Annotated in this window: 109 protein-coding genes (2 of these 109 only partly in view); 74 read left to right on the plus strand and 35 right to left on the minus strand. The window is 71.3% G+C overall.

From position 1 onward, the window contains the following. The 5 genes from PZC42_RS04980 to PZC42_RS05000 all read left to right on the plus strand — a co-directional run. Positions 1-1488: the 3' portion of a hypothetical protein gene (locus tag PZC42_RS04980; protein ID WP_277208945.1), read on the plus strand. Its footprint begins 99 nt before the window's first position; the window shows 1488 of its 1587 coding nt (coding positions 100-1587); the start codon falls outside the window, past its left edge; it ends in the stop codon at positions 1486-1488. Positions 1489-1547: 59 nt separating this feature from the next. Next, on the plus strand, positions 1548-2603 hold the full coding sequence (locus tag PZC42_RS22480; RefSeq protein ID WP_277208947.1) for a GNAT family N-acetyltransferase: 1056 nt from the start codon (positions 1548-1550) through the stop codon (positions 2601-2603). A 63-nt stretch (positions 2604-2666) separates the two neighbouring features. After that, complete coding sequence (gene ychF, locus PZC42_RS04990; protein ID WP_277208949.1) at positions 2667-3752, plus strand: redox-regulated ATPase YchF; 1086 nt, start codon at positions 2667-2669, stop codon at positions 3750-3752. 94 nt (positions 3753-3846) lie between these two features. Further along, positions 3847-4608 carry a class I SAM-dependent methyltransferase gene (locus PZC42_RS04995; protein WP_277208951.1) on the plus strand — a complete coding sequence of 254 codons (762 nt, stop codon included), beginning with the start codon at positions 3847-3849 and terminating at the stop codon, positions 4606-4608. Positions 4609-4766: 158 nt separating this feature from the next. Next, positions 4767-5117, plus strand: a complete 351-nt coding sequence (locus PZC42_RS05000) for a hypothetical protein (RefSeq protein ID WP_277208952.1) — start codon at positions 4767-4769, stop codon at positions 5115-5117. 281 nt (positions 5118-5398) lie between these two features. Here the strand turns inward: PZC42_RS05000 and PZC42_RS05005 are convergent, their stop codons facing one another. Next, positions 5399-6418, minus strand: a complete 1020-nt coding sequence (locus tag PZC42_RS05005; RefSeq protein WP_277208953.1) for a DUF1990 domain-containing protein — start codon at positions 6416-6418, stop codon at positions 5399-5401. Positions 6419-6859: 441 nt separating this feature from the next. On the opposite strand from PZC42_RS05005, the gene PZC42_RS05010 reads away from it, so the two are divergent. From PZC42_RS05010 to PZC42_RS05020, 3 genes are all read left to right on the plus strand, one after another. Next, a complete protein-coding gene (locus PZC42_RS05010) occupies positions 6860-7195 on the plus strand; it encodes a hypothetical protein (RefSeq protein ID WP_277208955.1) in 336 nt (111 codons plus the stop codon). A 506-nt stretch (positions 7196-7701) separates the two neighbouring features. Continuing rightward, positions 7702-8310: a methyltransferase family protein gene (locus PZC42_RS05015; protein ID WP_277208957.1), complete on the plus strand. Its 609-nt coding sequence runs from the start codon at positions 7702-7704 to the stop codon at positions 8308-8310. A gap of 53 nt (positions 8311-8363) precedes the next feature. Beyond that, complete coding sequence (locus PZC42_RS05020; RefSeq protein ID WP_277208958.1) at positions 8364-8666, plus strand: hypothetical protein; 303 nt, start codon at positions 8364-8366, stop codon at positions 8664-8666. A gap of 42 nt (positions 8667-8708) precedes the next feature. Here PZC42_RS05020 and PZC42_RS05025 read toward each other — a convergent pair whose 3' ends face one another. Continuing rightward, positions 8709-9347 carry a LysE family translocator gene (locus PZC42_RS05025; RefSeq protein WP_277208960.1) on the minus strand — a complete coding sequence of 213 codons (639 nt, stop codon included), beginning with the start codon at positions 9345-9347 and terminating at the stop codon, positions 8709-8711. 89 nt (positions 9348-9436) lie between these two features. On the opposite strand from PZC42_RS05025, the gene PZC42_RS05030 reads away from it, so the two are divergent. The 19 genes from PZC42_RS05030 (at position 9437) to PZC42_RS22485 (ending at position 36013) form a co-directional block, all read left to right on the plus strand. Further along, positions 9437-12367 carry an AfsR/SARP family transcriptional regulator gene (locus PZC42_RS05030; RefSeq protein WP_277208962.1) on the plus strand — a complete coding sequence of 977 codons (2931 nt, stop codon included), beginning with the start codon at positions 9437-9439 and terminating at the stop codon, positions 12365-12367. A 50-nt stretch (positions 12368-12417) separates the two neighbouring features. Continuing rightward, on the plus strand, positions 12418-13209 hold the full coding sequence (locus PZC42_RS05035; RefSeq protein WP_277208964.1) for a GNAT family N-acetyltransferase: 792 nt from the start codon (positions 12418-12420) through the stop codon (positions 13207-13209). A gap of 16 nt (positions 13210-13225) precedes the next feature. Then, on the plus strand, positions 13226-13441 hold the full coding sequence (locus PZC42_RS05040) for a hypothetical protein (RefSeq protein WP_277208966.1): 216 nt from the start codon (positions 13226-13228) through the stop codon (positions 13439-13441). Positions 13442-13753: 312 nt separating this feature from the next. Beyond that, positions 13754-15580, plus strand: coding sequence for an ABC transporter substrate-binding protein (locus PZC42_RS05045; RefSeq protein WP_277208968.1), 1827 nt, complete (start codon positions 13754-13756; stop codon positions 15578-15580). 164 nt (positions 15581-15744) lie between these two features. Continuing rightward, positions 15745-17265 carry an ABC transporter permease gene (locus PZC42_RS05050; RefSeq protein ID WP_277208970.1) on the plus strand — a complete coding sequence of 507 codons (1521 nt, stop codon included), beginning with the start codon at positions 15745-15747 and terminating at the stop codon, positions 17263-17265. Between the two features lie 45 nt (positions 17266-17310). Next, positions 17311-18219, plus strand: coding sequence for an ABC transporter permease (locus PZC42_RS05055; RefSeq protein WP_277208971.1), 909 nt, complete (start codon positions 17311-17313; stop codon positions 18217-18219). Continuing rightward, positions 18219-19952, plus strand: a complete 1734-nt coding sequence (locus PZC42_RS05060) for an ABC transporter ATP-binding protein (protein WP_277208972.1) — start codon at positions 18219-18221, stop codon at positions 19950-19952. Before PZC42_RS05055 ends, PZC42_RS05060 begins: the two co-directional genes overlap by 1 nt. A gap of 325 nt (positions 19953-20277) precedes the next feature. Beyond that, positions 20278-21900 carry a peptide ABC transporter substrate-binding protein gene (locus PZC42_RS05065; protein WP_277208973.1) on the plus strand — a complete coding sequence of 541 codons (1623 nt, stop codon included), beginning with the start codon at positions 20278-20280 and terminating at the stop codon, positions 21898-21900. Positions 21901-22132: 232 nt separating this feature from the next. Continuing rightward, entirely contained in the window at positions 22133-23059 is a 927-nt protein-coding gene (locus PZC42_RS05070) for an ABC transporter permease (RefSeq protein ID WP_277208975.1), read from the plus strand. Then, complete coding sequence (locus tag PZC42_RS05075) at positions 23052-24032, plus strand: ABC transporter permease (protein ID WP_277208977.1); 981 nt, start codon at positions 23052-23054, stop codon at positions 24030-24032. Before PZC42_RS05070 ends, PZC42_RS05075 begins: the two co-directional genes overlap by 8 nt. Beyond that, positions 24029-25786, plus strand: coding sequence for a dipeptide ABC transporter ATP-binding protein (locus tag PZC42_RS05080; RefSeq protein WP_277208979.1), 1758 nt, complete (start codon positions 24029-24031; stop codon positions 25784-25786). The genes PZC42_RS05075 and PZC42_RS05080 overlap by 4 nt, the downstream gene beginning before the upstream one ends. A gap of 49 nt (positions 25787-25835) precedes the next feature. Continuing rightward, complete coding sequence (locus tag PZC42_RS05085; protein ID WP_277208981.1) at positions 25836-27530, plus strand: BCCT family transporter; 1695 nt, start codon at positions 25836-25838, stop codon at positions 27528-27530. A gap of 54 nt (positions 27531-27584) precedes the next feature. Further along, positions 27585-29495: a translational GTPase TypA gene (typA, locus tag PZC42_RS05090; protein ID WP_277208982.1), complete on the plus strand. Its 1911-nt coding sequence runs from the start codon at positions 27585-27587 to the stop codon at positions 29493-29495. 10 nt (positions 29496-29505) lie between these two features. After that, positions 29506-30495, plus strand: a complete 990-nt coding sequence (locus tag PZC42_RS05095; protein ID WP_277208984.1) for a PIG-L family deacetylase — start codon at positions 29506-29508, stop codon at positions 30493-30495. A gap of 19 nt (positions 30496-30514) precedes the next feature. Further along, entirely contained in the window at positions 30515-30934 is a 420-nt protein-coding gene (locus PZC42_RS05100) for a DUF6113 family protein (RefSeq protein WP_277208986.1), read from the plus strand. Positions 30935-31036: 102 nt separating this feature from the next. Further along, positions 31037-33181: a VanW family protein gene (locus PZC42_RS05105; RefSeq protein WP_277208988.1), complete on the plus strand. Its 2145-nt coding sequence runs from the start codon at positions 31037-31039 to the stop codon at positions 33179-33181. After that, positions 33181-34071, plus strand: a complete 891-nt coding sequence (locus PZC42_RS05110; RefSeq protein ID WP_277208989.1) for an ACT domain-containing protein — start codon at positions 33181-33183, stop codon at positions 34069-34071. Before PZC42_RS05105 ends, PZC42_RS05110 begins: the two co-directional genes overlap by 1 nt. Next, on the plus strand, positions 34068-35021 hold the full coding sequence (locus PZC42_RS05115; RefSeq protein WP_277208991.1) for a prephenate dehydratase: 954 nt from the start codon (positions 34068-34070) through the stop codon (positions 35019-35021). The genes PZC42_RS05110 and PZC42_RS05115 overlap by 4 nt, the downstream gene beginning before the upstream one ends. Continuing rightward, positions 35018-36013: a prephenate dehydrogenase gene (locus PZC42_RS22485; RefSeq protein ID WP_277208993.1), complete on the plus strand. Its 996-nt coding sequence runs from the start codon at positions 35018-35020 to the stop codon at positions 36011-36013. The genes PZC42_RS05115 and PZC42_RS22485 overlap by 4 nt, the downstream gene beginning before the upstream one ends. A 16-nt stretch (positions 36014-36029) precedes the next feature. Here PZC42_RS22485 and PZC42_RS05125 read toward each other — a convergent pair whose 3' ends face one another. Next, on the minus strand, positions 36030-36329 hold the full coding sequence (locus PZC42_RS05125) for a DUF6725 family protein (protein WP_277208995.1): 300 nt from the start codon (positions 36327-36329) through the stop codon (positions 36030-36032). A 71-nt stretch (positions 36330-36400) separates the two neighbouring features. Between PZC42_RS05125 and fdxA the strand changes: the two genes are divergently transcribed. From fdxA to PZC42_RS05140, 3 genes are all read left to right on the plus strand, one after another. Beyond that, positions 36401-36718 (plus strand): ferredoxin, encoded by a 318-nt coding sequence (fdxA, locus tag PZC42_RS05130; RefSeq protein ID WP_106266803.1) that lies wholly within the window; start codon positions 36401-36403, stop codon positions 36716-36718. A gap of 21 nt (positions 36719-36739) precedes the next feature. Beyond that, positions 36740-37888, plus strand: coding sequence for a succinyldiaminopimelate transaminase (gene dapC, locus PZC42_RS05135; RefSeq protein ID WP_277208999.1), 1149 nt, complete (start codon positions 36740-36742; stop codon positions 37886-37888). Between the two features lie 169 nt (positions 37889-38057). After that, entirely contained in the window at positions 38058-39359 is a 1302-nt protein-coding gene (locus tag PZC42_RS05140) for a citrate synthase (protein WP_277209000.1), read from the plus strand. A gap of 27 nt (positions 39360-39386) precedes the next feature. Here PZC42_RS05140 and PZC42_RS05145 read toward each other — a convergent pair whose 3' ends face one another. Next, the gene (locus tag PZC42_RS05145) at positions 39387-40280 is read right to left on the minus strand and encodes a hypothetical protein (RefSeq protein ID WP_277209002.1); all 894 of its coding nucleotides are present in this window, start codon (positions 40278-40280) and stop codon (positions 39387-39389) included. Further along, positions 40280-41245 (minus strand): 2,3,4,5-tetrahydropyridine-2,6-dicarboxylate N-succinyltransferase, encoded by a 966-nt coding sequence (dapD, locus tag PZC42_RS05150; protein WP_277209004.1) that lies wholly within the window; start codon positions 41243-41245, stop codon positions 40280-40282. Before dapD ends, PZC42_RS05145 begins: the two co-directional genes overlap by 1 nt. Before the next feature lie 71 nt (positions 41246-41316). Here dapD and dapE point away from each other — a divergent pair, with 71 nt between their 5' ends. The 4 genes from dapE (at position 41317) to PZC42_RS05170 (ending at position 44490) form a co-directional block, all read left to right on the plus strand. Beyond that, positions 41317-42429 carry a succinyl-diaminopimelate desuccinylase gene (dapE, locus tag PZC42_RS05155; protein ID WP_277209296.1) on the plus strand — a complete coding sequence of 371 codons (1113 nt, stop codon included), beginning with the start codon at positions 41317-41319 and terminating at the stop codon, positions 42427-42429. Between the two features lie 10 nt (positions 42430-42439). Further along, a complete protein-coding gene (locus PZC42_RS05160; protein WP_277209006.1) occupies positions 42440-43219 on the plus strand; it encodes an LOG family protein in 780 nt (259 codons plus the stop codon). Then, a complete protein-coding gene (gene folP, locus PZC42_RS05165) occupies positions 43216-44172 on the plus strand; it encodes a dihydropteroate synthase (RefSeq protein WP_277209008.1) in 957 nt (318 codons plus the stop codon). Before PZC42_RS05160 ends, folP begins: the two co-directional genes overlap by 4 nt. A 150-nt stretch (positions 44173-44322) precedes the next feature. Then, a complete protein-coding gene (locus tag PZC42_RS05170) occupies positions 44323-44490 on the plus strand; it encodes a DUF3117 domain-containing protein (RefSeq protein ID WP_106266794.1) in 168 nt (55 codons plus the stop codon). 74 nt (positions 44491-44564) lie between these two features. Here the strand turns inward: PZC42_RS05170 and PZC42_RS05175 are convergent, their stop codons facing one another. Further along, positions 44565-45284, minus strand: coding sequence for an O-methyltransferase (locus PZC42_RS05175; protein ID WP_277209011.1), 720 nt, complete (start codon positions 45282-45284; stop codon positions 44565-44567). Between the two features lie 15 nt (positions 45285-45299). Between PZC42_RS05175 and sigE the strand changes: the two genes are divergently transcribed. From sigE to PZC42_RS05210, 7 genes are all read left to right on the plus strand, one after another. After that, positions 45300-45875, plus strand: a complete 576-nt coding sequence (gene sigE / locus PZC42_RS05180) for an RNA polymerase sigma factor SigE (RefSeq protein WP_277209012.1) — start codon at positions 45300-45302, stop codon at positions 45873-45875. Beyond that, positions 45872-46765, plus strand: a complete 894-nt coding sequence (locus PZC42_RS05185; protein ID WP_277209013.1) for a zf-HC2 domain-containing protein — start codon at positions 45872-45874, stop codon at positions 46763-46765. The genes sigE and PZC42_RS05185 overlap by 4 nt, the downstream gene beginning before the upstream one ends. Beyond that, positions 46762-48177 (plus strand): S1C family serine protease, encoded by a 1416-nt coding sequence (locus PZC42_RS05190; RefSeq protein WP_277209014.1) that lies wholly within the window; start codon positions 46762-46764, stop codon positions 48175-48177. Before PZC42_RS05185 ends, PZC42_RS05190 begins: the two co-directional genes overlap by 4 nt. A 42-nt stretch (positions 48178-48219) precedes the next feature. Next, a complete protein-coding gene (locus tag PZC42_RS05195; protein ID WP_277209016.1) occupies positions 48220-48624 on the plus strand; it encodes a twin-arginine translocase TatA/TatE family subunit in 405 nt (134 codons plus the stop codon). A gap of 73 nt (positions 48625-48697) precedes the next feature. Next, positions 48698-49750 carry a tryptophan--tRNA ligase gene (gene trpS / locus PZC42_RS05200; RefSeq protein ID WP_277209018.1) on the plus strand — a complete coding sequence of 351 codons (1053 nt, stop codon included), beginning with the start codon at positions 48698-48700 and terminating at the stop codon, positions 49748-49750. Next, entirely contained in the window at positions 49747-50298 is a 552-nt protein-coding gene (locus PZC42_RS05205; RefSeq protein WP_277209020.1) for a 2'-5' RNA ligase family protein, read from the plus strand. Before trpS ends, PZC42_RS05205 begins: the two co-directional genes overlap by 4 nt. A 41-nt stretch (positions 50299-50339) precedes the next feature. Next, positions 50340-51329 (plus strand): YihY/virulence factor BrkB family protein, encoded by a 990-nt coding sequence (locus PZC42_RS05210; RefSeq protein WP_277209022.1) that lies wholly within the window; start codon positions 50340-50342, stop codon positions 51327-51329. 185 nt (positions 51330-51514) lie between these two features. Here PZC42_RS05210 and PZC42_RS05215 read toward each other — a convergent pair whose 3' ends face one another. Genes PZC42_RS05215 through sdhC form a run of 4 tightly spaced genes read right to left on the minus strand, consistent with a single transcriptional unit; the run spans position 51515 to position 55011 of the window. Continuing rightward, positions 51515-52285: a succinate dehydrogenase iron-sulfur subunit gene (locus PZC42_RS05215; RefSeq protein ID WP_277209024.1), complete on the minus strand. Its 771-nt coding sequence runs from the start codon at positions 52283-52285 to the stop codon at positions 51515-51517. Continuing rightward, complete coding sequence (gene sdhA / locus PZC42_RS05220; RefSeq protein WP_277209026.1) at positions 52285-54120, minus strand: succinate dehydrogenase flavoprotein subunit; 1836 nt, start codon at positions 54118-54120, stop codon at positions 52285-52287. The genes PZC42_RS05215 and sdhA overlap by 1 nt, the downstream gene beginning before the upstream one ends. Positions 54121-54178: 58 nt before the next feature. Then, positions 54179-54631: a succinate dehydrogenase hydrophobic membrane anchor subunit gene (locus PZC42_RS05225; protein WP_277209028.1), complete on the minus strand. Its 453-nt coding sequence runs from the start codon at positions 54629-54631 to the stop codon at positions 54179-54181. After that, positions 54631-55011 (minus strand): succinate dehydrogenase, cytochrome b556 subunit, encoded by a 381-nt coding sequence (gene sdhC, locus PZC42_RS05230; protein ID WP_277209030.1) that lies wholly within the window; start codon positions 55009-55011, stop codon positions 54631-54633. Before sdhC ends, PZC42_RS05225 begins: the two co-directional genes overlap by 1 nt. A 169-nt stretch (positions 55012-55180) precedes the next feature. Between sdhC and PZC42_RS05235 the strand changes: the two genes are divergently transcribed. From PZC42_RS05235 to PZC42_RS05325, 19 genes are all read left to right on the plus strand, one after another. After that, the gene (locus tag PZC42_RS05235) at positions 55181-56299 is read left to right on the plus strand and encodes a mannose-1-phosphate guanylyltransferase (RefSeq protein WP_277209033.1); all 1119 of its coding nucleotides are present in this window, start codon (positions 55181-55183) and stop codon (positions 56297-56299) included. Further along, a complete protein-coding gene (locus PZC42_RS05240) occupies positions 56296-57516 on the plus strand; it encodes an amidohydrolase (protein WP_277209035.1) in 1221 nt (406 codons plus the stop codon). Before PZC42_RS05235 ends, PZC42_RS05240 begins: the two co-directional genes overlap by 4 nt. A 123-nt stretch (positions 57517-57639) precedes the next feature. Beyond that, positions 57640-58743: a BMP family lipoprotein gene (locus PZC42_RS05245; protein WP_277209036.1), complete on the plus strand. Its 1104-nt coding sequence runs from the start codon at positions 57640-57642 to the stop codon at positions 58741-58743. A 116-nt stretch (positions 58744-58859) separates the two neighbouring features. Beyond that, positions 58860-60380, plus strand: a complete 1521-nt coding sequence (locus PZC42_RS05250; RefSeq protein WP_277209038.1) for an ABC transporter ATP-binding protein — start codon at positions 58860-58862, stop codon at positions 60378-60380. Next, positions 60377-61744 (plus strand): ABC transporter permease, encoded by a 1368-nt coding sequence (locus PZC42_RS05255; RefSeq protein WP_277209040.1) that lies wholly within the window; start codon positions 60377-60379, stop codon positions 61742-61744. Before PZC42_RS05250 ends, PZC42_RS05255 begins: the two co-directional genes overlap by 4 nt. Further along, complete coding sequence (locus PZC42_RS05260) at positions 61741-63039, plus strand: ABC transporter permease (protein WP_438802909.1); 1299 nt, start codon at positions 61741-61743, stop codon at positions 63037-63039. Before PZC42_RS05255 ends, PZC42_RS05260 begins: the two co-directional genes overlap by 4 nt. Then, positions 63036-63434, plus strand: coding sequence for a cytidine deaminase (locus tag PZC42_RS05265; RefSeq protein WP_438802910.1), 399 nt, complete (start codon positions 63036-63038; stop codon positions 63432-63434). Before PZC42_RS05260 ends, PZC42_RS05265 begins: the two co-directional genes overlap by 4 nt. Further along, positions 63431-64726, plus strand: a complete 1296-nt coding sequence (locus PZC42_RS05270; protein WP_277209044.1) for a thymidine phosphorylase — start codon at positions 63431-63433, stop codon at positions 64724-64726. The genes PZC42_RS05265 and PZC42_RS05270 overlap by 4 nt, the downstream gene beginning before the upstream one ends. Before the next feature lie 12 nt (positions 64727-64738). Next, complete coding sequence (locus PZC42_RS05275) at positions 64739-65596, plus strand: hypothetical protein (RefSeq protein ID WP_277209047.1); 858 nt, start codon at positions 64739-64741, stop codon at positions 65594-65596. 19 nt (positions 65597-65615) lie between these two features. Then, positions 65616-65843: an Rv3202a family protein gene (locus PZC42_RS05280; protein WP_277209049.1), complete on the plus strand. Its 228-nt coding sequence runs from the start codon at positions 65616-65618 to the stop codon at positions 65841-65843. Between the two features lie 70 nt (positions 65844-65913). After that, positions 65914-66453, plus strand: coding sequence for a toxin-antitoxin system HicB family antitoxin (locus PZC42_RS05285; RefSeq protein ID WP_277209051.1), 540 nt, complete (start codon positions 65914-65916; stop codon positions 66451-66453). A 30-nt stretch (positions 66454-66483) separates the two neighbouring features. Beyond that, the gene (locus tag PZC42_RS05290; protein WP_277209053.1) at positions 66484-67332 is read left to right on the plus strand and encodes a DUF4097 family beta strand repeat-containing protein; all 849 of its coding nucleotides are present in this window, start codon (positions 66484-66486) and stop codon (positions 67330-67332) included. Positions 67333-67400: 68 nt separating this feature from the next. Beyond that, positions 67401-68213 (plus strand): ABC transporter ATP-binding protein, encoded by an 813-nt coding sequence (locus PZC42_RS05295; protein WP_277209055.1) that lies wholly within the window; start codon positions 67401-67403, stop codon positions 68211-68213. Further along, positions 68210-69046: an ABC transporter permease gene (locus tag PZC42_RS05300; protein WP_277209057.1), complete on the plus strand. Its 837-nt coding sequence runs from the start codon at positions 68210-68212 to the stop codon at positions 69044-69046. Before PZC42_RS05295 ends, PZC42_RS05300 begins: the two co-directional genes overlap by 4 nt. Before the next feature lie 18 nt (positions 69047-69064). Then, positions 69065-70159 (plus strand): adenosine deaminase, encoded by a 1095-nt coding sequence (locus PZC42_RS05305; protein WP_277209060.1) that lies wholly within the window; start codon positions 69065-69067, stop codon positions 70157-70159. Then, a complete protein-coding gene (gene deoC / locus PZC42_RS05310; protein ID WP_277209062.1) occupies positions 70156-70911 on the plus strand; it encodes a deoxyribose-phosphate aldolase in 756 nt (251 codons plus the stop codon). The genes PZC42_RS05305 and deoC overlap by 4 nt, the downstream gene beginning before the upstream one ends. Positions 70912-70932: 21 nt before the next feature. After that, positions 70933-71595 (plus strand): ABC transporter ATP-binding protein, encoded by a 663-nt coding sequence (locus PZC42_RS05315; protein WP_277209064.1) that lies wholly within the window; start codon positions 70933-70935, stop codon positions 71593-71595. Next, positions 71592-73295 (plus strand): hypothetical protein, encoded by a 1704-nt coding sequence (locus PZC42_RS05320; RefSeq protein ID WP_277209067.1) that lies wholly within the window; start codon positions 71592-71594, stop codon positions 73293-73295. Before PZC42_RS05315 ends, PZC42_RS05320 begins: the two co-directional genes overlap by 4 nt. 27 nt (positions 73296-73322) lie before the next feature. Next, a complete protein-coding gene (locus tag PZC42_RS05325; protein WP_277209069.1) occupies positions 73323-74138 on the plus strand; it encodes a siderophore-interacting protein in 816 nt (271 codons plus the stop codon). A gap of 4 nt (positions 74139-74142) precedes the next feature. Here the strand turns inward: PZC42_RS05325 and PZC42_RS05330 are convergent, their stop codons facing one another. Together PZC42_RS05330 and PZC42_RS05335 are read right to left on the minus strand one after the other, a co-directional pair. Then, positions 74143-75933: a phospho-sugar mutase gene (locus PZC42_RS05330; protein ID WP_277209071.1), complete on the minus strand. Its 1791-nt coding sequence runs from the start codon at positions 75931-75933 to the stop codon at positions 74143-74145. Between the two features lie 10 nt (positions 75934-75943). Then, the gene (locus PZC42_RS05335; protein WP_277209073.1) at positions 75944-76795 is read right to left on the minus strand and encodes a purine-nucleoside phosphorylase; all 852 of its coding nucleotides are present in this window, start codon (positions 76793-76795) and stop codon (positions 75944-75946) included. Here PZC42_RS05335 and PZC42_RS05340 point away from each other — a divergent pair. Further along, positions 76794-78302 carry an NAD(P)H-quinone dehydrogenase gene (locus PZC42_RS05340; RefSeq protein WP_438802912.1) on the plus strand — a complete coding sequence of 503 codons (1509 nt, stop codon included), beginning with the start codon at positions 76794-76796 and terminating at the stop codon, positions 78300-78302. The genes PZC42_RS05335 and PZC42_RS05340 overlap by 2 nt on opposite strands. A 42-nt stretch (positions 78303-78344) precedes the next feature. On the opposite strand, the gene PZC42_RS05345 is transcribed toward PZC42_RS05340, so the two are convergent. From PZC42_RS05345 to PZC42_RS05360, 4 genes are all read right to left on the minus strand, one after another. After that, positions 78345-78857, minus strand: coding sequence for an NUDIX domain-containing protein (locus PZC42_RS05345; protein ID WP_277209076.1), 513 nt, complete (start codon positions 78855-78857; stop codon positions 78345-78347). A 5-nt stretch (positions 78858-78862) separates the two neighbouring features. Beyond that, on the minus strand, positions 78863-80647 hold the full coding sequence (locus PZC42_RS05350; RefSeq protein ID WP_277209078.1) for an acetyl/propionyl/methylcrotonyl-CoA carboxylase subunit alpha: 1785 nt from the start codon (positions 80645-80647) through the stop codon (positions 78863-78865). Positions 80648-80806: 159 nt separating this feature from the next. After that, complete coding sequence (locus PZC42_RS05355) at positions 80807-81481, minus strand: Maf family protein (protein WP_277209079.1); 675 nt, start codon at positions 81479-81481, stop codon at positions 80807-80809. Positions 81482-81500: 19 nt separating this feature from the next. Beyond that, the gene (locus PZC42_RS05360; protein ID WP_277209081.1) at positions 81501-82133 is read right to left on the minus strand and encodes a YitT family protein; all 633 of its coding nucleotides are present in this window, start codon (positions 82131-82133) and stop codon (positions 81501-81503) included. Positions 82134-82318: 185 nt separating this feature from the next. On the opposite strand from PZC42_RS05360, the gene PZC42_RS05365 reads away from it, so the two are divergent. Then, a complete protein-coding gene (locus tag PZC42_RS05365) occupies positions 82319-82897 on the plus strand; it encodes a PH domain-containing protein (protein WP_277209083.1) in 579 nt (192 codons plus the stop codon). Positions 82898-82974: 77 nt separating this feature from the next. On the opposite strand, the gene PZC42_RS05370 is transcribed toward PZC42_RS05365, so the two are convergent. The 8 genes from PZC42_RS05370 to PZC42_RS05405 form a co-directional block, all read right to left on the minus strand. Beyond that, complete coding sequence (locus tag PZC42_RS05370; RefSeq protein WP_277209084.1) at positions 82975-83895, minus strand: AEC family transporter; 921 nt, start codon at positions 83893-83895, stop codon at positions 82975-82977. Between the two features lies 1 nt (position 83896). Beyond that, on the minus strand, positions 83897-85666 hold the full coding sequence (locus PZC42_RS05375; protein ID WP_277209086.1) for a DUF885 domain-containing protein: 1770 nt from the start codon (positions 85664-85666) through the stop codon (positions 83897-83899). Between the two features lie 118 nt (positions 85667-85784). Continuing rightward, a complete protein-coding gene (locus tag PZC42_RS05380; protein WP_277209088.1) occupies positions 85785-86006 on the minus strand; it encodes a DUF6458 family protein in 222 nt (73 codons plus the stop codon). Between the two features lie 197 nt (positions 86007-86203). Then, positions 86204-86863 carry a phosphoribosylglycinamide formyltransferase gene (purN, locus tag PZC42_RS05385; protein WP_277209090.1) on the minus strand — a complete coding sequence of 220 codons (660 nt, stop codon included), beginning with the start codon at positions 86861-86863 and terminating at the stop codon, positions 86204-86206. Next, positions 86860-87420: a hypothetical protein gene (locus PZC42_RS22490; RefSeq protein ID WP_277209092.1), complete on the minus strand. Its 561-nt coding sequence runs from the start codon at positions 87418-87420 to the stop codon at positions 86860-86862. The genes purN and PZC42_RS22490 overlap by 4 nt, the downstream gene beginning before the upstream one ends. Next, a complete protein-coding gene (locus PZC42_RS05395; RefSeq protein ID WP_277209093.1) occupies positions 87417-87659 on the minus strand; it encodes an acyl-CoA carboxylase epsilon subunit in 243 nt (80 codons plus the stop codon). Before PZC42_RS05395 ends, PZC42_RS22490 begins: the two co-directional genes overlap by 4 nt. Next, positions 87656-88201, minus strand: a complete 546-nt coding sequence (locus tag PZC42_RS05400; protein ID WP_277209094.1) for a hypothetical protein — start codon at positions 88199-88201, stop codon at positions 87656-87658. Before PZC42_RS05400 ends, PZC42_RS05395 begins: the two co-directional genes overlap by 4 nt. 20 nt (positions 88202-88221) lie before the next feature. Next, complete coding sequence (locus tag PZC42_RS05405; RefSeq protein ID WP_277209095.1) at positions 88222-89799, minus strand: acyl-CoA carboxylase subunit beta; 1578 nt, start codon at positions 89797-89799, stop codon at positions 88222-88224. Positions 89800-89928: 129 nt separating this feature from the next. Here PZC42_RS05405 and PZC42_RS05410 point away from each other — a divergent pair, with 129 nt between their 5' ends. Both PZC42_RS05410 and PZC42_RS22495 read left to right on the plus strand, forming a co-directional pair. Then, positions 89929-90783: a biotin--[acetyl-CoA-carboxylase] ligase gene (locus PZC42_RS05410; RefSeq protein ID WP_277209097.1), complete on the plus strand. Its 855-nt coding sequence runs from the start codon at positions 89929-89931 to the stop codon at positions 90781-90783. Between the two features lie 47 nt (positions 90784-90830). Further along, positions 90831-91865, plus strand: a complete 1035-nt coding sequence (locus tag PZC42_RS22495) for an adenylate/guanylate cyclase domain-containing protein (protein WP_277209099.1) — start codon at positions 90831-90833, stop codon at positions 91863-91865. A 4-nt stretch (positions 91866-91869) separates the two neighbouring features. On the opposite strand, the gene PZC42_RS05420 is transcribed toward PZC42_RS22495, so the two are convergent. Then, a complete protein-coding gene (locus PZC42_RS05420; RefSeq protein ID WP_277209100.1) occupies positions 91870-92655 on the minus strand; it encodes an SOS response-associated peptidase in 786 nt (261 codons plus the stop codon). A gap of 107 nt (positions 92656-92762) precedes the next feature. On the opposite strand from PZC42_RS05420, the gene PZC42_RS05425 reads away from it, so the two are divergent. The 3 genes from PZC42_RS05425 (at position 92763) to PZC42_RS05435 (ending at position 97744) form a co-directional block, all read left to right on the plus strand. Next, positions 92763-93992, plus strand: a complete 1230-nt coding sequence (locus PZC42_RS05425; protein WP_277209101.1) for a multidrug effflux MFS transporter — start codon at positions 92763-92765, stop codon at positions 93990-93992. A 76-nt stretch (positions 93993-94068) separates the two neighbouring features. After that, a complete protein-coding gene (locus tag PZC42_RS05430; RefSeq protein ID WP_277209103.1) occupies positions 94069-96366 on the plus strand; it encodes an esterase-like activity of phytase family protein in 2298 nt (765 codons plus the stop codon). A gap of 115 nt (positions 96367-96481) precedes the next feature. Continuing rightward, complete coding sequence (locus PZC42_RS05435; RefSeq protein ID WP_277209105.1) at positions 96482-97744, plus strand: LCP family protein; 1263 nt, start codon at positions 96482-96484, stop codon at positions 97742-97744. A gap of 25 nt (positions 97745-97769) precedes the next feature. On the opposite strand, the gene PZC42_RS05440 is transcribed toward PZC42_RS05435, so the two are convergent. Then, positions 97770-98702 (minus strand): LysR family transcriptional regulator ArgP, encoded by a 933-nt coding sequence (locus PZC42_RS05440; RefSeq protein WP_277209107.1) that lies wholly within the window; start codon positions 98700-98702, stop codon positions 97770-97772. Between the two features lie 73 nt (positions 98703-98775). Between PZC42_RS05440 and PZC42_RS05445 the strand changes: the two genes are divergently transcribed. After that, entirely contained in the window at positions 98776-99390 is a 615-nt protein-coding gene (locus PZC42_RS05445; protein ID WP_277209109.1) for a LysE/ArgO family amino acid transporter, read from the plus strand. A 6-nt stretch (positions 99391-99396) separates the two neighbouring features. Here PZC42_RS05445 and PZC42_RS05450 read toward each other — a convergent pair whose 3' ends face one another. From PZC42_RS05450 to PZC42_RS05460, 3 genes are all read right to left on the minus strand, one after another. After that, on the minus strand, positions 99397-99834 hold the full coding sequence (locus PZC42_RS05450; RefSeq protein WP_277209111.1) for an ester cyclase: 438 nt from the start codon (positions 99832-99834) through the stop codon (positions 99397-99399). A gap of 78 nt (positions 99835-99912) precedes the next feature. Further along, entirely contained in the window at positions 99913-101130 is a 1218-nt protein-coding gene (locus PZC42_RS05455; RefSeq protein ID WP_277209113.1) for a pyridoxal phosphate-dependent aminotransferase, read from the minus strand. A gap of 32 nt (positions 101131-101162) precedes the next feature. Beyond that, entirely contained in the window at positions 101163-102683 is a 1521-nt protein-coding gene (locus PZC42_RS05460; protein WP_277209115.1) for a helix-turn-helix transcriptional regulator, read from the minus strand. 264 nt (positions 102684-102947) lie between these two features. On the opposite strand from PZC42_RS05460, the gene PZC42_RS05465 reads away from it, so the two are divergent. Both PZC42_RS05465 and PZC42_RS05475 read left to right on the plus strand, forming a co-directional pair. Next, the gene (locus PZC42_RS05465; protein ID WP_277209117.1) at positions 102948-103349 is read left to right on the plus strand and encodes a putative quinol monooxygenase; all 402 of its coding nucleotides are present in this window, start codon (positions 102948-102950) and stop codon (positions 103347-103349) included. An 800-nt stretch (positions 103350-104149) separates the two neighbouring features. Beyond that, positions 104150-104746, plus strand: a complete 597-nt coding sequence (locus PZC42_RS05475; protein ID WP_277209119.1) for a DUF998 domain-containing protein — start codon at positions 104150-104152, stop codon at positions 104744-104746. 12 nt (positions 104747-104758) lie between these two features. On the opposite strand, the gene PZC42_RS05480 is transcribed toward PZC42_RS05475, so the two are convergent. The 3 genes from PZC42_RS05480 to PZC42_RS05490 all read right to left on the minus strand — a co-directional run bounded on the left by PZC42_RS05480 (position 104759) and on the right by PZC42_RS05490 (position 105870). Further along, positions 104759-105061, minus strand: a complete 303-nt coding sequence (locus tag PZC42_RS05480; protein WP_277209121.1) for a nucleotidyl transferase AbiEii/AbiGii toxin family protein — start codon at positions 105059-105061, stop codon at positions 104759-104761. 72 nt (positions 105062-105133) lie between these two features. Beyond that, complete coding sequence (locus PZC42_RS05485; protein WP_277209124.1) at positions 105134-105352, minus strand: hypothetical protein; 219 nt, start codon at positions 105350-105352, stop codon at positions 105134-105136. Next, positions 105349-105870, minus strand: a complete 522-nt coding sequence (locus PZC42_RS05490; RefSeq protein ID WP_277209298.1) for a helix-turn-helix domain-containing protein — start codon at positions 105868-105870, stop codon at positions 105349-105351. The genes PZC42_RS05485 and PZC42_RS05490 overlap by 4 nt, the downstream gene beginning before the upstream one ends. 216 nt (positions 105871-106086) lie before the next feature. Here PZC42_RS05490 and PZC42_RS05495 point away from each other — a divergent pair, with 216 nt between their 5' ends. From PZC42_RS05495 to PZC42_RS05505, 3 genes are read left to right on the plus strand one after another with little or no spacing between them, the layout of a single operon-like run. Then, complete coding sequence (locus PZC42_RS05495) at positions 106087-106701, plus strand: hypothetical protein (protein ID WP_277209126.1); 615 nt, start codon at positions 106087-106089, stop codon at positions 106699-106701. Positions 106702-106705: 4 nt separating this feature from the next. After that, positions 106706-107377 (plus strand): hypothetical protein, encoded by a 672-nt coding sequence (locus PZC42_RS05500; protein ID WP_277209128.1) that lies wholly within the window; start codon positions 106706-106708, stop codon positions 107375-107377. Between the two features lie 28 nt (positions 107378-107405). Further along, positions 107406-107714 (plus strand): hypothetical protein, encoded by a 309-nt coding sequence (locus PZC42_RS05505; RefSeq protein ID WP_277209130.1) that lies wholly within the window; start codon positions 107406-107408, stop codon positions 107712-107714. A gap of 31 nt (positions 107715-107745) precedes the next feature. On the opposite strand, the gene PZC42_RS05510 is transcribed toward PZC42_RS05505, so the two are convergent. The 3 genes from PZC42_RS05510 to PZC42_RS05520 form a co-directional block, all read right to left on the minus strand. Next, positions 107746-107946, minus strand: coding sequence for a hypothetical protein (locus PZC42_RS05510; protein WP_277209132.1), 201 nt, complete (start codon positions 107944-107946; stop codon positions 107746-107748). A 354-nt stretch (positions 107947-108300) separates the two neighbouring features. Then, on the minus strand, positions 108301-109965 hold the full coding sequence (locus tag PZC42_RS05515) for a fucose isomerase (RefSeq protein WP_277209134.1): 1665 nt from the start codon (positions 109963-109965) through the stop codon (positions 108301-108303). Beyond that, positions 109962-111518, minus strand: a complete 1557-nt coding sequence (locus tag PZC42_RS05520) for an FGGY-family carbohydrate kinase (protein WP_277209136.1) — start codon at positions 111516-111518, stop codon at positions 109962-109964. The genes PZC42_RS05515 and PZC42_RS05520 overlap by 4 nt, the downstream gene beginning before the upstream one ends. Positions 111519-111801: 283 nt before the next feature. Here PZC42_RS05520 and PZC42_RS05525 point away from each other — a divergent pair, with 283 nt between their 5' ends. Further along, positions 111802-115343, plus strand: partial view of an FG-GAP-like repeat-containing protein gene (locus PZC42_RS05525; RefSeq protein WP_277209138.1) — the 5' portion only. Its footprint extends 625 nt past the window's final position; only the first 3542 of its 4167 coding nucleotides appear in the window; its start codon is at positions 111802-111804; its stop codon lies beyond the right edge, outside the window.

The following is a 115343-nucleotide window of genomic DNA, read 5'->3' on the forward strand; positions in this document are numbered from 1 at the left end:
GTGGTGGGCGGTCGGAGCGACCCGGTCCTCACCGGCCAGGTCCTGACCGTGGCGGGCGCCGCCGTCGTGCTCGCCTGGTGGGTGGTCCCGCTGTTCGCGTTCGGTGTGGACGCGACGCTGGATCCGTTGCGGTTCGTGACCTTCGCGATCCCGCGCCGCCGGCTGCTCGCCGGTCTCGCGGCGGCCAGTGCCGTCTCCGTCCCGGCCGCCGTCACCCTGCTTGCCGCGCTCGGCACCGCGTTCGCCTGGTCGAGCGACCCGCCCGCGCTGGTCGCGGCCGCCGTGGGTGGCCTGGCCGTGCTGGCGCTGTGCATCCTGGGCTCGCGTGCGGTGACGTCGGTCTTCGCGCCGCTGCTGGAGTCCCGCCGGTACCGCGAGGTCCTCACCGTCGTGGCGATCGTCCCGCTGCTGCTGATCGGGCCGGCGATCGGCTGGTGGTCCGGGGTCGCGGAGAAATCGGTGGACGAGACCGGCGTGACGGTCACGATGACGGGACCAGGTAATGCCGTCGCAGCGTCCGTCGTGGCTGCGGCGGACGTCGTCGCCTGGACCCCCTTCGGCGCGCCATGGGCGTTCGCGGGTGCGGTGCACGAGGGAGAGTGGGGACTGCTCGCTGCCCGCGTCGTCGTCGTCGCGGTCACCCTGGGCGTGCTGTGGCGGGTGTGGGACCGAGCGCTCGCCCGTGCCCTGGTCAGCCCGCGTCGTGCGGCCGCCGGGGGACGGGTGCGCGGGCTGGGCTGGTTCTCGAGGTTGCCCGCTACCCCGACCGGGGCCGTGGCCGCGCGCTGTGCCACGTACTGGGTGCGGGACCCTCGCTATGCGACCTCCCTCGCGATGGTGCCGCTGCTGCCGATCGCGCTGGCCATGGTCGGGGTCTCGTCGGGAGTGGGCGCCGGGCTCCTGCTGGTGGTGCCGCCGTTGGCGGCGTTCATCCTCGGGTTCGGGGTCTCCAACGACATCGGGTACGACAACACCGCGTTCGCGCTGCACGTGGCTACCGGTGTGCCGGGCCGTGCCGACCGGTGGGGCCGTGTGCTGCCGGTCCTGGTCCTGGGTGTGCCGCTCGTCGTGGCGCTGTCCGTCGCCGCGGTCGTTGCGGCGGACCGCTGGGACGCCCTCCCGGCGCTGCTGGGTCTGTCTTTCGGGGTTCTCGGTGCTGCCCTGGGGACGTCGAGCGTCGTGTCGGCGCGGATGGTCTACCCAGTGCCCAGGCCGGGCGAGAGCGCCTTGAAGACGCCGCAGGGTGCGGCATTGGCGACGATGGTGGCGCAGTCGGCGGCCTTCGGCGTGGTGCTGGTCCTCACGCTCCCCACGATCGTGCTGGCGCTCCGGGGCATCCTGGGGCCGAGCGCCACGACGGGCGGGGTCGCCGTGGTGGTCGGGCTGCTCACCGCAGCCGTGGCTCTGGTCGTCGGCGTGCGCTGGGGTGCACGTGTCTACGAGCGTCGCCAGCCCGAGCTGCTGGCGCAGGTCGCGGCCTTCCGCTGACCTGCGCGTCGGGGCCCACGCACCCGGGCGTGTCGCGCGGACCTGCCACACTGGTCGGCGTGAATTCTGCGAGTGACCGCCCGGTATCGACTCTTCCCGACGACTGGACGGCGGTGGCTCCCGAGCTCTCCGACGTCCCGCGGCTGGGTGAGCTCCGCGGGCGGCAGGCGGCGCCGTACACGGGGTCGGCCGCGTTCGAGACGGCCGCGATCGAGAACGAGGTCGCCGGTCAGGCGTCCTGGACCCGGCGGCAGGCCGTGGTGCGCGACGCCGCCGGCGTCGTCCGCGCCTGGGCGCACGCCCACGACCGCGCGGCCGGTCGCGCCGTCATCGGCATCGAGGTCGACCGGACGATGGACCAGGAGCTCCAGCAGCAGGTGGCCGCCTGGTGCTACGGGTGGCTGGCCGACGTCGGTCGCGAGTTCGCGCAGCTCAGAGGCCTGGAAGCCACCCAGCTCGACGCCGGGGCCTTCGCGGGTGACGACGTGCTGCGAGGGTGGCTGGCCGCGGCCGGGTTCGACCACGTGCGCACCTGGTGGCAGATGTCGCGGCCGGTGGAGGCTCGCGAGGGCGAGCCGGGGGTTTTCCCCGCCCCCAAGGACGGCGTGACCGTGCGCCGGGTGGCTCAGCACGACAACGGCATGCCGGTCGCCGAGGACCTCAACGCCGTCTACCAGGTCCTGGAGACGGCCTTCACCGACCACTTCAACTCCTACCAGGAGTACTTCACGGAGTTCGTGCAGCGGCTCCGCGAGGACCCTGGGCACCGCTGGGACCACTGGTGGCTGGCGTTCACCCACGACCCTTCCACGCCGGACGCGAAGCCGGTGCCGGCCGGGGCCCTGGTGGGCTCGGAGACCGGGCCGGACGCCGAAGGCGACAGGGGCACCTACATCGACTACATCGGTGCGCTGCAAGTGGCGCGAGGCCGGGGGGTGGCCACCGCGCTGCTGTACGCCGTCATCGCTGACGCGGCCGCCAGCGGCCGTCGCCGGGTGGGCCTGGAGGTCGACGCGGACAGCCCCACGGGCGCCGAGTCGCTCTACACGAAGCTCGGCTGGCGCACGAAGTACACCACCGAGTCCTGGCACCGTGACGTGACGGTCCAGCCGTGACGTTCCAGCAGTGACGTCGCGGCCTGGCGGCCGGCGTCGCGTCGATGCGTAGACTGGGCCGACGTGGCACTCACTATCGGCATCGTCGGCCTGCCCAACGTCGGCAAGTCCACCCTGTTCAACGCCCTGACCCGCAACACCGTGCTCGCGGCGAACTACCCGTTCGCGACGATCGAGCCGAACGTGGGAGTGGTGCCCCTGCCGGACGAGAGGCTCGGGAAGCTCGCCGAGATCTTCGGCTCGGACCGCATCCTGCCCGCCACCGTCTCGTTCGTGGACATCGCCGGCATCGTCAAGGGTGCGTCCGAGGGTGAGGGGCTGGGCAACAAGTTCCTCGCCAACATCCGCGAGGCGGACGCGATCTGCCAGGTGACCCGCGCCTTCGACGACGGCGACGTCGTGCGCGTCGAGGGTTCGCAGGACGCCGCCGGGGACATCGAGACGATCTCGACCGAGCTCATCCTGGCCGACCTCCAGACCCTCGAGAAGGCGCTGCCGAGGATGGAGAAGGAGGTCAAGATCAAGAAGGGGGACCCGGTCCTGCTCGCCGCGGCGAAGCAGGCCCAGGAGATCCTCGAGGCCGGCACCACCCTCTTCCAGGGGGCGAAGGCCGCGGGCCTGGACCTCGCCGAGATCGCCTCGTTGCAGCTCATGACGGCCAAGCCGTTCATCTACGTCTTCAACACCGACGACGCCGGGCTCGCCGACACCGCGATGCAGGCACGCATGAGCGAGCTCGTCGCACCGGCCCACGCCATCTTCCTGGACGCGAAGTTCGAGGAGGAGCTCGTCGAGCTCGAGCCGGACGAGGCGGCCGAGATGCTGGCCGAGACGGGGCAGGCCGAGGCCGGTCTCGACCAGCTCGCCCACGTGGGCTTCGACACCCTGGGCCTGCAGACGTACCTCACCGCCGGTCCCAAGGAGGCCCGCGCCTGGACGATCCGCAAGGGCTGGACCGCCCCGCAGGCGGCCGGCGTCATCCATACGGACTTCGAGCGCGGCTTCATCAAGGCCGAGATCGTCTCGTTCGACGACCTGGTGGAGCACGGCTCCGTCCAGGCCGCCAAGGCCGCGGGCAGGACCCGCATCGAGGGCAAGGACTACGTGATGGCCGACGGCGACGTGGTGGAATTTCGGTTTAACGTGTAGTCGCGTTCCGGACTAGCGTCTGATCGCGTTCCCGCACGCGCGGAGCTTCCGCGTCGCCGAGAGGTGCTAGTGATTGTGCCGATACACTGTACGGATGTCCGACCTCGATCCGATGCACTTCGAAGGTGTATCAGGAAAGTACGCCGAGGCCAGGCCGCCGTATCCGCCATCGCTTTGGCAGGATGTGCTGGCAACGGATCTGGTCGCGCCGGGCCGTCGCGCGCTTGACCTCGGCGCGGGCACCGGTCAGGCCACGGAGGTGCTCCTCGCTCACGGAATGGACGTAGTTGCGGTCGAGCCTGGTGCCAATCTGGCAGCGACCATCGAGGAACGGTTTCCGCGCGCAACTGTGATCCGAGCGCGGGCCGAAGACATTGAGCCCTCGGAGCATTCTTTCGATCTTGCCGTTATCGCGACGGCACTTCACTGGATGGATCTCGGCATCGTGCTGCCGATCATCCATAGGTCTTTGAACGACAACGGTCGACTCCTGGTGTGGCGTAACGTATTCGGAGACCCCACGGCAGAGATCACGCCGTTTCGTCGCGAGGTGCAGCGCATCGTCGAATCCCGCGGGGTCGGTCGGGTCGGCAATCCTGAAAACTCCCAGGTGACGGCGGACAAGATTGCCCATTCGGGATTGTTCGCAGTCGAACGAATCTCCCGATACAGTTGGGCGATCGACCTCACGACGGACCAGGTGCGAGCCCTGTTCCGCACCTTCAGCGATTGGACACCTCGCGAGGTGGACGTGGTCGCGTGCGCGGTGGACAAACTTGGTGGACGCGTGTCAGAGAATTACACGTCCTGGCTCATTTCGGCGACTCCTCAGGCGTCCCAGATGTCCCCGTTGTGATTCGGGCGGGACTCAGAGAGGGCCAGCACGATTCGGTCATAGCCTCTTATCTCCGATGCGAGATGGTCCGTTCGGTCGGAGTGGGGGCAGAGGTTGGTATGTGCGGCGACGTAGTCGAATTTAGGTTCAATGTGTAGTCGAGCTCGGATGGGAAGTACATGACGGACGTGCCGAACGAAGACCGCGCTGTCTACCGTCGCTCTCGCGATTGGATCGACTACGCGATTCACGAACTCCCCAGCGGTGTGTTGTGGGGTGCCAATGGTGCGACGCCCGCACAGTGCGCTGAGATGCTGAGCGACCTGGACGCGTTCGCGGGGATCTGCGCTCGTCTTGGCCTCGATGACCACACCGAGTTCATCGAGGCATGCAGATGGCACTTCGACCACTATCCGCACTATCTTGGCCGCCGTCGCCACTTCGTCGACTATGCGACGTACATTCGTGACCGACGAGGGTCGTTGCGGGTTTCTCTGCCACCAAGTCCGGACTGGTTCCAGCGGACATGACCGACCGCTGTCGTGCGCTGCTCGAAAGCGATCCGTGAACCGCCCTGTGAGATGTTCTCACCAGCGTGATTGTCGGGTCCCGCGTTGAAGATTGAGCAGCACGAGTGCCGTCCGGTTTGCGTGTTTGGCGACTTGCATCCTGGTCCTGGGACCCCGCTGCTGCCAAATGCACGAGCGGACGAACCAGGTCTGACGGGCTACCGGCTCGCCCCGGCCGTGCAGCGTGACCTCTCTCCAATAGAACCCGCCGTACGGAGCGGCCTGTCCGTCTACCATGACCGTCAGTCGGGTGGGAGCATCGGGAAGGTTGCTTGTCGACCGCTGCGCCGGAGTGCGCGCAGGTAGCGGCGGCGATAGACGCGCTGGGCGATCAAGGTCGGCGGGAAGAGCGCACCCCGTAAGTTCCGGCCGGCACGCGTGAGGGAGCGCAGTGTCAGGCTCACGTTCCCGTCGTCGTCCCGGCTGACGATGAACGCCTCCTCTCCGGAGACCGGGTGGCCCTCCAGGGTGCCGTAGGCAAGGGCGGCCCGGCGGCTGGTTGCGACCGTCGCGACGACCTCGACGGGCTCTCGCACGCGCAAAGGACCGACACGTGCGACGAGCCAGGACCGCTCTCCTTCACGCGCGCTACGTCCCTCCTCCAGCGGCGGATCGACGGCGAACCCGCTCCGGGTCTTGACGCCCCACGACAGGACGGCGGACGACGCCTCGTCCCAGAGGTCGCTCCCGGAGCCGAGCCGGACGGTGCGTTCGTACGCGCGCCATCCGTCGGGTGGCTGCCACGGCTCGGCATCAGGTGCCGTTGCGCCGACGACGCCGTAGCCGAAGGCCCGTTGGCCGAGGTGGTACTCCGAGAGCAGCATCAGGCCGTCCGCACCGCTACCGACCTTGGTGATGGCAGACCTCACGGCGAGCTCCTCGGCAGGAGTGAGCGCGAAGGCCGTGCTCGTACCGGTGTCGTTCACGTCCCAGATGAGCCTGCCGTCGCCGCTGTATCCGTCACAGCCGATGGTGAACGGCGCGAGCACGAGCGCGATGTCGAAGTCCTCGTCGATGCGCGGATCGAGAGTGAGGGAGGTGCTGCGTCGGCGGTTCTTCGCCAGGCGACGTTCGGCCAGCCGGACGGTCCCGCGAACGTCCGCCGGCCAGTCACAGTCCGAGATGATGTCGACGTGGACCTCGGCCAGGCGGTCGCGCTGGGCCACCAGCGCGCCCCTGATCGCCGCCTCGGCGCTCGCCCGGGTCACGTCGTCGCCCACGCAGAACCAGCGCGCACCGTCGTCCTTCACCGCTCCGCTCACGCCGCACATCCTGCCGCACTGCGCGATTCGCGGTGGCGCCGGGCATGGAGAGACGTCGAGCCCACCTTCCGCAGTCCGCACCCTGTCCGCAAGAGGTCCGCATCCCGCCGTCGGACCCCACCCACGCCAACGGCTGGGATCGTTGGAATTCCAACGATCCCAGCCGATCCCGCCTCCGGCGCGCACCCACCGTTTCCCCTGGACAACGTTCCGCTTCAACGTCTGAGCCGCACCTCTCGACTCTTCCTATAACCGGAAGATATCTTCCTGTTCTGTGAAGACTCTCGCTCCGCAGTTGACGCCGTTCGTGCGTTCTGATGCGGTCGGGGCGATCTCTGGCCGAGACGCTCGGGCATCCTGACCGGGAGTTCACGCTGGCCGAGCTCGGGCGGCCTTGTTCGCGCGAATCAGGATCATCCGCTGTTCGCCCTGATGCGAGACTTGATCGCCGCGACCTATGGACCCGTCCCGGTGCTCCGTGAGCTCTTCGAGGACCTGGGTGGCGTCGATCAGATCATGATCTATGGGTATTGGGCTGCGCGCCGGGCAGGTGAGAGCGGTGCGTTCCCGAACGACATCGACGTGCTCGTCGTCGGCGACGCTCCACGCAAGACGCTCACGGCGCTCGCATCCGAAGCCAGCGCTCGGCTCGACCTCCCTGTGAACGTCACTCGGGTCGCGCCCGACGACTGGTGTGCCGACGAGCCCTCCCCATTCGTTGCGACGATCCGCTCGCGACCGGCTGTCGATGTGAGGACGGGTGACGTCCATGCCTGACGTCATCGACCAGATGCTCGCGAATCGCCGGTTGGAGCGCGTCTCCGTGAATCGCGAGCACGTCACGGGGATCGCCGCTGCTGCACTTGTCGAGGACCGAGCGCTGGCCGAGCTGCCGCGTAGACGCCGGGCCAGTCACATCTGCGGAGCTCGAGGGCCTCAGCGTGACCCTGAGCGTGGTCACCGAGGCGCTGCGGCGTACCCAGGCACTTGCCTTCGCCAGGTTCAGACAACTTCGCGGGCTCGGCGCCAAGGTGTCAGGCACTCCGGTCAGCGCGTCGCTGGATCTCGAGGAGTCAATATTGGTCGGGCAGTGCCCTCTCAGGCCGCGGAGCGTGAAAGGGCCGGAACTGCCGATGAGCGAGCGGCAGCGACCCGAGGGATGGCGCCCTGTCGGTGCGCGGGCGGTGCTGTGCCACGACAAACGGCAGCGCGCGCGGGACGATGCTGTCTGTGGATGTCGACACGGTACCGCCGCGGGCGGCGGTCGGATCGAGCGGGCTCTCATGACGACCCTTCGGTTCCTCGCGATAGTCATGGGCGCTGCCCACGGCACCCTCTGGCTGCTGGCCGCCAGATGGGAAGCCCCCGGCCGCGACGTCGACGTCCGGGCGCGTTTGCCCCGGCCGCCCGCTTGGGTTCGCGCGGGCTACTTCACCTTGGTCGTGCCGTTGGTCTATCCAGCTGTCGTTGCCATAGCCCCCGGCTGGGGATACGCCGGACCGCTGAACTGGTCGTCACCAGTCGACGCGATCCTTCAGGTCATCGGTGTGGCGGCGTGGACTGCTGGTGTATGCGTCCTCGTCTGGGCGTCGCGGGCCGTGGGTCACTACACAGGGATCGATGGGGTGGCAGAGGGACAGGAACTCGTGACCTCGGGCCCGTACCGGTACGTGCGACATCCGATCTACGCGTGTTTCACCGTGATTGTTTTCGGGCTCGCCCTTGTGTTCAGCAGCTACCTCCTCGTGGCCGTGGCAGCCGTGTGGTTCGTGGCAAGCCTGTGGTGGGTATCTGCGGAAGAAGCGTTGCTCTCGTCGGCCGAGGGCTTCGGCGGCCGCTACCAGGCCTACCGCAGAACGACGGGGCGGTTCTTGCCGAGAATGCGTCGGTAACGCGCAACAAGATCCGCCCTCATATGCCGTGATCCGCGCGGCCATCCGAACAAGTGGCCGCGAACATCGCGTTGCCGATGGGGGATCCCTTGTGGGACGGCAGGTTCGTGGGACTCGGGCCGTCGCCCAGGTGTTCGCTCGGCTCGTCGACGAGACGAGCCAGGGGCTGGCCGAGCTACCACCTGCAGCCGTCCGGCGACGGCGAGACGCTGGTCCGCCATCGCGGCAAGCTGGTCTCGTACGGTGTGTGGCGCCTGGGCACACCGATCTGGCGGCGGTTCGCCGTCAAGGAGCGCACCATCAGGGTCGACGCGCTCAAAGCGTCCTTCGAGCAGGATCCGCGCTCATCGCCCTGACTGTCGGCGGGCTCACGCCCGACGCGGCGCTCGCGCCGACGATCACACGACGACGGCGGCCCCGGCGAGGGTCAGGTAGACGCCTCCCGTGACCACGCTCAGCCGTCGGCGCGCACCCGCGGACTCACGGAACCGCGCTGAGGCGCGGCCCGCCACGACGGCGTAGGTGCCGTCCACCAGGGTGGCCAGTGCGACGAAGACGAACCCGAGGGCGGCGAGCTGCGCCGTCGTGCCACCTCGCGCTGGATCGACGAACTGCGGCAGGAACGCCAGGAAGAAGATCGCGGTCTTGGGATTGAGCACGTCGACCAGGACGCCGTCGCGGTAGAGCCGCAGCGGGCGGTACGCCGCTTGCTCGTCGTGCCAGGGGGCGTGCGCCCGGCGCACGGTCCGGAACTCCTGGACGGCCAGCCAGACCAGGTAGGCAGCCCCCGCCCACCGCACCATGCCGAACGCCGTCGGCGACGAGGCGAGCAGGGCGGCGAGCCCTGCAGAGGCTGCCAGCACGTGCGCCAGGGCTCCGGTCTCGAGCCCCAGCACGGAGTACAGGCCGGCGCGGCGACCGTGGGCGATGCTGCGTGCGACGACGTACGCGACCGACGGGCCCGGGACGACCAGCGTCACGAGCGACGCGGCGCCGAACGCGAGCAGCACGGGCATACTCGGCAGAAGCATCGTCATGAGGTCCTCGTCAGTCGTCGGTCGGTGGCGGCCACCGTGAACCGGGTGACTTTCACGGGACTTTCATCCGTCGCCCGGAGAGGAGGCGCATGATCTTCGGGACGCTCGGCAGCCTGCGGGTTGTGACCGACGACGGCCGCGACGTCGCTCCGGCAGGCCGCGTGCAGCGCACGCTCCTGGCGCTGCTGCTGGTCCACGCGAACCGCCCCGTGCCGGTCGACACCCTGGTCGAGGCGATCTGGCCGGACGACCGTTCAGGACGCGCCCAGGCGAAGCTGCAGCTGGCCGTGCACCGGCTGCGCACGGCGCTGGGCGAACCGCACCGCATCGCGTACGACGCGGGCGGCTACCGGATCCGGGTCGCCGAGGCCGAGTACGACGTCGCGCGGTTCGACGCGCTCGTCTCTCGCATGCAGGTGCGTGGTGTCGTCGCGGGGGAGGCCTGGACGCTCGGTCAGGAGGCGCTCGCGCTCTGGCGTGGGGGCGCTTTCGAGGACTTCTTCACCCCCGAGATCACGCCGGAGATCGCGCGGTGCGAGGCCCGACGGCGGTGGGTCCAGGAGGTGTGCTTCGAGGCGGCGATCGCTCGGGGCCGCCAGTCCGCTGTCCTGGGCGACCTCGAAGGGCTGGCGAACGACGAGCCGATGCACGAACGGCTCCAGGCGCTGCTGATGCGCGCACTGCACGCCGACGGGCGGACGGCCGAGGCGTTGGAGGTCTACTCCCGGGCCCGCTCCGCGCTGGTCGAGGAGCTCGGCCTGGAGCCCGGCCGGGACCTGCAGGACGAGCACGCGAGGGTGCTGGCCGGGGAACACTCGAACAGCGCGGCCCGTGCCGTCCCGACCGTCCCGGCGCAGCTGCCCCGACCGACGCCGGACCTCATCGGGCGCGAGGATCATCTGGCCGCGATCGACCGCGCGATGACCGGCGGCTCGAGGGCTTGTGTCGTCACCGGCACGGCCGGCGTCGGGAAGACCGCAGTGGCGCTGGCGTGGGCACACGCGCACCGTACGGACTTCGAGGACGGTCAGCTGTTCGTCGACCTGCGGGGGTTCAGCGGCTCCGATCCCGTCGATCCCGCCGAGACGCTGTCCGGCTGGTTGCGGACGCTCGGCATCGAGGCTTCCGCCGTGCCGACCGGGCTCGCGGACCGGTCCGCGCTGTTCCGCAGCCTGCTGGCCGAGCGACGCGTCCTCGTGGTGCTGGACAACGCCCGCTCCTCGGACCAGGTCCGGCCGCTGGTACCCGGGACCACCTCGTGCGCGGTCCTGGTGACGAGTCGCGAGACCTTGCCCGGGATCGCTGCGCGTGAGGGGGTCGATCTGGTCGAGCTGAAACCCTTGGCGCCGTCCGCGGCGGACCGCCTGCTCCAGCGCCTGGTCGGCGATCGCGCCGCTCGGCAACCGGGTGCCGTGCGAGACCTCGGTCGGGCCTGTGGCCGGCTGCCGCTGGCGTTGCGGGTCGTGGCTCAGCAGGCGCGGGCGCGGCCGGAGCAACCGCTCGAGGACATGGTGGCCGAGCTCGGCGACATCCGTCGCCGCCTCGACGTCCTGGACCCTGCGGACGGTGCGGCCACCGACCTCCGCGCCGTGCTCTCGTGGTCGTACACCGCACTGGCACCGTCGGCCGCCCACCTGTTCCGCCTGCTCGGTCTGCTCCCGGGTGTCGATGCCGACGAGGCCGCACTCGTCGCGATGAGCGGGGCCGATCGGCGTGACCTGCGTCGTCGCCTGGATGCCCTGACGCAAGCGCACCTGGTGGAGCGTGACCGGGCCGGCCGTTACCGGCAGCACGACCTGTTGCGCGCGTACGCGCACGAACGTGCCTGGCAGGACGACCCGCCGGAGGTGAACGAGCGTGCACGGACGCGGCTGCTCGAGCACTATGCCCGAGCAGCCGCTGGTGCCGCCGGGCTGGCGCAGTCGGACCGGTCGGGTGCGGATGGGCTGCCTGCCGGTGTGCACGACGCCGCCACCGGGGATCGATGGTTGGCGAAGGAACGCGATAACGTGCTCGACGCCGTCGCCGTGGCACGCGTGGAGGATGCCACCACAGTGTTCGAGCTGGTCGAGGCCTATGGCCACCATCTCCGGGTCACGGGCCGGCATGAGGAGGCGTTGCGGCTGCACGCGCAACAGCTCGCCCTCGCCGAGTCGGTCGGCGACCTCGGCGCGGCGCGTGCCGCCCGCATGGGCGTGGGCAACGTCAGGATGCGTGCGGGGGACAGGGCAGGCGCCGAGGCCGACTACCGTGCGGCGGCAGCGGTGAGCGAGCGAGCCGACGATCCGCTGGGCCGGGCAGCCGCCGTCATGAACCTGGGTGGGCTGGCCTTCGACAGAGGCCGCCTGTTGCTGGCCGACGCCCGGCTGCAGGAGTCGGTCCACGTGTTCCGGGAGCATCGCGAACCGGTGGGCCTGACCATCGGTCTGTGTCGCCTGGGGGACAGCGCGCTGGCAGCCGGCCGACCTGAGGAGGCTGAGCAGCACTTCGCCGAGGCGCTGCGGTGGAGCGACGAGCACGACGTCGCGATCGCCCGCGGCGAGGCGCTGGTCGGGCTGGCCGAGTCGGCACTGGCGTGCGGCGACTCGTCGCGGGCTGAGGAACATGCGCGGGAGGCGATGGCGATGTCCGAGGACCACCCCGGTTCGGAGGACGAGCCGGTCGCTCTGAGCGCCCTGGCAGCGGTGCGCATCACGCAGGGCCGTACTGCCGAGGCCGACGAGCTGTTCAGCACCGTGATGCGGCTCGCTCACCGGCTCGGAGCGGTCGACGTGACCATGTCGGTCATTCGACGGTACGTGGTCGCCGCCCCCCACCACGTGGCGGACCCGTTGTTCCGCGAGGCGATCGCGTACGCCGTCGAGCACGGCTTCGCCGGCGTCGAGGCAGAGCTACGGTCCCACCGTGCCGACGTCCTGCGATCCCGCGGTGAACCGGACGCCGCCCGGGCCGAGCTCCACCGGGCACGGGCGCTCTTCGCCGCGCTCGACGACCCTCGTGCCGCCCAGCTGGCCGAATGACACCGGGAATTCCATTGCTCCGTGGCAGCGCTCCTGGCAGTGTCGCCAGGATGACCGATGCCGCGCGGCTCCTGGCCGCCTATGACGAGCAGCTCCGCACCGACGCCGAGACTCCGTCCGCCCTCCGCGTCCGGCGGCTCGGTCCGCTGCGGCTGGTGACGTTCACGGGCGGACGTGGCTTCGTGACCTACCAGGACTTCGGCGGTGCCGACGGCGCTGCGGTCCGCGAGCTCGTCGCCCAGGCGATCGCGTCCTTTCGCGCCGACGAGGCGTTCGACCGTGCCGAGTGGAAGACGCGTGGCCACGACCACGCGCCGGGCCTGCACGAGGCGCTGGTCGACGCCGGGTTCGTCCCGGACGAGCCCGAGTCGATCATGATCGGTCCGGCGGCAGAGCTGGCGACGGTCGACGTTCCCCTGCCCGACGGCGTGACGTTGCGCCGCATCGTCGCCGAGGACGAGGGGCGGGCGATGCAGGCGATGGCTGACGAGGTCTTCGGGGACCCGCCGTCGGCCGGCAATGCCGACGCGATGCTCCGCCGCCAGGAGGTCGACCCGAGCATGGAGCTGTGGATCGCGGAGTCGGGCGGCGAGATCATCGGTGCCGGCCGGCTCGAGCCGGTGGCCGGCACGCAGTTCGCCGGCGTCTGGGGTGGTTCGATGCGTCCGCAGTGGCGCGGCCGCGGGATCTACCGTGCTCTCGTCGCGGCCCGGGCCCGGGCCGCGCTGGCCATGGGCAAGTCCCTCGTGCACAGCGACTCGACCGAGTTCTCCCGTCCGATCCTCGAGCGGTCGGGCATGGTCAAGGTGTCGACGACGACGCCGTACCGTTGGCGCCGCTGACCAGGATCGGAGACCGATGAGCCTGCAGGACGACCCGTTCGACTACCGCGTCACGAAGGACGGCCGTGTGCTCGTGAGCCGTGGCGGCCGGCTGGTGGTCGTCGTCTCTGGGGCGAAGGCAGACCGGCTCGTCGCACTCCTCGGGCGAGACGAGACCCGGGATCAGGAGCTCCTCGCTCGCGCGACCGGCAACTACCGCCGGGGGAACGAGAATCATGATCATCGTCCGTGAGTGGGCGAGAATGGGGGAAGAAACCTCTTTTGGAGTCCTTCCATAACACCGTCATATGATGATCGTGTGATGGAAGTGATCACCTTGTTTCGCGCGTGTTCCAGCGCAACCGGTGAAATCGTGCGACGTGCTTCTCGGCAGTCTCAGATCGGTAACAATCAACTCGAAAAGTGACGGCCGGGTGAATTGGGCCACTCGCGCCTGGGTACGGTGTGGCGAACACCACGGACCTCCCGAGGGTGAGACCGGCCACAGGCAGCACGTCTGGGCGTTCGCGCACGTCGGGGGGTCCTTCCCCTGAGGAGGAACCCAGTGAAGATCAGGCGAGCAAGCGCAGCCGTCGCGGCCGTCGCCGCGGGCGCCCTGCTGCTCTCGGCGTGCTCCAGCCCGGCGGCCGACAACGACCCCCAGACCGAGGACACCGCCGCGGACTCGATGGACGCCGAGCAGATCAGCGACCCGTGCAAGGTCGACACCGGCACGACCGAGACCGCTGAGGGCAACATCAAGTACTCGGTCGGCGAGGATGAGTTCCTCGGCTACAACTACCTCACCCCGGAGACGTACTCGACGTACAACAGCGCCGTCACCGAGCGCATGCTCGGGAGCTTCTGGTACTTCGGCGTCGACGGCACGATCTGCCACGACGAGGCCTTCGGCACCTACGAGGCCATCTCCGAGGAGCCGCTGCAGGTCCAGTACACGATCGCGGACGACGCGGTCTGGTCGGACGGCACGCCGATCACCTACGCGGACTTCCTGCTCGACTGGGCCGCTCAGGCGATCACCGAGGACGGCGCCGTGAGCGACGACGCCTCCGAGGACTCGCTCTTCAACCACAACTCCGGGCTCACCCTGGGCGACTACGTGCCCGAGGGCCCGCAGGCCGACGCGGCTGACGCCAAGTCGTTCCAGTACGACTACGAGCGGGTCTACGCCGACTGGGAGATCTTGATCGGCACCCCGTTCCCGGCCCACGTCGTCGCCGAGCAGGTCGGGATCTCCACCGAGGAGCTGGTGACCGCGATCCAGGAGCTCGACATGGACGTGCTGGAGGAGGCTGCCGAGTTCTGGAACACGGGCTGGCTGTCCAACCCGGGTGAGGTGCCGGACGTGGCCCTCGCGCCGTCGTCGGGCCCCTACACCTTCAAGGACGACGGCTGGGTCGCCGGCCAGTCCATCACCCTGACGGCGAACGAGAACTACTGGGGCACCCCGCCAGCGACGCAGGAGCTCACCTTCCGCTTCGCCGCGGCGGACACCCACGTCCAGGCGCTGCAGAACGGTGACCTCGATGTCATCGAGCCGCAGGCCACGGTCGACACGGTGGCGCAGCTCGAACAGCTGGGCGCCGCGGTGCAGATCACCACCGGTCAGACGCTGACCTGGGAGCACCTCGACTTCAACTTCAACAACGGGGTGTTCGCCGACAGCCTCGAGGCGCGCGAGGCGTTCGCGTACTGCGTGCCGCGGCAGAAGATCGTCGACGACCTGATCAAGCCGATCGACGACTCCGCCGTGGTCATGAACGCCCGCGAGGTGTTCCCGTTCCAGACGGAGCGGTACGACGAGGTCGTCGCCGAGTCGTACGACGGTCGCTACGACGAGGTCGACCTGGACATGGCCGCCGAGAAGTTCGAGGCTGCCGGGCTCGAGGAGGGCACCGAGGTTCGCATCGGCTACTCCGCGCCGAACCCGCGCCGTTCCGACGAGGTCAACTCGATCAAGGCGTCGTGCGACCAGGTGGGCTTCAACATCGTCGACGGCGGCTCGTCGGAGTTCTTCGACAAGGACCTGCCCAACGGTGACTACGAGGTCGCGCTGTTCGCGTGGGCCGGCTCGGGTCAGAAGGCCTCCGGTCAGAACATCTACGCGACCAACCAGCCGCAGAACTACGGCGGCTACTCGGACGACGTCGTCGACGAGGCGTGGGACACCCTCGCCTCGACGGCTGACGAGGCGGTGCACGTGGAGCAGACCAAGGTGATCGAGAAGCAGCTGTGGGACACGCTGTTCGGTATCCCGCTGTTCGCTCACCCGGGCGTCGGGGCGTACAGCTCCGACCTGGAGAACGTGCGCGACACCGCCGCGCAGTCCGGCATCGTGTGGAACTCCGAGCAGTGGGCTCGCACCTCCTGACGATCTGACGCACCAGCCGTGGGGCAGGGAGCAGGTCTTCCTGCCCCACGGCGCTGCCGTCAGGCTGCGACCGGGCGACGACCTCCCGGCCGGCGCCTGCGCCCCCACCGTTCCACCGATCTGACAGGCGACGGACCCGTCCGCCGCCCGTGAAGGGGCACCCCGTGCTCAAGTTCATCCTCCGACGGCTCGGCATCTCCGTCCTCGTCCTCTGGCTGGCGTCGGTCCTCATCTACTGGCTCGTGACGATCTCGGGCGACCCGTTGCAAGACCTGCGCGAGTCGAACGCGGACAACGCCGCGCAGCTCATGCAGGCACGCATCGACCTGATGAACCTCGACCAGCCGTGGTACCAGCGCTACTGGGACTGGCTCCAAGGCGTGACAGGGTGCTTCACCGGGTCGTGCGACCTGGGCAAGAACATCCACGGCGCCGACGTGCTGGTGCTGACCAGCCTGGCTGCGGGTTCGACCCTGCGGCTCGTCACGCTCGCCACGTTGCTGGCGATCGTGGTCGGCGTCGCGCTCGGCATCCTGACGGCGATCCGGCAGTACTCGGGCTTCGACTACGCGGTGACGTTCCTCGCCTTCCTCTTCTTCTCGCTGCCCGTGTTCTGGGCAGCGGTGCTCCTCAAGGAGTTCGGCGCGATCCGGTTCAACGACTGGATCGCCAGCGGCGACATGGAACCACCGATGGTCCTGGCCATCGCCGTGATCGGAGCGGTCCTCGTCGCCGCCGTGCTGGGCGGGCCCTGGAGACGGCGCCTGTACACCGCGGCCGGGACGTTCGCCTTCGCCACCGTGGTGCTCTACGTGCTGAACATCTTTGAGTGGTACCGCAACCCGTTCTTCGGCCTGGGCATGGTGCTGCTGACGGCAACAGGAGCGGCCGTCCTCACCACGGGCGTCGTGGCGGGGCTCGGCAACCGCCGGGTGCTGTACGGGGCGGTCACCACCGCCGTCGTCGGCACCGTGAGCTACCTGCTCGTCGCGAACCTGCTGCTGGAGCCCTCGTCGTGGTGGGTGCTCGTCGGACTGTTCGCGCTCGCCGTGGCGGTCTCGGTCGGGGTGGGCGCCGCCTGGGGCGGCTTCGCCCGTAAGCAGGCGATGCTCGTCTCGGCGATCACCGGCATCCTCACGTCGCTGGTCATCGTCTTCGACATCCTGGTGGCGAACTGGTCGAGCTTCCTGCAGCTCAAGCCCCGGCCGATCTCCACCATCGGTTCGCAGACCCCCAACTTCACCGGTGACTTCTGGGAGTCCGTGCTGGACACGGGGATGCAGCTCGTCCTGCCGACCATCCTGCTGACGCTGATCTCCGTCGCCTCGTACTCGCGCTACACGCGCTCGTCGATGCTCGAGACGATGAACCAGGACTACGTGCGCACCGCCCGGTCGAAGGGCCTGAGCGAGCGTGCGGTCATCACCAAGCACGCGTTCCGCAACGCGCTCATCCCGATCACCACGATCGTCGCGTTCGACTTCGCGAGCCTCATCGGCGGCGCGGTGATCACCGAGCGGGTCTTCGGGTGGAAGGGCATGGGCGCGCTGTTCATCGACGCGCTCAATGCCGTCGACCCGGCACCCGTCATGGCGTTCTTCCTCGTCACCGGCGTCGCCGCCATCGTGATGAACATGCTGGCGGACATCGCCTACGCCTTCCTCGACCCGCGGATCCGGCGGTGAGCACCATGACCGGAACCCGACTGCACCACCTCACCGGAGCGAGCCATGACTGACGCCGAGACCGTCGCCATCGAGGAGAAGTCGTACAGCCAGGGGCAGCTCGTCCGCCGCCGCTTCTTCCGTCACAAGGGTGCGATCGTCGCGATGGTCGTGCTGGCCGTCGTCGTCCTCGTGGCCTTCACCTCGATCGGGATCGGACCGATCCCGGGCTGGTGGGACAAGAACCCGTTCTCCCAGTACGAGAAGATCGGCACGGGGGCGCCCACCTGGGCGCACCCGTTCGGCCAGGACACGATCGGCAAGGACTACTTCGCCCTCGTGATGCTCGGCACCCAGAAGTCGATCATCATCGCGCTGGGGGTCGGGCTGATCTCGACGCTGATCGGCACCGTGATCGGTGCCTTCGCCGGCTACTACCGCGGCTGGGTCGAGTCGGCCCTCATGCGCCTGACCGACCTGCTCATCGTCATCCCGCTGCTGGTCCTGGCCGCGGTGCTCGGCAAGATCGCGAGCCCGTGGGGGATCTGGGGGCTGACGCTCATGCTCGGCCTCGTCACCTGGACCGGGCTGGCGAGGCTGGTGCGGGGGGAGGTGCTCTCCTTGCGCGAGCGGGACTTCGTCGTCGCCGCCACCGCGGTCGGTACCGGTGCGCGGCGCATCATCTTCAAGCACGTGCTGCCGAACGCCGTCGGCACCATCATCGTCTCGGCGACCCTGGCGATCTCGGCGGCGATCCTGCTGGAGACCTCCCTGAGCTTCCTCGGCTTCGGCGTGCAGCCGCCGGACACGTCGCTCGGCCGGCTCATCTCCGACTACCAGACCGCGTTCACGACGCGACCGTGGCTCTTCTGGTGGCCGGGTCTGATGATCCTCGCCATCGCGCTGAGCGTGAACTTCATCGGCGACGGCCTGCGCGACGCGTTCGACCCCCGCCAGAACAGGACCAAGGCCTGATGACCTCCCTCGACATCACCTCCTCGTCCGACGTCGTCACCCCCGGCGACGCCGTCCTGTCCTTCACCGACCTCGAGGTCACCTTCGGGACCGAGTTCGGCGACGTGCACGCCGTCAAGGGCGTCTCGCTCGAGGTCCACCCCGGCGAGGTCGTCGCCCTGGTGGGCGAGTCCGGCTCCGGCAAGTCCGTGACCTCGACGACGGCGCTCGGCCTGCTGCCGGGCAACGCCCGTGTCTCGGGCACCGTGCGCGTGGGCGACAAGGTCGTGGGGGATCTCGACCAGGCCGGGTTGCGCAAGATGCGCGGCAACGACATCGCCATGGTGTTCCAGGAACCGATGACGGCGCTCAACCCCGTGCTGACCATCGGGGACCAGCTCACCGAGGCGCTGCAGCTGCACGGCATCGCCTACGGCAGCCAGGCGATGGCCCGGGCGGCCGAGCTGCTGCGGATGGTCGGCATCCCCGAGCCGGAGCGGCGGCTCAAGCAGTACCCGCACGAGCTCTCGGGCGGGCAACGGCAGCGCGTCGTCATCGCGATGGCGATCTCCTGCGACCCGAAGGTCATCGTCGCCGACGAGCCCACCACGGCCCTCGACGTCACGGTGCAGGCGGACATCCTCGACCTGCTGCGGTCGCTGAAGGACAAGCTCGACACCGGCATCCTGCTCATCACCCACAACATGGGTGTGGTGGCGGACATGGCCGACCGGGTCGCCGTCATGCTCAAGGGCGACCTGGTGGAGACGGGGACCGCCGAGCAGGTCCTGACGGACCCGCAGCACGAGTACACCCGGCGCCTGCTCGGGGCCGTGCCCCACCTGGGGGCCGGCGCCGGTCAGAGCGACGTCGCCGCGGCTGAGCACGCGGGCACCCGGTCCCCGGCGCTCGTGCTGGACAACCTCGTCATCGAGTACCACCGGCTCGGCAGGCGGCCGTTCCGCGCCGTCGACGACGTGTCGTTCACCGTGGACCAGGGGGAGATCGTCGGCCTGGTCGGCGAGTCCGGCTCGGGCAAGTCGACCATCGGCAAGTGCGCCCTGGGCCTCATCCCGGCGGTCGCGGGCGGGGTGAACATCCTCGGCGAGGACTTCGCGGCACTGAACCGGAAGCAGCTCAAGGCGTTGCGCCGGCGGATCGGTGTCGTGTTCCAGGACCCGGCCGCCTCGATCAACCCGCGATTCCCCGTGGGCGAGGCCGTCGCGGAGCCGCTCGTGGTGCACCAGGTGGGTGACCAGAAGTCACGGCAGAAACGGGTGATGGAGCTGCTCGACGCGGTCGAGCTGCCCCGGTCCTTCTACAACCGGTACCCGCACGAGCTCTCCGGCGGGCAGCGGCAGCGGGTCTCCATCGCGCGGGCGCTCACCCTGGAGCCAGAGCTCCTCGTCGCCGACGAGCCGACGTCGGCGCTCGACGTGTCGGTGCAGGCCTCGGTCCTGGAGCTGTTCACCTCGTTGCAGCAGCAGTTCGGGTTCGCCTGCTTGTTCGTCAGCCACGACCTGGCGGTCATCGACATGCTCGCCCACAAGGTCGTCGTGCTGCAGAACGGCCGCATCGTCGAGCAGGGCGACCGGGACACGGTGCTGCGCAACCCGCGCGAGGACTACACCAAGCGGCTGCTGGCGGCCGCCCCCGTCCCGGACCCCCTCGAGCAGAAGCAGCGGCGCGACGACAGGCACCGGCTCCTGGCCGAGCTCGGCGACGAGGTGGTCGAGCTGCGTGTCGGAGACTGAACGGGTGCCTGCGGTGAAGGGAAATCGATGGCGCGCGGCCCGGGTCGTCGGCCTGTCCGATGTGCCCTGCTGTGACAGACTGGCCGCGTCATACTGTGACGAAAACCACATCTTGCGGAAGGAGAAGCGCTGACGCGCAACCTCGAGTTTCGCCCGCGTTCCGATCGGGTCACGATCGAGGCACCCGCACACTTTTGGGTGACCCGGGACACGATCGGGGGGTTAGGCTCCTTCCCGCATGGTGCCACGTGCGCCCATCCGCGCCCGGGCACCACCGCCCCCGGACATCCATGCCGGGGGTGTGCACACCTACACAGGAGGACACGTGACACCTCGACGACGTCTAGCAGGCATCGGAGCCTTCACCCTGGCTTCGGCGCTGCTGCTCACTGCGTGCGGAGACTCGGGCTCCGACGACGGCGACACGACCGCTGAAGGCGACGGTGCTGGCACCGGCATCGTCACGGTGAGCAGCGGTGAGCCGGAGAACCCCCTGGTCCCCGGGATGACCAGCGAGGTCTACGGCGGGCTCGTGGTCAAGAACATCTACTCCGGCCTCGTCTACTACGACGCCGACGGTGCCGTCCACAACGAGGTCGCCGAGTCGATCGAGTCCGACGACAACGTCACCTGGACCATCACGCTCCAGGACGGCTGGACCTTCACCGACGGCACGCCGGTGACCGCGAGCAGCTTCGTCGACGCCTGGAACTACGCGGCCCTGCTCAGCAACGAGCAGCTCTCGCAGTACTTCTTCCACGACTTCGCCGGCTACTCCGACGAGGAGGACTCCGAGCTGGAGCTCGAGGTCGTCGACGAGCTGACCTTCACGGTCGAGCTGATGGCTCCGGCCGCCGACTTCACGCAGTGGCTCGGCTACACGGCCTTCGCCCCGCTGCCGGAGGCCTTCTTCGAGGACCCGGACGGCTTCGGCGAGAAGCCGATCAGCAACGGGCCCTACCTCGTCGAGGAGTGGTCCCACGACGACCAGATCTCCCTGCGCCCCAACCCCGACTACGCCGGTGAGCAGGTGCCCCAGAACGGCGGCGTCGACCTGATCGCCTACACCTCCGAGGACACGGCGTACAACGACCTGCTCGGGAACAACCTCGACATCGTCCCGAACGTGCCGACCTCGGCCTTCGCGACCTTCGAGGACCAGCTGGGCGACCGGGCCGTCAACCAGCCGGCCGCGCTGACCCAGGTCATGAACGTCCCCGAGTGGCTCGAGGAGTTCCAGGGCGAGGCCGGCGTCATGCGCCGTGCCGCGGTGTCGATGGCGATCGACCGTGAGTCGATCACCGAGACCCTCTACCAGGGCAGCCGGACCCCCGCGTCCGACTTCAGCTCGCCGATCGTCTACGGCTGGTCCGACGACATCCCGGGCAACGAGATCACCGAGTACAACCCGGACGAGGCCAAGGCGCTGTGGGACGAGGCCCAGTCGATGGACCCGATCGATGACGACTACACCCTGCAGATCGCGTCGAACGCCGACTCCGACCACCAGACGTGGATCGACGCGGCGTGCAACACGATCCGCAGCACGCTCGAGATCGGGTGCGAGTTCTACCCGTACACGACCTTCGACGAGTTCCTGTCGGACCGTCGCTCGGGTGACGTCCCGGGCATCTTCCGTGGCGGCTGGCAGGGCGACTGGCCCTCGATGAGCAACTTCCTCGGGCCGATCTACGGCACGGGTGCTGGCTCCAACCACCACCTGTACTCGAACGAGGCGTTCGACGACAAGCTCCGCGAGGCGTCCCTCGCCGAGGACCCCGACGAGGCCGTCACGCTCTACAAGGAAGCCCAGGCGATCCTGTTCGAGGACGTCCCCGGCATCCCGCTGTGGTACCAGAACGCGACCGCCGGCTACTCCGAGTCGATCGAGAACGTCGAGTTCGGCTGGGACAGCGACCCGATCCTGTACCAGATCACCAAGGAGTAACACCCCGCTGACCGGACGCCGTCCTCGCGCCGAGCGAGGGCGGCGTCCGGTCGCGAGTTTCCACGGTGTCGACGGCGTCCGGTACGGTCTGACGTCGACCACTCGACGGCGGGGAGCGCGAGGCACGCCGACTCGGACGTGCCCGTGCTCCACCGCTCCTCGCGGCACACCGCGACGAGACGAAGCCCGTAGCCCGGGGTGAACCTCCGGGCACACGAGGAGAAAATTTCCCATGCTCTGGTATCTCGGACGCAGGCTCCTGCAGGTGATCCCTGTGTTCCTGGGGGCCACCCTCCTGCTCTACGCCCTGGTGTTCCTCCGGCCCGGAGACCCGGTGGCGGCACTCGGTGGCGAGCGAGGTCTGCCCGAGGCGGTGGCGGAGCAGATCCGCGCCGACTACAACCTGGACAAGCCCTTCTTCGTCCAGTACCTGCTGTTCCTTCGGGGCGTCGTCACGCTCGACTTCGGCGTCGACTTCCGGGGGCGTGAGGTCTCCGAGGTGATCGCGAACGCCTTCCCCGTGACGATCCAGCTCGCCCTCATGGCGCTGATCATCGAGGCCGTCTTCGGGGTCGGCTTCGGTCTGATCGCGGGCATGCGCAAGGGCAAGCTCTTCGACGCCACGGCCCTCGTGGTCAGCCTGCTCTTCATCGCGGTGCCGACGTTCGTCGTGGGCTTCGTCATGCAGATCGTCATCGGCGTCAACCTCGGCTGGCTGCCGGTGACCGTGGGCCGAGATCCTGACGTGATCAGTCTGCTCATGCCGGCGCTCGTGCTCGCAGCGGTGTCCTTCGCCTACGTGCTGCGGCTGACGCGGACGTCCGTGGTGGAGAACCTGTCGGCGGACTATGTCCGGACGGCGCGGGCGCGAGGCCTGAGCCGTTCACAGGTGACCGGCCGGCACGTGCTGCGCAACTCGCTCATCCCCGTGGTGACGTTCCTCGGAGCGGACATCGGCGCGCTCATGTCGGGCGCGATCATCACGGAGGGCATCTTCAACATCAACGGTGTGGGCGGCACGCTGTACGACGCGATCATCCGCGGCGAGAGCATCACCGTCGTCTCGCTGACCACCGTGCTCGTCATGGTCTACATCGGGGCGAACCTCCTCGTGGACCTGCTGTACGCCGCCCTCGACCCGAGGATCCGTTATGCCTGAGAACCGCTACGAGAACCCCGGCGGACCGGGGACGCCGATGCCGCGCCCGGGACAGGAGCGCTACGTCGCCGCGGTCGACGAGGGTGGCCTCGGCGCCGTCGACGCGGTCAAGACCGACGAGGCGCCCACCAGCTTCTGGCGCGACGCCTGGCACCAGATGCGCAGCCGACCCCTGTTCTGGGTCGCCGCGGTCATCATGACGTTGGTGGTGCTCCTCGCGGCCTTCCCCGGCCTCTTCACATCGGTGGACCCGCGCACCTGCAACCTGTCGATGTCGTTGCAGGGGCCGCAGCCGGGACATCCCTTCGGGTTCGACCGGCAGGGTTGCGATATCTACTCGCGCACGATCTACGGTGCGCGCGCCTCGGTCGTGGTCGGTCTGCTGGCGACCACGATGGTCGTGGTCTTCGGCACGCTCATGGGTTCTGTCGCCGGCTACTACGGCAAGTGGTTCGACACCGTCCTGAGCCGGGTGACGGACATCTTCTTCGCGATCCCGCTGGTCCTGGCGGCGATCGTGATCTTGTCGATCATGACCAACCGGACCAGCTTCACGGTCGCGCTCGTGCTCGCGCTGTTCGGCTGGCCGCAGATCGCCCGCATCACGCGCGGCACCGTGATGTCGGTGAAGAACAACGAGTTCGTCACGGCCGCGAAGTCGCTGGGCATGGGACGCGGCCGGATCCTCGTGCGCCACGTGCTGCCGAACTCCGCGGCGCCGATCATCGTCTACGCGACGGTCGCGCTCGGCCAGTTCATCGTCGCCGAGGCGACGCTGAGCTTCCTGGGCATCGGCCTGCCGCCGTGGACCGTCTCCTGGGGCGGTGACATCTCCGCCGGGCAGGAGGCGATCCGCACCGCCCCGGAGATCCTCCTCTACCCGGCCGGGGGCCTGGCCCTGACCGTGCTCGGCTTCATGATGATGGGCGACGTCGTGCGCGACGCCCTCGACCCGAAGGCTCGCAAGCGATGACCACCCAGTTCCCCGTGACGAACGACGGCGCCGACGGCACCCCTGGTCCCGCGCCCGTCGACACCAGCAAGCCGCTGCTCGAGATCCGTGACCTGGAGATCTCGTTCGCCACCGGTGGCGGCCAGGTACGGGCGGTCCGCGGAATGGACCTGACTGTCTACCCCGGGCAGAGCGTGGCGATCGTCGGCGAGTCCGGTTCGGGCAAGTCGACGACCGCGGCCGCGATCATCGACCTGCTGCCGGGCACCGGCAAGGTGACCGGCGGTTCGATCCGGTTCGAGGGGCGCGAGCTCGTCGGGGCGTCCCGGGCCGAGAAGGAGGCCCTGCGGGGCCGGGCGATCGGCCTGGTGCCGCAGGACCCGATGTCCAACCTCAACCCCGTCTGGCGGATCGGCACCCAGGTCGAGGAGGCGCTCAAGGCCAACGGCTTCAAGGGCTCGCGGACCGAGCTGCGCGCACGGGTCGCCGAGGTGCTCGCCGAGGCGGGCCTGCCCGACTCGGCGCGGCGGGCTCGGCAGTACCCGCACGAGTTCTCCGGCGGCATGCGCCAGCGGGCGCTCATCGGCATCGGGCTGGCCTCGCGGCCGCAGCTCCTCATCGCCGACGAACCCACGTCGGCCCTGGACGTCACCGTGCAGCGCCAGATCCTCGACCACCTCGGCGACATGACGCGCGACCTCGGGACGGCGCTGCTGTTCATCACCCACGATCTCGGCCTCGCGGCCGAGCGTGCCGAGCACCTGCTGGTGATGTTCAAGGGCAAGGTCGTCGAGTCGGGCCCTGCTCGGGCGATCCTCGCCGACCCGCAGCACCCGTACACAAAGCGCCTGGTGAAGTCCGCACCGTCCCTGGCCTCGCGACGCATCCAGTCCGCTCACGTGCACGGCGAGGAGTCCGCGGAGGTGCTGGCCCACCACGTGGACGAGACCCCGGTCGTGGCGGGCCCCGCCGTCGTCGTCGAGGCGAAGAACCTCACCAAGGTCTTCTCGATCCGGGGGTCGCGCCCGGGTTCCTCGACGGACTTCACCGCGGTGGACGACGTCTCGTTCACCCTCGGCCGTGGGCGAACGCTCGCGATCGTGGGGGAGTCCGGCTCCGGCAAGTCCACCGCCGCCAACATGGTCCTGGGGCTGCTGGAACCGACGTCGGGCACCGTGGAGTTCGACGGCGTCGACGTGGCGTCGCTGAACACGAAGGACGCCTTCGCCTTCCGACGGCGCGTCCAGCCGGTGTTCCAGAACCCGTACGGCTCGTTGGACCCCATGTTCTCGATCTTCCGGTCGATCGAGGAGCCGCTCAAGCTGCACGGGGTCGGCAACAGGTCCGAGCGTGAGGCGCGGGTGCGCGAGCTGCTCGACTTGGTGTCGCTGCCGCAGTCGGCCATGCGGCGCTTCCCGAACGAGCTGTCGGGCGGTCAGCGGCAGCGCATCGCCATCGCGCGAGCGCTGGCGCTCAAGCCCGAGGTCGTCGTGCTCGACGAGGCGGTCTCTGCTCTCGACGTGCTCGTTCAGGCCCAGGTCCTCGAGCTCCTGGGCGACCTGCAGTCCGAGCTCGGGCTGAGCTACCTGTTCATCACGCACGACCTGGCCGTGGTCCGGCAGATAGCCGACGACGTGGTGGTGATGCAGCACGGCAAGGTCGTCGAGCAGGCCTCCACCGACGAGGTCTTCGACACCCCGCGCGAGCAGTACACGCGTGACCTGCTGGCGGCGATCCCCGGTGCGGGGCTGGTCGGCGACGAGATCGCCGGCTGAGCGGAGGAGCGGGTTTGCCCTGGTCGTCGAATCGCGACAGGGTATCGGCATGACACGCCGACGCTCCACGCTCGCGCCCGCCGTGTTCTACCCGGCGAGTGGCCTGATCGTGCTCTTCGTCCTTCTCACGATGGTGATGACCGACGCCGTCGAGGGGGTGATGGGCACCCTGCAGAGCAGCGTCATCAACGGCTTCGGGTGGTACTACATCCTGATCGTCGCGGTGTTCGTCGTCTTCGCGATCTGGATGGGGCTGAGTCGTTTCGGCGAGATCACGCTCGGGCCGGACGACGAGGCGCCCGACTTCAAGCTTCCCGTGTGGTTCGCGATGCTGTTCGCGACGGGGATGGGCATCGGGCTGGTCTACTTCGGCGTGGCCGAGCCCCTGTCGCACTTCACCGCACCGAAGCCGGGGGTGACGGGCGACGAGCCGGCGCTCGCCCAGGCGGCGATGGGCCAGACCTACCTGCACTGGGGGTTCCACGCCTGGGCCATCTACGTGGTCGTGGGGCTCGCTCTCGCCTACTCGATCCATCGCAAGGGGCGCCCGGTCTCCATCCGCTGGGCGCTGGAGCCGCTCCTGGGCGAGAAGCGGGTGCGCGGCTGGCTCGGCAACGTCATCGACGTGCTCGCGATCTTCGGCACCGTCTTCGGTGTCGCGACCTCGCTCGGGCTGGGCGTGCTCCAGATCTCCGCCGGTCTCGGCTACCTGGGCGTCGCCACCCCCTCGGTGGCGCTGGAGATGGGGCTGATCGCGGGCATCACTGCGGTGGCGGCGGTCTCTGTCGCCTCCGGCCTGGAGCGCGGCATCAAGTGGTTGTCCAACGCCAACATGATGCTGGCTGGTGCGCTGCTCGTCGCCGTGCTGGTCATGGGCTCGACGCTCTTCGTCCTGCGGGAGTGGGTGCAGTCGATCGGCTTCTACTTCCAGAACGTCATGATGATGACGTTCGACACCCTGGCCTTCCAGGGCGAGACCGGCCTGGAGTGGGAGTCGGGCTGGACCATCTTCTACTGGGGCTGGTGGATCTCCTGGGCGCCCTTCGTCGGGCTCTTCATCGCCCGGATCTCCCGGGGGCGGACGGTGCGCGAGTTCGTTCTGGGCACCCTCCTGGTGCCCACGCTGGTCAGCACGGTCTGGTTCAGCGTCTTCGGCGGATCGGCCATCCACCAGGAGCGCAACGAGCCCGGCTCCATGCTCTCGCCCGACCCCGAGACCGGCGACCTGGGGGTCAACAGCGACACGGCCATGTTCCAGCTCTTCGAGTCGCTGCCGGGCGGTGGCGCGTGGATGGCGATCATCGCGATGATCCTCGTCGTCGTGTTCTTCGTGACGTCGTCCGACTCTGGCTCGTTCGTCGTGGACATGCTGGCCAACGGCGGCAACCCCAACCCGCCCCTGTTGAGCAGGCTGTTCTGGGCGATCCTCGAGGGAGGCGTCGCCGCGGCCCTGCTCTACGCCGGCGGGCTCAGAGCCCTGCAGACGGCGTCGATCCTCACCGCCCTGCCGTTCTCGCTCGTCGTCGTCGCGATGATGTTCTCGGTGTGGAAGGCCCTGAACCTGGAGCACCGGCAGATCACCCGGACCGAGCGTCGCCTGCGGCGGCGCGAGCTCACCGAGCACGTGACGGAGCACGTCACCGAGCACGTCACGGAGAACTTCGCCGAGATCAGCGGGCAGTCCAGGGCGGCGCCGGGCGACAGCTCGCGCTGGTCGAGGTGGTGGCGCGGCACGTCCGGGTAGGATGGAGCGGCCCCGGGTTCCCGGGTGCCACCTCCCACGGAAAGAGAACCGTAGATGTCTGTGCGCTCCGACCTGCGCAACGTGGCGATCGTCGCCCACGTCGACCACGGCAAGACGACCCTGGTCGATGCCATGCTGCGGCAGGCTGGCGCCTTCGCCGCGCACCAGCAGGTGGACGACCGCGTCATGGACTCCGGCGACCTGGAGCGTGAGAAGGGCATCACGATCCTCGCCAAGAACACCGCGGTCCGGTACGCCGGGCCGGCTGCCGCTGAGGTGGGCGAGCCGGGCGGCATCACGATCAACGTGATCGACACCCCGGGCCACGCCGACTTCGGCGGCGAGGTCGAGCGTGGCCTGTCGATGGTCGACGGCGTCGTGCTGCTCGTCGACGCGTCCGAGGGCCCGCTGCCCCAGACCCGGTTCGTGCTGCGCAAGGCTCTCGCGGCCAAGCTGCCGGTCATCGTCGTGGTCAACAAGGTGGACCGGCCCGACTCGCGCATCACCGAGGTCGTCGCGGAGACCACCGACCTGCTTCTCGGCCTGGCGAGCGACCTGTCCGACGAGGTGCCGGACCTCGACGTCGACGCCGTGCTCGACGTGCCCGTCGTGTACGCCTCGGCCAAGGCCGGTCGCGCCGCCACCGAGCAGCCCGCCGACGGCGCGCTGCCGGCGAACGAGGACCTCGAGCCGCTGTTCTCGACGATCCTGCAGACCATCCCCGCGCCGACGTACGACGACGACATGCCGCTGCAGGCGCACGTCACCAACCTCGACGCCTCGCCGTTCCTCGGCCGTCTCGCCCTGCTGCGCATCTTCAACGGCACGCTGCGCAAGGGGCAGACGGTCGCGTGGGCGCGGCACGACGGCACCCTCGGCCAGGTCCGGGTCACCGAGCTGCTCCGGACCGAGGCGCTCACCCGCGTCCCGGCCGAGTCCGCAGGCCCCGGAGACATCGTGGCCGTGGCGGGCATCGCCGACATCATGATCGGCGAGACCCTCACGGACCCGGACGACCCGCGCCCCCTGCCGGTCATCACGGTCGACGACCCGGCGATCTCCATGACCATCGGGATCAACACCTCGCCGCTGGCCGGCAAGGGCGGCAAGGGACACAAGGTCACCGCCCGCCAGGTCAAGGACCGCCTCGACGCCGAGCTCGTCGGCAACGTGTCGCTGCGTGTGCTGCCCACCGAGCGGCCCGACGCCTGGGAGGTCCAGGGCCGCGGCGAGCTCGCCCTGGCCATCCTCGTGGAGCAGATGCGCCGCGAGGGCTTCGAGCTCACGGTCGGGAAGCCGCAGGTCGTCACCAAGGAGATCGACGGCAAGCGGCACGAGCCGATGGAGCGCATGACGATCGACGTGCCGGAGGAGTACCTCGGCGCCGTCACGCAGCTCATGGCGGCCCGCAAGGGGCGCATGGAGACGATGGCGAACCACGGCACCGGCTGGGTCCGGATGGAGTTCGTCGTGCCCGCGCGCGGCCTCATCGGATTCCGTACCCGCTTCCTCACCGAGACCCGCGGTACCGGCATCGCGTCGTCGTACGCCGAGGGCTACGAGCCGTGGCAGGGGCCGATCGAGTCCCGCTCCACGGGCTCGCTGGTCGCCGACCGCTCAGGTGTCGTGACGCCGTTCGCCATGATCAACCTGCAGGAGCGTGGCTCGTTCTTCGTCGACCCCACCCAGGAGGTCTACGAGGGGATGATCGTCGGCGAGAACTCCCGCAACGAGGACATGGACGTCAACATCACCAAGGAGAAGAAGCTGACCAACATGCGGTCGTCGACCGCGGACAGCTTCGAGAACCTCGTGCCCCCGCGGAAGCTCACGCTCGAGGAGTCGCTCGAGTTCACGGCGGAGGACGAGTGCGTGGAGATCACGCCCGAGACCGTCCGCATCCGCAAGGTGAACCTCGACGCCACGGAGCGGGCGCGGGCGACGGCGCGGGCCAAGCGCAGCTGAGCCGGTCGTCGTGACCCGCGCGGCGCGCCCCGTGCAGCCGTCAGGCGGCCTCCTGGCGGTGCACGCGCACCCGGACGACGAGACCCTCGCGACCGGGGCGCTGCTCGCCGCGTGGGCGGCGGCGGGTGAGCGTGTGACGGTGGTGACCTGCACCCGCGGCGAGCGCGGCGAGGTGATCGACACACCGTCGCACCGCACCGGGCTCGCCCACCTGGAGGGCGACGGCCCGGCGCTGGCCGCGCACCGCGAGGTCGAGCTCGCCCGTGCGCTGGCGGCGCTGGGAGTCGCCGACCACGCCTTCCTCGACACGGTGCCCGCGCCGGGCGGCTCGCGCACGGTGCGCTTCGAGGACTCGGGGATGGCGTGGGTGGCGCCGGGCATCGCCGGCCCCGCACCCGACTCCGGTCCGACGGCGTTCGCGCGGATACGGCTCGACGTTGCGGCCGGGCGGCTGGCCACCGTCATCCGCGACCGGCGACCTGACGCCGTCGTCACGTACGACGCCGGCGGTGGCTACGGGCACCCGGACCACGTGCGCACCCACGAGGTGACCGTCCGTGGGCTGGAGCTCGCTGCGGACTCCCGTGCCGCCGTCGTCGGCGAGCCGTGGGCCGTGGCGCGGCGCTGGGTGGTCTCCGACCCGGCCGAGGACGTGCGCGCCGCGCGGCGGGCGCTCGCGACCGACGCGCAGACCGAGCGGCTCGTCGCCGACCACGGGCTCACGCTCCCCGACCCCGACGGCGTCCTGCCGCCCGTCGCGGTACCCGCCGCGGACCTCGAGCGGTGCGGGGCGCTCGAGGTCGACGTCGCCCCGGTGCTCGACCGGGTCCTCGCCGCGCTGGCGGCGCACGAGACCCAGGTCCAGCACGTGGGTCGCGTGCCCACGGGCGCCTCCGGGAGCGGCGTCGTCATCGGCCGCTACGCGCTGAGCAACGCCGTGCTCGCTCCGGTCCTGGCGACGATGCACGTGCGCCCGACGGACACGTCGACGGCGTGGTGACGCCGGTAGGCTCGGCCTGGTGAGCCCGCCCGCACCGCACCACGCCCAGCCCACCTCGTTCCGGACCCCGGGGCGGACGCTCGTCGGGCGCGCCGTGCTGGCGCTGCTGCTCGGGGCGGCCGTCGGTGTGATCGGCACCGTCGCGCACCGCGCCCAGTGGGCCGGTCTCCCGACGGGTCTCGTGCTGGCGCTGATGCTGACGCTGTCCGCAGCGGTGCTCTGCCGGGCATGGTCCGGCACCCTGACCCTGCTGACGTGCGGTGCGGGATGGTTGGTCGCCGTCCAGGTGCTCGCCGCGACCGGCCCGGGCGGCGACGTCCTCGTGCCCGCACAGGACGTCGGGTACGTCTGGACCTACGGTGGGCTGGTCCTCGTCGCCGCCGCGGCGTTCCTGCCACGCTCGTGGTTCACGGACGACGGCGAGGAGCGACGACCTTGACCAGGTGCGCCGAGTAAGATTCGTTCTCGCGCGGGATCCCCGCGTCCAGGACATGACCGGGGGCGCTGCCGGGCCCTCACGAGACGAGCACGGAGCGTGTCGATGGGCAAGCCGACCGAGAGTGACGAGAACCTGCCCGAGCAGGGCAGTGCCGCGTCACCGGGCAGCTCCACGCCACCGGAAGCCCCCGAGGCGCAGGCCGCGCCCGACGTCCCGGAGGAGCCCGACGACGCCCCGTACCAACCGACGGTGCGCGCCTACGAGCAACGTCAGGTCGTCGGTACCGCGACAGTGCGTGGCGCGGCGAACGCGGAGATCCCGAGTGCGCCGTCCGGCCCGCCCACCGAGGCCATCCAGACGGTGAGCAGCCCGGCCGCCAGCTCTGCGGAGCCCCCGCCCTCTGGCACCTCCGGGACCCCGCTCGAAGGGCTCCAGGGCGACGGCGCCCCCAGCCGCTGGCCGAAGGTGCTGCTGGGCGTGGCGGGCGCCGTCGTCGTGCTGGCGGGGTTGTTCGTCGGGGCGCAGTGGTTCCTCTCCGACTCGGTGCCGTCGGGGACGACGGTCGCGGGGGTGGACATCGGCGGCCTCGACGCCTCGGAGGCCGTGACCGCTCTCGAGCGCGGGCTGGGTCCCCGGGCTGCCGAACCGGTCACGGTGCGGGCCGGCGACGTCTCCAGCACCGTGGACCCCGCCGAGGCGGGGCTGGCGTTCGACGCACCAGGGACCGTCGAGGGGCTGACCGGGTTCTCCCTCGACCCGTCCCGGCTCGTCGAGCACCTGGCGGGGGGCGGCGAGAAGGCACCGGTGGTCGACGTCGACCGCTCCGCCCTGACGGCGACGGTCGCGTCCGTGGCGAGCTCGCTCGCCACGGAACCCGTCGACGGGACGGTGCGGTTCGCCGACGGGGAGCCTGCCGCCACCGAGGCCGCCGACGGGACGGAGGTCGTCATCGACGCGGCCGAGGACGTGCTCGTCGAGTCGTGGCTCGTGACGACCGGCCCCGTCGAGCTCCCCGTCGAGGCCGTGCCCCCGGCGGTCGACCAGGCGGCTACCGACGCGGCGTACGCCCTGGCGGAGGAGATCGTCTCGGGGCCCGTCAGGGTGCAGGTCGGCGAGCAGAGCCCCGAGCTGCCGGCGCGTGTCATCGCGCGGTCGACGTCGTTCGTCCCGGCCGACGGCGCCCTCGTGGCCGAGTTCGACGGCGACCGGCTCACCAGCGCCCTCATCGACCGCACGGACGATCTGCTGCGTGAGCCGGACGACGCCCGCTTCGAGTTCTCCGGGGGGAAGCCGACGATCGTCGGCGGCGAGACGGGGACCACGCTCGACCCGGACGACGTGGCGTCGGCCGTCGGCGAGGCAGCGCAGGGCACCGAGCGGGAGACCACGGTCGAGCTGGTCGAGGAAGACCCGGAGGACTCCGCCGCCTCGCTGGAGGAGCTCGGCATCAAGGAGGTCGTCTCGGAGTTCTCCACACCGCTGACCAGCGAGCCGGTGCGCACCAAGAACCTGGTGCGGGGCGCCGAGCTCGTCAACGAGACACTCGTCAAGCCCGGCGAGACCTTCTCGCTGGTGGACACGCTGTCGCCGATCGACACCTCGAACGGGTTCTTCTCCGCCGGTGTCGTGAGCAACGGCGTCCACGTGGACGCCGTCGGGGGAGGGCTGTCGCAGCTCGCGACCACCACGTACAACGCCGGCTTCTTCGCCGGGTTCGACGACGTCGAGCACCGGCAGCACAGCTACTGGTTCAGCCGGTACCCGGCGGGTCGCGAGGCGACCATCTACGTGGGCTCGATCGACATGAAGTTCAAGAACGACACCCCCTACGGCGCACTCATGCAGAGCTACGTCTCCGACGGCAGGCTGCACGTGAAGGTCTGGTCGACGGAGTACTACGACGTGAAGGAGTCGGACTCCGGCAAGCAGGACGTGGTGCCGATCAAGACGGTCGACAAGTCGGGCAGCGCGGACTGTGAGCCCTACCCCGGGGGTGAGGCCGGGTTTGCCATCACCGTCTACCGCAAGGTCTACCTCGACGGTGATCTCGTCAAGGACGAGTCCAACTTCTGGCGGTACAAGCCGGACGACGCCGTGAGCTGCAGCAAGGCGCAGGGCAGCGGCCGGGCCAGCGAGAGAAGCAGCGACCGGGCCAGCGAGAGAAGCGGCGGCCGCGGCGACGACCGGGGCCGCGGCAGTGACGACGGCAGGGACGACGACAAGGACGACGACAAGGACGACGACTGATGCTCGGACGCACCACCCGCGAGTCCTCGGCGCACGCCGCGCTCGCCGCCCACGAGGCCGGCTGGTCCGGCGTCGCCGCAGGTTCCCCGGTGCCGTCGGCGGTGCCGGACGAGTCCGGAGAGCTGCTCGACCTGGGGACGATGACGCAGGCTCTCGACACGGTCGCGAGCATCGACGACCTTGCCGCCGTCGTCCACCTGGGCCATCCCGAGCAGCCGTCGCCCGCGCTCGAGCAGGCGCTGCTCGCCGGTGACGCCACGCTGCTGGTCACGGCCGCGGTACCCGTCCGCCCGCAGTGGGTGTGGGTCGCGCCGCCGGGCGTCGTGGGCGGGCAGGCCATCGTCGACGAGGCCGGGATGCGGGACTGTGCGGACGTGCTCCGGTCGGTGGGTGTCAGCCCGAGGCTGGTCCCGACGGCTGCACCGGTGGCCGAGCGGGCCGCCCTGGCCGGTGAGCACGGGTCGTTGGTCGTCGAACGGGCCAAGGTGCCGTCCGGCTGGGTCGAGGTGCCCGGGAGCGAGCGGCTCGCCGAGCAGGGGCCGGTCTGGTACGGGCTGCTGGAGGCGAGTCAGGCGTGGCCACGGTTCGACGGTCCCGCCCAGGTGTGGCTCGCCTTCGGCCCGTCGGACGACCACCGCGGGTCCCTCCGGCAGACGCTGGAGGTGCTCGCCGACGCCGGCGTCGACCTGCAGCACCTGCGTAGCCACCCCTCGACGTACGGCCCGCACGTGTTCCTGACGTCGTTCCGGTGTCCCCGGGTGGCGGTGCTCGATGCCCTGGTGGCCGAGCTCGACGCCCGGTCCGTGGCGCACCGCACCCTCGCCGTGCTGCCGGGCGAGCGGTTCGAGCCCGGCCCGGATGCGCTGACCCCACGGTGGGCGGGCGTGTGAGGGTCGCCTACCTGGGGCCGGAGGGCACCTTCACCCACCAGGCGGTCCGCACCTGGGCTCGGGGCCGGTCCGGGGCGAGGCCCGTGGAGGCCGTACCGCTCGGCACGGTCGGGGACGTCCACGACGCCGTGTCGTCGGGTGCGGTGGACACCGGTGTCGTCGCGATCGAGAGCTCGGTCGAGGGGCACGTCGTCCCCTCGCTGGACGCCCTGCTGGGTAGCGCGGACGTCGTCGCGGTCGACGAGGTCGTGCTCGACATCTCCTTCGACGCCTTCGTCCGACCGGGCCACGGCGAGATCACCGAGGCGACGGCTCACCCGCACGGCCTGGCGCAGTGCCACCGGTTCGTGACCGGGCGCGGGCTCGTCGCCGTGCCTGCCGCGTCCAACGCGGCGGCCTGCCGCGATGTGGGGCGGCACCAGGTCGCGTTCGGCCCTCGGTTGTGCGGTGAGCTCTACAGCCTGGAGACGCTCGCTGAGGCGGTCGAGGATTTTCCTGGCGCTCGGACGCGGTTCCTGGTGCTCGACCGCCGGGACAGGGCTGCCGGACGCTTCGCCGTGAGCCGTGGTCAGGAGCCCGACGGCGCACACACCTGGCGCACGATGCTCGCGATCACCCCGGTGGTGACCGGCCCGGGGGTGCTGGCACGCATCACGGACGCCTTCGGCGTGCGGGGCGTGAACATGTCGAGCCTGGTGACCCGGCCGCTCAAGGCGCGCGAGGGTCAGTACGTGTTCGTCGTCACGCTCGACGCCGCCCCGTGGGACCCGCCGGTGCGGGACCTGTTCGGAGATCTGCTCGCCGCCGGTGATGCCCTCAAGGTGCTCGGCGCCTACCCGGCGACGGCGGGAGAGGGAGGTCTCGACGGCGTGCTGGACGAGCACGCCCCGACCGGCAGCGTTCGCGCGTCGGACCCGCCGGTCGTCCTCGACGAGGGGCTGCTGTGGTGAGCGCGGCGGGCCGTCCGGTCGCCGTCGTCGGTCTCGGCCTCATCGGCGGGTCGTTGGCGCGCCTGCTGGACGCCCGGGGGGTCGACGTCGTGGCCACGGACGCCTCGCCCGCCACGCGCGCCGCAGCGCGCCGGGCCGGGCTGACGGTCGCCGACGACGTCGCGGCCTGCGTCGCGACGGCAGATCTCGTCGTCCTGGCGACCCCGTTGCGGGCGATGCCTGCCGTGGCGGCCGAGGTGGCGGCGCACGCCCCGGCGTCGGCGACGGTGACGGACGTCGGCAGCGTGAAGGGCCCGGTCCGCAACGAGGTCTCGGCGGCAGGGCTGGGCGGCAGGTACGTCGGGGCTCACCCCATGGCTGGTACCGAGCACAGCGGGTTCGACGCCTCGGACGTCGGGCTGCTCGACGCGGTGCGGTGGGCCGTCACCGTCGACGCGGCGGTCGACCCGGCGCGGCTCGAGGCGGTCCTCGCCCTGGTCACGGGTCCCTGCGCGGGGACGGTCGCGGTGCTCACCGACGAGGTGCACGACGAGGCGGCGGCGCTCGTCAGCCACGTGCCGCACGTGGTCGCGACCCAGCTGCTCAACGCCGTCGCCGGCGCGCCGGTGCGGGAGGTCGCGCTCGGCCTCGCCGCCGGCAGCTTCCGCGACGGCACCCGGGTGGCGTTCACCGACCCGGCCCGCACCGAGGCGATGGTCACGCAGAACGCGGCCTGGGTCGCACCGGCGCTGCGCAAGGTCGTGCGAGACCTGGAGCTGGTCATCGCAGCGCTGGAGTCGAACGGCTCGACGCACGCCTTCTTCCGCACCGCCGACGACGTCCGGGCGGCGGGCCGCCGGCAGACGTCTCCTGGCGTGAGCACCGGCGCGGTGGAGCAGGTGCCGTTGGTCGGCGACTGGCCGGCTCTGCTGGTCCGGCGCTGCACAACGGGCGTCGTCGTGGTCGGCATCACGCCCACCGCTGTCGAGGTGGCGCCGGCACCCGCGAGGTAGCGCGGAATCGGCGAGGTCAGTCGCGCGGGCGCGCGGTCCTTCGTTCCGGGCGTGGTGGGATCGCCTTGGCGGCCTCGACGTCGGCCGCGGCCACCCGGACCACGGTCCCGGCCCCTGGCGCGTCGGCCCGGGCCGGGTCGCGCCGCAGGGTCATCCCGTCGGTGCCTGACGCGACGACGACGCCGACGACGTCGGTCCAGCGCTGCCCGGTCGCCTCGGCCTCGGCGGAGGTCAGGCGGCGGCGCACCACGACCCGGGTCCCGGCCGGCCAGTCTCGCCAGTCGGACGATCCGGGGAGCGCGTGCGGGTTTGTCACGTGAGCGATACTAGAGTGCCCCGAGTACGACCGGAGCTCGCTCCACCCCCGTGACCTGAAAGGGAACTGCAGTGACCTACGTGATCGCTCAGCCGTGCGTCGATGTCAAGGACAAGGCGTGCATCGAGGAGTGTCCCGTGGACTGCATCTACGAGGGCTCCCGCTCGCTCTACATCCACCCGGACGAGTGCGTCGACTGCGGCGCCTGCGAGCCGGTGTGCCCCGTCGAGGCCATCTACTACGAGGATGACGTCCCCGAAGAGTGGAAGGACTACTACCGGGCGAACGTCGAGTTCTTCGACGACCTCGGCTCGCCGGGCGGCGCGGCGAAGATGGGCGTCATCGAGAAGGACGACCCGATGATCGCCGGCCTGCCCCCGCAGGCCTGAGCGCTGCCGCCGGACGCAGGGATGGGATTCGCGGACCTCAGGTCCCTCGCCTATCCGTGGGACACGCTGGGTGAGGTCCGGGCGACGGCAGCCGCTCATCCCGGCGGGATGGTCGACCTGTCGGTCGGCACGCCCGTCGACCCCACCCCGGAGGTGGTCCGCGGCGCCCTCGCCGGTGCCGCGGACGCCCCGGGGTACCCCCTGACATACGGCACCGGCGCCCTGCGCGACGCCGTCGCGGGCTGGTTCGCCCGGCGTCGCGGTGTCCCGGGTCTGGACCCGGCCGGTGTCATGCCGACGGTCGGTTCCAAGGAGCTGGTGGGGCTCCTGCCGAGCCTGCTGCGCCTCGGCCCCGGCGACGTCGTCGTCCACCCCGAGATCGCCTACCCGACCTACGACGTGGGCGCGCGGCTCGCCGGTGCGACGCCGCTCCCCGCCGACGACGTCGCTGCCTGGGCCGGGCGCTCCGACGTGCGGCTCGTCTGGGTGAACTCGCCCTCCAACCCCACCGGGGCGGTCGCCGACGTCGACCATCTGCGCGCGGTCGTGACGGCGGCCCGGGAGATCGGTGCTGTCGTCGTGGGCGACGAGTGCTACGCCGAGCTGCCGTGGGACCCGCGGTGGATCGGTCCCGACGGCGGGAGCCTCGTGCCCAGCCTGCTCGACCCTCGGGTCAACGGTGGTTCCCTCGACGGGCTCCTGGTCGCTTACTCGTTGTCGAAGCAGTCGAACCTCGCGGGGTACCGGGCGGCGTTCGTGGCGGGTGATCCCGCCCTCGTCGGCGACCTGGTCGCCACCCGCAAGCACCTGGGCATGATCGTGCCCGCACCCGTGCAGGTCGCGATGATCGCGGCGCTGGGTGACGACGACCATGTCGACGTGCAGCGCGAGCGGTACCGCCGGCGTCGGGAAACGCTGCTGCCGGCGCTGCGCAGCGCCGGCTTCGCCGTCGATCACTCGGAGGCGGGGCTCTACCTGTGGGTCCGGCCCGACGACGGTGCCGCAGGCCCGACGACCTCGCGCGAGCTCGCCAAGTGGTTCGCCCGGCGTGGCGTGCTCGTCGGACCGGGCGAGTTCTACGGCGCTGCCGGTGCGGGACACGTCCGCGTGGCGCTGACCGCGAGCGACCAGGACGTCGCCGCTGCTGTGGCACGCATCACAGCGTCTTGACGCGGGGATTGGAACCGCATGGGATTGGAGGGTAGTTTCAACCTCAGGGCGAGGCCGTCCTGCGGAGACGCCCTCAGGTGGTCCCGTGCGGTAGTCCATGACATTGCCATGAGTTCACGTGTCCCAGGTCCCGATGACGGGGCCGTGGGGACCGTCAGGGAAGGAAGACATGACGTCCACCCAGCAGACCGCCACGGTCGAGCTCACCGTCGACGGCGAGGGTCGCACCCTGCCCGTGGTGCCGGCCACTGAGGGGAACGACGGCATCGTCGTCTCGTCCCTGCTCAACGAGACCGGGATGGTCACGGTCGACCCCGGCTTCACGAACACCGCCTCCTGCGAGTCGACCATCACCTACATCGACGGCGACCAGGGGATCCTGCGCTATCGGGGCTACCCGATCGAGCAGCTCGCCGACCGCTCGTCGTTCCTCGAGGTCGCCTACCTGCTCATCCACGGCGAGCTGCCGTCGACCGAGCAGCTCGAGGCGTTCACCGACCGCATCAACCGGCACACTCTCGTGCCGGAGGCGTTCCGCACCTTCCTCGGGACGTTCCCGCGCGGCGGGCACCCGATGGCGATCATGGCCTCGGCCGTGAACGCGCTGGCCACGTACTACCCGGAGTCGCTCGACCCGCACGACGACGACGCCGTCGAGCTCGCCACGGTGCTCATCCTGGCGAAGCTCCGCACGATCACCTCGTACGTACACCGGTCGATGCGCGACGAGCCGCTGCTCTACCCGGACGCTGCCCGCGGATACGTCGACGACTTCCTGCGGATGACGTTCGCCCGCCCCTACGAGGAGTGGGAGGCGAACCCGACGGTCGTCTCGGCGATGGACAAGCTGCTCATCCTGCACGCCGACCACGAGCAGAACTGCTCGACCTCGACGGTCCGGATCGTCGGCTCTTCCAACGCGACGCTGTACGCCTCGGTGTCGGCGGGGATCAATGCGCTGTCCGGCCCGTCGCACGGCGGGGCGAACGAGGCCGTGCTGCTCATGCTCGAGAAGATCCGCTCCGGCGACGACTCCGTCGAGACCTTCATGAAGAAGGTCAAGAACAAGGAGGACGGCGTCCGTCTGATGGGCTTCGGCCACCGCGTGTACAAGAGCTACGACCCGCGCGCCGCCATCGTCAAGAAGCACGCGGACGCCGTGCTCGACGAGCTCGGGGCCAAGGACGAGCTGCTCGAGATCGCCCGCGGGCTCGAGGAGATAGCGCTGAGCGACGACTACTTCGTCGAGCGCAAGCTTTACCCGAACGTCGACTTCTACACCGGTCTCATCTACCAGGCCATGGGCTTCTCGCCGGCGATGTTCACCCCGCTGTTCACGCTGGGCCGCATGCCCGGCTGGATCGCCCAGTGGCGCGAGATGTCGAAGGACCCGCAGACGAAGATCGGCCGCCCCCGGCAGATCTACACCGGGCCGACGGCGCGCGACTACGTCCCGCTCGACCAGCGCTGAGGTAGCGCTCGAACGAGCGCTACCTCGTCACTCCGTGGGGGTGCCCACGGTGACCTCGACCGTGCCCGACGGCGGCGCGTCCGCCTCCTCGTCGAGCGGCGCCCACGCGGCGTCGTCACGGGTCCAGACCTGGTCGCCGGTGCGGACCTCGACGGCGGCCGTGCCCTTCGCCGTGGCCACAGCCCAGTGAGCCACGGCCCAGGTGGACTGCTCGGCGTCCTCGTCGTCCAGGGCGGTCGCGTCGATCGACCAGACCGGTCCGACGGCGGAGACAGCCTCGGCCGGGAGCCCCAGGTCGCGGGACAGGCGTTCGGAGAGCTCGACGGGCTCGTCGTCGTCGGTCGTCAGGCCGAACAGCTCGCAGGTCACGGAGGCGGGGGAGTGTCCGGTGAGCGACGACGCCCAGGCGCGTGACCGCGTCTCGTGCTGGGCGTAGGCGTCGGGGAACGCCGAGCGCTGCACCGCTTGAGCGGCCACCGTGACGTCCAGGTCGTGCCAGCCATCGACCTGCTCGAGCCCGGCGTAGAAGGCGTTCGTCGAGTACTCGGGATCCATGATCTCGGCCGGGGTCCCCCAGCCCTGCGAGGGGCGCTGCTGGAACAGCCCGAGCGAGTCCCGGTCGCCGTATTCGATGTTGACCAGGCTCGACTCCTGCAGCGCGGTGGCCACCCCGATGGTGCCCGCCCGCGCCGGCAGGCCGCGCTGGATCGACGTGCCCACGATCAGCGCGGCGTTCTGCGCCTGGACCGGCGTGAGGTACCACGAGGTGCCGTCCAGGTCCGCCGCGCACCGCTCGCGGATCAGGTCGGGCTCGCGGGCCGACAGGAACCAGAGCACACCGCCCACCGCCAGTGCCCCGACAGCGAGGATGGCGACGACGGCACCCGCCGTGCCGGCGGCGGAGCGCCGTCGTCGGGCCATCAGTTGGCGTGCAGCGCGGCGTTGAGCTCGACGCCGGACGCGCGGGCGAGCACCTCGACGGCGCCGGTGCGCGAGTTGCGGCGGAAGAGCAGGTTGTCGCGCCCGGACAGCTCGAGCGCCTTGACCACGCGTGGTTCGCCGTCGTCGCCCATCTCGCCGAGCACGGTGACCTTGGTGCCGGCCGTGACGTACAGGCCGGCCTCGACGACGCAGTCGTCGCCGAGACGGATGCCGAGGCCGGCGTTCGCCCCGAGGAGGCAGCGTTCGCCGATGGAGATGATCTCCTTGCCCCCGCCGGACAGGGTGCCCATGATCGAGGCGCCGCCGCCGACGTCGGACCCGTCACCCACGACGACGCCCGCGGAGATCCGGCCCTCGACCATCGACGCGCCGAGCGTGCCCGCGTTGAAGTTCACGAAGCCCTCGTGCATGACCGTGGTGCCCTCGGCCAGGTGCGCGCCGAGCCGCACCCGGTCCGCGTCGGCGATGCGCACGCCGGACGGCACGACGTAGTCGACCATGCGCGGGAACTTGTCGATGCCGTACACCGTCACCGGCTTGTCCGTCGACGCACGCAGGCGCAGCCGCGTGGTCTCGAACCCTTCCACGCAGCACGGTCCGTGGGAGGTCCAGACGACGTTCGTGAGCTTGCCGAACACTCCCTCGAGGTTGAGCCCGTGCGGCGGGACCAGCCGGTGGGAGATCAGGTGCAGGCGCAGGTAGGCGTCCGCGGCGTCGGCCGGCGGGGCGTCCAGGTCGATCTCGGTGCGGACGACGGAGACGTCCACGCGTCGTGCGTCGTCGCGCTGCGAGAGAGCGGCGAGGTCGACGGGCACGTCGACGTCGTCTGGCGCCTCGCCGAGCGTGGGAGCGGGGTACCAGACGTCGAGCGTGGTGCCGTCGTCGGCCACGGTCGCGAGGCCGAGTCCCCAGGCGGTACGGGTGGAGGTGGTGGGCGTCGTCATGTCATCAGCCTATCGGCGCGAGATGGCACGATGAACGGGTGACCAGCCAACAGAACCGCTTCGACCCCGCCCTGACCGAGCCCGCCACGCTCGCCACGTCCGACCTCGTCGACCTGCTCGCCGCCGTGTGTGACATCGAGTCGGTCTCGGGCGACGAGGCGGCCCTGGCGGACGCCGTCGAGGCGCTCCTGGCCGACCAGCCGCACCTCGAGGTCACGCGCGACGGCGACGCGGTGGTCGCACGCACCCTGCTGGGCCGGGACCGCCGCGTCGTGCTGGCGGGCCACCTGGACACCGTCCCGCTCACCGATCCGCCGAACCTGCCGACCCGGCTGGAGGGGACCGGCGACGACCGGGTGCTGTGGGGTCGTGGGACCGTCGACATGAAGGCGGGGATCGCCGTCATGCTGGCGCTCGCCGTCGAGCTGGGCCGGCCGGGCAGCGAGCCGGCGGTGGACCTCACCTACGTCTTCTACGACCACGAGGAGGTGGAGGCCACGAAGAGCGGGCTCGGCCGCCTGGTGCGCAACCGCCCCGAGCTGCTCACGGGCGACTTCGCCGTCCTCGGCGAACCGACGTCGGCCGACATCGAGGGGGGCTGCCAGGGGACGATCCGCGTGGACGTGCGCACCCGTGGCGTCGCGGCCCACTCCGCCCGCTCCTGGCGCGGGGAGAACGCGATCCACGCCGCCGCGCCGATCCTGGCCCGGTTGACGGCCTACGAACCGGCCGAGGTCGAGGTCGACGGGCTCCGCTACCGCGAGGGCGTCAACGCCGTCGGCATCCGTGGGGGCATCGCCGGCAACGTGGTGCCGGACGAGTGCACCGTCACCGTCAACTACCGGTTCGCGCCCTCGCGCGACCTCGCCGAGGCCGAGGCGCACCTCCGGGACCTCTTCGACGGCTACGAGGTGACCGTCACCGACGCCTCGCCCGCCGCCCGCCCGGGGCTCGACGACCCGCTCGCCGCGGAGTTCGTCGCCGCCGTGCTCGAGCTCACCGGGGGGGAGCCGAAGCCCAAGTTCGGGTGGACCGACGTCGCCCGGTTCGCCGAGCTCGGGATCCCGGCGGTGAACTTCGCCCCCGGCGACCCGTCGCTCGCGCACGCGGACGACGAGCGGGTTCCCGTCCGTGAGCTCGGCGTCTGCCGCGACGCGCTGCGCACCTGGCTGCGCGGTGCGTAGTCTCGCTCCCATGAGCGAACGTACCGACGACGGCGTCCAGCAGACGGGGCGGGGCTACCGCAAGGGCCCGGTCCTGCTGCGCGGCACCGAGATCCCCGACACCACCACCGACCAGCGGCTGCTGGCCACCGGGGAGGGGACCGACTGGGTGCACTCCGACCCGTGGCGGGTGATGCGCATCCAGGCCGAGTTCGTCGAGGGCTTCGGCGCGCTCGCCGAGGTCGGCCCCGCCGTGTCGGTGTTCGGGTCCGCACGCACCCGGAACGACCACCCGGACTACGACCTCGCGGTCGAGGTCGGGCGTCGGTTGGTCGACGCCGGGTACGCGGTGATCACCGGTGGCGGTCCGGGCATCATGGAGGCCGCCAACAAGGGAGCCGCGGACGCCGGCGGCACGTCGATCGGCCTCGGCATCGAGCTGCCCTTCGAGCAGGGCATGAACGAGTACGTCAACCGCGGGGTGAGCTTTCGGTACTTCTTCGCCCGCAAGACGATGTTCGTCAAGTACGCCCAGGGCTTCATCGTGCTCCCCGGCGGTTTCGGGACCTTCGACGAGCTCTTCGAGGCGATCACCCTGGTCCAGACGCACAAGGTCACCGGCTTCCCCCTGGTCCTGGTCGGGACGGAGTACTGGAGCGGCCTGCTGGAGTGGGTGCGCACCGCGGTCGTCGACCGGGGCATGGTCAGTCCCACGGACCTCGACCTGCTCCACCTGACCGACTCCGCCGACGACGCGGTGGCGTACGTGATCGAGCGGGGGCGGGCGCTCGCCGCCGAGTTCCGCGCGTGATCCCGCCTGCTGGCGCGCCGCTCGTGCTGCGCGGTCGTGAGGTGGGCCGCGAGCCGGGGGGTGTGGTGCGCCCGGTGGTGATGGCGATCGTCAACCGGACCACCGATTCGTTCTACGCGCCGGCCAGGTTCGCGGACGACGGGCCCGCGCTCGAGGCGGCCCACACCGCGCTCGCCGACGGCGCGGCCATCCTCGACGTCGGCGGCGTGCGAGCGGGCGTCGGCCCCGAGATCGGTGCCGCCGAGGAGATCGACCGCGTCGTGCCCTTCGTCGAACGAGTGCGCGCCGAGCTGCCCGGGCTGCTCGTCAGTGTCGACACCTGGCGCTCCGAGGTGGCCCGGGCGGCCGTGGCGGCGGGCGCCGACCTGATCAACGACACGTGGGCGGGGCATGACCCGGCACTCGTCGAGGTGGCGGGGACGGCCGGGGTGGGTGTGGTCTGCTCGCACACGGGCGGGGCACAGCCCCGTACCGACCCCTGGCGCGTGACGTACCCCCCTCCGGACGAGGACGTCGACGGCGAGGGCTTGCCGGCGCACGAGTCGGACCTGCGCGACGGCGTGACGCGCGACGTCGTCGCCACGTTGCGCACCGCGGCAGAGCGAGCCGTCGCGTGCGGTGTTCCGCCGTCGTCGGTGCTGGTGGACCCCACCCACGACTTCGGCAAGAACACCTGGCACTCGCTGCACCTGCTGCGCCGCACCGAGGTGCTGGCCGGGCTCGGGTACCCGGTCCTGATGGCGCTCAGCCGCAAGGACTTCGTCGGGGAGACCCTCGACCTCGCCCCGGCGGACCGCCTGGCGGGGACGCTCGCCGCGACGGCGCTCGCGGCGTGGCATGGTGCCCGCGTCTTCCGCACGCACGACGTCGCGGCGACGCGGCAGGCGCTCGAGATGGTGGCGGCCGTCCGCGACGAGGCGCCGCCCCGTGCGGCTCTGCGCGGTATGGCGTGACCGGGAGTGGATCCGGCCCGCAGTAGAATGGTGAGGCACGCCTCAACCTGCGTGGCCGTGCCGGCAGCGTCGACCCGTCGCCGGGGCGACAGGCTGGGACTGGGGCAGGTGGGGGCAGGAGAACCGGACAACGGAAATGGAGAGCCACACATGGCTGCGATGAAGCCGCGCACGGGCGATGGTCCGCTCGAGGTCACCAAGGAGGGACGCGGCATCGTCATGCGGGTCCCGTTGGAGGGCGGCGGTCGTCTGGTCGTCGAGCTGAACGCGACCGAGGCGGGCGAGCTGGGGGAGGCCCTCCAGGCCGTCACCGGCTGAGCGGCTCAGGCCGACGAACTCACGGGCGCGGAGCGGATTCTTGCTCCGCGCCCGTCGCGTTGCCCGACGGGCGTCTACCGCCGCACGGCGAGCAGCGTCCCCTCGCCGACGGGCACCATCGCCGGGGTGAGGCGCGCGTCGTCGCGCACGGCGTGCGCGAGACGGCGGACGAGGGCGGTCGTCTCGTCGCGCAGGTCCGGGTCCGCGACACGGCCGCCCAGCAGGGCGTCCACCACGACCAGGACGCCGCCGGGACGCAAGAGCCGCACGGCGGCCTCCACGTACTCGGCGTAGGCCTGGGGGTCGATCGACACCAGCACCAGGTCGTAGGCACCGTCCGTCAGTCGGGGCAGCACGTCCAGGGGCGGCCGCACGATCGTGCGGGTGCGATGGACCGGGACGCCCTCCTCGGCGAAAGCCGTCTTGGCCGCCCGCTGGTGCTCCGACTCCGGGTCGATCGTCGTCAGCACGCCGTCCGGTGCCATCCCGCGCAGGAGCCACAGTGCCGCCACCCCGGTCCCGGTGCCGATCTCGACGACGGCGCGTGCCCGGAGGGCCGCGGCCACCACCTGCAGGAGCGCACCGGTGCCGGGCGAGACCGTCGCGCAGCCGAGCTCTGCCGCCCGTTCGCGGGCGCGCAGGATCGTCACGTCCTCGGCGAGGTACGTCTCGCTGAAGGCCCAGGCGGCCGTCGGGTCGTCCTGGGCACCGACCCCGATGGTGATGGCGGCCCCCTCGAATTGTTGCGCTGCGATCGTACGTGGGAACCACTCAGGGCGCTCACACGTTCGCATGGGACGATGGCCGTGATGACCGAGACCGCTGCCCGCACAGAACCTTCTGCGCCTGTCCCCGCCACGGGCTGGGTGCCGCCGACGTGGGACCAGATCGTGCGGGAGCACTCCGCGCGCGTGTACCGCCTGGCGTACCGGCTCACCGGTGACAAGCAGGATGCGGAGGACCTGACGCAGGAGACGTTCCTGCGCGTCTTCCGCTCGTTGTCCAGCTATACGCCCGGTACCTTCGAGGGCTGGCTGCACCGCATCACGACCAACCTCTTCCTCGACCAGGTGCGACGCAAGAAGCGCATCCGCTTCGAGGCCATGGGCGAGGACGCCTCGCGGGTCGAGGCGGCGGACGACCGCGCCCGGCCGGAGCGCGGTTTCGAGCACGCCCACCTCGACCACGACGTCCAGGCGGCGCTGGACGCCCTGCGGCCGGAGTACCGCGCGGCCGTCGTGCTGTGCGACATCGAGGGCCTCAGCTACGAGGAGATCGCGGTGACGCTCGGCATCAAGATCGGTACCGTCCGATCGCGCATCCACCGTGCCCGCGCCCAGCTCCGCGACGCGCTCGAGCACCGGCGCGCCGAGGTGGTGCGATGAACGGACACCTCGGGGACCTGGTCAGTGCCCTCGCCGACGGCCAGCTCGGCCCCACCGACACGCACCGTGCGCTCGGTCACGTGGCGGCCTGCCCCCTGTGCGCGGCCGAGCTCGAGTCGGCCCGTGCTGCCCGTCGCCGCCTCACGCAGGCCTGCGACGTCGTGCCGACCCCGGAGCTCACCGAACGCCTGCTGGCGCTGTCCGCCTCGATCCCTCCCGTGGACCGTGACCCGCTGCGGGCACCGGACCGCGACACCACCTGGCAGACGCCGGAGGCGTGGCGGACCACCCTCACCGGTGACCTCGCCGGGACCGCCCGGCGTCGTCGCCGCCACCGTCTCGCCCTCGTCGGCGCCGGTGGTGCTGGTGTGCTGGGCTGTGCGCTGTTCGTGCTGGGACAGGCCCCGGTCGTCTCGCCGGAGGCGTCACGCGCCGCGGCGTTGAGCACGCTGGCCGGGACGGACGAGGTCTCGACGAGCGTCACGGACGAGATCGCGCTGGACTCCGAGGGATACGTGGCACCGGGCGCCCTGCCGACCGGTTACCAGCTCGCCGCCGTGCGGACGGACGGCAAGCTCGTCGAGATCGACCTCACCGGACCGGAGGGCCTGGTCGTCGTCCGCGAACGCCCCGGCCGTCTCGACGACGTCGTCGTCTCCGACATGATGCTCGACGTGCCGGGCCGCGGGAACGTCCATGTGCTGACGCGAGACCCCTGGCACGTCGCCTGGCAGGCGGGGGACATGGTCGTCGAGGCGACGACGGACGCCCCCCACGACGTCCTCGTCGACGTGGTCGCCGCCTTCCCCGACGATGACTACGATGCGGGAGTCCTGCCCCGGATCACCCGCGGCTGGACGACTGTGACAGGAGCACTCACCCGCCCATGACCACTCAGGACCCCACGGACCTCTTCGCGACGCCTGAGCCACCGGAGCGACGACCCGACCCGGCCCCGGGACAGGTGCCGGCGGCCCCGGCCCCTTCGGCGGTGCCACCGGACGCGGCTGAGCGCCCGTGGTCGAGCCCGTCGACGGTGCCGACTCCCGGCCCCGCCCCCTCCGTGCCGCTCGCGTACGGTCCGGCACCGGGCCGCAGCGCCCCCGACGACGCTGCCCAGCCCGACACCGTCGCGCCCGACCGTCTGGCCGAGGTCGCGCCCGAGCACGTGGCCGACGAACGGGCGAGCGTCCCCCGCGCGCGCCTGGGTGGCGCCCGGGGCGCCGGGTTCCTCGTCCTCGCGCTGCTGGTCGGATTCGTGGGCGGCCTCGCCGGTGACAGGGTCTCTGGCACCACCGCCGAAGAGAGCTCCGTCCGGTTGCCGGTCACCACGGGCAGCACCGGCGGAGGAGCGAGCTTCTCCAGGCCGGAAGGTTCGGTAGCGGCGACCGCGGCCGAGGTCCTCCCGTCGGTGGTGTCGTTCGAGGTCACCGGTGCCGACGGTGGCGGCTCGAGCGGTTCAGGGTTCGTGCTGCGTCCGGACGGGTACGTCGTCACCAACGACCACGTCGTGGCAGGCGGGGCGGACGGCGGCGACGTCGTCGTCGTCCTCTCCGACGGTAGCGAGCACGAGGGCGAGATCGTCGGACGGACCTCGGACTACGACCTGGCTGTCGTGAAGATCGACGTCGACGGGCTCACGCCGCTCGTGCTGGGCGACTCCGACGACGTCGTCGTCGGTGACGAGGTCCTGGCCGTCGGGGCGCCGCTCGGCCTCGACTCGACCGTGACCGCCGGCATCGTCAGCGCGCTGCACCGCCCGGTACAGGCCGGAGACCAGGCGACCACCGCCTTCATCGACGCGATCCAGACCGACGCCGCGATCAACCCCGGGAACTCCGGGGGGCCGCTCGTCAACGCCGCCGGCGAGGTCATCGGAGTGAACTCGGCGATCGCCCAGCCTCCCGGTGCCCTGCAGGCGACGGGCAGCATCGGGCTCGGGTTCGCCATCCCGGCGAACCAGGTGCGGACCACCGCCGAACAGCTCATCGAGTCCGGCCGGGCGACCTACCCGGTCATCGGGGTGCTGCTCGACACGAGCTACTCGGGTGAGGGTGTCAAGGTGTCCGAGGAGCCTCAGGAGGGTGCCGCGCCCGTGACCGACGGCGGTCCCGCCGACCTGGCGGGGATCCGCGAGGGAGACATCATCCTGGCGATCGACGGTCGGCCGGTGTCGCGGAGCGACGAGCTCATCGTGGCGATCCGTGCCAGCCAGCCCGGGGACGCCGTCACGCTGACCGTGCGCAGCGGCGACGACGAGCGCGAGGTCCGCGTCGTGCTGCAGGAACGTCCGAGCGAGTGAGCGGGTACCAGACCGGCTCGGGTGCGGGCTAGGCTGTCGGCCGTGAGCTTCTTCGGGATCAACGGGGGCGAGCTCGTCGTCATCGTGGTGCTGGCGCTCGTGCTGATCGGGCCTGAGCGCCTGCCGCACTACGCCGGGCAGCTCGGTTCCTTGGTGCGGCAGGGCAAGGTGGCCCTGCAGAGCGCCAAGGAACGCATGAACGACGAGTTCGGCGACGAGCTGAAGGACGTCGACTGGCAGAAGCTCGACCCGCGTCAGTACGATCCGCGACGCATCGTGAAGGAAGCCCTGCTCGACGACGAGCCGGCGCCCCGGACCACGCGACGCACGGCCGGCTATGCCGGGGCGGCGTCCGGCGCTGCGGTCGTCGCCGGGGCTGCCAGCGGCGCCGCGCCACCGACCTCCGCGCCGCTCGAGCGCGCACCGTTCGACGACGAGGCGACGTGACCCGGCCCTCACCCCCGGAACCGACACCACGGGCATTTTCTGCCTGCCCGTCCAACCTGCCAGAATGAGCCACATGTCCGACGTCACCGTCCCGGGCGCACCAGCGGCGTGCCGGCCTCGCATCCTGTCCGGCATGCAGCCGACCGACACGTCCCTGCACCTGGGCAACTACCTCGGTGCCCTGACGCAGTGGGTCGCGCTGCAGGAGGACCACGAGGCGCTGTACTGCGTCGTGGACCTGCACGCGCTGACGGTCAACCCTGACCCGGTCGCGCTGCGCGAGCGCACCCGCGCCACCGCCGCTCAGTACCTCGCCGGTGGAGTCGATCCGGCGAGGTCGACGCTCTTCGTGCAGTCGCACGTGCCGGAGCACACGGAGCTGGCCTGGCTGCTGAGCTGTCAGACAGGGTTCGGCGAGGCGAGCCGGATGACGCAGTTCAAGGACAAGTCGACCAAGCAGGGCACCGAGGGGACGACGGTCGGCCTCTTCACCTACCCCGTGCTGATGGCTGCCGACATCCTGCTCTACGACGCCGCGCTGGTCCCGGTGGGCGAGGACCAGCGACAGCACCTCGAGCTGACGCGTGACATCGCGGAGCGGCTCAACGCACGGTTCGGCGCCGGGACCGCCGTCGTGCCCGAGCCGTACATCGTGCGCGCGACCGCGAAGATCCAGGACCTGCAGAACCCCTCCGCGAAGATGTCGAAGTCGAACGCGGGCGGCAAGGGCGTCGTCTGGCTCCTCGAGGAACCGAAGAAGGCGGTCAAGGCGATCAAGTCCGCCGTGACCGACGCCGACGAGTCCTACGCCGTCTACTTCGACCGTGAGAAGAAGCCGGGCATCTCGAACCTGCTGACGATCTTCTCCGCCGTGACCGGACGTGCCATCGACGACATCGCCGCCGAGTACGACGGACGTGGCTACGGCTACCTCAAGGTTGATCTGGCGGACGCCGTCGTCGCGTTCCTCGAGCCGTTCCAGGAGCGCGCCAGCACCTACCTCGCCGATCCGGCCCAGCTCGACAAGGTGCTCGACGACGGCGCTGCACGGGCACGGGAGATCGCCGGTGGCGTGCGAGCGCGCTACTTCGACCGGTTCGGACTGCTGCCGCGAGGCGACCGGTGAACCTGCCCGACCGAGGACCGGACCAGGTGCGCATCGGCATCGCCATCGCCGTGCCCGATCCCTATGCCACTGAGCTCCAGCAGGCGCGGGCCGACGTCGGGGACCCACTGGCGGAGGTCATCCCGCCGCACATCACGGTCGTCGGCCCGACGGTGGTGGACTCGTCCGTGCTGCCCGCGGTGGGGGAGCACCTGGAGAAGGTGGCCGGTGAGACGCCGCCCTTCCGTGTCCATCTGCGTGGCACAGCCACCTTCCGACCGATCTCGCCGGTTGTCTTCGTCGCGTTGGCCGAGGGCATCGCAGAGTGCGAGATGCTCGAGGAGCAGGCCCGGTCCGGCGTGCTGGCCCAGGAGCTGCGGTTCAACTATCACCCGCACGTGACGGTGGCCCACGAGGTGTCGGACGAGGCGCTGGACCGGGCGTTCCAGGGGATGAGCGACTTCGAGGCGATCTTCGAGGTCGCTGCCGTGTGGATGTACGAGCACGGCGACGACGGCGTGTGGCGGCCGCAGCGGTCGTTCGCGCTCGGTGGCGGCCCGGCGGCCTGACCGACCTGCCGACGAGCAGCCCCGTCGGTAGGGTCGGGCATGTGCCGGACAGAATCGACCGCCTCCGTGACCTCGTGGTGCGGCTCGTCCAGTGGGCGCTCGACCTGCGTACCGTCCGTGCCGTGAGGTGGTACCTGGCCCGCCGCGGGAACCTGCTGTGCGGCGGGATCGCCTACTCGGCGCTGTTCTCCCTGGGCGCTGCCCTCACGATCGGCGTGAGCGTCTTCTCCGTCACCCTCGGCAACCGTTCGGAGCTTCAGGACGCCGTGTTCAAGCAGATCGACGCGTGGGTGCCCGGGCTGCTCAAGGAGAGCCGCGGCGACGTCGAAGGTCTGGTCTTTCCCGGGGACCTGGTGCGCCAGACCGCCTGGAGCTGGACCACGGTCGTGGCGGCGTTCGTCTTCCTGTGGACGGCGCTCACCGTCATGAGGGCGCTGCGGCACTCGGTACGGTCGATGTTCGACGCCCCGTTCGTCGGTGTGAACCCCGTGCTGTCCAAGGTGTGGCAGCTCGCAGGGTTCCTCATCCTCGGCGTCATGCTCGTCGCGGCAGCGGTGGCGAGCATCGTCTCGCAGACGGTCGGCCGGCAGGCCGTCCGGTGGTTCGGCGACACGATGGTGCTGGGCTGGGTCCTCGCGATCGGCACCTTCGCGGTGGGGGTGCTGCTGGACGCGGTGCTCGTCTACCTGATCGTCCGGGTGGTCGCTCGGGTGCGGCCGCGCCGGACGCAGGACCTGGTGATCGGCAGCCTGGTCGCAGGACTGGCCACGAGCGGTCTGCGCTGGGTGGGTGCCTCAGTGGTGACGGCCGCGGCGTCGCGGAACGTCATCCTGGCGTCCTTCGTGACGCTCGCCGCGGTGCTGCTGCTGGTCAACTTCGTCGCCCGGGTGCTGCTGCTCGTCTGTGCGTGGGTGCACGACCCGCCTCGCCTCGACGAGATCGACCAGGCCGAGCGCGCCGTCGCCGCCATGCGTCGCGAGGCCGAGATCGAGCGGCAGGTGCACCGGGGCCAGGGGAGCGGGCAGATCTAGAGCCTGGACGTCCGCGGGGTGCGCCGCGGCCTGTACTCGTCCTGACCTGCGCTACCTCGCGCCGTCGTGCGCTACCTCGCGGGAGGGACGACGAAGCCCCGCACGGTCGTCATCCCCGAAGTGGAGGGCGCGCAGCGCCCGTGAACGCGACCGTGCAGGGCTTCGTCCCCGCGTGGCAGGACGAGTCAGAAGGCGCGGGTGATCATCGCCCGCTTGACCTCCTGGATCGCCTTGGTGACCTCGATGCCGCGGGGGCACGCCTCGGTGCAGTTGAAGGTCGTGCGGCAGCGCCACACGCCCTCCTTGTCGTTGAGGACCTCCAGGCGCTGGGTGGCACCCTCGTCACGCGAGTCGAAGATGAACCGGTGCGCGTTGACGATCGCCGCCGGGCCGAAGTACTGGCCGTCGGTCCAGAAGACCGGGCAGGACGACGTGCACGCGGCGCACAGGATGCACTTAGTCGTGTCGTCGAACCGGTCGCGGTCGGCCTGCGACTGGATGTTCTCCCGGCTCGGCTCGTTCCCCGAGGTGATCAGGAACGGCATGATCTCGCGGTAGGAGGCGAAGAACGGCTCCATGTCGACCACGAGGTCCTTGACCACGGGGAGCCCCTTGATGGGCTCGACCGTGATCGGCTTGTCCGGGTTGACGTCCTTGAGCAGGGTCTTGCAGGCGAGGCGGTTGCGGCCGTTGATCCGCATGGCGTCCGAGCCGCAGATGCCGTGGGCGCACGAGCGACGGAAGGTCAGCGACCCGTCCAGCTCCCACTTGATCTTGTGCAGGGCGTCGAGCACGCGGTCGGTCCCGTGCGCCGTGACGGTGTGCTCCTCCCAGATCGCCTCCTCGGAGACCTCCGGGTTGTACCGGCGGATCTTGAGGGTGACCTCGAAGGACGCGACAGCACCGGCCTGCCCGTCCTGAGCGGTGTTCGCAGTGTTTTCAAGAACAGCAGTCATCAGTACTTCCGCTCCATCGGCTCGTAGCGCGTCTGGGTGACGGTCTTGGACCCCAGGACCACCTTGTAGTCCCCGAAGTCCTCGACGTGGTCGAAGTAGCCCTCGACGTGCCCGTCGGCGGCGTCGGGAGCCGACGTCGGACGGCGGTACGCCATCGTGTGCAGCATGTAGTTGGTGTCGTCCCGGTCCGGGAAGTCCTCGCGGTAGTGACCGCCGCGCGACTCGCGGCGGTTGAGCGCCGCGACCACCGTCACCTCGGCGATGTCGAGCAGGAAGCCCAGCTCGATCGCCTCGAGGAGGTCGGTGTTGAACAGGGTGCCCTTGTCCTGCACCGAGACGTTCCGGTACCGCTTCTGGAGGTCGCGGATGTCGCTGGCGGCCTGCTCGAGCGACTCCTGGGTGCGGAAGACCTGGGCGTTGGCGTCCATGGTCTCCTGCAGCGCCTTGCGCACCTCCGCGACCCGCTCGCCGTCGGGGCGGTCGCGCATCTCGCTCAGCTGCGCCTCGACGCGGGCGGCCGGGTTCTCCGGGATGGGCAGGTGCTGCTCGACCGTCTGGGCGTACGCGGCGGCGGACCGGCCGGAGCGCTTGCCGAAGACGTTGATGTCGAGCAGGGAGTTGGTGCCGAGGCGGTTCGAGCCGTGCACGGAGACGCAGGCGACCTCACCGGCGGCGTAGAGACCCTTGACGACGTTGTGGCCGTCGCGCAGCACCTCGCCCTTGATGTTCGTGGGCACGCCCCCCATGGCGTAGTGCGCCGTGGGGTAGACCGGTACGGGCTCGGTGTACGGCTCGATGCCGAGGTAGGTGCGGGCGAACTCGGTGATGTCCGGGAGCTTCGCGTCGATGTGCGCCGGCTCCAGGTGCGTCAGGTCGAGCAGCACGTAGTCCTTGTTCGGGCCGGCGCCGCGGCCCTCGCGGACCTCGTTCGCCATCGACCGGGCGACGATGTCGCGCGGCGCCAGGTCCTTGATGGTGGGGGCGTAGCGCTCCATGAAGCGTTCGCCGTCGGCGTTGCGCAGGATCCCGCCCTCACCGCGTGCCGCCTCGGAGAGCAGGATGCCGAGCCCGGCCAGACCCGTGGGGTGGAACTGGAAGAACTCCATGTCCTCGAGCGGCAGCCCACGACGGTAGGCCAGGGCCATCCCGTCGCCGGTGAGGGTGTGGGCGTTCGACGTCGTCTTGAAGATCTTGCCCGCGCCACCGGTGGCGAAGATGATGGCCTTCGCCTGGAAGACGTGGGTCTCGCCGGAGGCGAGGTCGTAGGCGACGACGCCGGTCGCGTTGACCTCGGCACCGTCCTCGATCTGCTCCGTCGTGAGGTCGTGGTCGGTCAGCAGGTCCAGCACGTAGAACTCGTTGAAGAACTCCACGTCCTGCTTGACGCAGTTCTGGTAGAGCGTCTGCAGGATCATGTGGCCCGTGCGGTCCGCGGCGTAACAGGCGCGGCGCACCGCGGCCTCACCGTGGTTGCGGGTGTGCCCGCCGAAGCGGCGCTGGTCGATCCGGCCCTCCGGCGTGCGGTTGAACGGGAGCCCCATGCGCTCCAGGTCGAGCACGGCGTCGATGGCCTCCTTGGCCATGATCTCCGCGGCGTCCTGGTCGACGAGGTAGTCGCCGCCCTTGATGGTGTCGAAGGTGTGCCACTCCCAGTTGTCCTCCTCGACGTTCGCCAGGGCGGCGCACATGCCGCCCTGGGCGGCGCCGGTGTGGGAACGCGTGGGGTACAGCTTGGAGATGACCGCGGTGCGGGCCCCCTTCGAGGCCTCGAGCGCCGCGCGCATGCCGGCGCCGCCTGCGCCGACGATGACGACGTCGTACTGATGGGTCTGCATCGGTTCCGATGCCTCCTGCGGCGAGTGGTGGATCAGCGGGCTGGGGGGCTGCGCGGGCTCAGGCCGTGCAGAACGAGGCGAGGAGCTCGGCCGGTGCGTCCGCCGGGCAAGGGTCGAACGTGAAGATCACGAGCGTGCCGAGCACGACGGTGAACGTGAACGCCAGCAGGAGCAGGCCCTTGAGCACTCCACGGGTGACGTCCCGCTCGGCGTAGTCGTTGATGACCGTGCGGACGCCGTTGGTGCCGTGGATCATGGCGAGCCACAGCATGAGCAGGTCCCAGGTCTGCCAGAACGGGCTGGCCCACTTGCCGCCGACGAAGGCGAAGTCGATGGCTTTGATGCCGTCGCCCACCATGAGGTTGACGAACAGGTGGCCGAAGACGAGCACGAGGAGCAGCACGCCGGAGGCCCGCATGAAGACCCACGAGTACAGCTCGAAGTTGCCGCGGGTGGTCTTGCGCCGCGCGTAGGGCGAGCGTGGTGTGGGGATCGTGGTCTGGGCGCTCATCAGTGGCCTCCGAAGACGTTCATCAGGTGGCGGGGCAGGAAGCCGGCCATCGTCACGACGAACAGCCCGAGGACGACCCACAGCATGACCCGCTGGTACCTGGCGCCCTGCGACCAGAAGTCGACCAGCGCCACGCGGATGCCGTTGAAGGCGTGGAAGGCGACGGCGGCCACCAGGCCGACCTCACCGAGCCCCACGACCGGCGTCTTGTAGAGGCCGATGACGGCGTCGTACGCCTCGGGGGAGACCCGCACGAGTGCCGTGTCCAGCACGTGCACGAGCAGGAAGAAGAAGATGAGCACGCCGGTCACGCGATGCGCGACCCACGACCACATGCCTTCACGGCCGCGGTAGAGCGTGCCAGCGGGAGCAGTCGGCACGGGGGGAGCCTCCATTGGCGGATTCGGGCGGGTTACGTGGAGCCACTGTAGTGACACCGGGTCGCGATCGGGTCACGGAGCGCCCGAAAACGGAGCCTCTGTGCGGTTTCTGTGACACATTCCACAGCCTTCGTGTCGGCGGGTGGGAACCCGTCACTATGCTGCCAACATGCCCATGTCTGCCATCCCCGGTTTCCGCGCCGTCGTCCCGGCGGGAGGCTCCGGCACCCGGCTGTGGCCGGTCTCGCGTGCCGACCACCCGAAGTTCCTGCACGATCTGACGGGCTCGGGGCGGACCTTGCTGCAGGCGACCGTCGACCGGCTGGTCCCGCTCGCCGGTGACGAGGGCATCCTCGTGGTCACCGGTGCGCGGCACGTCGCGGCCGTCCGGGACCAGCTGCCGAGGGTCGGTGCGGACCAGGTGCTGCCCGAACCGAGCCCCCGGGACTCGATGGCGGCCATCGGCCTGGCCGCGGCCGTGCTGGAGCACCGCTCGGGCGCCGTCGTCCTCGGCTCGTTCGCGGCCGACCAGGTGGTGTCCGGCCAGCCGGAGTTCGAGCGTTCGGTCCGTGAGGCCGTAGAGGCAGCCCGCGCCGGGTTCGTCACGACGATCGGCATCGCCGCGTCCCGGCCCTCGACCGCGTTCGGCTACGTGCGTGGCGGCGAGCCGCTGGACGTCGAGGGCGCGCCGAGCGCCGTGCACGTGCAGGGCTTCACGGAGAAGCCCGACGCGGGGACGGCCCGTGAGTACCTGGCCTCGGGGGAGTACCGCTGGAACGCCGGCATCTTCGTGGCGAGCACGAGCGTGCTGCTGGGGCACCTGGCCGAGCAGCGGCCGGCCCTGCACGACGGGCTGCGTCGGGTCGCGGGCGCCTGGGACACCCCGGAGCGCGACCGCGTGCTCGCCGAGGTGTGGCCGAGCCTGGAGAAGATCGCCATCGACCACGCCGTCGCGGAGCCCGTCGCGGCGGCGGGCGGCGTCGCGATGGTGCCGGGCTCGTTCGGCTGGGACGACGTCGGCGACTTCAACTCGCTCGCCGCGCTCCTGCCGGCCGACGACGACTCGGGGTCCAAGGTCCTCGGTGACGTCGCGGACGTGGTCCGGGTGCAGAGCGCGGGGTCGGTCGTCGTCCCGGCCAGCGGGCGCACGGTGACGCTGCTCGGTATCGACGACGTCGTCGTGGTCGACACTCCCGACGCCCTGCTGGTGACCACCCGTGCCCGGGCCCAGCAGGTGCGGCGCATGGTCGACGCGGTGCGCGAGCACGGCCGCGAGGACCTGCTGTGAGCGCCGGGGTGCCGGGCGGGGCGACCGAGCGGCTCGACGCCCTGGTGGCCGAGCTGGAGCCGGAGCTCGTCGCCGTGCGGCGCGACCTGCACGCCCACCCTGAGGTCGCCTGGCAGGAGTTCCGCACGACGGCGGTGCTCGTCGAGCGGCTGCGCGCGGCCGGGCTCAGCCCCCGGGCGCTCGACGGCACAGGGCTCGTCTGCGACGTCGGACCGGACGTCCCGGGCCGTGGGCGGGTGGCGCTGCGGGCGGACATCGATGCGCTGCCGCTGGACGACCTGTGCGGCTGCGACTTCGCCTCGACGGTGCCGGGCGTCGCCCACGCCTGCGGGCACGACCTGCACGCGGCCGTCGTGCTCGGCGCGGGCCTCGCCCTCGCACGGATCGACGACGAGGGCCTGCTCGACGTCGGCGCCCGCCTGATCTTCCAGCCCGCCGAGGAGAGCATGCCCGGTGGCGCGCACGCCGTCATCTCCCAGGGGGTGCTCGACGGCGTCGAGCGGATCGCGGCGATGCACGCCGAGCCGAAGCTCGACGTCGGCCTGGTCGGGACCCGGATCGGGCCGATCACGTCGGCGTCCGACCTCGTGACCGTGACGCTGTCCTCCGGGGGCGGGCACACCTCCCGCCCCCACCTCACCGGCGACGTCGTCTACGCCCTCGGCCAGGTGATCACCCAGGTCCCCGCCGTGCTGGGCCGGCGGCTCGACCCGCGCTCGGGGGTCAACCTCACGTGGGGTGCCGTCGAGGCGGGCAACGCCCACAACGCGATCCCGACGTCCGGGGTGGCCAAGGGGACGCTGCGCTGCCTGGACGTGCGCGCGTGGGAGAAGGCGGGGCAGGTCCTGATCGACGCCGTCGAGCAGGTCGTGGCGCCCTACGACGTGGACGTCAGCGTGCACCACGTCCGCGGCGTGCCGCCGGTGGACAACGACGCCGAGGTGACCGCCGCGCTGGAGGAAGCCGGCGCCGCCGTCCTCGGCGAGGGCGGCGTGGTGCTGACCGAGCAGTCGCTCGGCGGGGAGGACTTCGCCTGGTACCTGACGAAGGTGCCCGGTGCGATGGCGCGCCTGGGCACGGCGACCCCTGGCGAGCGCCGCTACGACATCCACCGCGGTGACCTGGTGGTCGACGAACGGGCGATCGGGATCGGGGCCAGGTTGCTGGCACGTTTCGTCCTCGGCCCGGCGACGTCGGGCGACGTACCGCTTCGGTAACGACTCGGCCACGGTGGCCCTCTCCGGCCGCTGGTGCGCCACGCCGTGGTTAGGCTGAGCGTCTCTGATCGTGAGACGGGCTGCTGCCCGCCCTCACCCACCCTCATTCGACAGGAGCGACAGGTGAAGAGAGCCATCCAGCTCACCGCCCTCGCGGGTATCGCTGCACTGACCCTCGCGGCATGCGGTTCGGCCCCGGAGGAGACCCCCACCGAGGAGAACACCGAGACCAGCGCCGAGGGCGAGGCCACCGACTTCTCGGCGTGCATCGTCTCCGACAAGGGCGGGTTCGACGACAAGAGCTTCAACCAGTTGAGCTATGAGGGCACCAAGATGGCCGCCGACGAGCTCGGTGCCACGTTCCGCGAGGTGCAGTCCCAGTCCGAGGCGGACTACAACGCCAACCTGCAGTCCCTTGTCGACCAGGGCTGCAACGCCATCGTCGCCGTCGGGTTCGCGCTCTCTGCGGACACGATCGACTCCGCGAACGCGAACCCGGACACGGACTACATCCTGGTCGACGACGCCGCGGACGCAGACTTCGACGGTGAGGCCGACGCGCCGAACATCAAGCCGCTCCTGTACAACACGGCCGAGGCCGCGTTCCTCGCCGGGTACCTGTCCGCCGGCTACTCGGAGGTCGGCAAGGTCGGCACCTTCGGTGGCATGCCGTTCCCGACCGTGACGATCTTCATGGACGGCTTCAAGCAGGGCGTCGAGCACTACAACGAGGCAAACGACGCCGACGTCGAGGTCATCGGCTACTCGGGCGGCGAGGACGGTGCGTTCACCGGCGACTTCGCCGCCAACGAGACCGCCAAGACCACGGCGACGAACATCCTGGACCAGGGCGTCGACGTGATCTTGCCGGTTGGCGGGCCGATCTACCAGTCCGCGATCGCGGCGATCGAGGACTCCGGCCGCGACGTTGCCCTGGTGGGGGTCGACGCGGACTTCTACGAGACCGACCCGACGACGCAGCCCTACGTGCTGACTTCCATCCTCAAGAAGATGGACGTCTCGGCCTACGAGGCGGTCCTGTCCTCGGGTGAGGGCTCGTTCTCCGCCGAGCCCTACGTCGGCACGCTGGAGAACGAGGGTGTGGGCCTCGCCCCGCTGCACGAGTTCGAGGACCGGGTCGACCCGGAGCTCGTGTCCGAGGTCGAGGACCTGCGCCAGCAGATCATCGACGGCGAGCTCGAAGTCAAGTCCTACCTGGCTCAGTGAGCCGCTAGCACACCCATCCGTCGGCGCGGCGGGACCCCAGGCTCCGGCCGAGTCCCGTCGCGCCGACGGGTCTAGGCTGACCGCGACGGGCGTCGCGAGGAAGGGGCCTGAGCACGATGCGGCTCGAGCTGCGAGGCATCACCAAGCGTTTCGGCGCCCTGGTGGCCAACGACCACATCGACCTCGTGGTCGAGCCCGGGGAGATCCACTGCCTTCTCGGGGAGAACGGGGCCGGCAAGTCCACCCTGATGAACGTCCTGTATGGGCTGTACGACGCCGACGAGGGAGAGATCCTGCTCGACGACGAGGTGCAGTCCTTCGAGGGACCCGGCGACGCGATGACCGCCGGCATCGGCATGGTGCACCAGCACTTCATGCTGGTCCCGGTCTTCAGCGTCGCCGAGAACGTCATGCTGGGTCATGAGTCGACCCGCGGCGCGGGGGTGCTGGACCTGGCCGGTGCGCGTCGCACGGTGCGCGAGACGGCCGACCGGTTCGGGTTCCACGTCGACCCTGACGCCCTGGTCGGGGACCTCCCGGTCGGGGTGCAGCAGCGCGTCGAGATCATCAAGGCCCTGAGTCGTGACGCCAAGGTCCTCGTCTTCGACGAGCCGACGGCGGTCCTCACCCCGCAGGAGACCGACGAGCTGATGGCCATCATGCGTCAGCTCCGTGACGAGGGCGCCGCGATCGTCTTCATCACGCACAAGTTGCGCGAGGTGCGAGCGGTCGCGGACCGCATCACGGTCGTGCGCCACGGCAAGGTCGTCGGCGAGGCCGCACCGACCGCGTCCGACGTCGACCTGGCGTCCCTCATGGTGGGCCGTGCGGTCGAGCTCACCGTGCACAAGGACGCACCGCGGTACCGCGACAACGCGCTCGAGGTCGCCGGGCTCTCGGTAGCCAACGCCGACGGCCAGGTCGTGGTGGACGACATCTCGTTCACGGTCCGCGGCGGTGAGGTGCTCGTCGTCGCGGGTGTGCAGGGCAACGGCCAGACCGAGCTGACCGAGGCGCTGCTCGGACTCCAGGAGGACGTCACCGGCTCCGTCCGGCTCGACGGCCGCGAGCTCGTCGGCCGCAGCGTGCGCCAGATCCTCTCCGCGGGCGTCGGGTTCGTGCCAGAGGATCGCAGCACGGACGGGCTGGTCGGCGAATTTAGCATCGCCGAGAATCTCATCCTCGACCGGACCGACGGCCCGCCGTTCGTCCGGGCAGGTTCCCTGCAGCTCGCGCGGCGCGACGAGTTCGCCCAGGAGAAGGTCGACGAGTTCGACGTCCGCACCCAGGGCATCGACCTGCCCGTGGGCCGGCTCTCGGGAGGGAACCAGCAGAAGGTCGTCCTGGCGCGAGAGCTCTCCCGTGACCTGCGGCTGCTCGTCGCCGCCCAGCCGACCCGCGGCGTCGACGTCGGGTCGATCGAGTTCATCCACCAGCGCATCGTCGCAACCCGTGACGAGGGGCTGCCTGTGATCGTCGTCTCCACGGAGCTCGATGAGGCCGTGGCGCTCGGTGACCGGATCATGGTGCTGTACCGCGGCAAGGTGGTCGGGATCGTCCCGGCGAGCACCCCGCGCGACGTGCTCGGCCTGATGATGGCCGGTATCGCGCCCGAGGCTGAAGGGGAGGCCGCGTGAGCGGGCAGGAGAACGAAGATTCAACGCAGCAGCCACCATCGAACCCGCTCGAGGAGGAGCTCAAGCGCGTCGACGCCGAGGCTGAGCCGGGTCTCGTCGAGGAGCTCGAGCAGGAGCGAGCGCGCGAGGAGGCCGAGACCGTCGAGGTGACAGGGGACCGGTGGCGTGACGCGTTCCGGCAGATCGTCTCCGGCAGCTGGACCGTGGCCCTCGGCGCGATCCTGCTGGCCGTGCTCGCAGGGTCGATCCTCATCGTCGCGACCGACGAGGCCGTCCAGGAGGCTGCCAGCTACTTCTTCGCCCGGCCCCAGGACACGTTGAAGGCGGTCGGCGAGGCCATCGGGGGCGCCTACTCGGCGCTGTTCCGGGGCGCCGTCTACAACTACCAGGCCGACAGCTTCGCGGCGGGGATCCGTTCGTTCACGCAGACGCTCAACAACGCGACGCCGCTCATCGCCGCCGGGCTCGGTGTGGCGCTGGCCTTCCGCGCCGGGCTGTTCAACATCGGTGGTCAGGGCCAGATGCTCATGGCCGCCGTCGGTGCCGGCTGGGTGGGCTTCGGGGTCACCGGACTGCCGTTCCCGCTGCACCTGCTGCTGGCGATGGTGGCCGGGATGCTCGCCGCGGCCCTGTGGGCCGGCATTGCTGGTGCCCTCAAGGCCTTCACGGGCGCGCACGAGGTCATCAGCACCATCATGTTGAACTGGATCGCCTTCTACCTGCTGTCCTTCTTCCTCGCGACCCCCGGGCTCATGCAAGCCCCGGGATCGGCGAACCCGCGCACACCACCGATCGCCGAGTCCGCCCAGCTCCCGCCGTTGCTCGGCGACCGCTACCCCGTGCACTGGGGTTTCGTCCTCGCCCTCCTGGCGGTGGCGTACGTGTGGTGGCTGCTCAACCGCGCGTCGCTCGGCTTCTCCTACCGCGCGGTGGGCGAGAACCCGCGCGCCGCACGCGTCGCCGGCATCGACGTCGAATGGTCCACCGTCTCGGTCATGCTGATCGCCGGTGCCTTGGTGGGTCTGGCCGGAGTGACCCAGGTGCTCGGCACTGCCACGACGGGCTTCGGCGAGGGGATCGACTCCGGGATCGGGTTCGACGCGATCACGGTGGCCCTGCTCGGTGGTTCGCAGCCCGTCGGCGTGCTCTTCGCGGGCCTGCTGTTCGGGGCGTTCAAGGCTGGCGGCTCGGCGATGCAGGCCGCCGAGGGGATCCCGATCGAGATCGTCCTTGTGGTCCAGTCGCTCATCGTGCTCTTCATCGCCGCGCCGCCGTTGGTGCGGGCGATCTTCCGGCTGCCGCAACCGGCGCGCCGGACGGCGACGAAGCGAAAGAGCTCCAGCACGAAGGAGATGACGGCGTGAGTGCACCCGTGAGCCAACCTGCTCCCGCCCCGGCGCAGGAGGCCGGCGCGCGCACCATCGACAAGGTGTCGTGGAAGACTCCGATCGCACTCGGTTCCGTCCTGGTGCTCTACGTGGCCCTGCTGGCGCTCGCCCCGCACGAGGGCAGCGCACGGTTCGCACTGTCCACCTCGCGCGACTTCTTCCAGATCCCGGTGTACGTCGTACCAGCGATGTCGACGGCCTGGCTCGGCGCCGGCGTGGGGCTTCTCCTCACGGTGGCGGTGGTGCTGACCGTGCGAGCACGCCGTCGGGTGCCCCTGTGGTGGATCTCCGTCTACGCCGTGTTCTTGCTGGTCGGTTTCCTCGCCTGGGCGGCAGCTGGCAGCCCGCGCGACCTGTCGGTCGTGGGCCTGCTGAGCGGCGCGGTGGTCCTGGCGGTGCCGATCGTCTACGGCTCGCTCAGCGGTGTCATCGGTGAACGCTCCGGCGTCATCAACATCGCCATCGAGGCCCAGCTGCTGGCCGGTGCCTTCAGCGCGGCGGTCGTGGCCTCGCTGACAGGCAGCCCGTGGGCCGGCCTGCTGGCGGCGATGGTGGCCGGCATGCTGGTCGCCCTCGTGCTCGGGCTGTTCGCGATCACCTACCGGGTGGTCCAGATCATCGTGGGTGTCGTGCTCAACGTGCTGGTGATCGGCCTGACGAGCTTCTTCTACTCCCAGGTGCTGGTGCCCAACACCGAGCTGCTCAACTCCACGACCCGGTTCCCGCGCCTGCCCATCCCGTTCCTCGACCGCATCCCCGTCGTGGGGCCGGTGCTGTTCAACCAGACGATCCTCGTCTACCTGATGTTCGTCGTCGTCCTCGCCGTCTGGTTCGCGCTGTACCGCACGCGGTGGGGGCTGCGGGTGCGAGCCGTCGGGGAGCACCCGAAGGCGGCCGACACCGTGGGCATCAACGTGCTCGCCACGCGCTACCGCGCGGTGCTCATCGCCGGTGCGATCGCCGGCATGGGTGGTGCGTTCTACACGGTGGTCTCCATCAACCAGTTCGGTCGCGAGATGACGGCGGGCGCCGGCTTCATCGCCCTGGCGGCGATGATCTTCGGCAAGTGGGACCCCATCAAGGCCGCGCTGGCGGGTCTGCTCTTCGGGTTCGCGACGAACCTGCAGAACGTGCTGTCGGTGGTCGGCTCGCCGGTCCCGAGCCAGTTCATGCTCATGCTGCCGTACGTGGTGACGCTCTTCGCGGTGGCCGGTCTGGTCGGCCGGTCGCAGCCACCGGCGGCCAACGGACAGGCGTACGTCAAGGAATGAGCGTGGACGACGTCGATTGGGGTGCGTTGCGCGAGGCGGCCCGTGCGGTCGCTCGCCGCGCCTACGCGCCCTACTCGGGCTTCCCTGTCGGCGCGGCCGCCTACTCGGACGACGGCCGGCTGCTGGTGGGCTGCAACGTGGAGAACGCCGCCTACGGCGTGACACTGTGCGCCGAGTGCTCCCTGGTCTCCGCGCTCGTCACGGGAGGCGGTGGGCGGCTCGTCGCCTTCACCTGCGTGAACGGGGCCGGAGACGTCATCACCCCCTGCGGCCGGTGCCGGCAGCTCCTGTGGGAGCACGGCGGCGCCGACCTGCTCGTCGAGACGCCTGACGGCGTCGTACCCATGTCCGCGATGCTGCCGCAGGCATTCGGACCGGAGGACCTGAAACGATGAACGAACCCTTCGACGCTGTCGACGTCATCCGGACCAAGCGCGACCGGGCGGACCTGTCGTCCGCGCAGATCGACTGGGTCGTCGACGCCTACACCCGCGGTGTGGTCGCGGAGGAGCAGATGTCGGCCCTCGCCATGGCGATCCTGCTCAACGGCATGAGTCGCGTCGAGATCGCCCGGTGGACGCAGGCCATGATCGCCTCGGGCGAGCGCATGGACTTCTCCGGTCTGTCCCGCCCGACGGCGGACAAGCACTCCACCGGTGGGGTGGGAGACAAGATCACGCTGCCGCTGGCACCGCTCGTCGCGGTGTTCGGTGTGGCCGTGCCGCAGCTCTCGGGCCGAGGGCTCGGTCACACGGGTGGCACGCTGGACAAGCTCGAGTCGATCCCCGGATGGCGCGCGGGTCTGAGCAACGACGAGATCCTCGCCCAGCTCGAGGACGTCGGGGCGGTGATCTGCGCTGCGGGGGCCGGGCTCGCGCCGGCCGACAAGAAGCTCTACGCACTGCGTGACGTCACCGGCACGGTCGAGGCGATCCCGCTGATCGCGAGCTCCATCATGTCGAAGAAGATCGCCGAGGGCACCGGCGCACTGGTGCTGGACGTCAAGGTCGGTTCGGGCGCGTTCATGAAGGACGCCGCGCAGGCGCGTGAGCTGGCGCGCACCATGGTCGAGCTCGGCACCGACGCCGGGGTGCGTACCGTCGCTCTGCTCACCGACATGTCCGTGCCGCTCGGACGGACCGCGGGCAATGCCCTGGAGGTGCGCGAGTCCGTGGAGGTGCTCGACGGCGGCGGCCCGGCCGACGTCGTCGACCTCACCGTGGCGCTGGCCGTGGAGATGCTGGACGCGGCGGGGCGGCCGACGGCGGAGAGCGAGGTCCGCGCGGCGCTGCAGGACGGCCGGGCGATGGATGCCTGGCGGCGGATGATCGCTGCCCAGGGGGGCGACCCGGACGCCGAGCTGCCGGTGGCGAAGCACAACGAGCAGGTGCGGGCGGACAGCACCGGGGTGCTGGCCGAGCTGGACGCGTACGCCGTCGGCGTCGCGGCGTGGCGGCTCGGTGCCGGGCGTTCCCGCAAGGAGGATCCGGTGCAGGCCGGAGCCGGTGTGGAGATCCACGTCCGCCCGGGGGAGCAGGTGGTCGCCGGGCAACCGGTGATGACGCTGCACAGCGACACTCCGGAGAGGTTCGACCGCGCGCGGGCAGCGCTCGACGGCGGGTGGCGCGTGGCGCCGTCGGGCACGCCGGTGGCGCGGCGGCCGATCGTCCTCGACCGCATCCACTGACGCGCGGCGGTCATGGGAGCGGGGGTCGGTGCGCTGCGGCTGACCGACCTGCTCGCGGCCGCGAGGCTCTTCGCCGGCCCGGTGCCCCACCTGCGGGACGTTCCACCGGCGGGGCCACAGGTCCCGCACCTTGTGGAGGTCGCGCTGCGTGCCGTCGACCCGCACGTGCGGGCGCAGGTGCTCGACCCGCTGGGTCGCCGGCGGGCGGTACCGAGCCTCGGTCGCCCCGCGCCGCTGCTCCTGCCGGAGCTGTTCCCGGCCGCTCCCGGGGGCGCGTCGGCGGGGGCGCGGCAGGTCGACGCGACGACGTGCGGTGCCGCGGTGCTCGTCCTGCTGCGGCTGGCGGGCGACCCGGAGTCGGCGCTCGCCCTGGCTCGTGCTCCGGGCGGCGCCCGGCAGGCGTTCGCGTCGATGCAGCGCGAGACCCACGCTCGCACGCGACGGTGGTGGCCGCAGGCCCTGGGCACGCCCCCATGGGGTGCTGCACGGGAGGCGCGGTACTCCTCGGTGCGCTACACGCACCGGGTGGTCGGGGCTCGTGACCCCTCGCAGGGGCCTCGCGGCGTGCTCGCGGCAGCCGTCGCGGCGGCGGCCGCCGGGGTCCCCGTGCCGCTCTACACCGGCGGGGACCTGCGGCGGGGGCCGGCTGCGGCCGTCCCGCGGCACGTCGTCCTGCTGGCGGACGTCCGTGACGTGGCAGGCCGGGCCACGGTGACGCTGTACGAGCCGTCCTCGGGTGCGCTGCACGCGATGCCCACGGACGCTCTGCGCGGGCCCGGCGGTGGCCCCCGCGCGGAGCGGGCGCGCTTGCGTGCCCTGGGCGGCTGGCCCCACGTCGTGTGGGCGGTCCTGCCTCGCGAGGCACGGTGATCCGGGCCAGCATGGGGACATGAGCACGACACCCTCTGACGCCTGGCGCGACGCCGGCCTGGAAGTCCCTGACGAGACCACGAGCCTGGTGGAGGAGTCGAGCACGTCCCCGGCGGCTCCCGCGCACGAGGCGGAGACGGACGAGTACCGGCCGGCGACACCACGCCCTGACCTGGAGGGGGAGGCGTCGGAAGCCGACGTCGCTGAGCAGGCGAGCGCGGTGCCGACGCCCGACGATGACGAGTGACACCACAATGGCGTCAAACATGACGCCATAGATCTTGCGCTGACACCATAGATGGTGTCATAGTGGTGTCATGGACCTGACCAGATATGTCGAGCAACTGCAGCACCAGCTCGCCGTCGCAGCCGCCGCCGGTGGGGACGAGGCGCGCGAGCTCGCCGAGCGTCTGACCGCCCCGCTCGAGGCCGCCGTCCGGCTCGTGCTGCTCGAGGCGCTCTCGAACGCAGCCGGTGACATCTCAGCCGAGCTCGCGCCCGGCTCGGTCGACGTGCGCCTGCGCGGAGGCGACCCCGAGTTCGTCGTGCTGCCCGCCGCCGCGCCCACCGACTCGGCCCCGTCCGACCCCGTCGTGGCGGCGCCGTCGGTCCCGACGTCGGAGGGGCAGCCGCCGGCGGCCGACGCCGACACCGGCGCCACGACGCGCACCACCCTGCGGCTGCCCGACCACCTCAAGGCCAAGGTCGAGCTCGCCGCCGCCCGGGACGGCGTCTCGGTCAACACCTGGCTCGTCCGCGCAGTCACCGCCGCCGTCGAACAGGCCACCGGCGGGCCCGCCAGTCCACCCCGTCCCGGCGCGCCGGGCTCCCGCCGTCACACCGGCTGGGTGCGCTGAGCACCCCCTCACACCACTCAGGAGACTCCCATGCCCACGTTCCCCGCCCCGCACCCCGTCCCGGTCGTCGTGGACGTCCCTTTCGCCAACCTGCACCTCGTCGCCTCCGAGCGTGACGACGTCGTCGTCACGGTGCTGCCCACCGACCCGACGAAGTCCGGCAGCGTCCGTGCCGCCGAGGAGATCCGCATCGACCGGGACGGCGACTCGGTCAAGCTGACCTACCCCGGCTCCTGGAAACAGTTTGTCCTCCCCTTCGCCGCCGGGACCGCCAACATCACGGTCGAGCTGCCCGCAGGCTCTGACCTGCGCGGCAAGGCAGGGTCGCTCTACGCCGAAGGCGCGCTCCGCCACGTCGACCTGACGCTCTCCAGCGGTGACGCCAGGCTGGACGACGTCGACCGCCTCGACCTGAAGGTGTCCGCCGGCTCCGTCGTCGTCGGCCGGGTCGCCGGCGTCGCCGGGATCAAGGCGAGCGCGGGCTCCGTCCGCATCGACGAGGTCGGCGGCGAGGCGGTCATCCGGGCGAGCAACGGGACGACCCGCGTGGGCTCCGTGACGGGCACTCTCGAGGTGCACGGGGCGCACGGCGACATCGACGTAAGGCGCGTGCGGGGTGCTCTCACCGCCCGCTCCGCCCATGCCGGGATCCGGGTCGCGAACATCGAGTCCGGCAGCGCCACGCTCAGCACGTCCTTCGGGTCGATCGAGGTGGGTGTGCCCGAGGGCACCGTCGCCCACCTCGACATCGCCTCCGAGCGCGGCGCCGTCCGCAACCAGCTCACCCCCACCGAGGGCCCCGTCGAGGACGAGGCCACCGCCGAGATCTCGGCCACGACCGGTTTCGGTGACGTCGTCGTCCACCGGCCGGACGCCTGAGGACCGCTCGCCACCTGACTGCCACCCACCACCTCGCACGTCCACCACCACACCGGAGGAGCTCCGTCATGCCCGGAAACACCCCTGCGCCCGCGATCGAGGTCGCCGGCCTGCGCAAGTCCTTCCCGACCAGGACCAAGAAGGGCGACCATGTCGTGCTCGACGGCGTCGACCTCGTCGTCCCCACCGGTACGGTCACCGCCCTGCTCGGCCCCAACGGCGCCGGCAAGACCACCGCCGTCGGCGTCCTGTCGACGCTGCTGAGGGCCGACGCCGGCACCGTCCGTGTCGCCGGCCACGACGTCCACGACGACCCGGGCGCAGTCCGCGCGTCGATCGGCGTCACCGGCCAGATCACCGCCGTCGACGACCTGCTCACCGGGACCGAGAACCTGCGCCTCATGGCCGACCTGCACCACCTCGGCCGCGCCGCCGGGCGCCGCCGCACCGCCGAGCTGCTCGAGCAGTTCGGCCTCACCGAGGCGGCCGGCAAGCCCGTGGCGACCTACTCCGGCGGGATGAAGCGCAAGCTCGACCTCGCGATGACCCTCGTCGGCGCACCGTCGGTCGTCTTCCTCGACGAGCCCACCACCGGCCTGGACCCGCGCAGCCGCCGCACGCTGTGGGACGAGGTGCGCAGCCTCGTCGCGGGCGGGACGACCATCCTGCTCACGACCCAGTACCTCGAGGAGGCGGATCGGCTCGCCGACCACGTCGCAGTGCTCGACGGCGGCCGCATCGTCGCCGAGGGCACCCCCGCCGAGCTCAAGAGCGTCCACGACGCCGGATCGCTGGACGACGTGTTCCTCGCACTGACCGAACCGCCGACCGGGGACGGCTCTGCCGACGACCCCGCGACATCGAAGGAGAACGTCCGATGACCACCCTCGTCACAGCCACGTCCACGACGGCGCGCCCGCGCCCTGTCGCCGACGTCCTGACCATGCTGCGCCGCAGCCTGCTGCGCGCGGTGCGCTACCCGGGACTGACCGTCTTCCTGGTCGCCGGCCCGCTGGTGATGCTGCTGCTGTTCGTCTACGTCTTCGGCGGGGCCTTCGGCGCCGGCGTGATGCCCGGCGTCGCACCCGGTGCCGAGGGCCGTGCGGCCTACCTGGAGTACATCACCCCCACACTCCTCGTCATCACCGTGGTCGGCGGGGCCACGTCGGTCGCCACCAGCGCCGCCATGGACGCTGCCGGTGGCATCATGGCGCGTTTCAAGACGATGGCGATCGCACCCGGGTCCGTGCTGTCCGGGCAGGTGCTCGGGTTCCTCGTCCAGGCGCTCGCGGCCCTCGTGCTGGTGATCGGCGCCGCGTTCGCGATGGGCTACCGGCCCGGTGCCGGCGCGCTCGACTGGCTCGCCCTGCTCGGCCTCTTCGCCCTGCTGGGACTCGCTCTCAACTGGTTGTGCGTCGCCATGGGGCTGAACTCACGCAGCGTGGAGTCGGCCAGCAACGCGCCGATGATCCTGCTGCTCCTGCCCTTCCTGGGCAGCGGGTTCGTGCCGGTCGACACCATGCCGGCCGCCGTGCGCTGGTTCGCGGAGTACCAGCCGTTCACTCCCGTCATCGAGACTGCTCGCGGCCTGCTCGCCGGCGGTGCGGGGCTCGAGGGTGCCGTCGCGGCACAGGCGGTGGGCTGGTGCGTGGTGCTCGGGGTCGCCGGCTACGCCTGGGCGCGCTCGCTCTACCGCCGCGAGCGCCGCCTCTGAACGGGTAGGTTGGGGGTCATGACGCAAGCCCTCCTCGACGCGATCCCCGACCTGCCCAAGGTCCTGCTCCACGACCACCTCGACGGGGGAGTGCGCCCGCAGACCGTGCTCGAGCTGGCCGAGGAGGTGGGCCACGAGCTGCCCGCCTCCGACGCCGAGTCGCTGGGCACCTGGTTCCGCGACGCCGCGGACTCGGGCTCGCTGCCGCGCTACCTCGAGACGTTCGACCACACGATCGCCGTCATGCAGACGCCGGAGGCGCTTGCCCGGGTCGCGCGGGAGGCGGTCCTGGACCTGGCGGCCGACGGCGTGGTCTACGCCGAGCAGCGGTGGGCGCCGGAGCAGCACCTGCGGCGCGGGATGACCCTGCCCGAGACGGTCGAGGCCGTGCAGGCCGGGATCGACGCGGGCGTGCGGGAGGCGGCGGCCGCGGGCCGGACGATCCGCGTCGGTCAGCTCGTGACCGCCATGCGGCACACCGACCGGTGGGTCGAGATCGCCGAGCTCGCGGTGGCCTACCGCGGCGCCGGGTCGGTCGGGTTCGACATCGCCGGGCCTGAGGACGGGTTCCCGCCGGACCGCCACGCCGGTGTCTGGCGCTTCCTGGCCGAGCAGAACTTCCCCACGACGATCCATGCGGGGGAGGCGGCCGGGCTCGACTCGATCGCCCAGGCCGTGCACCTGGGACAGGCCGACCGCATCGGTCACGGCGTGCGGATCGCGGACGACATCACGTTCGACCGCGAGGCCGGTACGGCGCAGCTCGGCGAGCTGGCCCACTGGGTCCGTGACCACCAGATCGCCCTGGAGGTCTGCCCGGTGTCCAACCTGCAGACCGGCGCCGCGACGTCGATCGCCGAGCACCCGATCACGCGGCTCAAGGAGCTGGACTTCGCGGTCACGCTCAACACCGACAACCGCCTGATGTCGGCCACGTCGATGTCGCACGAGATGCGTCGCCTCGTCAGCGAGGCGGGCTGGACCATCGACGACCTGGCCGACGTGACGCTCACGGCCGCGTGGAGCGCCTTCGTGCACCACGACGAGCGCCGCGAGCTCGTCGACGAGCTGATCCTGCCCGGTTACCAGAAGGTCGAGGGGGCCGTTCGATGAACGCAGGGACGACCGCCGGCAGCCCCGCGCCGACGACGAGGGCGGAGCTCGCCCGGTTCGTGGACCACACGCTGCTCAAGCCGGAGTCGACGTCCGCCGACGTCACCGCGCTCGTCACCGAGGGCGCCGAGCTGGGGGTCTTCTCCGTGTGCGTGTCGCCCACGTTCGTGGCGCACGCCGTCGAGGTCGCCGCCGGCCGGCTGGCCGTGGCGACGGTGTGCGGGTTCCCTTCCGGCAAGCACGCCAGCGACATCAAGGCGGCCGAAGCCGCCCGTTCGGTGCTCGACGGCGCCGACGAGGTCGACATGGTGATCGACGTCGGCGTGGCGACGTCCGGCGGTTTCGACCTGGTGCAGGCCGACATCGCGGCCGTGCGCTCGGCGGTGCCGAGGGACAAGGTGCTCAAGGTCATCATCGAGTCCGCGGCGCTGGACGACGACGAGATCGTCGCGGTGTGCCGGGCGGCGGAGGCCGCGGGTGCGGACTTCGTCAAGACGTCGACGGGCTTCCACCCGGCCGGCGGCGCCACGGTCCACGCTGTGGAGGTCATGGCTCGGACGGTGGGCGGGCGACTCGGGATCAAGGCCTCCGGCGGCGTCCGCACGCTCGAGAGCGCCCAGGCGATGATCGCCGCGGGCGCCACCCGGCTCGGGCTGTCCGGCACCGCGGCCGTCCTGGCAGGGTTCGACGACGACGACGCCGCAGCCGGTGACGCCACGGCCGGGGGCACGGTGGGCTCCGGCGACTACTGAACGCCTGTTAGCGTCGGCGCCATGACCAGCGCCGACAGAGGTGACCCGCTCGTCGAGGTGCACGAGGCGACGCGCACGCACGGCAGCGTCCAGGTACTCGGCCCGACGTCGCTGACGCTGCACGCGGGCGAGGTCGCCGCCGTCGTGGGTGCCAACGGCAGCGGCAAGTCCACGTTGCTGCGGCTCGTCGCCGGCACGGACGCACCGACGTCGGGCAGCGTGCGCACGCTCGGGCTGCCCGCCTCGCGCGCCCGGCTGCGCCGGCGCGAGGACGTCACGCTCCTGCTGGGCGGGCTGCCGACCTACCGCGATCTGACGGTGGCGGAGCACCTGCGCCTCGTCAGCTCGGCCTGGGCCGGGCGGCACACGATGGCGAGCGTGGCCGAGACCCTGGCCGAGGCGGAGCTGGACCGGGTGCGCGACCAGTTCCCCTCCGAGCTGTCGTCGGGGGAGGGGCAGCTGTTCGCCCTGGCGGCCACGCTGTACCGGCCCGCACGGCTCGTGCTGCTCGACGAGCCCGAGCAACGTCTCGACGCCCGGTGGCGCACCGTCGCCCGACGGCTGGTCGCCCGGGCCCTCGACGACGGGCGCACGGTGCTCGTCGCCACCCACGACGCCGGTCTGCGCGACGACGTCGCGGCGCGCGGCCAGGTGGTCGAGCTGGCCGCTCCGGGGCCGCGATGAGCGTTTCTCCGGTCGCAGAGACGGGCGGGGCCGGGCAGCCCGCGCTGCGGGTGCCGTACGCGCCGTGGCGGCGCTGGGTCGGTCAGGTGCGCCGCCGCTCGGCGCTGGCCCGGGCGACCGATGCGGGCGGGGACCCGGGCGACCGGGTCTACGTCGTCTACGGTGTCGCGCTGCTCGCCCTCGTCTACGGCCCGATCCTGTGGTCGGCGCTGGCCCTGACCGGCCTGCCCCTCGCAGACCGCGACGCCGAGGTGACGGCCGGGCAGTGGAGCTCGGGCGCGTTCGACGCCCTGGTGGTGGTCGGGCTGTGCGTCGGCGGCCTGGTCTGCCTGCTGGCCCTGGCCGTCGCCCGTGCCGGCGGGCCGGTGTGGACCAGTCCGCCGGAGGCGACGTTCGTGCTCGCCGGTCAGTTCCCCCCGGTCGCGGTGCTCTGGCGCCGGGTCGTCCTGCTCTCGGTCGGGGCAGCGCTGATCGCCGCCTTCGGTGCGTCCGCAATCGCGGCGGGCGCACTGGGCGTCGTCGGTGGTGCGGAGCCCGTCCACGAGGCGAACGCCGCCGACGTCGTCGGCTGGTCGGCGGTGGCGGCGCTCGCGGTCCAGGTGCCGCTGATGGTCGGCGTGGCAGCCCAGTGCCCACGCTGGCTGACGCGCGCCCGTCAGGCTGCCGGGGTGCTCGTCGGTCTGGGCGTGCTGGCGCTGGTGCTGGAGGTCGCCTCCCCACGGGTGCGTGCCGCCGTCGGGCCGGCGTGCCTCGACGCCGCGGGTACCGCGACGGCGTGCTCCCTGGCGACGGGGCCGGGAGCGGGTGTGCTGGGGATCGCCGGCGCCGCGGCCGGGCTGAGCGTGTGGCTCGTGGTGCGGGTGCTGCCGGGCGAGATCGACCTCGACGCGACGGCGTCGGCTCAGCGCAGCACCGTGGCCACCGCGCAGGCACTGGCCGGCGGGGAGGCGGGCGGACTGGCCGACCTGCTGGGCCCGGTCCGGCTGCAGGGCCGCACCCGGACGCTCTGGCAGCCGCTGCTGCGCCGCGCGCCGGTCGTGGCGCGGGACCTGCTCGGCGTGCGGCGTCGGGCCTGGCCCGTCGTGGGCTCCGTGCTCACCGGGACGGGCGGTGGGTTGCTGGTCCTGGCGGGGGTCCCGTCGACCGCCGGCCCGGGGTCCGCGTTCGCCGTCGTCCTGGGATCCGCCGCGCTGTACGCCGCTTCGGCCACCTGGACGAGCGGCCTGCGCGACATGGCCTCCCAGGCCCGGCCCGGCGGGCTTCTGCCGGGTGGCGTCGGTCGTGTCGTGGCGGGACACCTCGTGGTTCCGGCGCTGCTCGGGCTGCTGTCCGTCGGCGCGGCGCTCGGCCTGGCGGCTCTCGTCGGGCTCTCGGGGCTACCTGGCGACGGCACCTCGGCGGTGGTCGCTGCGATCGGCTCGGCGGTGGTCGTCCTGGCCGTGCGGTGCTGGGTCGCCGGGGCGACGACGGTCCCGGCCGAGCTGTTCACCCCCGTGAGCGCCCCCGGCGGTGGCGACGCCTCGACCCTGGTCGTCGTGGCGTGGTTCGTGCGTGGGTGGCTGGTGGTCGTCGGGGTGGCATGGACGCTTCACCGCGCGTCCGGCGGGGGCATGGCCGGGCTGACCGGTGTCGCCGTGGTCCTGCTGCTGTGCTCCGCCTGGTTCGTGCGGTCGACGGTGCGGCGCCTTCGCCGGGCGTGACTGCGATGCAGGTTAGGCTCACCTACTATGAATGACTCGACGCAGCGCGGTGCCCCTCCCGCACGCCGGCGCACCCCGCACCACGCGACCGTCGCCGCCGTGCGCTGGCTCACCCCGCACATGGTCCGCCTCACCCTCGCCGGTGAGTCCCTGGACGTGATCGAGCGGCCCGCGGCGACCGACCTCTACCTCAAGCTGGTCGTCGCCGATCCGCCGACGCCGGACGCCCGCCCGGTGGTGCGCAGCTACACGGTCCGCGCCGTGCGCGACGGCGAGTGGGACGTGGACTTCGTGGTGCACGGGGACAAGGGCCTCGCCGGGCCGTGGGCCGCCCGGGTGCAGCCCGGCGAGCGGGTGACGTTCCTCGGTCCGGGTGGCTCCTACACCCCCGACCTCACGGCACCGTGGCACCTGTTCGTCGGCGACGACGCCGCGTGGCCGGCCATCGCGGCGTCGATCGAGTCCCTGCCCGCCGGTACGATGGCGCACGCGTTCGTCGAGGTCCCCGGCCCGGCGGACGAGCAGGAGATCGCCACGTCCGCCGACCTGCGCCTCACCTGGGTCCACCGGGGTTCCGCCGGGCTGACCGAGACCGTGCGCGCCGCTCACGCGTCCGGTGAGCTGCCGGACGGCGTCCCGCACGCGTTCCTGCACGGCGAGGCCTCGTGCGTCCGCGAGCTGCGCCGCTGGGCCCGTGCCGAGCTGGGCGTGGGTACCGACCGGCTGTCCGCCTCCGGGTACTGGCGCCGGGGGCACGACGACGAGGCGTGGCGCGCCACCAAGCGCGACTGGAACGCCGCCGTCGAGCAGGACGACGCCGAGCTCGCCGCGCCCTGCCCGTGACGCGTCAGAGACCGAGGGCGGTCGCCATCTCACGCTTCAGGCCATCGAGCCGTTCGTGCGCCACGACCCGGGCCTTGCCGACGTCGAGGGCGGAGGCGTCCGGCGCGACGTCGGAGACCACCTCGAGGTAGCACTTCACCTTCGGCTCGGTGCCCGACGGTCGGACGATCACCCGTGACCTGTCCTCGGCCAGCAGCAGGATCCCGTCGGTGGGCGGCAGCCCCTCGTAGCCGTCGGCGAGGTCTGCGACCGTCCGTACCGGCGAGCCGCCCAGCGACGACGGCGGGGCCGAGCGGAGCCGGGACATCGTCTCGGGGATCTGCGCCAGGTCCTCGAAGCGTGCCGAGAGCTGGTCGGTGACGTACAGGCCGTGCTCACGGGCGACGTCGTCGAGCGCGTCGATGAGCGTCCGCCCGGACGCCTTGAGCCTGGCCGCGAGCGTCGCGACGACGACGGCGGCGCTGATGCCGTCCTTGTCGCGCACGTGGGCCGGGTCCACGCAGTACCCGAGCGCCTCCTCGTAGCCGAAGACCAGGCCGGGGGTGCGGGAGATCCACTTGAAGCCGGTCAGCGTCGTCGCGTGGTCGACGCCCGCATGCTCCGCCAGGCGGGCCAGGACCCGGGACGAGACGACGGACGAGGCGACGACGGCGCGGTGGGCGAGGGCGCTCCCGGCACCACCGCCAACTGCCGCGCGCCGCACCGCCTCGGCCCCCAGGAGCGCGCCCACCTCGTCCCCGTGCAGCATCCGCCACCCGCTGGCCCGTGCCGTCTCGACACCCAGGTGGGTCCCCTGCGTGACGTCCAGCACCGCGACGGCGCACCGGTCGGCGTCCGGGTCGTTGGCGATCACCAGGTCGGCCCCGGTGTCGACCGCCAGGCCGAGCGCCATGTCCATCGCCCCGGCCTCCTCCGGGTTGGGGAAGGAGACCGAGGGGAAGTCCGGGTCCGGGTAGGACTGCTCCTCGACGGGCACCACCTGGGTGAACCCGGCCCCCGCCAGGGCACGGGCGAGGGTGCGCCCACCCACGCCGTGCAGCGACGTCGTGACGATGCGCAGCCGGGCCGCGGTCTCCGGAGCCACCTGCGCGACACCGCCCACCGACGCCAGGTAGGCGTCGGCGACGTCGTGGTCCAGCACGGTCCAGCCGCCGTCGGCCCGGGGCACCTCGTCGGGGTGGCCGACACCGGCGATCCGCTCGGCGATCAGTGCGTCGTGGGGCGGGACGATCTGTGCGCCCTGCCCGGCGTCGGTGACGACCCGTCCGCCGAGGTACACCTTGTAGCCGTTGTCGGCGGCCGGGTTGTGGCTGGCGGTCACCATGACACCGGCGTCGGCGGACAGGTGCCGCACGGCGAACGCGAGCACCGGCGTGGGCAGCGGGCCCGGCAGCATCAGCACCTCGGCACCGGCCGCGGCCAGCACGGCGGCGGTGTCACGAGCGAAGGTGGCCGACCGGTGACGGGCGTCGTGGCCGACGACGACGCGCGGTCCGGAGCCCGGCCCCAGCGCGTCCGTGAGATAGGCGCCCAGCCCGGCCGCGGCGCCGATGGCGACCGCTCGGTTCATGCGGTTCGGGCCGGCCGCCATCTCACCCCGTAGGCCGGCCGTACCGAACTGCAGCGTCCCCGCGAAGCGGTCGCGCAGCTCGGCGAGCGCCGACGGGTGGCGTGCACCGTCGTCCGCCGTCGCGAACTCGACCAGCCGGGTGAGCTCGTCGACGTCGGTGTCGTCCACGTCGTGGCGGATCCAGGCCTCCACGCGGTCCAGCAGCGTGTCCAACGGTTCGCTCATCTTGGCCTCCTCAGAGCGACTTGACGATGCTGGCGAGCAGGTCGCTGATGCGTGGTGCGGCCGCCTGACCCGCCTCGAGGACCTCCTCGTGGGACAGCGGCTGCGGGGAGATGCCTGCCGCCAGGTTCGTCACGAGCGAGACGCCGAGCACCTCCATGCCGGCGTGGCGCGCCGCGATCGCCTCGAGCGTCGTCGACATGCCGACAAGGTCAGCACCCAGGAGACCAGCCATCTTCACCTCGGCGGGCGTCTCGTAGTGCGGCCCGGGGAACTGGGCATAGACGCCCTCGGGCAGCTCGGGGTCGACGGAGCGCGCGATCTCGCGCAGCCGTGGCGAGTACAGGTCGGTGAGGTCGACGAACGTCGCTCCCTCGAGCGGCGAGGTCGCCGTGAGGTTGAGGTGGTCGCGCAGGAGCACGGGCTGTCCTGGCCGCCATGCCATGTGCAGGCCGCCGCAGCCGTTGGTGAGGACCACCGACTCGCAGCCGGTCGCGGCCGCCGTGCGCACGCCGTGCACGACCCGCCGCACCCCCTTGCTCTCGTAGAGGTGCGTGCGGCCACCGATGACCAGCGCGTGCCGGGTCGAGCCGTCCGGGCGCTCGACGCGGATCGAACGTGTCGTCGAGGCGTGGCCCACCACCGTGGCCCGCGCGAAGCCCGGGATCTCGTGCGTGGGCAGCTCGGCGACGACGTCGCCGACCAGCTCGGCCGCGCCGCCCCATCCGGAGCCGAGGACGAGCGCGACGTCGTGCCCGGGAACCCCCGTCGCCTCGGCGATATGGTCCGCGGCAGCGCGGGCGACATCGAACGGGTCGGTCCACGGGTCGTCGAGGTCCGGCATCGTGGCAGGTGTGGTGCTCATGGACCTGAGCGTATCTCTGCCCGCAGGGACCTGCCGGGCCTGCCACAATGGCACCGTGCCTGCCGAGAAGACCATCCCCGCCGGACCCAACCGCTCCGTCGTCGTCGTCGGCGGCGGCCCCGGAGGCTACGAGGCCGCCCTCGTCGCCCGCCGCACGGGCGCCGACGTCACCGTCGTCGAACGTTCGGGCCTGGGCGGCGCGACCGTCCTGACCGACGTCGTCCCCTCCAAGACCCTCATCGCCACGGCCGAGTGGCTGACCATCGCCGAGTCCGCGCCGGAGCTGGGCATCCGCACCGGCAGCTCCGTGACGCCCGGCGACGACCCCGACGACCGGCGGTCGCTGGTCGACCTGCAGGCCGTCAACAAGCGGGTGCTGGCGCTCGCGGCGGCGCAGTCGAACGACATCCGCGCCCGCATGGACCGCGAGGGCGTCAGGATCGTCGACGGCAGCGGTCGGCTGGACGGACCCAGCCGCGTCGTCGTCTCCCCGTCAGACGGCGGGGCGGAGATCACGCTCGACGCCGACATCGTGCTGCTCGCCACCGGGGCGACGCCGCGCACGCTGCCCACGGCGGAGCCGGACGGCGAGCGCATCCTCACCTGGACCCAGCTCTACAACCTGGCCACCCTGCCCGAGAAGCTGATCGTGGTCGGGTCCGGCGTCACCGGGGCGGAGTTCGCGGGCGCGTACCTCGCCCTCGGCTCCGAGGTGGTGCTCGTCTCCTCGCGCGACCGGGTGCTGCCGGGTGAGGACGAGGACGCCGCCGAGCTGCTCGAGGGCGTCTTCCGTGGCCGCGGGATGACCGTCATGTCCCGTTCCCGGGCGGCCGCCGCGGAGCGCACCGAGGACGGTGTCGCCGTCACGCTCTCCGACGGCCGCGTCGTGGAGGGTTCGCACGTGCTGATCGCCGTGGGTGGCGTGCCGAACACCGCCGGCCTGGGTCTCGAGGAGGCCGGGGTGCGGGTGACGGACTCCGGTCACATCGAGGTGGACCGGGTCTCGCGCACGTCGGTGCGCGGCGTGTACGCGGCCGGTGACTGCACGGGCGTGCTGCCGCTCGCCTCCGTCGCCGCCATGCAGGGTCGGGTGGCCATGGCGCACGCGCTGGGCGACGCCGTCGCGCCGCTGCACCTGGGCAACGTCGCGGCCAACATCTTCACCGCGCCCGAGATCGCGACGGTCGGCTACTCGGAGGAGGGGCTGCGCTCGCAGGGCTCGCGCTACGTGACCACGACCCTGCCGCTGGCGCGCAACCCGCGCGCGAAGATGCACGGCGTGCACGACGGCTTCGTGAAGCTGTTCGCCCACCCGGAGGCCGGGATCGTGCTGGGCGGTGTCGTCGTCGGCCCGCGCGCCAGCGAGCTGATCTTCCCCGTCGCCCTGGCGGTCTGTCACCGGCTCACGGTGGACGACGTCGCCGAGACGTTCACGATCTACCCGTCCTTGTCGGGGACGATCGGCGAGGCGGCGCGCACGCTGCACGGCCAGCTCACCCCGCGCTGACCTGCGGGACGGGCCCCGGCCGTGGTGGTCCGGCCGCGCTCGTCAGCGGGCGGCGTCCAGCAGACCCAGGAGGTGGGGCAGGGCGTCGCCGAAGGCAGGGTGCAGGTCCAGGCCGGAGACCTCGGCGACCGGCACCCACCGCACCTCGATGCCCTCCGGGTCCGTGGCGGCCACGTGGACCCGGGCACCGGCGATCGTCTCGGCCAGCACCGTGGTGTACGTCCAGACGCCGTGGTCGAGGACGTGCTCGCCGACCACGCGGACGACTGCCGGGTCGAGGCCTGCCTCCTCGGCGGCCTCGCGCAGCGCGCCCTGGGTGGGCGTCTCGGTGGGGGTGACGGCGCCGCCCGGGATGCCCCACGTGCCGCCGTGGTGCGACCAGGTGGCGCGATGCTGCAGGACCACGTCCGTCACCGCACCGGGGGTGCCGTCCGGCGCGGGTGGTGCGCGGCGGGTCAGGAACAGCCCGGCCGCGCCGTGCAGGCCCCAGTGCCGATGGTCGCCGCACTCCACCCAGCCGTCACCGGGGTGGCGGTGGTGCAGGGTGCCCGACACGTCGATCAGGCGATCTCGCAGATGGCGGTGCCGGCCGAGACGCCGGCGCCCGCGGCGAGGGCCAGGCTCTTGATGGTCCCGGCGCGGTGCGCGGTGATCGGCTGCTCCATCTTCATCGCCTCGAGCACGACGACGAGGTCACCCTCGGCCACCTCGTCGCCCTCGGTGACGGCGACCTTGACGATGGTGCCCTGCATGGGCGAGGTCAGCGTCGTGCCGCTCGCCCCGGAGCTGCCGCCACGGGCGGCGCGTCGCGCGGGCCGACGGGCGGTCTTGCCCGCCCCCCCGGCCCGCCCCATCCCGAGGCCCGCGGGCAGGACGACCTCGAGACGGCGGCCGCCAACCTCGACGACCACGCGCTCCGGCGGCTCCTCCGGGCCCTCGGCGGCCTCGGGCACCGGCTGCTCGGCGGGGCCGAGCCCGGCGACGGTCTCGGCGAAGTCGGTCTCGATCCACCGGGTGTGGACCCGGAACGCGGTGTCCGGGCTCTCGGGCACGAAGTCCGGGGAGTCCAGCACGGCGCGGTGGAACGGCACGACGGTGGGGATGCCGGAGACCTCGAGCTCGCGCAGCGCACGCCGGGCGCGCTGCACGGCCTGGGTGCGGGTGGCGCCGGTGACGATGACCTTGGCGATCATCGAGTCGAACATGCCGGAGACGGTGTCGCCCTCGACCACGCCCGTGTCGACGCGCACACCGGGGCCGGACGGCCATCGCAGCCTCGACACGGTGCCCGGGGCGGGCAGGAACCCGGCGGCGGGGTCCTCGCCGTTGATGCGGAACTCCAGCGAGTGGCCCCGCACGGTCGTGGCGTCGTAGCCGAGCTCCTCGCCCGCGGCGATGCGCAGCTGCTCGCGCACCAGGTCGATCCCGGTCACCTCCTCCGTCACCGGGTGCTCCACCTGGAGGCGGGTGTTGACCTCGAGGAAGGACAGGGTCCCGTCGGTGCCCACGAGGAACTCGCAGGTGCCGGCGCCGACGTAGCCCGCCTCGGTCAGGATGGCGCGGGAGGCGCGGTCCAGCTCGGCCTCCTGCTCGGCCGTGAGGAACGGCGCGGGGGCCTCCTCGACGAGCTTCTGGTGCCGGCGCTGCAGCGAGCAGTCGCGGGTGGAGACCACCACGACGTTGCCGTGCGAGTCGGCCAGGCACTGGGTCTCGACGTGCCGGGGCTTGTCGAGGTAGCGCTCCACGAAGCACTCACCGCGACCGAACGCCGCGACGGCCTCGCGCACCGCGGAGTCGTACAGCTCGTCGATCTCCTCGTGCGAGCGGGCCACCTTCAGACCGCGGCCGCCACCGCCGTATGCCGCCTTGATGGCGATCGGCAGGCCGTGCTCCGCGGCGAACTCGCGGACGTCGGCGGCGCTGTCGACAGGGTCCTTGGTGCCCGGGACCAGGGGAGCGCCGGCTCGCTGGGCGATGTGTCGCGCGCTGACCTTGTCGCCGAGCGACTCGATGGCGGCCGGTGGCGGACCGATCCACACCAGCCCGGCGTCGATCACGGCCTGGGCGAAGCCCGCGTTCTCCGAGAGGAACCCGTACCCCGGGTGGACGGCGTCGGCACCGGACCGGCGCGCGACGTCGAGCAGCTTGTCGACGTCCAGGTACGTGTCCGCCGCGCGGGCGCCGTCGAGGGCGAACGCCTCGTCCGCGAGCTGGACGTGCAGCGCCTGGCGGTCGGTGTCGGCGTAGACGGCGACGGAGGCGATGCCTGCGTCGGCGCAGGCGCGGGCGATGCGGACGGCGATCTCACCGCGGTTGGCGACGAGGACCTTCGTGATGGTGGGCACGGCTCACGGTAACGTGCCGCGGACCCCGACCGGCCACTCGGCACGTCCCTGGTCGGGAAATCTGTGCCGGGTGCCAACGCGGATCCAGGCCGTTTGTACAGATCCCACATGGACCGGGGGTCAGGACCCGCTGTGGCGGGGGGTGAGTTGGCGGTTTCGTCAGGCCGGGTCGCTCAGCGGCGCCCGCAGCTCCCGGAACGGGACGTCGAGCTGGTCCAGGAGCTCGCGCAGCAGCGGCAGGCTTACGCCGACGACGCCGTGGTGGTCGCCCTCGATCCGTTCGACGTACGGGCCGCCGAGCCCGTCGATGGTGAACGCGCCGGCCACCTGCAGCGGCTCGCCGGTGGCGACATAGGCGTCGATCTCCGCGTCGTCGAGGTCCGCGAAGTGCACGGTGGTCGACGACGTCGCGCCGAGGGTGGCCCCCGTGCCGCCGTCGTCGTCCGTGCGGCAGTCGACGACCCAGTGCCCGCTGTGCAGCACGCCGGAGCGGCCCCGCATGCGCCGCCAGCGCTCGCGGGCGACCTCGGCGGTGCCGGGCTTGCCGACGACCTCGCCGTCGATCTCCAGCATCGAGTCGCAACCGAGCACGAGCGCGCCCCGGTGGTCGGCCTGCTCGAGTCCGCGCGCGACGTCCTCGGCCTTCGCCTGGGCCAGGACGAGCACGGCGTCCGACGGCGCCAGGTCGGGATAGCGTTCGCGGGCCGCGGCGAGCACGGCGTCCTCGTCCACCTGACTGACGGTCACCTCCGGCTCGACGCCGGCGGCGCGCAGGGTGCTGAGACGGGCGGGGGACCGGCTGGCCAGGACGAGCTGGACGGGGGCGTGCGGCACGCATCGGACCCTACCGGGCTCAGTAGCCCATGTACCGGCCGGGCCGGTGGTTGAGGGCGAGCAGGAGGTTCAGCAGCGCGGCGCCGACGGCGGAGACGAGCACCACGAACGGCTCGACGACGGTGAGGGCGAGCAGCACGACGGCGGTGTCGAGCGCCATCTGCACGTAGCCGGCCCGCCAGCCGAGGCGTTCCTGCGCCAGGAGCGCCACGATGTTGAACCCGCCGATGCTCGAGCGGTGCCGGAACACGATGAGCAGGCCGACGCCGGCCAGCACGTTGCCCGCGATCACACCGAACACCGTCGGGATGTCGATCGTGCCGAACATCGCGGACTGCAGGGTGCTGAACACCGAGACCAGCGCGATCGAGAGCCCGGTGCGGATCGTGAAGTCCCACCCCTTCTTCCAGATCGCGAGCGCGAAGAACGGCAGGTTGACCAAGGCGAACAGCCATCCGAACGGGACGTCGACGGCATAGCTGACGAGCAGGGCCAGCCCCGCCGTGCCGCCCGTGACGGCCCCGACCGACTCCAGCAGGAACAGTCCGATCGACACCACGAACGTCCCGGTGAGGAGCCCGAGCGCATCCTCGAGCAGGCTGTGCCTGACGCTCTCGGGCTTGAGGTCGGACTGCGGGTGTGCGGTGCTCATCGGAGTCCCTCCGGTGTCGGGGCGGGTGACGCCGTCGTCCGGGGGTGGTGGCACGACAGCGTGCTCATGGTCACACGCCCGCGCCGGTCACGTGAGCAGCACGGCCGCGACGAGCAGGACGGCGGGCGAGGCGAGCGTCGTCACCAGGATCTGTGCTCAGGAACACATGTGCCACGATGCGTGGCGTGGAGCCGACGACGAAGAGCATCGAGGAGCAGGCACTGACTTTCGCGAGCGCTTCCGAGGATCTCGTCTGGCTCCTGTGCCGGGTGTCGGGGCCGCTCACGCTCCTGCTCGTCACGCTCCTGCTCGGGCAGGACGGGGTCCTCGTCATCGTCGTCTTTGCCGTGGCGTGCCTTGTCGTCATCGGTGTGCGCCCACCGGAGGTGCAGGTCAGTCCTGCGGGGATCGTCGTGCGGAATCCGCTGGTGACCTACCGCATTCCGTGGCCCGCGGTCGAGGGCCTGGACGTGCGCAAGCACCATGAGGTCAAGGTCCTCACCCGAGGACGAGATGTGCGTTGCGTCGCGTTGAGGAAGGACGGCCTGGCCGATCTCCTCGGACGGCAGTCGCGGGTGGACCGCGCTGTCTCCGACATCCTCCTCTACCGCCGCTCTGTGCGGCACCTCACTGACGAACCGGGCCTTGCCGGTGCGGTCGAGCGATCAGTGTCGGCCCGGCCGATGGCTTGCCTGGTAGCACTCCTCATCATCGCTGGCGCGATCACTCTCGGCATGGTGATCCGCCACGCCCTCGGGGGCTGACGACGGAGCGGTCGCTTGCGATCCGCCCCTCGCCGGGATCTCTGCCGGCGACGTTGATGCTCACCACGGACGTCGTACTACGTGAGCAGCACGGCCGCGACGAGCAGGACCACCGGTGACGCGAGCGTCGTCACCAGGATGGTGTCCCGGGCCAGCACCTCGCCCCGGCGGAAGCGGGCCGCGTAGTTGTAGATGTTCTGCGCCGTGGGCAGTGCGGCGAGCGTGACCGCCGAGTACACCGCGACGTCGTCGAGGCCGAACCCGTAGCGCGCCACGACGAACGCCACGGCCGGCATGACGACCGTCTTGAGCACGGCGGCGACCACCACGGGGGCGCGACCCTCCTCGCCGCGCAGCGGTCTCGAGCCACGGAGCGACATGCCGAAGGCGAGCAGGATCATCGGGATCGCGGCGCCGCCGAGGATCTCCAGCGGCGCGAGGACGACGTCGGGCACGGTGACCCCCGTCAGCGAGACCGCGGCGCCGGCCAGCGCCCCGAGGATGATCGGGTTGCGGACCGGCTGGCTGAGGACGAACCGTACGGAGAGCCGCCCGCCGCTGGTGGCGTCCAGCAGGAGCAGCACCAGCGGGGAGACGATCAGCAGCTGCAGCCCGATCACCGGGACCACCGCCGTCGCGTCGCCGAGCACGTAGACCGCCACCGGCAGGCCGATGTTGCCGGCGTTGACGTAGCCGGCGCCGAGCGCACCGATCGTGGCCTCGGGGACGCGCAGCCGGAACCACAGCAGGTTCACCGCGACGAAGACGACGGCGGCGCTCGCGGCGGCGCTCGCCTGCACCAGCAGCGGCGCACCCAGCAGGGCGCCGAGGTCGGCGTCGGCCACGACCGTGAACAGCAGCGCGGGGCTGGCGACGAAGAAGCCGACCCGGTTCAGGGTCTCGCGGGCGTCCGGTCCGCCGATGCGCAGCCGCGCGGAGACGTACCCGGCGGCGATGACGACGCCGATGATCGCGAACCCGGTGAGGATGCCCTGCACGTCAGGCGAGCGCCTCGCGCAGCACGTCCAGGCCCACGGAGCCCAGCCCGAGCGCGCGGGCGTGGAAGGCGCGCAGCTCGAACTGCTCGCCACGCGCGGTGTCGGCTGCCCGGGCATCGTCGCGCGCCTGCTCCCACAACCGCTGCCCGACCTTGTACGACGGCGCCTGGCCGGGCCAGCCGAGGTAGCGGTCCAGCTCGAAACGCACGAACGCCTCGGGCATGTTGACGTTGGCCAGCAGGAACGGCCACGCGTTGTCCGCGTCCCAGGACTCGCCCGTGCCGCCCCACGCGACCGGGAACTCCTTGCCCAGGTGCACACCGATGTCGAGGACGACCCGGGCGGCTCGCAGCCGCTGGGCGTCGAGCATGCCGAAGCGGTCGCCCGCGTCGTCCAGATAGCCCAGGTCCGCCATCAGCCGCTCGGCGTACAGCGCCCAGCCCTCACCGTGTCCGGAGACCCAGCAGGCCAGGCGCCGCCACGAGTTCAGCGTGTCGCGGGCGGCGACAGCGGCGGCGCACTGCAGGTGGTGGCCCGGGACGCCCTCGTGGTAGACCGTCGTCTTCTCGCGCCACGTGTTGAACTCGGTGACACCCGGAGGGACGGACCACCACATGCGGCCCGGCCGGGAGAAGTCGTCGCTGGGCGGCGTGTAGTAGATGCCGCCGGTCTGGGTCGGGGCGATCATGCACTCGATCGTGCGGACCGGGCCCTCGATGTCGAAGTGCGACCCGGCGAGGTCCGTGACGGCCTGGTCGGCGCAGCGCTGCATCCAGGCCTGCAGGGCTGCGCTGCCCTCGAGCCTGCGGGCGGGGTCGGCGTCGAGGGCGGCCACCGCGTCGGCGACCGTGGCGTCCGGGCCGGCGATCGCGCGGGCGAGCTCCTCCTGCTCGGCCACGATCCTGGCGAGCTCCTGCAGGCCCCACTCGTAGGTCTCGTCCAGGTCGACGGTCGCCCCGAGGAACTCCCGCGAGTAGCGCGAGTACGCCTCGCGCCCGACGCCGTCGGCCTCGGGGGCCCGCGGGGCGAGCTCGCGCTCGAGGAAGTCCGCCAGCTCACCGTACGCCTGGCGAGCCGCCGTGGCGCCGCGCTCGAGCTCGGCACGGACCAGGCTGCACGCGGACGAGTCGTCCAGCGTGCGGGCGGCCTGTTCGCCGGTCACGAGGGCCGTGAACGTCGAGTCTGGGCCGGCGAGGTCACGCGCCTGCTCCACGGCGGCCCGCACCTGGCGGATCGCCGCGACGCGGCCGCGCTCCGCGCTCCACGTCAGCGACTCGGCGTACCCGGCGAGGGCCTGCGGGACGGCGTTGAGTCGCGCGGCGATGTTCTCCCATGCCTCGACCGTGTCGGTGGCCACCACGTCGAACAGGTCGCGGAGCTGCTGCACCGGCGACTCGATGTTGTTCAGGCTGGCCTGCGGGTCGCCGGCCTCGTGCTGCTCGACGGCGAGCCCTACCCGCTCGCGCATCGCGGCCAGGGTGACCCGGTCGACGTCGTCCACCGGTGCCTGGCCGGAGGCCTCGAGCTCGTCGAGGCGGCGCAGCAGCGCCCGGTCGACCTCGGCGCGGGCTTCGTGGCCGGCCGGGGAGAGGTCGGGCAGCTCGTGGTCGTGGCCGGGCAGGCCCATCATGGTCGCGGCGTCGGGCCGCAGGGCCGCCACGTCGCGGACGTAGACGTCGGCGACGGCGTCGAGGGGTGTGCTCGGGCGGCCGGTCGTGGGGGCTGCGCCGGCGCTGGTGGCGTCCGGGGCGCGCGAGGTGTCGTGAGTCACGCCCCGAGGCTATCCCAGCCTCGGTAACCGGTTGCCGACCGGCACGAGCGTCTCTGTTCGTCAGGAATCAGCTGTCGATTCCTGACGAACAGAGACGCTCGCGGCTGCGCGGCGGTGGTCAGGCCGGTGGGGGCGGGCGGTCGTCGTACCGCTCGACCCGGTGGCTCGTGTGCGAGCGCTGCCTGGTCTGGACCATGCCCAGGATCAGCGCGAGGACACCGGCGGCGATGCAGATGTAGCCGACGATGTTGAGGTTGACGACCTCCCAGGTGTCCGGTGCGATCGCGAAGGCGAGGATCGCACCCACCACGATGAGGAAGATGCCTGTTCCGATACCCATCAGCGTGCCTCCAATCCCGGGCGGCGGGTGCCCGTTCACCTCGATCGTCGCGCGGACGCCCTGGTCACGCACGTGCGGCGATGCCGGACAGGGGGCGGGGCGCCGACGTGGACATGCCGGCGCTTGCCGGGCGGATCCTCGATGTGGCGTGACGCGACGAAGAGAACCAGCACCCACCGTGATCGCGTAGCGGAAACTCACGCATCCGCGACTGATGCGGAGGTTTCCGCTACGTCGCCCGCCGGAGATCCGCCGTCGGCGAACCAGGCGGCGACCACGTCGACGAGGAGGTCCTTCTCCGCGGCCTGTACGCGCGTACGCAAGGATGCGACGTCGTCGTCCGGCCGCACGACGACGCCCGCCTGAGCGACGACCGGCCCCTCGTCGTACTCCGCGGTGACCTGATGGACCGTCACGCCGGTCCGCGACCTGCCATCGGCGAGGACGGCGGCGTGCACCCGGTCGCCGTACATGCCCTGGCCGCCGTAGGCGGGCAGCAGTGCGGGATGAGTGTTGAGGATCGCGCCGTCGAACGTGCTCAGGACCCGCGTTCCGAGCTTCTTCATGTACCCGGCGAGCACCACGAGATCGACACCGGCCTCTTCGAGCACGCTCAGCATCGCGACATCCAGCTCGGCCGGATCCGGATGGGTCTTGCCACTGAGGTGTTGCGTCGTGACCCCATGGTGGCGCGCGGCGGTGAAGATCCCCGACGTGCTGTTGTTGCCGATCACCACCTCGACGTCCGCGGCGATGACCCCGTCGTCCACGGCGTCCATCAGACGTGCCGCCGTCGTGCCGCCGCCGGAGCCCAGGACGGCGAACCGGCCGCGAGGCCGCAGGGGGTCGCCGGTCACGGACGTTGCGAGCGACGGACGTCGTCCGCCCAGCCCCGGTGGTAGCGGGCCACCACGGTGTCCGATGCCGGTGCCCACCACACGGCGACCGGGTCGCCGGGGCGGGGGCCGGGAGCGTCGCCGTCGGCCACCATCAGGGACCAGGCGTCCTCGGCCGTGTCCTCGTCGCGGGGGTAGGTGAGCAGTCCGCGCAGCATCGTGCCGCCCGTGAGCTCGCGCACGGAGACGGTGACCGAGCCGGTCGTCGGCCGGGCGTCGGTCCGCAGCGCTGCCGCGGACCTGCGTTCCTGGCCGATCCGCTGGTCGTCGCGGTACCGGACGAGGGCCGCCACGGCGGTCACCGCCAGACCGCCCGTCAGGGCGAGCATGAGCCACATCTCAAGCTCGGCGGACGGTTCGTCCACGAGCCGACGCGCCACGTACACGCCGACCGTCGCCAGGAGCGCGGGCAGCCACAACCATCGGCGCAGCCAGCCCGGGTGCCCGGGGTCCGGCACGTCGCCGAGCGGTGCCTCGACGTCGTCCGCGGTGCCGACCTGTTGCCAGACGACGCTCACGAACGCAGGCTCCAGCGCCACGCGTCGGCGTTGTGCCGACCGGCGCGGCCGCCGAAGCTCTTGGCCGTCGCGCCCGCGCCGTTGCCGCGCAGGGTCCGGGTGTGGTTGGTCCACTCGTCGACCGGGGCGACGTCGTCGGGCTCGTCGCCGGACGACGACGCCGCGGCGAGGCCGGCGACGAGCGCGGCCACCTCGACGTCGTCGGGCTCGCCGCGCACCACGCGGAACTGGGCGTTCACTGGTCGTCCTCCTCGTCGTCCGGGTCGTCGCCGAACCCTGGGGCCAGGCCGCGTGAGGCAGCCCATTCCATGACCTGGTAGCCGCCGTCCACGAGTCGTGCGGCAGCCGCCTCGCCCGCCTCGTCGAGCACCTCGATGACGCCGTCGAGGGTCATCGACGCCCCGGCCGGCGGGTCCGCCACGACGAAGCCCAGGTAGAACGCCTCGGCCGGCACCGTGCCCTCGGGCAGGTCCTCGTCCCGTTCGGCGTGCGCGTCCTGCGGGCCGGGTTCCCAGACGGACGACGTCAGGTCCGGGTGCATGCCCAGGGCGTCGTGGAGCCGGTCGAACACGGTCGCGTTGAGCGTGCCCACCCGGTTCTCCAGCGCGAGGATGCGGGGGTCCCCGTCCGCCTCGGAGGCTCCGAACTCCGCCCGGACACCGACGGCCGCATCGACGTACTCGTGCAGGGCGGATGTCAGGGCATCCACGGCACGGTGCATCGGCTCAGGGTCCACGTCTCCCAGCGGGGCCGGGCCGTGGGTGGCGTCCTCGTGGCTCATCGCTCGATCTTCTCAGACGATCACAGCGGGATGTTGCCGTGCTTCTTCGGAGGCAGGCTCGCACGCTTGGTCCGCAGCGCCCGCAGTGCACGGACGACCTGCACACGGGTCTCTGCGGGGCGGATCACCGCGTCGACGTAGCCGCGCTCGGCGGCGTCCCACGGGTTGACGATCCGCTCGGTGTACTCGTCGGTGAGCCGCTGGCGCTCGGTCTCGACATCCAGCCCAGCCTCCGCCGCCGACTTGAGCGCGCGCCGCTGCAGGATGTTCACGGCACCGGACGCGCCCATGACGGCGACCTGTGCCGTCGGCCAGGCGAGGTTGACGTCCGCGCCGAGCTGCTTGGAGCCCATGACGATGTACGCGCCGCCGTACGCCTTGCGGGTGATGACGGTAACGAGCGGGACCGTGGCCTCGGCGTAGGCGTAGATGAGCTTGGCGCCGCGGCGGATGATGCCGCTGTGCTCCTGCCCGACCCCGGGCAGGAACCCGGGGACGTCCACGAAGGTCAGCACCGGGATGTTGAAGGCGTCGCAGGTGCGCACGAACCGCGCCGCCTTCTCCGAGGCGTCGATGTCGAGGGTCCCGGCCATGGACTGCGGCTGGTTGGCGACGATGCCGACGCTCTGGCCCTCGACGTGCCCGAACCCGATGAGCACGTTCGGTGCGAACAGCGGCTGCACCTCGAGGAACGAGTCCGGGTCGAGCACGGTCTCGATGACGGCGCGCATGTCGTACGGCTGGTTGTCGCTGTCCGGGACGATCTCGTCGAGCGCCTCGTCGTCGGGTGTGACCTCGAGCTCGCTCTCCTCCTCGGGGGCGAACGTCGGGGCGTCCGACAGGTTGTTCTGCGGCAGGTACCCGACCAGGTGGCGCACGTAGTCGATCGCGTCGTCCTCGTCCTCGCCGAGGTAGTGCGCGACGCCCGACGTGGCGTTGTGGGTGCGCCCGCCGCCGAGCGTCTCGAAGTCCACGTCCTCGCCGGTGACCGTCTTGATGACGTCCGGGCCGGTGATGAACATGTTCGAGGTGCCGTCGGCCATGACGATGAAGTCGGTCAGCGCGGGGGAGTACACCGCGCCGCCCGCGCTCGGGCCGAGGATGAGCGAGATCTGCGGGATCACGCCCGACGCCGCGACGTTGCGCCGGAACATCTCGGCGAACTGGGTGAGCGCCGCGACGCCCTCCTGGATCCGGGCGCCGCCGCCGTCGGAGATCCCGATGATCGGCACGCCGGTGCGCAGCGCGAGGTCCTGCACCTTGGCGATCTTCTCGCCGTGCACCTCGCCCAGCGAGCCGCCGAACACGGTGAAGTCCTGGGAGAACACGCAGACCTGACGGCCGTCGATCGTGCCGTGGCCCACCACGACACCGTCGCCCGGCAGCCGCTTGGCGTCCATGCCGAAGTTGCGGCTGCGATGAGTCGCCAGGGCGTCGACCTCGACGAAGCTGCCCTCGTCGAGCAGCGTGTCGATGCGCTCGCGGGCGGTCTTCTTGCCACGCGCGTGCTGCTTGGTCCGGGCGGTCTCCTCGGGCTCCGTGATCGCGGCGGCGCGGCGGCGCTCGAGCTCGGCGAGCTTGGCGGCAGTGGTGTTCACCCAAGTGACCCTAGATGGTGGGATGCGACGAATCGATGCGCGACAGGCCTTGACGGTCCGTGGATCTTTGTGGGGACCGCACAATCTGCCGGTCTGGCGTGGACACGGCCGAGCCGCGACGATGGATGGGTGAACCGTGAACCGCTGGACGTCGACGCCCTCCGCCACGCCCTCTGCCACGCGGACGGCCCGCTCGCCCGGCTGGACGCCGTCGACGCCACGGCCTCGACGAGCTCCGACCTGGTTGCCCAGGTGCGTGCCGGGACCGCCCGGGCTCCTGCGGCGCTCGTCGCCGAGCACCAGACGGCCGGCCGGGGACGGGCGGGACGGTCCTGGGAGACGCCGCCGGGCGCGGCGCTGACCGTCTCGTTCCTGCTGCGACCGCAGGTGCCGCCTGCGGCACTCGGCTGGGTGCCGCTCGCGGCTGGGTTGGCCGTCGTGCGCACGTTGGCGATCCTCGGCTGCGACGCCCGCCTCAAGTGGCCCAACGACGTGCTCCTGCCGGCCGACACGCCTGCCGACGGACTGGGCGAGCACCGCAAGGTCGCGGGCGTGCTCGCGGAGGTGGTGCCCGACGCCGGTGCCCCGGCGGGCGAGCCGCCCGCCGTCGTCGTGGGCATCGGGGTCAACGTCTCGCAGCAGGCCGACGAGCTGCCGGTCCCGACGGCGACCTCGCTCGCTCTCGCAGGGGCTGCCGCCGACCGGGACGCGGTGCTGATCGGGCTGGCCCGTGAGCTGTCGGACGCCGTCGGGCGTCTCGAGGCGGCAGCGGGCGACGCGGCCGCCGCCGGGCTGGCCGCCGACTACGCGGCGGTGTCGGCGACGCTCGGCACCAGGGTGCGGGCCGAGCTCGCCGGAGGCGACGACGTCGTCGTCGGTTGGGCCGACCGGGTGGCGGACGACGGCGCGCTCGTGCTGGCGACCTCCGGTGGTGAGCGGGTGGTCACCGCGGGCGACGTGCACCATCTGCGTGCGCACCCGTAGCGCGGACGTCCAGGTTTCGCCCAGGTGACGCTGGCTACAGTGACCCCGTGACGAGCGACACCCCTCAGGACAGGACCCCCGCGGTGGACGACGCCGCAGGCCGGGTCGACGAGGCGATCCTCGGCGGCCCGCGCGTCTACACGCTCGACGACCTCGTGACGGGCACGGGCCTCTCGCGCGAATTCGTCGAGTCCTACTGGCGATGGCTGGGGCTGCCGGTCACGCGTGATGACGAGGCGCGGTTCACGGCGGCGGACAGGGAGTCGCTGCGGGAGATCGGTGCGTTGATCGACCAGGGCCAGCTCGACGAGCAGGCGCAGATGACGCTGATCCGCTCGCTCGGGCACACTGCCGACCGGCTGGCGCTGTGGCAGGTCGAGGCGTTCGTCGAGCACCTCGGCCGCCGGTTCGAGCTGGACGACGTGAGTGCGCGGCTCGCGGCGCTCGAGCACATCCCCGGGTTCGCCGACATCCTGGCGCGTCAGCTCGAGCACGCGTGGCGACGCCAGCTCGCGGCACTCATGGGCCGGTTCGCCACGGAGTTCGGCGGCGCCCAGGGTGCTCGCCCGGTGCCGGACGAGCTTCCGCTGCGACGGGCGGTCGGGTTCGCCGACATCGTCTCGTTCACCAAGCGCACCGCCGGGCTCGGGTCGCAGGAGCTGTCGGCGTTCGTCCAGCAGTTCGAGGCTCGCGCGCGGGACGTGATCACCGAGGCGGGTGGTCGGGTCGTGAAGACGATCGGTGACGCCGTGCTGTTCGTGGCCGACGACGTCACGACCGGCGCGGAGTGCGCGCTCGGGCTCGCGGCCCCGCACGCCACCGAGCAGGAGATCCCGGTGCGGGTGGGCTTCGTGTGGGGTCGGGTGCTGTCGCGGTTCGGCGACGTGTTCGGTCCTGACGTCAACCTCGCCTCGCGCATCACGGAGCTGGCCGAGCCTGCCAGCGTGCTGGTGGACCCGCCGACGGCGGCGCTGCTGGCGTCGTCGCCGCGCTATGCGCTCACGGCGCAGACCCCGCAGGAGGTCCAGGGCCTCGGCGAGATCACGCCGGTGCGCCTGCACCGCGCCTACACGGCGTCGTAGCGCCTCAGTCCAGATCGACGACGTCGGGATCGAGCGGGTCCGGGTCGGGCTCGAGCAGTGCCGCGTCGTCGTGCCGGACGTTGCCGACGCGTGCGCCGACCGGGCGCGTGCTCATCGCCACCGGTTCGTCGGCGAGGAGCGTCACGGCGTCCTCGGCGCCGACGGCGGGGTCGAGCCAGGTGTCCCACGACCTGGCCGGGAGGGTGACCGGCATGCGGTCGTGGATCCGTTCCAGGCCGGCGGTGGCCGCCGTCGTGATGATCGTGGTGGACACCAGCCACCGGTCGGGGTCGTCGGCGGAGCGACGACGGTCCCGCCAGAACTCGTAGAGGCCGGCGAAGGCCGCGACGCCGTCGTCGGCCGGGTGGATCCAGTAGGGCTGCTTGGGGGCCTTGCGCGTGCCGGTCGGTAGGTCGAGCTTGCGCCACTCGAAGTAGCCGTCGGCCGGTACGAGGCACCGCCGCACGGCCAGAGGCTTGGCGAAGGCCGGCTTGTCCAGCAGCGTCTCGCTGCGGGCGTTGATCATGCGGGGTCCCACGCCGGGATCCTTGGCCCACGAGGGGACGAGGCCCCAGCGGGCGCGGCGCATCGAGCGGGTGATCTCGCCCGCCGTCGTGCTGCCGTCGGCCAGGCGTTCGCGGCGCGGCCGCTCGACGACGATCCGGACGTCGTCCGTCGGGGCGACGTTCCAGCGGGGTCCGAGCAGGCGGGCGTCCTCGGCGATCTCCGCGATCGCGAAGTCGTCGGCCAGTGACTGGTCGTCGGTGAACGAGGCGTACCTACCGCACATGTTCCTATGGTCGCGCGAGCCACCGACAGGCGCGGTGGAAGTCCCGGTGAGCGGCATCACGGCGAAATCCGTCGCAGGGGTCGTATCGTTTCGATAACATGGTCGCCATGCCCGAGAACCCTGCCGCGCCCCGGCGCGCCCGCTCGACCTTCCGCTGGGTCGTCATGCTCGGTTCCCTCGCGGCCATCCCTGCCTTCACGGTCGACATGTACCTGCCGTCGTTGCCGGAGATCGCCACGGATCTCGGCTCCAGCGCCACGTTCGCCGCGCTGTCCGTCTCCATCATGCTCGTCGGGGGCGCGGCGGGACAGCTCGTCATCGGCCCGCTCTCGGACCGGTACGGCCGCCGTCGCCCCCTGATGTGGGGGCTGGCGATGCACGTCGTCACCTCGCTGCTGTGCGCCGTGGCACCCAACATGACCGTGCTCGTCGGGCTCCGGCTGCTGCAGGGCTTCTTCAACGCGGCGTGCGGGGTCGCGGCGATGGCCATCGTGCGAGACCGATTCGTCGGTTCGGAGGCGGCACGCATCCTGTCGCGCCTGATGCTCATCATCGGGATCGCGCCGCTGCTCGCGCCGACCTTCGGTTCCGCCGTCGCCGAGATCGCCTCGTGGCGCTGGGTGTTCGGTGTGCTGGCCATCCTCGGCGTCGCGATGGGCATCGTCGTGTGGCGGTTCCTGCCCGAGACGCACCCCGTGGCGCGCCGGTCGGCCGGTGGGGCGCGCACCGTCGTCGGCGGGTACGGCCACCTCCTGCGCGACCGCCACTTCATGGCGCTCGCGCTGCTGCCCGGTCTCGGCATGGCGGTGCTCATGAGCTACGTCGTGACCTCGCCCTTCGTGTTCCAGGAGGTCTACGGGCTCAGCCACGGGCAGTTCTCCCTGCTGTTCGCCGTGAACGGCGTCGGGCTGGTGGCCTCCGCACAGATCAACGCGTCGCTCGTCCGCCGTGTGGCTCCGATCCGGATCCTGCGGACCGCGCTCGTGATGCAGGGCTTCTTCGCCGTCGTGCTGCTGGTCGTGGCGCTCACCGGCGCCGGCGGGATCGTCGGCCTGCTCGCCGCGCTGTGGGTCGTCCTCGCCTTCACCGGCCTCGTCCCGGCCAACGCCTCGGCCATCGCCCTGTCGCGGCACGGAGAGCGGGCCGGCACCGCCGCAGCGGTCATCGGTGCGGTGCAGTCCGGTGTCGCCGGTCTGGTGTCGCCGCTCGCCGGGGCGTTGGGCGGGGGCGCGGTCGCGATGACGTCGGTCATGCTCGGCGCCTGGATCTGCGCCATCGCCGTGCTCGCGTTCGCCACGCCGGCCTTCAGGCGAGGCGGCTGGGTCCAGCTGGCATAGCAGACTTCACCCGGTCGCCCCTCAGGTTTCACCCGGGGTTCGGCCCCGCGCTGCCCTGGCCCGGTGGTATCGGGGCATGCGCACAACAACGAGGTCGGCACGCCTTGCCCGTACCGTCGCGTCCGGTGCCGCCGCGACGCTCCTGCTCCTTGCGGCGAGCGCGCCGGCGAGCGCGGGGTCAGCACCCGGCGGAGACCGTCCCGGGGGTGATCGGCACGGGGGTGATCGGCACGGGAGCGGCGGCCACGGGGTCTCCAGCCACCGGGTGCCGGTCCTGGAGGGACGCGCGACGCTCAGCGCGGACTTCCTGGCCGAGGGCCCGCCGTCGGGCGCCGACGCCTCGCCCGCGAACGGCCGCCAGGGCCCGTGGGACGGCCAGGTCATCCCCGGCTTCTCCGCCATGGTCGACAACGGTGACGGCACCTTCTGGGCCCAGCCGGACAACGGCTTCGGCACGCAGGCCAACAGCGCGGACTTCCTGCTGCGCAACTACCTCGTCCGGCCCGACTGGGACACCGGTACGAGCGGTGGCTCCGGCGACATCGAGATCCTGGACCACATCGACTACGACGACGCGAACGGCGTGCTCGACTTCCCGATCGTGAACGAGGACACCGACGAACGGCTCCTGACCGGTGCGGACTTCGACATCGAGTCCGTGGTGCGCGCCAAGGACGGGACGTTCTGGGTCGGCGAGGAGTTCGGGCCGTTCGTGCTGCACTTCGACGCGAGCGGCACGCTCCTCGACGCACCCGTGCCGCTGCCCGGCGGCCTGAAGTCCCCGCAGAGCCCGTACCTGGCCGACGGCGAGACGCCCGGCGTGCGGGCCAGCAGCGGTTTCGAGGCGATGAGCGCCTCGCCGAACGGGCGCTACCTCTACCCGGTGATCGAGAACACGCTCGTTGGCGAGACGGACGAGCGCCGCCGGGTGATCTATGAGCTCGACACGCGCACCGGCGAGTACACCGACCGCACGTGGAGCTACCAGACGGACCTGCCGGGGAACCTCGTGGGCGACTCGTTCACCGTCGGCAAGGACCGGTTCTGGTTCGTCGAGCGCGACAACTGGGACGGCGAGGCATCCGTCATCAAGCGCGTCTACGAGGTGAACCTGCGCCGCACCGACGACGAAGGCTTCGTCAGCAAAGAGCTCGTGCTCGACGCGCTCGGCGTCGCCAACCCGCGCGGCATCGGCGCGGGCACAGGCTACGGCCTGGGGGAGACGTACTCCCTGCCCGTGCAGTCGTTCGAGACCGTGCTGCGCCTGCGCGACGGCCGCATCCTCATCGGCAACGACAACAACTACCCGGGCAACGACGCGCGGAACCCGGGCGAGCCGGACGACACCGAGCTGGCGCTGATCGACTTGCGGCGCGAGCGGGTACGCGACGACGGCGTGACCGTCGTCGGGCACCGCGGCGCGTCGGGCTACCGGCCCGAGCACACGATCGCCGCGTACGAGCAGGCGATCCTGCAGTGCGCCGACTACATCGAGCCCGACGTCGTCGCCACCAAGGACGGGGTGCTCGTCGCCCGTCACGAGAACGAGATCGGCGGCACGACGAACGTCGCCGACCGGCCCGAGTTCGCCGAGCGCCGCACGACCAAGGTCATCGACGGGCGCTCGGTCACGGGCTGGTTCACCGAGGACTTCACGCTCGCCGAGCTGCGCACCCTGCGCGCCGTCGAACGCCTCGGTGAGCTGCGCCCCGGCAGCGCCGCGTTCGACGGGCTGTACCAGGTGCCGACGCTCGACGAGGTCCTCGACCTCGCGCGCCGCTCGCGAACCTGCGACGGCCAGGCCGTCGGCGTCTATCCCGAGACCAAGCACCCGACCTACTTCGACTCGATCGGTCTGTCCCTGGAGGAGCCGTTGGTCGCCGAGCTGGAGGCGAACGGCCTCGATTCGCGGCGCGACCCGGTGATCCTGCAGTCGTTCGAGATCGGCAACCTGCGCGAGCTCGACGCGATGACCGACGTGCGGCTCGTGCAGCTCGTCTCGGCGAGCGGCGCGCCGTACGACCTCGTGGCTGCGGGCGAGGACACCACGTACGCCGACCTCGTCACGCGGCGAGGGCTGCGGGACATCTCCCGGTATGCCGATGGTCTCGGCGCCGCCAAGGACGTGCTGATCCCGCGTGACGCCGACGGCACGCTCGGCGAGCCGACGTCGGTCATTCGTGACGCCCACCGTGCCGGGCTGGAGGTGCACGGCTGGACGTTCCGCGCGGAGAACACGTTCCTGCCGGCCGAGTACCGCTCCTCGGGCGACCCGGCCGAGCACGGTGACCTGGCGGGCGAGGTCGAGGCCTTCCTCGACGCCGGGATGGACGGGTACTTCACCGACCAGCCGGACGCCGCGACAGCCGGCTAGCGGCACACCCTGGACCGGTGGTCCCGGCGGCCGGGCTCGTGAAGGTGCCGTGAAACGGGAGGTGTCAGGACTCGCCCGGCAGGCCTGGTGTCCACCTCCGGCATAGGGTGACGGTGTGGAGAACGTCAATCCCCGGCACGCGGGACCCCATGCCGGGCACCGGGTCCTGCGGTGGACAGCCCTCGGGCTGACGGGGGTCCTGGCACTCGTCACCTCTGGCGCGGTCGCCGCGTACGTCGACCTGCGCAACCAGATCGAGGTGTCCGACGTCGACGCTCTCCTCGGACGTGACGGACCCGAGCCGCAGGCCGAGCCGGCGGAGCCGGAGGACCCGAGCGATCCGTTCGCCGGCGAGGCGCTCAACATCCTCGTGATGGGTACCGACTTCCGCGACGCGGCGAACGCGGCGCTCGCCGGGTCCGGGGACGAGTTCAACTCCGACACCACGCTCGTGGTGCACATCAGCGGAGACCGCACGCGGATCGAGGCCGTGTCCATCCCGCGCGACTCGTTGGTGGACATCCCTGCCTGCCCGCGCCCGGACGGCAGCACGACGTCACCCCAGTACGGCGCCATGTTCAACACGGCGTTCGCGATCGGTGGTGGCCCGGAGCAGGACGTCACGGGTGCCGCGGCGTGCACGATCCTCACGGTCGAGGCGTTGACCGGCCTGGGGATCGACGACCACGTGGTGGTCAAGATGAACGGCGTCGTCGACATCGTCGACGCGATCGGTGGCGTGCCCATGTGCCTGCCGGAACCGGTCGTCGGTGACCGCCGCTACAGCGACCTGGAGCTCGCCGCCGGCGAGCAGGTGCTCGACGGTGCGACGGCGATCCAGTTCCTGCGGGTGCGCAAGGGGACCGGGATGGGGCTCGAGCTGGGCAGCGACCTCATGCGCATCGAACGGCAGCAGGCCTTCGTCGACGCCATGCTGCGCGAGGTGCTGGCCCAGAACGTCATCACCGACACCGCCGCGCTGTACCGGATGGTCCAGGCCGCACTGCGCGCCATGTCGACCAGCCCGGACCTGGCCAGCCCCACGGCGCTCGCCGGGCTCGCCTGGAGCGTACGCAACGTCGACCCCTCCGACATCGTCTTCGAGTCGGTCCCGGTGGTCGACGCCCCCTCCGACGCCAACCGCGTGGTGTGGACGGCGGAGGCGGCCGGGATCTGGGAGAGGCTCGACGCGGACAAGCCGCTCGCCGAGGAGCCCGAGCCCAGCGCGTCGCCCTCGAGCCCGGAGGTCGATGGCCCGGACGTCGAGGACGCCGGGGCCGGGGGCGACGAGACGCAGGGCGGGGACGACGAGGCCGACACGTCGTCCACGCCCTCGCCGTCACCGAGCCCGTCGGTGCGGGCGGGCGTCTGTGCCTGAAGCCGCCCGCGCCTGACCTGTCCGGTCAGGTGTGCGCCGCGACCGGCGGCAGCACGCGGCGAGCCTGCTCCCGCAGGGCGTCCGTGACCCGGTCCAGCACGGCGGAGCGCAGCCGCCACTGCTGGAGGTGGAGCGGCACGTCGACGGTCTCCTCGGTGAGCCACGTGACGTCGTCGGCGGGCTCCAGCACGCTGAAGCGCTCGCCGACGCGGGGCAGAGGTCCCCACATGCCCCAACCCATGCCGGCGCGGACGGCCGCGAGGAACTCCGCGGTGGAGGGCACGTGGTGCCGGGGCGGGTCGGGCACGTCGGTGCCGGCCTCGCGTGCGACGATGCGCAGCCAGCGGTCCTGCAGGTCGTCGGTGCGGGCGAAGACCACCATGGGTGCCGTGCCGAGCGCCTCGGGCGTCGGGCCGTGGGGGAACCAGCGCTCGGCGAACGCGTGCGCGGCGGCCGGTCGGTAGCGGGTGACGCCGAGCGGGACCGAGGTGCAGCCCTGTACTGGCTCGCGCTGCGAGGTGACCGCCGCCATGACGACTCCCGCCGGCAGCAGCTCGACGGTGCGGTCCTGGTCGGCGACGTGCACGTCGAAGCAGACGCCGTCCACCGCGGACAGCGCCGGCACCAGCCACGTGGCGAGCGAGTCGGCGTTGACCGCGATCGGGACGGTGACCGGTCGTCCGGTGCCTTCGGCGTCGTCGACCGGGCCGAGCTCGGCGGCGGCCTCCGCGCCGAGCAGCTCGACCTGCCGGGCCAGGCGCAGCAGCGTCCGGCCCGGCGCGGTCGGCGCCGTCGGGCGGGTCCGCTGCACCAGCACGGTGCCCGCGGCGTTCTCGAGCGCCCGGACCCGCTGACTGACCGCCGACGGCGTGACGTGCAGCGCCCGGGCCGCGGCCTCGAACGATCCTTCGGTGACGACGGTGGCGAGCGCCGCGAGCTGTCCTGAGTCCCATCGCATACCTGAAGTATTACTTCATCGAGCTCAAGATGTTTCGATGGACTTCATTCGAACCTCTGCCTAGCGTCGAGACGTGCTCACCTTCCTCGCCGGTCTCGGCCTCGGCCTGTCGCTCATCGTCGCCATCGGCGCCCAGAACGCCTTCGTGCTGCGCCAGGGCGTGCGCCGGGAGCACGTGGGCGTCGTGGTCGCGGTGTGCGCCGCCTCGGACGCGCTGCTCTACGCCGCCGGGGGAGCAGGTCTCGGCGCGCTGATCGAGCAGCACCCGGGCTTCGTCGACGTGGCGCGCTGGGCGGGTGCCGCCGTCGTCCTCGGGTACGGCGCGCTGGCCGCCCGCCGGGCCTGGCGCGGCGGGGAAGAGCTCGAGGCCGCGCGCGACGCCGGTCAGCCCGACGCCGGACGGCGGCTGCGGCCCGTGCTGCTCACGGCGCTGGCGCTCACGTGGCTCAACCCGCACGTCTACCTGGACACCGTGGTGCTGCAGGGCTCGATCGCGGCCGGGTACGGCGACGACCGCTGGCTGTTCACCGGCGGCGCCGTGGTCTCGAGCGTGCTGTGGTTCGTGGGTCTCGGCTACGGGGCGCGGTACCTGGCCCCGCTGCTGCGCCGGCCGGGGGCCTGGCGGGTGGTCGACGCCGTGATCGCGCTCATCATGGTCGCGGTGGCGGTCTCGCTCGTCCTCGCCTGATTCCTCTCAGGGGGCCGGAGGAGACTCGGCTCCCGGCACGAGTCCCAGCTGCTGTGCGACAGCCAGGGTGTCGTAGTGATCCCACATCTCCGCCAGCCTGCCGGCGCGGAAGTGGTAGACGGTGACGCCCTGGGTCACCAGCTGCTTGCCGGTGGGCGGGCCGTACTCCTCGGTCGTCCCGAGGTGCGTGCCGCGCACCGTGTAGCGACCGACCACCGTGTCCGCCTCGGCGACCACGTCCTCGACCGTCACACTCGTGTCCGGAAAGGCCGCCAGGTAGGTCGCGAGGTACCGCTCGAACTCCTCGATGCCCCGGACATCGCCGTCGGGCTCGTGGGCGACGACGTCGTCCAGGACGAGCTCGCCGAGCGTGTCGAGCCGCTTCTGGCCGTACACCTCGTCCCAGGCGCGACGCAGCAGCGCCTTGTTCTCTTCCGTCGTCATCGGGCGCTCCCGTCGTGGCAGGTCCCACCGCTCGTTCCAGGGTAGCGACCGGGGCAGGCGCACCCTGCGTGTGGCCAGCTAGCGGCTGAGCGCGGCGAGGCGTCCGACGGCGTCACGCAGCACCTCGGGGCGCTTGACGAACGTGAACCGCACCCGCGAGCGCAACGACCGTGCCGCCGTCGACCCCTGCCGGCAGAACGCCGAGACCGGGACGCCGACCACACCGGCGAGCTCCGGCAGGCGCAGGCACAGGTCGTGGCCGTCGTCGAAGCCGAGCGGGGCGCCGTCGGCCACCACGAAGTACGTGCCGCGAGGGACGACGACGTCGAAGCCCGCCGTCTCCAAGCCCTCGCACAGCAGGTCGCGGCGTGCGGCCAGCGACGCGGCGAGCGCGCGCGGCGACTCGTCGTCGGCCAGGGCCAGGGCGATCGCCGGCTGGAACGCCGAGCCCGAGGTGTACGTCATGAACTGCTTGACGGTCCGCACGGCGGTGACGAGCTCGGCCGGCCCGTGCAGCCAGCCCACCTTCCAACCGGTGAGGCTGAACGTCTTGCCGGAGCTCGACACCGTCAGGGTGCGCTCGGCCATGCCGGGCAGCGTCGCCATCGGGACGTGCCGGGCGTCGTCGTAGACCAGGTGCTCGTAGACCTCGTCGGTGAGCACGACGGCGTCGCGATTGCGGGCGACGGCGGCGATCTGCTCGAGCTCGGCCCGCGTCAGCACGGTGCCTGTCGGGTTGTGCGGGGTGTTGACCAGGATCAGCCGCGTGCGGTCGGTGGCGGCGGCGCGCAGGGCGTCGGCGTCGAGGCGCAGGCCGTCGGCGGTGAGAGGGACCGGCACGTGCGTGGCGCCCGCCATGGCGATCGCGGCCGCGTGGGAGTCGTAGAACGGCTCGAGGGTGACGACCTCGTCGCCAGGACCGGTCAGCGCGAGGATCGCCGCCGTGAGGGCCTCGGTGGCGCCGGTGGTGGCGAGGACCTCGGTGTCCGGGTCGACGTCCAGGCCGTAGTGACGGTGCTGGTGGTCCGCGATCGCCCGGCGCAGCTCGGGGACACCGTCGCCGGGGGCGTACTGGTTGCGCCCGGCGTCGATGGCGGCCTTCGCGGCTTCCTTGATGTAGTCCGGACCGTCGACGTCCGGGAACCCCTGACCCAGGTTGATCGCGCCCGTACGGTTCGCCAGCACCGTCATCTCCGCGAAGATCGTCTGCCCGACGGCGCCGTCGGGCGCGAGCAGTCCGGTCGCGGCGGCGACCTGGCGCCAGCGGCCGGGGTGGTCGGAGTGCGCGTCGGTCATGGGGCGACCCTAGCGCCGGACCGGACCGAGACTCAGGTCAGCCCTTGTTGAACCGCGTACATCGCGGCCGAGGTGCGTGAGCGGACGTCGAGCTTGGCCAGGATGTTGCTGACGTGCCGGTGAACGGTTCGCTCGCTCAGGAACAGCTGTGCGGCGATCTCTGCGTTCGTCCGGCCCTTCACGATCAAGCGCAGCACCTCGATCTCCCGAGGGCTCAGGACCTGCGCGGTCTGACCCGACAACAGCTCGCGGACCCGGATCGCGTCTGGCCGGGCGCCGAGCCGCTCGAACGTTGCCAGGGCAGCGCGGAGCTCCATCAGCGCTCCTTCCTCGTCACCGAGCAGCCGGCACGCCTGTCCGATCCGGACGCCGACCTGGGCGGTCTCGTACGGGGCGTCGAGCTCCCGCCATCGGTCCGAAGCCTGGCGCAAGCGGGCCAGCGCGTCGGCGGGCCGATCCTCGCTCAGGGCAACGGCTCCACGAGCGGCATCGAGGATGGCCCGCATGGCGGTCGTCGGGTAGGTCTGAGTGATCTTCTCCAGCTCGGTGACGACGTCTTTGGCCTCTTCGATCAGCCCAGTGGCGAGGAAGATCTCGACGGCCGCGGGGAGGAGCGCGAGCCGGTCGCCCGCGAGCTCCCGCTCGGCCAGCACCCGCCGCAGTCCTGTGCCGGCCGCCTGTGCGTTGCCCTGACCGAGCCGGTACAGCGCGAGTCCAGGCTGGGTCACGCGCCCGAATGCCGTCGCCTGCTCGAAGGCCTCCTCGACACCCGGCACTCCCTGCAGCCGGCGCAGCTCGCCGAGCTCGTACCAGGCATGGCCGGCCACGAGATGGCCGTCCAGGGCCAGGTCATGGCACGCCTGCTCGAGCTCTGCCTCAGCCCGGGACCAGTCCCCGCGCAGTCGCATCAGGATCGCGCGATAGATCCGGCAGTTGCCGAAGTAGGCGCCACCCAGCTGCGGCAGCGTCCCGAGCCACTGGTCGAGGGCGACCGACCACTCCGTCGCCCGCGCGATCTCCTGCACCTCATAGCACGAGCCGATCGCGGCGCAGAACATGACGCTCGTCGCGCGCGGCGACGTCGCCCGGGTCAGGACGCGGATCATCGCCTCATCGAGAAGTGCCAACCCGTTCTCGAGCGATCCCAGCTTGAGAGAGGCCCGGCCACGCATCGTGGTGGCGATGGTGATCAAGTCGACGTCGCCGCGGCCGAGCCCCAGCTCCGTCGCCCGGTGCAGCAGACCCTCAGCGGTCGTGAAGTCACCACGCCCGATGGACCCGTAGGCTCGCGGGATCAGTAGCCATCCGTACTCACCCGGACCCCGTTCGTGCACCAGCGTCCGGGCTCGCTCGACCCAGCCGGCCGCGATGGCGAACTCACCTCGTGCAAAGACGTGAGCACTCCAGAGCCAGTACGTCGCGCGTGTCGCCTCGTGGATCTCACCGGCCTCGGCCCGCAGCTCGAAGCAGCGGGTCAGCACAGCGATCGCCTCGTCGATCCGTCCGATGACCTGGGCGGACTCGGCCCAGGACTCCAAGTCCTCGACGCTCAACGGCGTGGCACGGTCTGCAGCGGCGAACTCCTGGCAGGCGTGGACCCACCGCGACGCCTGGTGATTCTCACGTGCGGTTTCACGATGCCTGAGATCGGCGTTCATCGCACCCTTCCGCCGCCAACTCTCCCATCCTGTGGGTAGGAATACCCAGCGCGGCTGTCAGAGGTTGGCCCGCTGTGCGGAAGCGACGCCACGACGCCGGCGCGGATCGTGGGACTCGAAGCCCTGGACCTGTCGGGGCACGAAACGCGGGAGGACGCCATGAATGCTCCGTTCATCTTCATCGGCACCCACAAGATCAAGCCTGGAAAGCGGGAGGAGTTCAAGAAGCACTTCGAGTGGTTCAGCTCGGACGTCGTCGAGCCCCAGGAGCCGCGGCTGCAGTCCTTCTACGCCTACGCAGAGCCGAACTCCGACGACGTCACGATCGTGCAGGTCCATCCGGACGCCGACTCGATGGCGACCCACATGAAGGTCGGCAGCGAGCACTTCACCTCCGCCTACGCCGAGTATCTCGAACCGGAGAGCACCCTGCAGATCTACGGAACCCTGACCGAGGACCTGATCCGAGCCATCTCCGCTGTCGCACAGACCAGTGGGGACGCCTCGAGCGTGACGATCCGGGAGCCGTTCACCGGATTCGACCGGCTGCCTCGCACGTGAGCACCGACATTTCCGGGCACCATGCGCTCGTGCGAAGAGAGTCGGGGTGTGTCCGTCACAGGGGACCATGGCGGCGTGCCACCTCGGTGGCCGACCGTGGGGCGTCGCCGAGGTCCCGGACGCCCAGATCGCCGAGCGTGCCGGCCTATCGGTCCGCAGCGTCATGCGTGCGCGGACCTGGCTGCAAGACCACGAGCTGATCGTCATGATGCACCGTGGCGCTCGCCAGGGCCTGACCGACATCGCGTCCCTACTGTCTGTCGCTCACCCCAAAAGCGGGGTGTGCGGCCCGGCCCTTCGGCCGTGCAACAGCAACTCGCAGCAGAGGCTGCGAGCGCCGCGGCGAACCCGCCGCGTCCGGAGACTCTTGCCAGCATCCGCGCGATCCTCGCGCGGCACTGATCCCTGCCCTCGCACCTCGGTGTCCGGGTCGACGTCCAGGCCGTAGTGGCGGCGCTGGTGGTCGGCGCTGGTGGTCGGCGGTGGCACGGCGCAGCTCGGGGACGCCGTCGCCGGGTGCGTACTGGTTGCGCCCGGCGTCGATGGCGGCCTTCGCGGCCTCCTTGATGTAGTCCGGGCGGTCGACATCCAGGAATCCCTGGCCCAGGTTGATCGCGCCCGTGCGGTTCGCCAGCACCGTCATTTCGGCGAAGATCGTCTGCCCGACGGCGCGGCGGGCGAGAGCAGGCCAGCCGCAGCGGCGACCTGGCGCCAGCAAGGGGTGGACGTCATGCAGCGACCCCTACCGACCATGACCTCCGGCACTGGCGTCGCCGGGCGCGCCGGGCGAGGGTGGCGACATGTCGACGTTGCTGTGGGTCCCGGCCGTGTGCTGCTGGTCCTTCGTCGTGGTGTTCCTCGTGGACGGATGGACGCGGCCGGGATACCGGTGGGTGCGGCACCCGGTGAGCGCACTGTCGCTCGGACCACGCGGCTGGGTGCAGACCACGAACTTCCTGGTGTGCGGCGCGGCGGTAGTGGCCGGTGCTGTGGTGGCGCGCGGCGAGCTCGGCAGCGGGCTGCTCGCCGTCGTCGTCGGCGTGTTCGGGCTGGCACTCGTCGCCTCCGGTGCGTTCCCCATGGACCCGATGCGCGGCTACCCGCCCGGCACCCCCGACACGACGCCCGAGGAGGCCTCGTGGCACCACCGTCTCCACGACTACGCCGGCGCCGTGGTGTTCGCAGCCGTGCCGGTGGCGGCCGCCGTCGCCACGTTCGCCCTGCCCGAGGTCGGGTGGAAGGTCTACTCGGGGACGACGGCGGCGCTCGCGGGCGCCGGGTTCCTCGCGTTCGGGCAGGCGTGGGAGGACGACTCCCCGCGGGCCGGGTTGCTCCAGAAGGCGACCATCGCCGTCGGGTGGCTGTGGGTCGGGTTGCTGTTTGTCCGGGCGGCGTGAGGAGCGGGCAACTCAGCCGGCGAGCTCGCGATGCCATTCGTCGAAGAACTCGCGCAGCGCGCCGATCTCCTCGAAGCCCGGATCGCGCTCCTGGGCAAGGCGGATCAGGTCGTCCTTCGTGAAGCGCTCGGACAGGGCGTAGACATCGGCGAAGTCGCGGGGAGCCGCCCGCCCGAACAGCGCCAGCATCTTCTGCCCGGCGCTCTCCTCCGTCGTGATGGTGGGTCCGAGGATCGTCAGTGTCGGTGTGGTGCGCGGCTGAGCATCGACGGCCAGGTCGACGACCAGCTCCTCGCCGTCGACGGAGATCAGCAACCTTGCGAACGACTCGCTCGAACGGAGGGTCTCGACGCCCCAGCCGTGATCGTGCGCTGCTTTCGTCAGCTCTCAGCCCGCCTCTTGGACGCTGCCTTGCCCTGGCGCTGTGAACAGGTCGAGATCGTCCGTCAGTCGGGAGACCACGCCCCGGGCGATCAGCGCCGAGCCGCCAGCGACGACGAAGCCCCGCGACGAGGTTAGTTCGAAGAACGCCGCGGCGACAGCCATGTGGGCTGCTGACAACGCAGCCCACGGGTGCTGCTGGGGATTGAAGTCCCCGCCGGTCACGATCGAACCGTCCGTGCGGCGTCGATCAGCGGTTGCCAGGCGTTGCGGACGGCCGGTGGCAGCCACATGCGTTCCCACATCTCGGCCAGAAGAGTGCCGTCGACGTGTTCGAGGATGTCCGTCGGCTCGCCCTCGCTGAGCACGGCCGCGTACACCTCGGCGCGGTCGTCCGGGTCGGACAGATCGAAGGTGTCGCGGCGAGACGACCAGAAGATCCGGCGCGGGATCTTGACCGTGCGCAGCGCATCGGCCGGGTCGAGGCGGGGCAGGCGGTCGGGTACCCACACGTAGCGTCCGCGATCGATGTCGTGGCGCGTGAATGTCGGTGCCGGCGGTGCGAGGAGGACATCGGTGCCCGCTGCTCGCAGCAGGCGCAAGAGAGTGTCGGCCGTCGGGGTCTTGCGATCGTTCTCATAGGCCGAGATGGCGGTCCGTGACGTCGCGGCTCGCCGGGCGAGCTCCTGCGCGCTGACGCCGGCGCGGGAGCGCGCGCTCCGCAGCAGGTTGCCGACCGACATCGTATCCACTCAGATACGGTATCCGATAAGATACAGTGCCTGCAAGCGCTGCCGCGCCGGACCAGGCAGGTGGGAGTACGAGGCCAGCATCAGCACTTCCAGCCTCGGGCACTCGTTCTACGGCAATTCCAGATAGCAACCAATAGGAGCCCAACGACGTTGACGCACTCACCACGCCTTGTCGAACTGCTCTCGCAGGCACGCCAGGAGCTCCGTGTGCCTGAGGCCGTGAGAGTCGTCGATGCCGTTGCGCTCCTCGACACCTGGGGCGCAGCGCCCATGCCCGTCGGGGCTTTCGAGGCGAACCTCTTCGACGAGTACGTGGACGAGGCGCTCGTCGTGTACCAGGCGAGCATCTCCGACGAGCGCCTGATCGCGCAGCGCCTCACAGACGACGAGCGGCAGGGGTTCTTCCCTGAGGACTCCGACCAGGACGACCCCGATCTGGAGGTCGACGACCACGGTGGCGGAGCTGACGACGGCTGGGGATTGCTCTCGGACGAGCTCGACTCCGCTCGCCGGGTGATCGTCATTCTTGAGCGGGACAGCGACGACCCGCTGCGGGTCGGCAACTACCGGGTGCACGGCGCCGGCCAGTGGATTCGTGAGTCCCTCTGGGCGGCAACAGGGGTCGTGCCTCGTGATCCCGGCAGTGCCAGCACCCCGTTGTACTCGCAAGCCCTCGATCTCGTGCGCCCCGGGCGGCCCGATCAGCCGGTAGCCCTGTACGAGAGGTTGCCCGGACGGCTCTGGACCGCGTACGTGGCAATCATGCGGCCCCGGTGGCGGCGTGCCCGCCGCCGATACCTCGAGGCCGACGTCGGCAGGTGAGGAGTTGAAGGAGAATGCCGGCACGGTCACGGACTCGTCCAGCGCGCCCCGTGCCGTGCTGAGGGCGGATCTGATCACTGCTGTCGCCACCGACGGCGTTCGCGTCGCGTCGATGCGGAAAGTGTGGCGATCGCTGGCCTGGTGGGTTCCGCTCAACTTCGCCAGACAGCCTGCCATCTGGGTTCTGGTCGTCGGAAACGGCGGGCTCGTCTGGGTGGCAGACAAGATGATCGTCTCGCGACTCCTGCCAGGTGCGAGCGTCTGGCCAGCTATCGGCTGGACCGGCATCGTCACGGCACTGCTCTACCTCGTCGTCACCGTCCTGGTTGCCGGCCTCATCACTCGTTCCCGCCGCTGGGTCCTCTTCTCCGACGACGATCGCACGGCAGTCATCGGTGCACGGGTGCGCCAGGAGGAGGAAGGCGTGTCCGTCATCGTGAACAACCACGTCGCCCGGCACGTCGGTGCCGGGCAGGGCAAGCGCCTCCGGACGAGGCTGAGCCTGGGGATACGCACGTTCATGGACAGCCACCCCGACGTCGCGCTGCGGTTCACAGCCCAGAACGAACGCCTGGCGCACGTCTACCTCAGCGACCTCGCCGGGGCACTACCCACGTCTGACGGATGGAACCACGAGCTTGAGGGTCGACGGGCCGTGGTCACCCGAGCATCCTGATGTGACAGGTGGCGATAGCGTGCGGGCCATGGACGAGACCCACGCGGAGCAGATGGTCGTCGACCGCCTGCTCGGGCCCCAGGCCGTGCCGCTACGGCTTCACCAAGGCGGCTTCGTCGACGAGGTGGAGGTCGCGGAGCTCGTCGAGGCGCTGACGTTCCTCGTGCAGGCGTACAGGGGTCGCCCGACGGTCCCCAAGCCGATCGCCCTCGCCCTCGTGGACATCTCCGCCCGGTTCGACAACCGGTTCTACACCCAGGAGCAGCAGGAACGGCTCGAAGACATCGCCCACGAGCTGCAGCGGCTCGCGGAGGACCTCTTCGACCCCGCGGGGTAGACCTACTCGAGTCCGTGGGAAGCCCGGACGCTCAGAGCGGCACGTGGACGTCGCTGCCGCCCTCGTGCGTGAGCCGGCGCCCCACCTGGACGAGCGACGCGTCAGGGACGAACCCGCCGGCGAAGAGGGCCTCGCCCTGGCTGAACCGTGCGGCGCGGGCCAGGAGGTCGGCCGGTGCGTACCCGAAGTGGTCGGCGAGGTCGGCCAGGTCGCGCGGCGAGCTCATCTTCATGAGGCCCAGGTTGTCGCACTGGGAGAGCGCGTTCGGGTGGATCTTCGACGGTCGCTGGGTCGACAGCAGCAGCCACAGCCCGTACTTGCGGCCCTCGGCGGCGATCTGGACGATGCGTTCGGTGAGGGCGACCTCGACCGGCGTGACCGGGGTGGGGGAGCACAGGTTGTGCGCCTCGTCGACGACGCCCTCGACCGAGCGTCCGCGCCAGGCCCGCGACCGGACGGGTTACCACGGGTCGACCTGTGTCCGCTACGAGCGCTGCGCTGCCGGCAGCCGAGGACCTCCTTTCTCGGGGCGTTGCGCCGGTCACGCCCCTGGAAGCTGCATTCGAGCTATCCGCAGGGCACCGGCTCAGCGACTCGCGCCGCCTGCGGTCAGGGCCGTGTCACCGCACAGGTGCACGGGCATGCCCAGCGCTGCGAAGCAGGCTGCCTTGGTGGTCAGCGCCCTGTCGGCGGTCTCGTCGTCGGGCGCGTACGCGACGTTGAGGTGGTTGGCCTTGTGCCGCGCCATGAACTGGTCGCGCGTGACGCCGTGGAGCACCGCGTGCATGATTGGCCATTCCGGGTTGGTCGCCTCCTTGCGCCGACGGGTCTCGTGGTCGGGCAGCGCGACCACCGAGGCGCGGCCGAGGTCTACCTGGAGCGTGCCGTCGGCGATGTACACGCGTGACCAGACGATCTCGCCCGCCTTGGACACGCCGTTGATGGTCGACCCGCCGGCGGGGAAGAACACCGGATTCTGACGCCAGCCTTCCGCGCCCCTGTAACCGCCCTCGAGGTGCGAAGGGGGCACGGAGCCGGAGATCTCGAAGACCCAGACGAACTGGCCGCCGTACTCTGCGCCCCAGCGCACGTCGTGCAGCGTGGTGGCGGGGTCCAGACCCATCGCGGTCCAGATGCGGTTGGTGACGAGCGCGTCCACCGCCACACCCTCGTCGGCTTCGTTGAAGTGCGGAAAGGCCTTGCCGTCCCAGAGGATGCGCTGCCCGTCGCGCGACCGGACCGGCGGACGCCGGACGTTGTTGAGCAGGCCCTCGGCGAGGTCGGAGGCGGGGGAGAGGTCCTTGAGGCCCTGCTGGTACTGGATCCCGACGGCGTCGAGGCCGAAGTCGTCGGCGATGCGCAGGGCAGCGATGTACATCTTGTGCTGCCAGTGCAACTGGGCGCGGGTGAGCTCGGTGGCCCCGTCGGTGCCGAGGCGGAACGTCATGCCGGCGTCCTCGAGCCACTGCTGGACCCCGTCGGCCTCGGCGTCGGTGACGCGCTGCATCTCGGCCCACAACGCCGACTGCGACAGCCGCTCCTTGTAGATGCCGAGGCCGGCCAGCAGCTCGTCGTCGAAGATCGCGTTGTACATGCCCATGCAGCCCTCGTCGAAGACGCCGATGATCGCCTTCTCGCGCAGCAGCTGGGCGGCGAGCGCCTCGCCGAGCTGCTTCTCGGGGCTGTCCGGGAGGGCTGGCAGCGCGTGGACGTGGGAGTCGTCGTGCTCGATCGTCCCGGTCGTGATCCACGAGCGGATCGCGTCGCGGAACCAGACGTCAGAGCCGTCCACGGTCCACACGGTCGAGTACGGCTTGCCCATCTTCGTCAGGCCGGCGTTGAGGCCGAGCAGGCCGACGAGCCCGGGCCAGCCGCCGGCGAAGTTCGCGGCCGTGAGGATCGGGCCTCGATGGGTGCGCAGGCCGGGGAGCACGTGGTGGCTGTACTGCCACACTGCCTCAGCGACGACGAGCGGTGCGTCGGGCGGGATGGTCGCGAACACCTCCAGGCCCATGCGCTGGGAGCTGATGAAGCCGTGACCCGTGACGGGGTCGACCTCGTTGGCGCGCACGACCTTCCAGCCGTTCGCGGCGAACGCGTCGGTGAGGATCCGCTCGAGATCGACCTGCGTGGGCCAGCCCGCCACGTTCGCAGACTCGCGCAGGTCTCCTGACGCGACCAGGTAGACCGTGTTCTCGGGTGCCGGTGCTTCGGGCGCGAGCTCGGGGACGGCGTACGTGCTGTTGGTCATGCGGTTGCTCCTTCGAGGGAGGTGGGGTCGGTCGTGGTGCGACGGGCGAGGGCGTGCACGACGGCGCTCGTGGCGGGGTAGAGGTCCCGGTACAGGGCGTAGAGCTCGTCGTAGGTGGTACGCAGCGCCGGGTCGGGCTCGACGAGGCGCGCCGGGGGGTTCCACGCTGTGACGTCGATCGGGTGCTCGTGCTCGTGCTCGTGGTCGCTGACGAGCCCGGCCGCGAGCCGCGCGGCGCCGTAGCTCGCGCCGATGGTGCGGGTCGGGATCACCTGGGTGAGCCCCGTGACGTCGGAGACGACCTGCGTCCATAGGCCGCCCTGGGTCCCGCCACCCACGGCGACGACCCGGGAGGTGTCGGCACCGGCGGTGCGCAGGGTCTCGACGTTGTGCCGCACACCGAACGCGGTCGCCTCGAGCGCCGCACGGTAGAGGTCGCCGCGCGTGTGCGAGAGCGTGAGGCCGGCGAGGACGCCGCGCGCGTCGGGGTCCTGGACCGGCGTCCGCTCGCCCGCGAGGTAGGGGAGCATGAGCAGGCCGTTCGCGCCGGGTCCGGAGGCCGTCGCCTGAGCGAGGAGATCGGTGTAGTCCGCGCCGGTGAGGTCGCGCAGCCAGGATGTGATCGCCCCGGACGTCGCCATGCCACCCGCGAGGTTGTGCGTCCCGGGGAAGGCGCCGACCGTGCTCCACATCGTCTCGCTGCGCAGCGGCTCGGCGACGGTCGCGACGAGGAACATCGTGGTGCCGTACATGAGCATCAGGTCGCCGACGTGCGTCGCGTCGACGCTCACCGCCTCCGACCAGGCGTCGATCGTGCCGGCGACGACGGGCGTCCCCGCGGGGATCCCGGCCAGCGGGTCGCGCGTCACTCCTGCCGTCTCTCCCGGCCAGCGGAGCTCCGGCAGCTCGATCCCGGGGGCGACGACGTCCACCCACTCGTCGATCCAGTGATGGGTGCGGGGATCGTACAGAGGCGTCGACTGCGACGCGGAGTGGTGGTCGAGCACGTACGCGCCGGTGAGCCGGAAGGCGAGGTACGAAGCGGGCATGAAGATGCGGCGCGCGCGGGCCCACGTCGCGGGCTCGTGCTGGCGCACCCACGCGAACTTCGGGCCGGCGGCCTGTGAGGACAGCGCGGAGCCGCAACGGTCGAGGATCGTCGCGCGGCCGAGCGCCGCATCGAGCTCCTCGATCTGCTGCGTCGCGCGCGTGTCGACGCCGTAGAGGATCGCCGGGCGCACGGGGACGCCCGCCTCGTCCGTGAGCAGGACGCACGGGCCCATGCCGGAGACCCCAACCGCTGCGACCTCGAGGCCGGCGGGGACGTCGGCGCCGCGGGCCGCGCCGGGCGCCAGGTCGGCCGTGAGCTCAGCGACGATCTCGACGAGCTCGTCCCACCAGACGTCAGCGTCCATCTCGACATGACCCGGCGCGGGCCGTTCGACGGTGTGCGCGCGCGTCGCCGAACGCAGGATCGCGCCGTCAGGGCCGACCAGCACGCCTTTGCTGCTCGAGGTGCCGACGTCGACGCCGACGAGTCCGGGGATGGGCATGGCTCTCAGCATGACAGCAATCGATTACAGGCACAACGCGCGCGGCGTGCGGGCCGCGCCCGACCTGCCCCGCGATCTCGATGCTCGAAGCAGCGAGGCGGATCGACGCAGCCTGGACAAGAGTTGGCCCATATGCTGTAATCGATTACTCGCTGCCTGGGTCGACGTGCCGTCAAGGCGGGCTGACCGGGTGGCGTGACGCGGTGCACGAGGTCGTGACCGTGAGCCTCACCGGCCGGACAGGCAAGCGCAGGAAGTCAGAAACACGACACGAAGGAGTGCCATGTCACGCGAACGACGCCGTCGCAGAGCGACGGGCGCAGGTACCGCTGTCGCGGTCCTGATCGCCGGACTCGGAATCGGAGCCGGACCCGCGCAAGGCGAGGTCGCGGAACCGCTGCCCGCACCACCGCCGGGGCTGGAGCGGGTGTCCTACGGCAACACGGATCTCACCGTCGACCTCGGCGTGGGCCTGTGGGCCTGGCCGATGCCCATGGACGTGGACGACGACGGCGTCAACGACCTTCTTGTCAGCTCTCCCGACAAGCCTTACAACGGCCTCTGGTACTTCCGCAACGAGGGAACCAACGCTGACCCGCTCTTCGAGGCGCCGGTCAGGCTGAGCAACGGACTCCAGAACACCCAGGTCTCGCACGTCGACGGCGAGGTCCTCGTGACCCGGCCCAACCGGCTCTACCTCGACGTGACCGAGACGGGCTTCGCGAAGAGCACCTCCCTGGGTGTCGAGGGCGCGGTCCACGAGCCGGACCTCCCTGAGGGCCGGCTGCGCGGCGACCAGTGGTACCTCGTCGACTTCACGGGCAACGGCGCCCGCGACGTCGTCGTCGGCGTCGGCGACTGGAGCGAGTACGGCTGGGACGCCGCCTATGACGAGAACGGCACGTGGACCAACGGCCCGCTGCACGGCTACGTCTACCTCCTGGAGAACACGGGCACCACGGACCAGCCCGTCTACGCTGATCCCGTCAAGATCGAGGCCGGCGGGAAGCCGATCGACGTCTACGGCGCACCGTCGCCCGTCGTAGCCGACTTCAACGGCAACGGCGCACTGGACATCATCACCGGGGAGTTCCTCGACTCGCCGACGTTCTTCCAGAACGTCGGAACCCGCACCGAACCCGAGTACGCGGCCGGCCGGGGGATACCCCTGACCGATGGGAGCGAGCTTGAGCTCGACCTGCAGATGCTCATCGTCACCACCATCGACTGGGACGGGGACGGGCATCCGGACCTCGTCATCGGCGAGGAGGACGGCCGGGTTTCCCTCGTGCGCAACACCGGCGTGGTCGACGACGGTGCGCCCGTGTTCGAGCCACCGGAGTACTTCCAGCAGCGGGCGGAGTCCGTGAAGGTCGGCGCCCTGGCCACGCCCACCGCGGTGGACTGGAACGGGGACGGCCGCGAGGACATCATCGCCGGCGACACGGCGGGTCGGATCAACTTCGTGGAGAACCTCGGCGGAGACGGGCGGACCCCGGTGTGGGCCGAGCCGGTCCGGCTCGAGGGCGGTGGAGCCGAGATCCGCCACCAGGCAGGGCCGGACGGCTCGATCCAGGGTCCCGCCGAGGCGAAGTGGGGATACACAGTCCCGGTGGCGGCAGACTGGAACCATAACGGCCTGCCGGACCTTCTTGTGAATAACATCTGGGGCAAGGTCGTGTGGTACGAGAACGTCGGGACGCGCACGCAGCCCGAACTCGCACCAGCCCAACCGGTCGAGGTCGAGTGGGAGGGAGCCGCACCCAAGCCTGCCTGGAACTGGTGGGACCCCGAGGGCAACGAACTCGTCACGCAGTGGCGCACCACACCCTTCGTGACCGACCTTGACGGCGACGGCCTCAACGACCTCGTCATGCTCGATCACGAGGGCTATCTCGCGTACTTCCAGCGTGCGGCCGACGGCATGCTGCGCCCCGGCGAGCGCATCTTCATCGGCGAGGAAGGTTCCTCGAAGTTCGAGCGGGGGAACGGCGCCCGGGTCGATGCACCCAAGGGGCCGCTCCAGCTGAACGCATCGGAGGACGGACAGAGCGGCCGACGCAAGTTCGTCATGACGGACTGGACCGGTAATGGGCGGCTCGACATCCTCATGAACGGCACCAACGTGCAGCTGCTCGAGAACGTGGGTACCCAGGACGAACCGTGGCTCTTCCGGCTTGCCGGCGACGTCGCCAACGGCCAGCTCGCCGGCCACACCACCGCTCCGACGATCGTGAACTGGGACGGGGACACGACACCGGACCTGCTCATCGGCGCGGAGGACGGCCACTTCTACCACCAGCCGTGGAACTTCGGCTCGACGTTGCCCGAGCGCCGCCCGGAGACCCCGGCCGAGCCTGGCGAGATCGTCGGGGCGTGGAACTTCGACGAGGGTGAGGGGCACGTCGCCCGGGACTCCTCCGGCCACGGCAACGACGGCATCGTCGACGGTGCTCGATGGGTCTCGGGACACCGTGGCACCGCGTTGAAGTTCGACGCCTTCAACGACTACGTCGACCTCAGCTACCAGGCAGGCCCGCACCTCGAGGGGGCACCGGGCGCCACATTGACGTCGTGGGTCAACATCGACTCCCTCGAGAGCGGTGCCCAGCGCATCTTCGGCACCCGGATCAACGGCGGCACCGCAGGGTTCGAGGTGACCTTCGAGAACGTGAACGGCACGGCCAGGGTCGCCGTGGCCGGCCGCAGCCATCCTGGAGACGCCTACCGCAAGCACCAGTTCCTCGCACCGGTGATCAAGCCGGGTCAGTGGCACCATCTGGCCGCCGTACTGGACTTCGAGGAGGACGCCGTCCGGCTCTTCGTCGACGGTGTCGAGCAGCACGCCGACGAGAGCGGACGCAACTTCCGCGCCGACGCGTACGAGTACGGCCGAGGCACCCAGCCCGACGCCATCGGTCGCAGCCCCGACGGCGGCGCCTACTTCCGCGGGTCGCTGGATGACATGGCCCTCTACCGCACCGCGCTCGATCAGCGGCAGATCATCCTCGACGCTCTCACGGCAGACGTGGACCGCTTCGCTGCGAACGGCGACGTGGTGGACGAGATTGAGAGGCCGCTCGGGAGGCTCCTGTCCAACGCGCGGCGCCACCTCGCGGCGGACGAGTACGCCGAGGCGCGCGAGCAGCTGGCCGCGGCTCAGGAGCTCGTGGCCGGGACACCCGGGGAGCGCTTCGTGGAGTCGGCAGCCCGGTCGCGGATCCTGGGGCTGCTGCGCGAGTACCTCTATCGCGCGGAACCGCCGTCGGCGGACAGCGAGGCGTGCAAGGACCCGGGCGGTGCGTGGGCCGGCAGCTGGCGCTCCGCACCCGCGGCTCCCCGCGTCTCCAACGACGTCGCGGCCGAGGGGTTCGCTGACGAGAGCCTCCGGATGGTCGCCCGCGTCACGACGGGCGGGTGCGACGTCCGGGTGCGGCTGTCGAACGAGTTCGGAGACCAGGACGTGACCTTCGACTCCGTCATCGTCGGCCTGCACGACGGAGAAGGACGACTCGTCCCCGGGAGTGCCAGGACGGTCACGTTCAACGGCGAGGACTCCGTCTTGGCCGCGCCCGGGTCCGAGGTCGTCTCGGACCCGGTCGGGATGGCTGTCGGTGACCGGGCGGAGCTGGCCGTGAGCTTCTATCTCCCCGAAGCGACCGGCCCCGCCACGACCCACAACCTCGACCGGGAGAACGCCTACGTCGCCGCCGGCGACCGCGCCGCCGAGGAGGACGCAGGCTCGTACCGCGAGCTCGGCCAGGCATGGATGTTCCTCGGTGGGATCGACGTTCAGGCGCCGGCCGACCAGACGGCGGTCGCCGT

This window comes from Isoptericola croceus (assembly GCF_029382255.1).
GTDB classification, from domain to species: Bacteria; Actinomycetota; Actinomycetes; order Actinomycetales; family Cellulomonadaceae; genus Isoptericola; species Isoptericola croceus.

Coding starts and splice junctions, on each gene's coding strand:
- PZC42_RS05055 (WP_277208971.1), top strand. CDS start 17,311: ATGACTGACGCCGAGACCGTCGCCATCGAGGAGAAGTCGTACAGCCAG.
- PZC42_RS05520 (WP_277209136.1), bottom strand. CDS start 111,518: ATGCCCATCCCCGGACTCGTCGGCGTCGACGTCGGCACCTCGAGCAGC.
- PZC42_RS05225 (WP_277209028.1), bottom strand. CDS start 54,631: ATGAGCGCCCAGACCACGATCCCCACACCACGCTCGCCCTACGCGCGG.
- PZC42_RS05475 (WP_277209119.1), top strand. CDS start 104,150: ATGTCGACGTTGCTGTGGGTCCCGGCCGTGTGCTGCTGGTCCTTCGTC.
- PZC42_RS05305 (WP_277209060.1), top strand. CDS start 69,065: ATGACGCAAGCCCTCCTCGACGCGATCCCCGACCTGCCCAAGGTCCTG.
- PZC42_RS05015 (WP_277208957.1), top strand. CDS start 7,702: ATGACGACCCTTCGGTTCCTCGCGATAGTCATGGGCGCTGCCCACGGC.
- PZC42_RS05325 (WP_277209069.1), top strand. CDS start 73,323: ATGAATGACTCGACGCAGCGCGGTGCCCCTCCCGCACGCCGGCGCACC.
- PZC42_RS05510 (WP_277209132.1), bottom strand. CDS start 107,946: ATGAAGATGAGCTCGCCGCGCGACCTGGCCGACCTCGCCGACCACTTC.
- PZC42_RS05320 (WP_277209067.1), top strand. CDS start 71,592: ATGAGCGTTTCTCCGGTCGCAGAGACGGGCGGGGCCGGGCAGCCCGCG.
- PZC42_RS05235 (WP_277209033.1), top strand. CDS start 55,181: ATGCCCATGTCTGCCATCCCCGGTTTCCGCGCCGTCGTCCCGGCGGGA.
- PZC42_RS05040 (WP_277208966.1), top strand. CDS start 13,226: ATGAGCCTGCAGGACGACCCGTTCGACTACCGCGTCACGAAGGACGGC.
- deoC (WP_277209062.1), top strand. CDS start 70,156: ATGAACGCAGGGACGACCGCCGGCAGCCCCGCGCCGACGACGAGGGCG.
- PZC42_RS05440 (WP_277209107.1), bottom strand. CDS start 98,702: ATGCGATGGGACTCAGGACAGCTCGCGGCGCTCGCCACCGTCGTCACC.
- PZC42_RS05275 (WP_277209047.1), top strand. CDS start 64,739: ATGGGAGCGGGGGTCGGTGCGCTGCGGCTGACCGACCTGCTCGCGGCC.
- PZC42_RS05250 (WP_277209038.1), top strand. CDS start 58,860: ATGCGGCTCGAGCTGCGAGGCATCACCAAGCGTTTCGGCGCCCTGGTG.
- PZC42_RS05175 (WP_277209011.1), bottom strand. CDS start 45,284: ATGCGAACGTGTGAGCGCCCTGAGTGGTTCCCACGTACGATCGCAGCG.
- sigE (WP_277209012.1), top strand. CDS start 45,300: ATGACCGAGACCGCTGCCCGCACAGAACCTTCTGCGCCTGTCCCCGCC.
- PZC42_RS05160 (WP_277209006.1), top strand. CDS start 42,440: ATGAGCGAACGTACCGACGACGGCGTCCAGCAGACGGGGCGGGGCTAC.
- PZC42_RS05270 (WP_277209044.1), top strand. CDS start 63,431: ATGAACGAACCCTTCGACGCTGTCGACGTCATCCGGACCAAGCGCGAC.
- PZC42_RS05295 (WP_277209055.1), top strand. CDS start 67,401: ATGCCCGGAAACACCCCTGCGCCCGCGATCGAGGTCGCCGGCCTGCGC.
- PZC42_RS05190 (WP_277209014.1), top strand. CDS start 46,762: ATGACCACTCAGGACCCCACGGACCTCTTCGCGACGCCTGAGCCACCG.
- PZC42_RS04995 (WP_277208951.1), top strand. CDS start 3,847: ATGTCCGACCTCGATCCGATGCACTTCGAAGGTGTATCAGGAAAGTAC.
- PZC42_RS05335 (WP_277209073.1), bottom strand. CDS start 76,795: ATGAGCACCACACCTGCCACGATGCCGGACCTCGACGACCCGTGGACC.
- trpS (WP_277209018.1), top strand. CDS start 48,698: ATGTCCGACGTCACCGTCCCGGGCGCACCAGCGGCGTGCCGGCCTCGC.
- PZC42_RS05080 (WP_277208979.1), top strand. CDS start 24,029: ATGACCACCCAGTTCCCCGTGACGAACGACGGCGCCGACGGCACCCCT.
- PZC42_RS05505 (WP_277209130.1), top strand. CDS start 107,406: ATGGACGAGACCCACGCGGAGCAGATGGTCGTCGACCGCCTGCTCGGG.
- PZC42_RS05140 (WP_277209000.1), top strand. CDS start 38,058: ATGACGTCCACCCAGCAGACCGCCACGGTCGAGCTCACCGTCGACGGC.
- PZC42_RS05515 (WP_277209134.1), bottom strand. CDS start 109,965: ATGACCAACAGCACGTACGCCGTCCCCGAGCTCGCGCCCGAAGCACCG.
- PZC42_RS05380 (WP_277209088.1), bottom strand. CDS start 86,006: ATGGGTATCGGAACAGGCATCTTCCTCATCGTGGTGGGTGCGATCCTC.
- PZC42_RS05360 (WP_277209081.1), bottom strand. CDS start 82,133: ATGAGCACCGCACACCCGCAGTCCGACCTCAAGCCCGAGAGCGTCAGG.
- PZC42_RS05430 (WP_277209103.1), top strand. CDS start 94,069: ATGCGCACAACAACGAGGTCGGCACGCCTTGCCCGTACCGTCGCGTCC.
- typA (WP_277208982.1), top strand. CDS start 27,585: ATGTCTGTGCGCTCCGACCTGCGCAACGTGGCGATCGTCGCCCACGTC.
- PZC42_RS05215 (WP_277209024.1), bottom strand. CDS start 52,285: ATGACTGCTGTTCTTGAAAACACTGCGAACACCGCTCAGGACGGGCAG.
- PZC42_RS05315 (WP_277209064.1), top strand. CDS start 70,933: ATGACCAGCGCCGACAGAGGTGACCCGCTCGTCGAGGTGCACGAGGCG.
- PZC42_RS05290 (WP_277209053.1), top strand. CDS start 66,484: ATGCCCACGTTCCCCGCCCCGCACCCCGTCCCGGTCGTCGTGGACGTC.
- PZC42_RS05285 (WP_277209051.1), top strand. CDS start 65,914: ATGGACCTGACCAGATATGTCGAGCAACTGCAGCACCAGCTCGCCGTC.
- PZC42_RS05300 (WP_277209057.1), top strand. CDS start 68,210: ATGACCACCCTCGTCACAGCCACGTCCACGACGGCGCGCCCGCGCCCT.
- sdhA (WP_277209026.1), bottom strand. CDS start 54,120: ATGCAGACCCATCAGTACGACGTCGTCATCGTCGGCGCAGGCGGCGCC.
- PZC42_RS05340 (WP_438802912.1), top strand. CDS start 76,794: ATGGACCTGAGCGTATCTCTGCCCGCAGGGACCTGCCGGGCCTGCCAC.
- PZC42_RS05035 (WP_277208964.1), top strand. CDS start 12,418: ATGACCGATGCCGCGCGGCTCCTGGCCGCCTATGACGAGCAGCTCCGC.
- PZC42_RS05060 (WP_277208972.1), top strand. CDS start 18,219: ATGACCTCCCTCGACATCACCTCCTCGTCCGACGTCGTCACCCCCGGC.
- PZC42_RS05070 (WP_277208975.1), top strand. CDS start 22,133: ATGCTCTGGTATCTCGGACGCAGGCTCCTGCAGGTGATCCCTGTGTTC.
- PZC42_RS05110 (WP_277208989.1), top strand. CDS start 33,181: ATGCTCGGACGCACCACCCGCGAGTCCTCGGCGCACGCCGCGCTCGCC.
- PZC42_RS05465 (WP_277209117.1), top strand. CDS start 102,948: ATGAATGCTCCGTTCATCTTCATCGGCACCCACAAGATCAAGCCTGGA.
- PZC42_RS05105 (WP_277208988.1), top strand. CDS start 31,037: ATGGGCAAGCCGACCGAGAGTGACGAGAACCTGCCCGAGCAGGGCAGT.
- PZC42_RS05075 (WP_277208977.1), top strand. CDS start 23,052: ATGCCTGAGAACCGCTACGAGAACCCCGGCGGACCGGGGACGCCGATG.
- PZC42_RS05330 (WP_277209071.1), bottom strand. CDS start 75,933: ATGAGCGAACCGTTGGACACGCTGCTGGACCGCGTGGAGGCCTGGATC.
- PZC42_RS05030 (WP_277208962.1), top strand. CDS start 9,437: ATGATCTTCGGGACGCTCGGCAGCCTGCGGGTTGTGACCGACGACGGC.
- PZC42_RS05170 (WP_106266794.1), top strand. CDS start 44,323: ATGGCTGCGATGAAGCCGCGCACGGGCGATGGTCCGCTCGAGGTCACC.
- PZC42_RS05145 (WP_277209002.1), bottom strand. CDS start 40,280: ATGGCCCGACGACGGCGCTCCGCCGCCGGCACGGCGGGTGCCGTCGTC.
- dapD (WP_277209004.1), bottom strand. CDS start 41,245: ATGACGACGCCCACCACCTCCACCCGTACCGCCTGGGGACTCGGCCTC.
- PZC42_RS05400 (WP_277209094.1), bottom strand. CDS start 88,201: ATGAGCCACGAGGACGCCACCCACGGCCCGGCCCCGCTGGGAGACGTG.
- PZC42_RS05455 (WP_277209113.1), bottom strand. CDS start 101,130: ATGACCGACGCGCACTCCGACCACCCCGGCCGCTGGCGCCAGGTCGCC.
- dapC (WP_277208999.1), top strand. CDS start 36,740: ATGGGATTCGCGGACCTCAGGTCCCTCGCCTATCCGTGGGACACGCTG.
- PZC42_RS05265 (WP_438802910.1), top strand. CDS start 63,036: ATGAGCGTGGACGACGTCGATTGGGGTGCGTTGCGCGAGGCGGCCCGT.
- PZC42_RS05450 (WP_277209111.1), bottom strand. CDS start 99,834: ATGACGACGGAAGAGAACAAGGCGCTGCTGCGTCGCGCCTGGGACGAG.
- PZC42_RS05085 (WP_277208981.1), top strand. CDS start 25,836: ATGACACGCCGACGCTCCACGCTCGCGCCCGCCGTGTTCTACCCGGCG.
- PZC42_RS05490 (WP_277209298.1), bottom strand. CDS start 105,870: ATGTCGGTCGGCAACCTGCTGCGGAGCGCGCGCTCCCGCGCCGGCGTC.
- PZC42_RS05025 (WP_277208960.1), bottom strand. CDS start 9,347: ATGACGATGCTTCTGCCGAGTATGCCCGTGCTGCTCGCGTTCGGCGCC.
- PZC42_RS05420 (WP_277209100.1), bottom strand. CDS start 92,655: ATGTGCGGTAGGTACGCCTCGTTCACCGACGACCAGTCACTGGCCGAC.
- PZC42_RS05185 (WP_277209013.1), top strand. CDS start 45,872: ATGAACGGACACCTCGGGGACCTGGTCAGTGCCCTCGCCGACGGCCAG.
- PZC42_RS05425 (WP_277209101.1), top strand. CDS start 92,763: ATGCCCGAGAACCCTGCCGCGCCCCGGCGCGCCCGCTCGACCTTCCGC.
- PZC42_RS05000 (WP_277208952.1), top strand. CDS start 4,767: ATGACGGACGTGCCGAACGAAGACCGCGCTGTCTACCGTCGCTCTCGC.
- PZC42_RS05280 (WP_277209049.1), top strand. CDS start 65,616: ATGAGCACGACACCCTCTGACGCCTGGCGCGACGCCGGCCTGGAAGTC.